Raw genomic sequence first — 113,318 nt, forward strand, 5'->3', positions numbered from 1 at the left:
GTGACCCGGGCGAAAAAGTTCGACCAAGCCAGGGAGCCGGCGTAGGCGTTGGTCAGGTTGATCTTCATCTGCGAGACGAAGACGAACAGCACCATGGCCGCCAGGGCCCATTCCGGCGAGGCGAACACATAACCGAAGGCCACCAGGTACATCTGGGTCGGTTCCGTAGCGCGCTCGATGGGGATCTCGTGTTGCAGAGCGAGAAACGCCAGGAAGGCGCCAGCGAACATTTTCAGCGCGCCGGGCAGGATCCAGCCGGGGCCGGCGCAGAGCAGGGCGGCCCACCAGCGCTTGCGGTTGGCCGCGGTTTTTTCCGGCAGGAAGCGCAGGTAGTCGACCTGTTCGCCGATCTGTGTCACCAGGGATAGGGCTACGGTACAGGCTGCGCAAAACGCCAGCAGATTGAAGTCGCCGCTGGCATCACGGCCCCGGAAACTGGTCCAGTCGCTGAAGGTCTCGGGGTTTTTCAGCAGCACAAACAGATAGGGCAACACCAGCAGCACCAGCCACAGTGGCTGGGTCCAGAGTTGCAGGCGGCTGATCAGGGTCACCCCATAGGCCACCAGGGGGATCACCAGCACGGAGCAGATCACATAGGCAAAGGCCAATGGGATATGGAAGTACAGCTCCAAGGCCAGGGCCATGATCGCTGCTTCCAGGGCGAAGAACAGAAAGGTGAAGCTGGCGTAGATCAGCGAGGTGATGGTCGAGCCGATGTAGCCGAAGCCGGCACCGCGGGTCAACAGGTCCATATCGACGCCGTAGCGGGCGGCGTAGTAGCTGACGGGCAGGCCGGTGAGGAAGATGATCAGGCTCACGGCGAGGATCGCCCAGAAGGTGTTGGTGAAGCCGTAGCTCAGGGCCAGTACCCCGCCAATCGCCTCCAGGGCCAGGAACGACACCGCGCCCAAAGCGGTGTTGGCAATGCGTAGCTCCGACCACTTGCGAAAGGACTTTGGTGTGTAACGCAGGGCGTAGTCTTCCATGGTTTCGTCGGCGACCCAACTGTTGTAGTCGCGACGGATCTTGGCGATGCGCTGGGTGCCAGGTGGAAGCACGGCGAAAGACTCCTGGGGTCAAGGCGCTCCGTGCCTGTCGGGTGTGCCCGTGGCGGATAGCCGAGCAATTTTCATGCCCTGCACCACGCCGTCTTGCCGCGCCAGCTGTTGCCTGCGCGCGCGTCCGCGCAGTGCCGTTCAGGCGGGGCCTGGGGCGATAGCCTGCGCCGCCTTGGTGCATTTTTCCCTACGTCAAATGACGTATGCGCTTACGTCAGGCTGCGTATACCCGTCACCGATCCGCGCCGCCATGCTGATGCCACCACCGTTGCCGGCCGCCTCAAGGCGAGCTGTCAGCGTCACCGCAGAGGAGTAGCAGCATGGAACCACGATTGATCCGCACTAAAGGCCTGTTGCCGCGCCGCCTGGCTCTGGGGGCGGCGGCCCTGTCGTTATTGGCTGCCAGTGTGTTCAGCCAGGGTGTATGGGCGGACGAGGCCAACAGCACCGGCCTGGCGGTGACCGCCACTGAAGTCACGGTCGGCCAGTTGCACTCGGCCACCGGCACCATGGCGATTTCCGAGACCGGCTCGATCCAGGCCGAACGCCTGGCCATCGAGCAGATCAACGCTTCAGGCGGCATCCTCGGTCGGCAGATCAAGGTGATCCAGGAAGACGGCGCCTCCGACTGGCCGACCTTCGCCGAGAAGGCCAAGAAGCTTTTGGTCAACGACAAGGTGGCAACGGTGTTCGGTTGCTGGACCTCGGCCTCGCGCAAGGCTGTGCTGCCGATTTTCGAGAAAGAAAACGGCCTGCTCTACTACCCGACTTTCTACGAGGGGCTGGAGCAGTCGAAGAACGTGATCTACACCGGCCAGGAAGCCACCCAGCAAATCCTCGCCAGCCTCGACTGGATCGCCAAGACCAAAGGCGCCAAAACCTTCTACCTGGTGGGGTCGGACTATATCTGGCCACGCACCTCGATGAAGATTGCGCGCAAACACATTGAGAACGTGCTGCACGGCACCGTGGTCGGCGAAGACTACTACCCGCTGGGCAACACCCAGTTCGGCTCGCTGATCAACAAAGTCAAGCTGAAGAAGCCCGACGTTGTGTTCGCCGCCGTGGTGGGTGGCTCCAACGTGGCCTTCTACAAACAACTCAATGCGGCGGGCGTCAATTCGGCCAAGCAGACCTTGCTCACCCTGTCGGTGACCGAGGATGAATTGCTGGGCATCGGCGGCGAAAACATGGCCGGCTTCTACGCCTCGATGAAGTACTTCCAGAGCCTGGACAACCCCAACAACAAAGCCTTCGTCGACGCTTTCAAGGCCAAGTACGGCAAGGATTCGGTGATCGGCGACGTGACCCAGGCCGCGTATCTGGGCCCATGGCTGTGGAAGGCTGCAGTGGAGAAAGCCGGCAGCTTCGATATCGACAAAGTGGTTGCAGCCTCGCCGGGCATCGAGTTGAAAACCGCGCCTGAAGGCTACGTCAAAGTGCATGAAAACCATCACCTGTGGAGCAAGACCCGCATCGGTGAAGTGCAACCCGATGGCCAGTTCAAAGTGGTGTACGAGTCCGATCTGATCGAACCGAATCCGTTTCCTAAAGGCTATCAGTAAGGTCTGGGTCTATCGCGGCAAGCCGACCCCAACACTCTGTAGGAGCTGGCTTGCCGGCGATGGAGCTCCATCGTTTTCCACATCCTCCCTCCAAGCAGGAGTCCATCATCATGGAATGGCTATCGGAATTTGGTGCCATCGCGGCGATGCAGGGGTTCAACGGCTTGTCCGTGTTCTGCGTGCTGCTGTTGATGGCATTGGGGTTGGCGATCATTTTCGGCCAGATGGGGGTCATCAACATGGCCCACGGCGAGTTCCTCACGATCGGCGCCTACACCACCTATGTCTGCTCGAGCCTGACCAGTCATTTCGCCCCGTGGTTTCAACCCTATTATTTTTTCATCGCCATCGCCCTGTCGTTCCTGATGGCCGGGGCCATCGGCTGGCTGGTGGAGTGGGCGATGATCAGTCGGCTCTACAAGCGTCCACTGGACACATTGCTGGCGACCTGGGGGCTGTCCCTGGTGATGCAGCAGACCTTCCGTTCGGTGTTCGGCGCCCGTGAAGTCAGCGCGACGCCGCCGGAGTGGCTGATGGGTTCGTTCAACTTCACTGAGTCCATCGAGATCCCGCGCAACGGTCTGTTCATGATGGCCCTGACCCTGCTGCTCACCGGGGCCATTTTTCTCTTGCTCTACCGCTCACGCTGGGGCCTGCAAGTGCGGGCCACGGTGCAAAACCGACTGATGAGCCGTGCCGTGGGCATCAATACGCGCAAGGTCGACCGAATGACCTTTGCCCTCGGTTGTGGTGTCGCGGGGGTGGCCGGCGCGGCCTTTACCACCATCGGCTCCACCGGTCCCACCGCGGGCTCGCAGTACATCGTCGACACCTTCCTGGTGGTGGTCTTCGGCGGCGCACAAAGCCTGTTCGGCACCATTGCGTCGGCGTTCGTCATTGCCCAGACCCAATCGATTTCGGAGTTTTTCCTCAGTGGTTCGATGGCCAAGGTGCTGACCCTGTCCGGGGTGATTCTGATCCTGATGTTGCGCCCTCAAGGGTTGTTCTCCATCAAAGTGCGCAAGTAGAGGCGAGCCAATGAAGCTTTTAGACAAGATGCTGGCGGGCAAGCAGAACCTGTTGGGCGTGGCCCTGTTGGCGCTGCTGATCTTCGTGGTCTTCCCGCTGACCCTGGATGCCTTTCGCCTGAACATGGTGGGCAAGTACCTGACCTATGCCTTCGTCGCTGTCGGCCTGGTGTTGTGTTGGGGCTATGGCGGCATTCTCAGCCTCGGGCAAGGGGTGTTCTTCGGCGTCGGCGGCTACTGCATGGCGATGTTTCTCAAGCTCGAAGCCTCCGACCCGCAGAGCACCAAAATCCAGTCGACGCCGGGCATTCCGGATTTCATGGACTGGAACCAGATCACCGAACTGCCGTGGCTCTGGGTGCCGTTCCACAGTTTCAGCTTCACCCTGCTAGCGGTGATCCTGGTGCCGGTGGCGCTGGCCTTCATCATTGGCATGGCGCTGTTCAAGCGGCGGGTGGGGGATGTTTATTTCTCTATCGTCAGCCAGGCCATCGCGCTGATTCTCACGGTGCTGATCGTCGGCCAGCAGGGCCTGACCGGCGGGGTCAACGGCATCACCGATCTCAAGACTCTGCTCGGCTGGGACCTGCGCAGCGACAGCGCCAAGCTGCTGCTGTACTTCATCAACGCGGCCTTGTTGTTCGGCTGCATTTTCATCGGCCGTTTCGTCCTCGCGTCGAAGCTCGGGCGGCTGCTGATGGCGATGCGCGATAGAGAGGAACGGGTGCGCTTCTCCGGTTATGACGTAGCCAGTTTCAAGATTTTCGTGTTCTGCATCGCCGCTGCCTTCTCGGCCATTGGCGGCGCCATGTTCGCCTTGCAGGTGGGCTTCATGTCGCCTTCGTTCGTCGGCATCGTGCCGTCCATCGAGATGGTGATCTTTGCCGCTGTCGGCGGGCGCATGTCGCTGCTCGGCGCGGTGTATGGGGCCTTGCTGGTGAACTACGGCAAGACCTATTTCTCCGAGTCGTTCCCCGAATTATGGCTGTACCTGATGGGGGGGCTGTTCATTGCCGTGGTCATGTACTTCCCTAATGGCTTGGCCGGACTCTGGGACAGCCATGGCCGCCAGACCCTTGGCCGTCTATTGCGGCGTCCCTCGCAGCAAGCTGCCGTTGCCGAACCCCTGCCAGAGGCGCCGCGCACCGCGCCGCCAGGCTCGGCTCCTGAACGTCCTTCGCTGGAGACGCAGCCATGACCGCCGTGGGTTTTCAAATGAACAAGCCGGTGCTGGTTATCGAGGGGCTGACGGTGTCCTTCGACGGTTTCAAGGCCGTGGACAACCTCAACCTGTACATCGACCGCAATGAAGTGCGGGTGGTGATCGGGCCCAACGGCGCAGGCAAGACCACGGTGCTCGACCTGATCTGCGGCAAGACCCGCGCCACCAGCGGGAGCATTCAGTTCGATGGTCAGGAGCTGACCAAGATGCGCGAGTACAACATCGTCCGTGCCGGTGTCGGGCGCAAATTCCAGAACCCGTCGATCTACGAAAACCTCACGGTGTTCGAGAACCTGGAGATGTCCTACCCGGCGGGGCGCAAGGTGTTGGGCGCGTTGTTCTTCAAACGCAGTGCCGCAGTGATTGCCCGGGTTGAAGAGGTGGCGCGGGAGATCTTTCTCGGCGAGCTGTTGCAGCAACAGGCCGATCTGCTGTCCCACGGCCAGAAGCAGTGGCTGGAGATCGGCATGCTGCTGATGCAGAACCCTGACCTGTTGATGCTCGATGAACCCGTCGCCGGGATGAGCGTCAACGAACGCGTCCAGACCGCAGAACTGCTCAAGCGCATCAGCCAGGGACGCTCGGTGCTGGTGATCGAACACGACATGGAATTCGTCAAGAGCATCGCCCATAAGGTCACGGTGCTGCACCAGGGCAAGGTCCTGGCCGAGGGCAGCATGGAGTCGGTGCAGAACAACCCGAAAGTCATCGAAGTCTATTTAGGCCATTGAGGAAGCAGGCATGTTCAACGTAGACAAGCTGTCCTGTGGTTACGGCCAGAGCCAGATCCTCCACGACCTCGACCTGGCCGTGGCCAAACGCGAAATCGTCGCCGTGATGGGACGCAACGGTATGGGCAAGACCACGCTGTTCAAGAGCTTGATGGGCATCCTTCCGCAGTGGCGGGGGCAGGTCAGCGTCGATGGCCAGGAGGTCTCGAACCTGGAAACCCACGAGCGGGTGGAACTCGGCATCGCCTATGTGCCCCAGGGGAGGATGATTTTTCCCAGCATGACGGTGTTGGAAAATATTCAGACCGGCCTGCCGGCATCGGCCCGGGGTCAGGTCCCCGAAGATCTATATGCGTTGTTTCCGGTGCTTCACGACATGCGCTCGCGCAAGGGCGGCAATCTCTCGGGCGGGCAACAGCAGCAACTGGCCATTGCCCGGGCGCTGGCGACCAATCCCAAGGTGTTGTTGCTCGATGAACCTACCGAAGGCATCCAGCCGTCGATCATCAAGGACATCGCCCGCACTTTGAAAGATATCCGCAACCTGCGCGACCTGACCATTGTGGTCTCCGAGCAGGTGCTGTCATTCACCCTGGAAATCGCCGACCGCTTCCTGGTGATCGAGAAGGGCCGCTTCGTGATTGAAGAGACCCGGGACAAGGTCGACGAAGCCACCATCAGTCGCTACCTCTCTGTGTAGGTGCGGCCGGGCGGCGCGATGGTTTATCGGCCCCCTTTGTTGCAGCTGGCAAGCCAGCTCCTACAGGGGTACGTCATCCAACGTATTGGCCGATTCGGGCCGCCATTCGAGACTGGTTCCAACGCGGTACACCCCCAATGTTCAGGAGCTTCGCCATGACCGATACCTTGATCAAAGTCGACCTCAACCAGCCCGCCACCGAGAACGAACAGATCCATAATCGCTGGCATCCGGACATTCCCATGGCTTGCTGGGTCAAGCCAGGGGATGACTTTATTCTTGAGACTTACGACTGGACCGCCGGCGCGATCAAGAACAACGACGACGCCTCGGATGTGCGTGACGTCGACCTGTCCACCGTGCACTACCTGTCCGGTCCGGTGGGCGTGCATGGCGCCGAGCCGGGGGATCTGCTGGTGGTCGACCTGTTGGACATCGGTGCCAAGGCCGAATCCATGTGGGGCTTCAACGGTTTCTTCTCGCGGCAGAACGGCGGCGGATTCCTCACGGATCACTTTCCCAGCGCACAGAAAGCCATCTGGGATTTCAAAGGCATGTTCACCAGCTCGCGGCACATTCCCGGGGTCAACTTTGCCGGCCTGATCCACCCCGGATTGATCGGTTGCCTGCCCGATCCGGTAATGCTCGCCGACTGGAACCGCCGTGAGCAGGAGCTGATCGATACCAACCCGACCCGCGTGCCGCCCTTGGCTAACGCCCCGCTGGCCGCCACCGCGCACATGGGCAAGCTCAAAGGCCAGGCCCGGGATGATGCCGCGGCCACCGGCGCACGCACCGTGCCGCCGCGTGAACATGGTGGTAACTGCGATATCAAGGACCTGTCCCGGGGCTCGAAGATTTTCTTCCCGGTCTACGTCAGTGGCGCAGGGTTGTCGGTGGGAGACCTGCACTTCAGTCAGGGCGACGGCGAGATCACTTTTTGCGGCGCAATCGAGATGGCCGGCTGGGTGCATATGAAAGTCGAGCTGATCAAGGGCGGCATGGCCAAGTACGGAATCAAGAACCCGGTGTTCAAACCCAGCCCGATTATCCCGACCTACCAGAACTACCTGATCTTTGAAGGTATCTCGGTGGATGAAGCCGGCAAGCAGCACTACCTGGACGTCAATATCGCGTACCGCCAGGCCTGCCTGAATGCGATCAACTACTTGACCAAGTTTGGTTATTCGCCCGCCCAGGGCTATGCACTGTTGGGCTCTGCGCCGGTGCAAGGGCATATCAGCGGCGTGGTCGACATCCCCAACGCCTGCGCGACCCTCTGGTTACCCACCGAAATCTTCGAGTTCGACATCAACCCCAACGCCAACGGCCCCACCAAACACCTCGACGGCAGTATCGATCTGCCGATCGCCCCGGACCTGTGAGACACGCCCGAGCCCGATCAATGTCCGGAGAGCGCCATGCCGACCTATGAGTACGAATGCCAAACCTGTGGCGGTTTCACAATGTTGCGGCCTATGGCCCAACGGCACGAGCCGTGCCAGTGCCCGTTTTGCGCGGGCCCAGGAGGGCCGTTGCTGTTGTCTGCGCCGGCGCTGACGACGTTGTCGAGCAGTCAACGCCAGGCCATGGCGACCAACGAGCGAAGTGCCCACTCGCCGCAGACCCTTGGTGAGTACCAGCAGAACCGTCGTCACCCCAGTGGGTGCAGTTGTTGCGCACCGAGCAAACCGCTGGCCCCGACCAAAGCCAATCCACAGGGGCTCAAGAGTAAAACCGGCTCCAGACCTTGGATGATCAGCCATTAACAGAGGTAAATTTCATGCGTCATGGTGATATTTCCAGCAGCCCGGATACCGTGGGTGTCGCGGTCGTCAATTACAAAATGCCGCGGCTGCATACAAAAGCCGAGGTCATTGAAAACGCCCGCAAGATTGCCGACATCATCACTGGTATGAAAAGCGGTCTCCCCGGCATGGACCTGGTGGTGTTTCCTGAATACAGCACCATGGGCATCATGTACGACCACGATGAAATGATGGCGACTGCCGCCAGCATTCCAGGCGAAGAGACTGCGATCTTTTCCGCCGCGTGCCGTGCGGCAGACACGTGGGGGGTGTTTTCCCTGACCGGCGAGCGGCATGAGGAACACCCTCACAAAGCCCCGTACAACACGTTGGTGTTGATCAATAACCAGGGCGAAATCGTCCAGAAGTACCGCAAGTGCATTCCCTGGTGCCCCATAGAAGGCTGGTATCCGGGTGATCGAACCTATGTCTGCGAGGGGCCGAAGGGCTTGCAGATCAGCTTGATCATTTGTGATGACGGTAACTACCCGGAGATCTGGCGCGACTGTGCAATGAAAGGGGCGGAGTTGATCGTCCGGTGCCAGGGCTATATGTACCCGGCCAAAGAGCAGCAGGTGATGATGTCCAAAAGCATGGCCTGGGCCAATAATTGTTATGTGGCAGTGGCCAATGCCGCCGGCTTCGATGGGGTTTACTCCTACTTTGGTCACTCGGCGATCATTGGCTTCGACGGTCGCACTCTGGGCGAATGCGGTGAAGAGGAAATGGGCATTCAGTACGCACAATTATCCGTTTCGCAAATCCGCGATGCGCGAGCGAACGACCAATCACAGAATCATTTGTTCAAGCTGCTGCATCGCGGTTACACCGGGGTCTATAACTCCGGGGACGGCGACAAGGGAGTGGCTGACTGCCCGTTCGACTTTTACCGCACCTGGGTACTGGATGCGCAGAAAGCCCAGGAAAACGTCGAAAAACTTACCCGTCGCACCGTCGGCGTGGCTCATTGCCCGGTGGGAGAGATTCCCCACGACGGTAAAGAAAAACACGCAGGCTAAACCATGCCTTTCGTGAATGATCGCATCGACCCAAACCACCCACAGCCTAGCCTGACCAACGCATCACCGGCGGCAGATTTGTTGACCTCACGCTTCGTCTTCAATCCCGCCCAGGTCATGGCGTTGTTGCGCAGTCGAATTGTCGGCCAAGAACACGCCATGAGCGCGGTCGAGGCGTTGCTAAACGTGGTTAAGGTCGATATTGGTGAACGTGAGAGGCCGTTGACGGTGAACCTGTTCATGGGGCCGACCGGTGTCGGCAAGACCGAAATCGTCCGTCTGCTGGCACAGGCCATACACGGTCGCTCCGATGCTTTTTGTCGCATCGACATGCACACCCTGGCCCAGGAGCATTACTCGGCGGCGCTCACCGGAGCGCCACCTGGTTATGTGGGGAGTAAAGAGGGCGTCAGTCTGTTCAATAGCGAATTGATTCAAGGTACCTACAGTCGCCCAGGCATCGTGCTGTTCGATGAACTGGAAAAGGCCAGCAAGGAAGTGGTGCGCAGCTTGTTGGGCATTCTTGAGAACGGCCAACTGACCTTGGCGGGCGGTAGCCGAACGCTGGATTTTCGCAATAGCCTGATCTTCATGACCAGCAACATTGGAGCCCGGCAAGCGACCACCTACAGGGAACGTTTTTCACGCGGTTGGCGGCGCTGGCTCGGCATCGCCCCCCAAGGTGAGCAGGCCATGTTGGAACAAGCGCTGCACGCGTGGTTCGAACCGGAGTTTCTAAACCGTATTGATCGCATTCTGGTTTTCCAGCGCATCGAAACCCAATGGCTGGAAGCGTTGTTGCAGATCGAACTGAACAAACTCAACCAACGTCTCGGTCAGCATCGTCGTACGCTGGTCCTGGACGTTGCGGCAAGCGACTGGCTGTGCCGAAAGCATGACCCACGCTTTGGTGCTCGGGCTCTGACAAGGCGAGTGCGGGTTGAGCTGGAGCCTGCGATCGCTGAGTGTATGCTGGCTCATCCGCAGGCAATGCAGATGACTGCGACGGTCGAATCAAACCGGCTCACGGTTGTTCCAGCGCAAAGCACTGTGTTCAACGCATCAACGCCAAAGGATTTTCCTGCAACATCACCGAACTGTGGAGGGTAGCCAGTGCTTCCTTGAGTAAGGATTGCTCCTGCGCATCCTTGGATTTCTTGCTCTCCTTGGCGGCGTACTCCAGCAATACCAAGTGACTGCGGCTGGCTGAAGCTTCCTTCGGCACCACGGTCTCTTCAATCAGTTTGCCCGTGACGTACTTCTGTGTCCGTGTGTCCTGGCTGGCGTGTTGCGTGACGGAGGCTTTGGTCAGTCGGCCATCCTTGTAGGCGAGGCTGGCCGAGCTGCTGGCCTTGTCATTCACTTGTACGTAGAGATAGTTCTGCGATTCGTAATCTTTGCCCAGCGCAGGTGCTTTCCCGCCCTTCAGGCTTTTGTGAAAGCTGGCCGATAGACTCGATTGCTGGGTTTGATCGATCTTGCGGTCACGCATGATGGAGCCTGCGACGACAGTCTTTTGCGAGAGGGTATAGGCAAAGCTATCGAGTTCAGACAGGTGCATCGGGTTGGACGCCTTGTTAGTCTGAGTGATGGACGCCTCGAAGTCTGCCAGTCCGGTCAATAGGCCTTTGTCCGCCGCATTACGGGTCAATCGGTCAGGTAGGGTAATGCCCTCTGGGTAGTGGCTGTTCATGGCGCTGAACGCATCCTTGAACATCTCCATCAGGGCCGCCTTGGCGTTGCCACGCTCCTGCACTCGGTCAAACTGGGCAAGGTAGCTGTTCAGTGCGTTGGCCTGTTGCTTGGCATCGCCCAGGATTGCGCTGTTCTTCAGGTCAACGCTCAGGTTCAGTTTGCCCTCCGGACCGCTCATTTGCGTGGTGCGGCGTTGGTTGTCGGCGCTAAAGGCGAGGGTCAGATCTTCACCGTCCACACCCTTCAGCTTGGCGTTCAGGTCAATGGATGCCAATACGCTGGAGTCAAACTGCGTCAGCTTGCCCAGGTCGAGCTTGGGCGGCTCGGCGGTCAACCCGTCGACAGCTGCCTGAAAGGCACTGCTCAGAGCGCCAATCGCCTTGAGTTCCTCCTCGCTCAGCGGGCCACCATTCACGGTAGCCTGGACGCCAAGACCATCGTCCTGGCTTGTCAGGCTGAAGGTGACCGTCTTGCCGCTGGCGGTCTTGATGCTGAGACTGATCAGGTTGTCGGCTTTATTGTGCAGTAGCGTCTGTTCGGATTTTATCCCGGCGACGTCGTAAGCCCTGTCCGTGGTGGTATGGAGCACTGACTGGGAAATGCTCGAACCATTCTTGGCGAACTGCTCCACCAAGACCGCACCCAGGCGGTGAAAGCGGTTGGCTATCGACAGCGATCTGGGGTTGGTTCCCATGATGTTGGTGATAGCGTCCTGACCTTCCTTTTCCCAAACACGAACATTCTCCTGGCCAGGCAGTTGCCCGAGGCGGGTATAGGTCTGTGATTCAACATCGACCACCGGGCTGCCCAGGCTGACGATTGCCGACGGTCGAGCCGGGAAGACATCAGCACTGTCTATCGCTGTTGCAGGCGATGCCGCGACAGCGGAGCGAGTCTGGAGGGGAATGGCGGAAGTGATCGAGGATAGGGTAGTCATGACAGTCCGTGTCAACAGAGCAGAGTTGCACTCAATGTAGTGAATACACCACCCGATTGAAAGCGGGGTGGGTGAAATAAATGGCAAAGAGCTATTATGCATTTGCCCGTTAGCGAATTCCCGGAGCGGTTCAGCCCAATCTGCAAAGATTGGGCTTTTTTCACGCCTTGAGAAACGGCGTTCCCAGGCTTGTGGTCGACACTGTCGCCGTCAGAAGACCAGCTTGAACAGGGCGATGACCACGATCAGGCCGATTATGAAAATGATACCTACGGTGCCGCCAAGAAATTTCAACATAATGATGCTCTCATCGGATGGGCTTAATTTTCTAGACCACCCTCGACAACGCTCGTTTCGTTGAATTTCACCCGCAGTGATCAATGAACCGCCCAAGACCTCGGAACAGGCACCTGATCAAACTTCGAAACGGTCTTGATCCAGTAGCGTCGATAGTCGGTCTGGTCCGGCGCCAGGGGTTTGTGGGTTGACCATGGATGCTCCGCCTTCAGGCTCGCCCGGTAGGCTTCCCATTCTTTCTGCTCGGCCACTTCCCTGGCTTTGGTCCTGTCATCGAACCAACCCAGGACGTACGCTTCGCCCTGATCCGTGCCGTGTGCTATCAGCAGATAAATCTCTGTCATTACCTGATCCGCCGTTCAATCCTGAAACCCAGTCACTGGGGTCTTACCTTGGGTATCGGCAGTTTTTTTGTGTTGTTGAGGTTTATTGATGAGTGGCGTGCGGTTGAAGTCTGCCCCGTAGCAAACGCCCTTAGTCTCGCCGCTCGGCTACTAACAGTAACGACTGCGGCATCGCACTTTGCGGGTGCTGTGGCTCCTGTAGGCCGGCGAGACGAAAGCCGGCCATGTCCAGTGCGTTGAGCCAACTGGATAAGGTTCGCAAGTACCACGGCATGGGTTGCCACTGTCCCTTGAAACCGGTGAAAGTCTCTTCCCGCCAACCATCCTGGTAGTCGTCCGCTGCCATGACCCACGGGTGCAGCGTCTGAATCACCAGCGTACCGCCAGGGGCGAGCAGGGCGTTCATGGCTGCGAGCAAAGGGACGATGTCTTGATGCAGCAGAGCGAAGTTGGCGCAGATCACGTTGTAGTCGCTGCCGATGTCCACCTTGGCCTGCGCCAGCTCTTCGTAGCTGGCCAAATATACCCGCGAAGAACCGGCGGCCCGCGCGGCCTCAACCAGCGTCGCATCGCCATCTACACCCACCACCTCGATACCTCGTTCAGTCAGGGCACGCAACAACCAGCCCTCACCGCAACCTAGGTCGAGCACACGCTCGGGTTGGCGGCCTAGCACCGCCAGTATGATGGCCTGGTTGGTGACCTTGAGACAGCTTTCGAGGGTGCCGGTGCGGATGGCTTCGATCCAGGATTGGGCGTTGTGGTGCCAGCTTTGGAGGAGGGCGGATTCGCTGGTGGGCATTTCGACTCTCCGGGTGGGTGGTTAATGCAAGGATAGGACAAATGCTAATGGAGGCTTTGCCTGCCAGAGATACCGCAGGCAATTCGTGTGACCGAGAAACGATGGCGATAAGGCTGATGGTCGACTTCAAGACATATGTCTGTTCATGTCAACAAAATGTACTCACATGTACATTTTAGGGTCGTAGAGGTACATTGGTTTATGTATTTTGAAGGAGGCATGGGATGTCCCAGTTAGGGAAAGCACGTGGCAAGGCTCAAGACGCAGGCTGGCGGGGTTCGCCGGAGGGGTGGCTGGAAGCGGCCTACGAGGCTCTGAAGGAGTCGGGCATCGATGCTGTTCGGGTCATGCCGCTGGCCAAGCGCCTGGGCTTGTCACGCACCAGCTTCTACTGGTTCTTCGAGGACCGCGAGCAGTTGCTGGCGGCTTTGTTGTCTCGGTGGCGGGAGACCAATACCGGGGGCTTGATCAGGCAAAGCGAAAGTTATGCCGAAAGCATTTCCGAGGCGATCCTGAATGTGTTCGAGTGCTGGCTCAACCCGCAGTTGTTCGACTCGCAGTTCGAGTTTGCCGTGCGCAGTTGGGCGCTACAGTCCGCTGAAGTGGCCCAAGAGGTCGCTGCCGTAGACGAGCAGCGGATGAATGCTCTGGCGAGCATGTTCAAGCGCTTCGGTTATGACAGCCAAGGCGCTGATACCCGGGCCCGAACGATTTATCTGACGCAGATCGGCTATATCACCATGAATACGAGTGAGCTGATCACTGTGCGCTTCCAGCGCATTCCGCATTACGTGAGTATTTTCACCGGCAAAGTCCCCAAGCAGCGCGAGCTGGATCGCTTCTATGGGAAGTTCGGCTATGCCGAAAAGGAGCCTGGGATCTTTGTTCCCTTGACCGACACTTTCGAAGGCAGCACCGATGATCAATGAGACAGTGGGGATCATTGGCGGTACCGGCTGGCTGGGCGGGTCGATTGCCAAGGCGGTGTTGGCGAAGGGACTGTTGCCGGCGGCGAACCTGGTCATTTCCAATCGTTCGGGAAACCACCCGTTGGCTCAGCAAGGTGCTTGCCTGGTCGCGGATAACCAGGACCTGGTGGATCGCAGCGACGTCGTGATCATCGCCGTTCGCCCCGAGCATTTCGCCAGCCTGAACATCAACGCGACGGGTAAAACCGTTATTTCTCTGATGGCTGGGATTGGCGCACAGACAATTGCTGCACAGACCTCGGCTGCGGCAGTGGTGCGGGCGATGCCCAATGTGGCGGTGGAGATCGGGCAGTCCTTTACGCCTTGGTATTGCTTTGCAGAGGTAGCGGCAACGACGAAAAGCCTCGTGCAGCGCTTGTTCGAGTGTGTAGGCACGGCGGCAGAGGTGCAGCAAGAGGACTTCATCGATTACCTCTCGGCGCTCTCGGGTACGGGCCCGGCTTTCCCTGCCTTGTTGATAACGACGCTGGCCAATCAGGCGATGGCTGCCGGCATTCCCTGCGATATCGCCCAACGTGCCGCGAAAAATGTGGTGGTAAGCAGCAGCCAGTTGTTGGCCAGTCACGATGCCCAACACATGATCGACGCCCTGGTGGCCTACCGTGGGGTGACGGCTGCCGCCTTGCAAGCGATGATCGATGGGCACTTCGAGGAGCAGGTGGGCAGGGCGTTGCAGGCAGGTGCAGCGGTTGCTCGTCAGGGGCTTCAAGCCTGAAAAAAGCAGCCCCTGCGCGATCGGGGCTCGTGTGTGTATCGGTTGCTGGGGTAGCAGTTATCGCGAGCAGGCTCGCTCCCACATTCAATCTTCAGTCGATCTAAAATTCATGTCCAACACAGACCCCCTGTGGGAGCGAGCCTGCTCGCGATGACAACAGCACATCCGGCATCCACGTAGCTGAACCACCGCTATCGCCAGCAGGCTCGCACGGGGTGAAAGTCAATGTTAAGTCTCAAAAATGCCCCTGACTCATGGGGTCAGGGGCATGACCTTCAGACGTCTTTCACCAGCCGCAGTGCATCGTAGATAGCGGCGTGGGTATTACGTGCCGACACCGCGTCGCCGATCCGGAACAGTTGGAAACGACCCTCGGGGTTGGTCACGATATTTTGGGTTTTCCCGGCGATCAGATCGTGCTGTTCAACCGCACCGTTGTTGCTCGAATGCGGGCGCAGGTCGAAGTACAGATCGTCCAGGGGCAGGGTGCCGTGGTTGATCACCACCTGATCGACCACGCGCTGCTTGTGCACTTGGCCATAATCGCTGCCGAAGCTGGCCACCAGCTGACCTTCGCGCGTCTCTACGGAGTCGACGCGATAGGTGACCGTGAAGGTGACGTTCAGGTCCTGCAGGCTGCGCATGTAAGGCACCAGGTTCATCGCCATCACCTCCGGCGCAAACGACCGGTCCGGCGTGACGATCTCCAGTTTTGCACCGCTGTTGGCAATGACCTCGGCCGCCTGTAGCGCCGCGTGGTCGCCGGCGTCGTCGAAGATCAGCACGTTCTTGCCTGGCTTGACGTCGCCGGAAATGATGTCCCAGGTCGACACCACCAGTTCATTGCCCTGCTTGAGCACCTCGGTGTGGGGCAAGCCGCCGGTGGCGACGATTACCACGTCCGGTTCCTCGGCGATGACGGTCTCGGCTTCGGCCCAAGTGTTGAAATGGAACTTCACGCCCAAGCGTTCGCATTGCGCCATGCGCCAATCGATGATGCTGATCATCTCGCGACGCCGTTCGCTCTGCGCGGTCAAGCGGATCTGGCCGCCGGGTTGGTCAGCCACCTCGAACACCGTGACGTCGTGGCCGCGCTCGCCGGCGACCCGCGCTGCCTCCAGGCCCGCCGGGCCGGTACCGATCACCACCACCTTGCGCTTGGTGGGTGCCTTGGGGATCTCGTGGGGCATGGTGGTTTCGCGCCCGGTGGCGGCGTTGTGGATGCAATACGCGGCGCCACCCTGGTAGATGCGGTCCAGGCAGTAGTTGGCGCCGACGCAGGGGCGGATGTCTTCTTCGCGTTTTTCGATAATTTTGCGCACGATGTGTGGATCGGTCATGTGCGCCCGCGTCATGCCGATCATGTCCACCTTGCCCGAGGCGATGGCGTGGCGTGCCGTGGCCACGTCCGGGATCTTGGCCGCATGGAACGTCGGGAAACCGGTGGCCGAGCGGATCTCGCCGGCAAAATCCAGGTGCGGCGAGTTGCGCATGCCCTGGATTGGAATCACGTCGGTGAGGCCGGCATCGGTGTCGATGTGCCCGCGCACGACGTTGAGAAAATCGACCAGCCCACTGTCCTTGAGCATGTGAGATATCTGAATGCCGTCGCTGGCACCGAAGCCCCCCGGCAGGTTTTCATCGCCGGTGTAGCGCACTCCCAGCAGAAAGTCCTCGCCGCAGCGCTGGCGGATGCCACGCAGCACATCAAAAGTGAAGCGCAAGCGGTTTTCCAGCGAGCCGCCGTAGGGGCCGTCGAGGTCGTTGGTCAGCGGCGACCAGAATTGATCCATGAGGTGCCCGTACGCCTGTAACTCCAATCCATCAAGGCCTGCGGCCTTCATGCGTTCGGCGGCATCCACGTAGTCCTTGATGATCCGGTCGATGTCCCAGTCTTCCAGTTTCTTCGGAAAGGCCCGGTGGGACGCTTCGCGGCGATGAGAGGGCGATACGACCGGGAGCCAGTCGGCCTTGTCCCAGCGTGTACGCCGTCCCAGGTGGGTCAGTTGAATCATCACCGCGGCGCCATGTTCATGGCACTCGTCGGTCAGGTCCTTCATCCATTTGACCACCTCATCCTTGTACGCCAGCACGTTGTTGAACACCGGCGGGCTGTCACGGGAAACGGCAGCGGAACCTGCGGTCATGGTCAACGCCACGCCGGCCTTTGCCCGTTCAACGTGATACGCCCGGTACAGGTCCTTCGGCATGCCGTCGACGGGGTAAGCGGGCTCATGGGAGGTGGTCATGATCCGGTTTCTGAGCGTCAGGTGTTTGATCTTGTAAGGCTGCAGCAAGGGGTCGCTGGACATGGTGTTGCGCTCCGGAGCAGAACGTCAGGCGTGGTTTTGACATAACGGTAAGTTGGATGTTCATGTGTGTCAATGATTCAGACAGTGGTGTACATTTTTCTTGCACCGTCAAAATGCCAGGATTAAGATCGGCTCGCAGCGAGGTGATTTGGCTTGCTCGGGGTGAGGGAACCCAGGCTTGGGCTCAAGAGGGCTAGAGGCACTGAAAATGTCTGCCGCAGTGAACGGCGCCATTGACCCCAACGTGAACGTAGAGATCAAAACCGCCTGAAGATGAGGGCGCTTTTGCGCTCATGAGTGAAGGTAATTGCTTCTGCTGTCCTGCCAACAACAACTCACACAGAACGCGGAGAGGCACTATGGTTACGTTATCCAGTAAGACTTTTAGCGGCTGGCTTGCAGGCCTGTGTATGGTCTTTTGCAGCTTGCTTGCCCATGCCGAGGAGCCTGCGCCTGTGCGCATTGGATGGGTGAATTGGTCGGATACGGAAATCGCTGTAAAGCTGGCAAGCACCGCCCTGCAAGACCACCTCAAGCAACCGGTCAAACTGGTGCTGGCCGATATCGGCATTCAGTTCCAGGCGCTGGCTAACGGTAATATCGACCTGATCCCGATGGTCTGGCTGCCGAGCACTCACAAAGCCTTCTATGACAAGTACAGCGACAAGCTCGAAGACCTTGGCGTGTTGTATGAAGGTCGGATCGGTATGGCGGTGCCAACTTCCATTGCCGCCAGTGAGATCGCCAGCATCGAGGATCTAAACAAACCAGATGTGCGGGAAAAGCTCGGCGGCAAAATCCTCACTTCAGAAGTGGGCAACGGCCAATACAAGCTGACAGAAAAAGCCATTGAGCTATACAAACTCGATGGCTACAAAATGGTTGCTTCGTCCGAATCCGGGATGTTGAGTGAGTTGGATCGTAACCTCAAGCGTGACAAATGGTCTTTGGTCAACGCCTGGAGCCCGCATTGGATGTTCTCCAAATGGTCGCTGCGCTATCTGGATGATCCCAAGAAGATTTTTGGTGGCGCAGAGCAGATTCACGCGGTGGCCCGCAAAGGTTTTAGCGCGGAATATCCCGACGTCGCCCGCTTCTTCACTCACTTCAATATTCCTCAAGCTGACCTTGAGAGATTGATGGCGGCGGCGCGGGACAGTTCGGCAGACAAGGTGGTCGCCGAGTACTACGCAGCCAACAAACCGCGCTTCGAGGCCATGTTTGGCGGGCAAACCGCATCGGTGACAACAGGGCCGCAATGACTCGGTGACACAGCAAGTGTGGGAGCGAGCCTGCTCGCGATAGCGTCAGCACATTCAATATCAATGCAAGCTGACCCACCGCCATCGCGAGCAGGCTCGCTCCCACATTTGGGGTGGCTGTCTCAGGCTCTACAACTAGAACTTGAACCGCCCCACCAACCCTTTGAGCTGTCCGGAAATATCCGTCAAGCGCCCCGAGCCCGTCTGCGCCGAGTGGGCATATTCTTCCACCAGTTGTGCATCGGTATGGATTTGCGAGATGTGCCGGTTGATGTCCTCGGCCACCTGGTGCTGTTCCTCGGCCGCCGTGGCGATCTGGGTGTTCTGGTCGCGAATCGAGTCCACCGAGATACGGATCTTGTCGAAGCTGTCGCGGGCCTGCTGGATGCGTTCAACGCTGGTTTTGGAGCCCTGCAGACTGCCCTGCATCTGCAGGGTGACTTCCTGGGTCCGGCGCGCGAGGTTGCCCAGCAGGCTGTCGATCTCGCCGGTGGAGTCGGCGGTACGCCGGGCCAGGGCGCGGACTTCATCGGCCACCACGGCGAACCCACGACCTTGATCGCCGGCCCGCGCGGCCTCGATGGCGGCGTTGAGGGCCAGCAGGTTGGTCTGTTCGGCAATCGAGCGAATGGTGTCGAGGATGGTGTTGATGTTCTTGCTGTCCTGCTCCAGCGCCTGCATGGTCTGGGTCGACTTTTGCAGATCCTCGCTCAATTTCAGCACACTGCCCGTGGCTTCGCCGATGTGATGCTGGCCGTCGTGCACGTCGCGATAACCTTCGTCCGCGCTGGAGGCCGCCTGGCTGCAAGAGCGGGCGACCTCATTGGCGGTGGCGACCATTTCGTTGAACGCGGTGCTTACCAGTTCAACGGCCTGGCGTTGACGTCCGGCGGCTTCGTTCATGTTTTGCGCCACTTCGCTGGTATCGGCGGCGGCGCTTTGCAGGTCGGAGGAGGCGCTGCCGATGCGCTGCACCAGTTGGGCGATCATGCCCAGGAACTGGTTGAACCAACTGGCCAGGGTGGCGGTTTCGTCCTTGCCTTGCACCGAGAGCTTGCGGGTGAGGTCGCCTTCACCTTCGGCGATTTCCTGCAGGCCATTGGCGACACCGCGAATCGGTCGCACGATCACGCTGGCGAAACTGGCGCCGACGATGGCGAACACCACTGCCAGCGCGGCGGCGATGATGGCGATCAACCAGGTCAGGCTCGCGGCTTCGGCCATGACTTCGTCGCGTTTGATCAGGCCGATGAAGCGCCAGCCCAGGCCTTTGGAACTGACGACGTTGGCCATGTAGGGCACGCCATCGATCTCGATCTGAGTCACGCCATCACCGCTTTTGGCCAGTTCGGCATAGTTGGGGCCAATTTCTGCCATGGGCTTGAAGTTGTGCTTGGCATCGCTGGGATCGACCAGGACGTTGCCATTGGCTTCGACCAGCATCAGGTAACCGCTATCGCCCAGCTTGATGTTCTTGACCAGTTCGGTCAGTTGCTTGAGCGACACGTCCAGGCCCACCACACCCACCAGCTTGCCGGCGGCGTCGGAGACCGTATGGACGATGCCGATCAGCGACACGTCGTCCGGTGCCCAGTAATAGGCGTCTGTGCGCACGGTGGTGCCCGGTGAAGCGATGGCGGCCTTGTACCAGGGGCGTACGCGGGGGTCGTAATTGGAAATTTTGGGGTCGTCAGGCCAGCTGGCGTAACCGCCGTCGGCCAGCCCCAGAGAAAGATAGGCGGTGGTCGGATGGCTTTTGGCGAATCTGTCGAATATGTCCAGCAGCTGTTTGTTGTTCTCAGGCAGCGGAATTTGTGCAGCGTCGGCACCGGAATAATTTTTCAGATCCTTGGCCGCGATAATCCGCGGGTCCTTGGCGAAGAACTCGACGTTCTGGCTGATGCCATCGAAGAACTGCTTCATGCCGTTGTCGATCTGGCGGATTTCACGGCCGCTGCTGTCCAGGAAGTTGGTTTGTGCGGCGTCGCGCAGGTTCAACACGACCAGCACCGCCACCAGGATAACTGGCAGGCAGGCGATGGCCGCGAACGCCCATGTCAGCTTCTGTTTGATATTCATGACTTCTCCCGCGGATATTTATAGGTGTTGAAACGGCGGAAACAGGAAACAGTAGCGGTGCGCGTTGCGAGTTTCTGGAACGGGGGAAGCGCCCATGCGTACCTACACGATATCGACCAGAATCGAAGGTACTTGAGGTCGAGGAGGGGCGATGACCCTGCGGTGTCGCGAGTCGATTGCAGCCGTCGTGGTTAATCTGGAAGATGTGCCAATTGCTCTGCTGCTTAAAGCGCGAGCGTGATGCAAGTCCTGATGCCTTCATGTATTGACGAGGCCCTATGCCAAGCGCATTCGAGAGCGTACTTAAAAACAAAAACATGGCTTACCGGCCGCTCGGATCCTCAGGTGCTGACCAGGCTCCGGTTCGTGTCGCGTTCGTATTGATGGACAACTTCTCGATGATGTCCTTTACCGGTGCGGTGGATGCGCTGGTGACGGCCAACCTGATGAGCGACAGGCCTCTGTATGAGGTGCTGACGGTTGGGGCCTCGGGGAGTCAGGTGACCAGTGATCTGGGGATCGTCATCTCTGCCGATATCGAGTTGGCGCAGTTGCCGGAAAACCAGGACGTCCTGATCGTCGCTGGTGGCTTTCGCGTGAAGTTGCAGGGCATGCCGCTGCTGCGACGCAAGCTGCGCGCCAACGCCGCGTCCGGGGCAATACTGGGCGGGTTGTGGAACGGCGTTTTTTTCGTCGCCGATGCCAGTTTGCTCGATGGTTTCGAGTGCGCGGTTCACCCGGAAAGTCGCGCCATGATGGCGGAGGTTTTTCCCCATGTGAAAGTTTCCAGCCGCGCTTATGTGGTGGACCGGCAGCGGGTCAGTTGCGCAGGTGCCAACAGCTCGCTGCGCATGATGCTTCAGTTGATCCGCCAGACGGGAGGCGAAGCGCTGGTGGGGGCGATCGAGGAGATCCTGCGGTGTGACGAGTCGGGCGACGCGTCGGATCTGCCGCCGGTCTTCGTCGAAACCGATCCGACGCTGCCAGAAAGTCTCAAGCTGGCGTTGGAGTTGATGTGGCAAAACATCGAGGAGCCGTTGACCATCGATGAGCTGGCGGCATGCGTGAAGATTTCCAAGCGGCAGTTGGAACGGCGCTTCTGCAGTTTCCTCGGCGCGACCCCGACGCGTTATTACCTGGAACTGCGCCTGACCCGTGCGCGCCAACTTATCCAGCAGACCAATCGATCCGTCACAGAAATCGCCGTGGCGACGGGCTTTGTCAGCTCGCCGCACTTTCAGCGTCGTTTTCGGGATTTCTTCGGCGTTCCGCCTGGCAGTTATCGTTCGACGTTTGAGCGAAAACAAGCGTTGCGCTGAGGTCGCGCAGTTCACGCGGGCCTGCGCTAACGTGTGGCGTTGGCGCAGGTGCGAAGGTGCACCGCAGACTGGCGGCGTGGAATCAGGTTTTATCGTCGGGCAGTTCGTCGGCAGGCAGCTTGTCTGTCTGCGAGGCGGTCTGGGAGGCGGTCATGGTTGTACCCTTGCAGAGCACTTTGCCAACCTCGTCGGCTATCGAGCCTTCAATAATGCGACCTTGCATCTGGTCGAACTGGGCTTTTTCCAGGCCATCGAGGCTGTTGTACATCCCCATGTGGCGAACATTGCGCGAGGCGCAATCGATTTCCAGCTTTGTATAGTTGGTAAAGTAGCGGCCCGATCTTTGCAGCGTGGCCTGGATGGATGAATCGCTTTCAATAAACGAGACGATGGAGTATTCAGCGTCTGAATCGTCGTATTGGTAGGTGATTGTCTGGACGTCCGCAGTGGCGCAGCACGCAACGGAGAGTGCAACGAAAGAAATAACCGTTTTCATACTTTCTTCCATGAAATAAGCAGAAGCCAGGGGATTTTAATGGCCAAGTGAGATCATTTTGCTTGGCTTGTAACATTCAGTCAATATCACAGAGTGATGGCATCGCCCACCATTGGTCTGAAAGTTCAGTTGACCGGGAACTTATCCAGGCGTTTTCCCCATCAACCAAAGAGCGCATGGAAGGAGGGCGGCGAGCCCTTGGATCCCATGCGCTACCTCTGATAGCAAAGCTCGATTGCGCCGGATTGCCCGACTTTTTTTAGACGCTTTTAGCGCCCATTGCTCAAGTGTTATAGCCGCGGTAATGGCGACCGCTCATGGCATCTGCGGCAATTCCTGTGGCCGCAGATCAAACACCAGGACCTCGGCATCCTGACCGTTGCTCAACGTCAGCAGCTGTTCCTCGCGCACCCGTACACCGTCACCTTCCTGTAACGGCACCCCATTGAGCTCGACACTGCCGCGGGCTACATGCACGTAGGCATAACGATCAGGCGCCAATGTCAGGGTGGCGTTTTCCTTGCCGTCGAACAGCCCGGCATAGACCCGTGCGTCCTGGCGCACCTGGAGCGAGCCGTTGGCGCCGTCCGGGGAAATGATCAATTGCAGACGACCCCGTTTCTGTTCGGCGCTGAAGTGCTCCTGCTGATAGCGCGGTGTGGCGCCACTGACGTTGGGCACGATCCAGATTTGCAGGAAGTGCACCAGCTCCTCGGCACTGTGGTTGAACTCGCTATGGGCCACGCCGCTGCCGGCGCTCATCAGTTGCACATCACCGGGGCGAATGACGGAGCCGGTACCCAAGGTGTCCTTATGCTCCAGCGCGCCTTCAAGTACATAGGAAAAAATCTCCATGTCCCGATGAGGATGCTGGCCGAAGCCCTTGGCCGCGGCGACCCGGTCGTCGTTGATGACCAGCAGGTCGGAGAAGCCTTGTTCATTGACGTTGCGGTAGCTGGCAAAGGAAAAGGTATGGAACGAGGTCAGCCAGCCGTGGCGGGCAATGCCGCGGTCTGAAGCTTTGCGAAGGGTCAGCATGGTAGCTCTCCTGATGTGTAGGGGCGGCGGCGTTGGGCGTTCGCCAGGTTCAGAAGAAGGTTAATGGTTATTGAATTGTTCAATAAGCAGGTGGAAAACGAAATACTGTCCGTTTTGAGTGGACAATAAGCGGTGCCTACCCGCAGGCGCGTGGCTTCGACATAATGTTGGTTTTGCAGGCTACACAAACCCTGTGGGAGCGAGCCTGCGTGCGTAAAGCCGCTTCAGCTTGGCCCTTTGTTGGTTGCCAGTGCGCTATCGTGAGCTGGCTCGCTCCCACAAGTGGCATCTGCAGGTCCTGAATATTTTGGCGTATTTTTGATGAAAACCGTTGCAATGGTGCTGTTCCCGGATTTTTTATTGCTCGACATGGCCGGGCCTCTTGAAGTGTTTTCCATCGCCAATCGTTACCTTGAACCCGATCTTCGTTATCAATTGCTGACCCTGGGAACCGAGCGCGGCGCGTTGCGAGCGTCCAATGGCGTGGCGGTACAGGCCGATATCCACATCGACCAGGCTTGGGCGGCCTATGACGTGTTGCTGGTGCCGGGTGGGCCGGGCGCCTATAACGACCAGCATCCGGGATTGCACACCTGGTTGCGCGCGGCAGCACCGCGGGCCACGCGCTACGGTTCCATTTGCACCGGCGTATTTGTGCTAGGCGAGGCAGGGCTGCTTGACGGCTATCGCGTCACCACCCATTGGCACTACACCGAACGCCTGATCCAGCGTTTCCCCAAGGCACGGGTGGAGACCGATAAAATCTTCCTGCAGGATCGACGCTTGTTTACCTCCGGTGGTGTGACCGCCGGCATCGACCTGGCGCTGTCCATCGTCGCTCAGGACCACGGTCGTAAAGTCGCGCTGGATGTGGCCAAGGTGTTGCTGGTGGTGATGAAGCGCCAGGGCGGCCAGGCGCAGTTCAGCCCGCTGGTGGCGGCGGTGGCGGCTCAAGAGTCTGCTATTACCCGGGTGCAGCATCATGTGATGGAGCACCTGGAGGAACCGTTCACCATCGAACGCATGGCCGCGATCGCCGCCATGAGTTCGCGCCATTTCGCCCGGATGTTCGTTCGCGAAGTGAAGATGACGCCCATGGAGTTCCTGCAAGGTGCGCGCATCGACCGCGCCCGCCAGTTGCTGGAATCCACGGATTTGCCCCTCAAGACCGTGGCGTTTCGCAGTGGCTTCGGCAGTGTGCGGCACATGCGCTCGCTGTTCAGCGAAAAGCTTGGCCTGACCCCCGTGCAATACCGCCAGCAGTTCAGTTGAGCCGTTGGTGTCCGTCCAGGGCACCGCAATGTCCGTGCTGCGCCCTGTGCCAGCATTGTCCTCTGGGCGATGGCTGCCAAGATAACCGCGAACCCTCTGGAAAGGATGCGCAGGAGCCAGGGCAGACGCGTTCGGATCGCCGTAGTGTCATGCCCGCGATGGTTGTCCGGCGCTGGATCGCCCATGAACAGTTTCGCCAGACCCGACACCGAGCCGGCGGTGTGCTTCGGCCCGTTTAGCTTTTATCGCCAGCAGCGACTTGTCACGCGTGACGGCGAGCCTCTGGTATTGGGCGGTCGCGCCCTGGACATTCTTCAAGTATTGCTGGAGAACGCCGGTCACTTCGTCAGCAAGCAAGCGCTTATCGCGCGCGTCTGGCCTGACAGCGTGGTGGAAGACATCAACCTGCGGGTGCACATCGCGGCGCTGCGGCGGGCTTTCGGTGACGCGGCGCAGGGGGCGCGCTACATCCTCAATCATCCCCGGCAGGGCTATTGCTTTGCCGCGCCCGTGGTCGTGGATGCTGACGTCGAGCAGCCGATCGAGCGCCACAACCTGCCCGCGCGCCTGAGCCCGGTGATCGGTCGCGACAAAGTGCTGGGCCGGTTGCTCAGCGAGGTGCCCCGTCAGCGCCTGACCACCGTGACCGGACCGGGTGGGGTCGGCAAGACCACCGTGGTGCTGCGGGTGGCCGAACTGTTGCTGGAACACTTTGACCACGGTGCCTGGTTTGTGGACCTGTCCGCCATCAGCGACCCGTCGCAGGTGACGAGGCAGGTTTCCCGCACCCTGGGCCTGGGACATGGCGCCTTGGGCCAGCAACTGAAATCCTGGCGGGTTTTGCTGGTGCTCGATGGCGGCGACCATCTGCTCGACGCCTGCCGGGACCTGGCCCGGGCGTTGGGCGTATCGGCCCCGCAGGTCTCGCTGTTGTTCAGCAGCCGCGAGCCCTTGAATCTGACGGATGAGCGCGTCGTACAACTGCCGGGGCTGACAGTGGCCTCGCCCCGTGACCCGGCGCACCAGATGTTGGCGTGTCCGGCGGTGCAGTTGTTGATCGATCAGGTCGCTGCCCGACAGCAGGGTTTCGAGCCCAATGACCGCGAGCTGGCGGTGATTGTCCAGATATGCCAACGCCTGGACGGGTTACCGCTGGCGCTGGAACTGGCGGCGGCCCAGGTGGGTGTGTTGGGCGTGGCGGGGGTCTTGGAACAGTTGGATTGTGGGCTGTCACTCTTGAACCATGGACGCCGCACGGCTGTGGCGCGCCATCGCAGCCTGGAGGCCATGCTGGATTGGAGTTTCGAGCGTTTGAGTGACGATGAGCAAGCCGTGTTCCAGCGCCTGGCCGTGTTCGATGGGCCGTTTACGCTCAAGGCTGCGCTGGCCGTCATCAGTTGTGCCGAGCTGGAAGCAGGGCAACTGCCTGGTCTGCTGTCACGGCTGGCGAACCAATCGCTGGTCATGGTTGAGCAGTGCGTGGACGGGGTTCGGTTCCACTTGCTCCACACCACGCGCGCCTATGCCCTGGAAAAATTGCGGCGCAGTGGTCAGTGGGTTGTTTTCAGCCGGCGCCACGCGCTGCAAGAAGCCTGGGAGGTTCGTCGTTCAAGGCCCCAGCCGTCGGGCCAGTTTTTGCAGGAGCGCGCCAGCTTGCTGTAGGTCGGGGGTGTTGAACCCTTCGCTGAAACGACGATAGACCGGCCCGAGCAGATCCTGGGCGGCATGGTACATGCCCCGGCGTTGCCACAGCCGGGCCAGGGACATGGCGCTGCGCAATTCCCAAGCCAAGGCATTTTGCCGCCGGGCCACCGTCAGGGCGCTCAGCAGTTGCTCTTCGGCGCAGCGCTCAAGGGCGGGGTCGTTTTGCGCCAGCAGGGCTTCGGCATCGGCCCGCAAGATCTCCGCCGAACACCAGCCTGCCGCACCGTTGCGGGCGCGCTTGACCTGTGCCTGGTTGACGCACTCGATGCGCAGGGTGACGACGATATCCTGGATCAGTCCGGCGTGGGTCGAACTCGCTTCCAGGGTTTCGTCATCGAAAGCGCGGGCATAGTGGCTGGCCCAGTCATGGAACAGCATGACCGAATGTTTTTTCGCCTGGTGCTTCAACAGTTCGAGCCTTTCCCGGGCGCGTGAATGATCGCCGTTGTAGTGCGCAATCACACAACCGCTCAGCGCCAGGGTGTAGCAGATCGAGATGCCGTGGTTGATCTGCAAGGCAATCTGCAGCGCAAGGTCGGCGGTGCGCCGGGCTTTCTCGGCAAAGCCTTGCAGCCAGAGAATGCGCGCCAGTACGGTCAGTGCCGCCACGCTCTGATCGTATTGCACGCCGAAGCCGTGGGAGAAACGGCTGAGGTGGCCGCTCTGGGCCAGGCGCTGGATCACTTGTTCGGCATCACGCCGGGCGGCCGTCTGGTCGCCGGTGAAATGCTGCGCCAGCACCCGCAGGCGTTGGGTGCTCAAGGACAGGGTCGGGTCGCCGTGCATGCCCAGTCGGTCGAAATCCAGGCTTTGCTCCAAGGCCTCTTGGTAGTTGCCGCAGCTGAGGTTGACGGTCATGAGCCCCGACACGGCTCGCAGCTCGCCAGCCAGGTCCTGGCATTGTTGCGCCAGGCCCCGGGCCGTGGTGAAGGCTTCGACAGTGGCAGGCGTGCCGCCTTGGGTATGGTAATTGAAACTGGCATGGGCCAGTTCCAGGGCCAGGGTCAGTCGTGGGCACGGCACGGGGCTTTGGCGCAATAACGCCCGCGCCTTGCTCACGTAAAGCCCGTGCTCCCTGAGCAGCGACAACTCCTGCCAGAGGGGCAGGGTGCGGGCAGTCAGGCGGATCGCTACCGCATGCGACCCCTGCCGGCCCAGCCCTCGGTCGAGCGCGGCACGGATGTCGTCGCGATAGAGGGCGTAGCGGGCGATCCACTGCCGCGTGGGGGTCGTTTCCCAGTCTTTTTCGGCATGCTCCATCAGTGTCAGGCAGCGCTCGGCGTGACGCTGGTGGCTGGCAGCCAGTTCCCCGGCTTCAGTCAGTTTTTCCAGGGCATAGCTGCGGGTCGTGTCCAGCAGGCGATAACGCACCTCTTCATCGCCGACCTCGACGTTGAGCAGCGATTTGGCGACCAGTTGGCTGACCGACATCAGCACCTGGTCCGGCGCGATATGTTGACCCACGATCACCGCTGCGGCCGACGCCAGATTGAAGCTGCCCATGAACACCGCCAGCCGTCGCAGGCAGGTTTGCTCGCAGTCGGTAAGCAGCGCAAAACTCCAGTCCAGCGTGGCCCGCAGGGTTTGCTGGCGTGGTGCGGCGACGTTGGTGTCGTTGTGGAGCAGGGCGACGCTGTCTTGCAGTTGCCGGTGAAGTGCCTCCAGTCCGAATACCCCGATCTGACCGGCGGCCAGTTCGATGGCCAGGGGGATACCGTCCAGCCGACGGCAGATGTCGACCACCAGCGGTATGTCCTGATCCGTCAGCTCGAAGCTGTCATGACTGGCCATTGCCCGTTCGGCGAACAACTGCAGCGCCGGGAACTCCAGGGCCGGATACCCCTCGATGGGCATCTCCCGGGGTGGGAACGCCAGGGAATCCAGATGCTGCACGTGCTCGCCTTCGGCCCGCAGGCCTTCGCGGCTGGTGGCCAGGATATGCAAGTGAGGCGCACCGCGCAGCAGGGTTTCACTGAGCTGGGCGATGGCATCGATCAGGTGCTCGCAGTTATCGATGACCAGCAGCAGGTGTCGCTCTTTGAGTCGCCGGGTGATGGCATCCAGCGGGTCGCCTTCATGCAGCGGCAGGTCCAGCAGCGCACACAGGTTTGGGACAATCATGCACGGATCGTTGAGCGACGCCAGGTCCAGCAGGTAGGCGCCGTCGCGGTAGTGACCGATCAACCGCTCAGCGACACGCAAGGCGACGGTGGTCTTGCCGATCCCGCCGGTACCCACCAGGGTGATGAACCGTTTTCTCGGCAGCTGGGCCACCAGGTTTTCCACCAGGCCCTGGCGTCCGATCAGCCGGGTGCGGCGCGGCGGCAGGTTGTGGGCCAGGGAAGGGTGCGGGATGCGCGCCAGTTGCTCGACCGGCTCCAGGGACACCGGTGCGACGAAACTGTAACCGCGCTGCGCCACAGTGATGATGTAACGCTGCCCGGACTGGCCGTCTCCCAGGGCCTTGCGCAGCGCCGCCACGTGCACCCGCAGGTTGGTGTCTTCCACCACGCTCTTGGGCCAGACACGGGCCATCAGTTCGTGCTTGCTCACCACGTTTCCAGCGTGTTCGAGCAATACCAGCAGGATCTCCACTGCCCGGCGTCCCAGGCGCAACGGCTGCCCGGCCTCCAGCACCAGCCGCTGGCGAGGATGGACGCGGTAAGGGCCGAAATGCACCGTCTGTTCGACAGGCAGGTTGAGGTATTGGCTCATGTTGCTCTCAATGTTCTGGTCCCGGTGCAGGGGGCTTTTCCCGAGCATATTCCTCAGGTTTTGTTTCAAGCGCAACGGTGAACGTTTTCCAGACGCCGCATTCTCTGTGGCGAGGGAGCTTGCTCCCGCTGGGCTGCGAAGCGGCCCCCAAGGCCCCGTTCCCAATCAATCTGGCACGCCGAGGTGACAGTCTTGGGGCTGCTGCGCAGCCCAGCGGGAGCGAGCTCCCTCGCCACAAAAGCAGTTTTCACACCGACGCTCCAAAAAAATTAACAACGTTTAACTCACGCAAATGCCCCCTCTGACCGGACCATTGAGCAATCCACCCACCTCAAGGAGTCACGTCATGAGCACCTTCATCACCCGCGACGGCACCGAGATCTACTACAAGGATTGGGGCAGTGGTCAACCGGTGGTCTTCAGCCACGGCTGGCCGTTGAACTCGGACAGTTGGGAGGCGCAGATGATGTTCCTGGCGTCCAACGGTTACCGCGTGATCGCCCATGACCGCCGCGGGCACGGGCGCTCCAGCCAGCCTTGGGACGGCAACGACATGGACACCTATGCCGATGACCTGGCCGAGCTGATCGAGCGGTTGGACCTCAAGGAGGCGGTGTTGCTGGGCTTCTCCACCGGCGGTGGCGAAGTCGCCCGCTACATGGGTCGTCATGGTGCCGCCCGCGTCGCCAAGCTCGGGCTGATCTCGGCGGTGACCCCGTTGATGCTCAAGACCCCGGCCAACCCGGGTGGCTTGCCCGTGCAGGTGTTCGACGGTTTCCGCCAGGCCTCCCTGGCTGACCGATCTCAGCTATACAAGGATGTGGCCAGTTCGTTCTTCGGTGCCAATCGGCCGGGCGCCAAGGTCTCCCAGGGCATGATCGACTGGTTCTGGATGCAGGGCATGCTCGCCGGTCACAAGAACACCTACGACTGCATCAAGGCGTTCTCGGAGACGGATCTGTCCGAAGACCTGCGCAATATCGATGTGCCGACCCTGGTGGTGCATGGAGATGATGATCAGGTGGTCCCCATCGAAACCGCCGGTATCGCCGCCGCCAAGTTGCTCAAGAACTCGCAGCTGCTGATCTACCCCGGCGCGCCGCATGGCCTGACCGATACCCACAAGGACCGCCTGAACGCGGACCTGCTGGCGTTTATCCAGGGTTGACCAAGCCGCAAGCCTGTGGGAGCGAGCCTGCTCGCGAAAGCCGTGGGTCAGCTGGCACTTATGTCGACTGTGTTACCACATTCGCGAGCAGGCTCGCTCCCACAGGACCGGTATTCAACAGGAACAACACCCATGAACCGCAATGATTTACGCCGCCTCGACATGAACCTGCTGGTGATCTTCGAGGCGCTGATGTTCGAGAAGAACCTGACCCGTGTCGCCGAAAAGCTGTTCATGGGCCAGCCGGCGGTGAGCGCGGCGCTGGGACGGCTGCGGGATCTGTTTGACGATCCGCTGCTGATCCGCAACGGTCGCGGCATGGAGCCGACGCCGCGGGCCCTGGCGATCCTGCAGGAACTGCAGCCGGCCATGGATACGATTTCGGGCGCGGTCAGCCGGGCCAAGGCTTTCGATCCATCCACCAGTTGCGACGTGTTCCGCATCGGTTTGTCCGACGATGCCGAATTCGGCCTGTTTCCACCCTTGCTCAGTCAACTGCGCGAAGAAGCACCCGGCATCATTGTGGTGGTGCGCCGGGCCAATTTTCTGCTGATGTCGTCGCTGTTGGCCAGTGGTGAAATCAGCGTCGGCGTGAGTTACACCACCGACCTGCCGGCCAATGCCAAGCGCAAGAAATTGCGCGACATTCCCTGCAAGGTCTTGCGCGGAGACCAGCGCCCTGGGCCGCTGACCCTGGACGAATACTGCGCGCGGCCCCATGCCATGGTTTCGTTTTCGGGCGACCTGAGCGGCAACATCGACCTGGACCTGGCTCGCATCGGTCGAACGCGCAAAGTGGTGTTGGCGGTGCCGCAGTTCAGCGGTCTGCGAGCCTTGCTGGCAGGCACCGAACTGATCGCCACCGTGCCTGACTACGCCGCCTGCGCGCTGGTGGAAGGCTGCGCGTTGCGTGCTGAGGATCCGCCGTTTCAGATCAATGCCGCCGAGTTGTCGATGGTTTGGAGCGGTGTGCATGACAACGATCCGGCCGAGCGCTGGCTGCGCTCGCGCATTGCCACCCACATGTCTCAATCGTTACCGGCCGCCGCCTATGCGGATCTGGATGGAGTACAGCGATGAGCAATGTGCACGAACGTTCCCTGCAGGATCTGGGTTTGCTGTTTCTGCGCCTGAGCGGTGGGCTGTTTTTACTGTGGGTCCACGGGCTGCCCAAGCTGTTGCATTACAGCGTTGAGCTGACGCGCATCGAGGATCCGTTTCACCTGGGCGCCGCGCCCACCCTGATGCTGGCGATTTTCGCCGAAGTGCTTTGCCCCCTGTTGATCATGGCCGGGGTCCTCGTGCGTCTGGCGTGCGTGCCCATCCTGTTTCTGCTGGCCGTCGCACTTGTGGTGGTACACCCGCAGTGGACCCTGGAAGAAGGGCAGTTCGGCTGGCTGCTGCTGATTGTATTTACCAGCGTGTTGATTGCCGGGCCTGGGCGTCTGGCGATGAACACGCGTTTTGTTGGAGTGCTACGTCATGTCTGAACCTCAAACCGTTGAATCCACCAGCGGCCCTGCAAAACCCGGCTTCGACGAAATCGTCACCCTGGTGATCAAGCACCGGATCAAGTCCGGCCAGGACGCGGCTTATGAGGCCTGGTTGCGCCGCACTGTGCGGGTGGCTGGTCAGTGGCCTGGGCACTTGGGTGTGGATGTGGTGCGGGGCAAGCTGGGCGGGCTGTCGCTGTTTACCTGCGTGCTGCGTTTCTGCTCCACCGAGGCGATGCAACGCTGGCTGGATTCGCCCCAGCGCCGCGAGCTGGTGGAAGAGGCCGCGCCGCTGCTGGCTGATGGCGACCAGACCGAAGTCGCCCCCCACAAGGAGTTCTGGTTCGCTCCGCTGGCCGATGCCGCCATTCCTCCGCCACGCTGGAAACAGGCGGTGGTGACGCTGTTGGTCATCCTGCCCCACACCTTGCTGGTACCGCTGATCTGGGGGCCTGTGCTGCAACTTCACGCATTTCTTTCCAACTACGTAGTCGCCACATTCCTGATCACCCTGACCATCGTGCTGTCGGTGGTGTACGTGTGCATGCCGCTGGCCACCCGCCTGTTCGCGCCGTGGCTAGAAGCCTCTCAAACCCACGAACACCTGGAGCCCTAAGCAGCGCCGAGCTGTTGTGACAAACACTGTTGTGGCAAGGGGGTTTTGTGGCGAGGGGATTTATCCCCGCTGGCTGCGGAGCAGCCCCCTGCTAAATGCCACCACCGATTGATTCACCTGCACATTTATCGCCAAAGGAAGTCCGATGAACGCCGATCTGATTCTATTCAATGGCCAGTTCCATACCGTCGACCGTGAGAAACCCCGCGCCAGTGCGGTCGCAATCAGCCAGGGGCGCTTCGTCGCGGTAGGGACCGACGCCGAGGCCATGGCCCTGCGCGGCAGCGGCACCCAGGTTATCGACCTCAAGGGCCGTACCGTCATCCCCGGGCTCAATGACTCGCACTTGCACCTGATCCGTGGTGGCCTGAACTACAACCTGGAACTGCGCTGGGAAGGCGTGCCTTCCCTGGCCGATGCCTTGCGCATGCTCAAGGACCAGGCAGATCGCACACCGACGCCGCAATGGGTGCGGGTGGTGGGCGGCTGGAACGAATTCCAGTTTGCCGAAAAACGCATGCCGACCCTGGAAGAACTCAACCAGGCAGCCCCGGACACCCCGGTATTCGTCTTGCACCTGTATGACCGTGCCTTGCTCAACCGCGCCGCCTTGCGAGTGGCCGGCTACACCCGCGATACGCCAAACCCGCCGGGCGGCGAGATCGTGCGCGACAGCAAGGGCGAACCCACCGGCATGCTGGTGGCGCGGCCCAACGCAATGATCCTTTACTCGACCTTGGCCAAGGGGCCGAAGCTGCCTTTGGAGTACCAGGTCAACTCCACGCGCCAGTTCATGCGTGAACTCAATCGCCTGGGCCTGACCAGCGCCATTGATGCCGGCGGCGGTTTCCAGAATTACCCGGATGATTACGCGGTGATCGAGCAGTTGGCCCGGGAGCAGCAGTTGACGGTGCGCATCGCCTACAACCTGTTCACCCAGAAGCCCAAGGAAGAACTCACCGACTTCAAGAACTGGACCGGCAGCGTCAAGTTGCACCAGGGCGATGACTTCCTGCGGCACAACGGCGCCGGTGAGATGTTGGTGTTTTCGGCAGCGGATTTTGAAGACTTCCTCGAACCGCGTCCGGACCTGCCACCGGGCATGGAGCAAGATCTGGAGCCGGTGGTTCGGCACCTGGTGGAGCAGCGCTGGCCGTTCCGCCTGCATGCCACCTATGACGAATCCATCAGCCGCATGCTCGATGTGTTCGAGAAGGTCAACCGCGACATTCCGTTCAACGGTCTGCCGTGGTTCTTCGACCACGCCGAGACCATCACACCGAAGAACATCGAACGCGTGCGAGCGCTGGGCGGCGGTATCGCAATCCAGGACCGCATGGCCTTCCAGGGTGAATATTTCGTCGATCGCTACGGTGCCAAGGCCGCCGAAGCCACGCCACCGATCAAGCGCATGCTGGCCGAAGGCGTACCGGTGGGGGCTGGTACCGACGCTACTCGGGTGTCGAGCTACAACCCCTGGACCTCGCTGTACTGGATGGTCAGCGGCCGCACCGTCGGTGGCCTCTCGTTGCACGAAGAAGGCCTGCCGCGCCTGACGGCGCTGGAACTGTTCACCCATGGCAGCGCCTGGTTCTCCTCGGAGCAGGGCAAGAAAGGCCAGATCAAGGTCGGCCAACTGGCGGACCTGGCGGCACTGAGCGCGGATTTCTTCAGCGTCGAGGAAGAGGCCATCAAGTGGATCGAGTCGGTGCTGACAGTGGTCGACGGCAAGGTGGTGTACGCCGCCGGCGACTTCGAAAAACTCGGCCCCGCCAGCGTGCCGGTACTCCCGGACTGGTCGCCGGTGGTCAAGGTGCCCGGCCACTGGCGTCCGACTTCACCGTTGCAGGCGCAAGTCCATCAGTGCAGCGGCCCGTGCACGGTGCACGCCCATAGCCATGAACGGGCGCGGCTGTCGAACGTTCCAGTCAGCGATTTTCAGGGCTTCTGGGGCGCGTTTGGCTGTTCCTGTTTTGCTTTCTGACTAACGCACCGATTTTCTCCTGTGGGAGCGAGCTTGCTCGCGATGGCGGCGGAACATTCAACATCGCCTCCGCCTGACATTCCGCTATCGCGAGCAAGCTCGCTCCCACAGGGTTTTGTCACAAACCATCCCAAAGGAGTCATCCCATGAGCAACGTTCCTGCTTACGCTTACAATCGCCTGAACAAGGACGACGCAGTCGTTCTGTTGGTCGATCACCAGACGGGTCTGATTTCCCTGGTCCAGGACTTCTCGCCCAACGAGTTCAAGAACAACGTGTTGGCCCTGGCTGACCTGGCGAAATTCTTCGGGCTGCCAACCATCCTGACCACCAGCTTCGAACAAGGCCCCAACGGCCCGATCGTGCCGGAGCTCAAGGAAATGTTCCCGGACGCGCCGTACATTCCGCGCCCAGGCCAGATCAACGCCTGGGACAATGAAGACTTCGTCAAAGCGATCAAGGCCACCGGCCGCAAGCAACTGATCATCGCTGGCGTGGTAACCGACGTCTGCGTGGCATTCCCGACGCTGTCGGCGCTGGCCGAAGGTTTCGAAGTGTTCGTCGTCACCGACGCTTCGGGTACGTTCAACGAAACCGTGCAACAGGCGGCCTGGGTGCGCATGACGGCTGCCGGCGCGCAGATGATGAACTGGTTCTCGGTGGCCTGTGAGCTGCACCGCGACTGGCGCAACGACATCGAAGGCCTGGGCAATCTGCTGTCCCAGCGTATTCCCAACTACCGCAACCTGATGAACAGCTATTCGGCGCTGACCGCCAAGTAAGCTGAGTGGTTGCTGCTGGATGACGCCCGCCTTGTGCGGGCGTTTTTGTGCCTGGCATCCACTTTTCGGCAAGCTGATCGGCCGTCATCGCGAGCAGGCTCGCTCCCACATTTATTCAGGGTGACCACAAGATCCTTGTGGGAGCAAAGCTTGCTCGCGATGACGGTGGCACTTTCACTCTCTATGCAACCTGTCGTACCCCATTCACAATACCCACCAGAACATCCTGACTGTCCACCCTGGAATGACAATGAACCCCTTCGAAGAAATGCGCATTTTTGCCCAGGTCATGGAGTCGGGCAGTTTCACCGCGGCGGCGGAAAAGCTCGGGCTGTCCAAGCAGTTCGTCAGCCGCAAGCTCATGGAGCTGGAGCAACGACTGGGCGTGCGTTTGCTCAATCGCTCGACACGACGGCTGGATGTGACACCGCTGGGCCAGCGCTATTACGAAGCCGCGCTGCGCCTGCTCAGTGAAGTCGAACAGGTGGAGCAGGGCATCAGCGGCCAGACCAGCGAGCCTCGCGGCACCATTCGTCTTAGCGCACCACTTTCGTTCGCGGTCGCGCACCTGGGCAGCCTGTTACCGCTGTTCTTGCAGCGCCACCAAGAGGTGAGTGTCGAAGTGGATTTGAGTGATCGCTCGGTTGACCTGCTGGGGGAAGGCTACGACATCGCGCTGCGCATTGGCGTGCTGGAGGATTCGACGTTGATCGCCCGGCGCATCGCGACCATTGAGCGAGTGTACTGCGCCAGCCCCGCCTACCTGGCGCAACGCGGTACGCCCGAACGGCCCGAAGACCTGCGCAATCACGATTGCCTGCCCTATGGGCATAGCCGTCAGGTGCAATGGCGGTTCGGTGGACGCAGCAAACCGCTGACCCTGGAGGTCGCCGGACGCATGCGTGCCAATAACGGCGATTTGCTCAGGGACGCGGCTGTCGCGGGCATGGGCATCACGTATCTGCCGACGTTCATTGTCGGAGAGGCATTGAAAGACGGACGATTGATCAAGGTGCTCGAAGGCTTCGAGACAGAGGCCTTGGCGCTGTCGGCGGTCTATCCGCAACATCGGCAAAGTTCACGCCCGGTTCAGGCGTTGGTGGAGTTCTTGCGAGAACAGATGCAGTGAGCTGCCCGGCTGCGTTCAGCCGTGGCAAACGGCTGAACGCATCGGCAGCGCCTTATCAGGCGGCCAGGCTGGAGCTGCTCATTTCTTTTTTGTACTGCGCCTTCATGGCTTCCATCTGCTCGCCCAACGACTCCAGCGTCGCTTTGCCCAGCAGTTTTTTGGCTTGAGGGAACATCTCGGTTTCCTCTTCTTCGATATGGTGCTCAAGCAACTCTTTGACCACTTTCACCCGGCCGGCAAATTCTGGGGTGGACGGGTCGGTGTTCTTCAGGTCCGGCAGCACCAGCGAGTCGACGGTGCGGTGCTCTTCCTTGGCCTCGTAGTACATCTCGGCCTGCTCCTTGCCGCCGGCCTGCTTGTAGGCCGGATAGAGAATCTCTTCTTCCAGTCGGGTATGAATGGAGATTTCCATTTCCAGCTTCGCCAACAGGTCGGTGCGTTTCTTGATGCCCCGGCTGGTTGATTCGCTCAGCTGGGCAAGGATGGCCTTGACGCGTTCATGGTCGGCTTTCAACAGGTCGATGGCGTTCATATGTAGCTCCTGGCAATTCACGGATGCGGGCCGGCTTCAAGCGCCAACGCCGCGTTACAGGGAAATTGCATCAGTCGTGCCAGCCAATGATTTATATAAACTCGTTTTAAAACAGCAGGTTATATCAGTCTGTTTTTTGCGGGTCGTGCAGCCTGCATGAGGGCATGGAAAAATGCATTGCACTTTGCGCTGCCCCACCGCTAGACGATCAGTTGCCGCACCCGCCCGGCAAGCGCCAGGCAGGAGGTCAGCCCTGGCGATTCGATCCCGAATAGATTGATCAGCCCCGGGACCTGATGCTCGGCGGGGCTGCTGATGAGGAAGTCCCGGGCCGGCTCGTCGGGGCCGGAAATTTTCGGACGGATGCCGCTGTAGCCCGGTTGCAGGCTTTGGTCCGGCAAGCCAGGCCAATAATTGCGAATCGCCGGGTAGAAGGCCTCGGCCCGGGCCGGGTCCACGCGGTAGTCCTCGCGCTCGAGCCACTCGGTGTCCGGGCCGAATCGGGCCTGGCCCGCCATATCCAAGGTCATGTGAATGCCCAGGCCGGCAGCTTCCGGAGCGGGGTAGATCAGATGCCGGAAAGGCGCGCGTCCAGTCAGGCTGAAGTAGCTGCCCTTGCACAGATAATCGCGGGGCACCGAGTGCGGCGTCAGGCCTTCGATACGGCGGGCGAGGGCGGGCGCCTGGAGGCCGGCGGCGTTGATCAGTCGGCGGCAGGACACGCTCATCTGCGCCGTACCACCCAGTTCCAGCATGAAACCTCCGGTGATGGTCCGTGCCCTCAGCAAGGGCGTGTGGAATACGATGTCGGCACCGGCCGCTTCGGCATCCCCCTGCAAGGCCAGCATCAGTGCGTGCGCGTCGACGATACCGGTGGAAGGCGAATACAGCGCGGCCACGCACGCCAGAGCGGGCTCCAGCTCCAGCGCCTGCTGCTGATCGAGCAGACGCAGGTCGTCGACACCGTTCTTCAATCCTCGCTCAAGCAAGGTCTTGAGCCCGTCCACCTGAAGCTGATCCTTGGCAACGATCAATTTGCCAAGCCTGCGGGTCGCAACCCCGTGACTCTCGCAATACGCGTACAACCGCTGGCGACCCTCGACGCATAGTTGCGCCTTGAGGCTCCCCGGAGGGTAATAAATGCCGGCATGGATGACTTCGGAATTGCGCGAGCTGGTGCCCATGCCGATGGCTTCGCCGGCTTCGATCAACAGCACTTCGTGACCGGCCTGGGTCAGTTCCCGAGCCACGGCGAGCCCGACCACGCCCGCGCCCACCACCACGCAATCGATGTCCATGCCCAAAGCCTTTCCCTCTTGGAGTCGTATGTTCAAGCGCCTCAGGATAGCCCGAGGCAGGTGACTTCTACAGCCCAAAAAAAAATGCCCGTATCAAGCGATACGGGCATTTTTTGATGCTACTGCGTTCGGGTGATCAACCCGTCAGGCCGGCCTGCTGAACCAGGGTCAGCAACGGCTGCGGGTACACACCGAGGAAGAACGCCAGTACGGCGATAGCCAGCAGCATCACGCCGCCTGCCTTCTGTTCCCAGTGCAACTCGGCATCGTGGCGACGCAGGTTCGGTTCCATCAGGTACAGGGTGACCATGACGCGCAGGTAGTAGAACACGCCGATGGCACTGCCCAGCACCAGGGAGCCGACCAGCCACCATTGGTGAGCCTCGACGCCGGTGGCGATGATGTAGAACTTGCCGATGAAGCCTGCGGTCAGCGGGATGCCGGCCAGGGACAGCATCATCACGGTCAGCACGGCGGTCAGGTACGGACGGCGCCAGAACAGGCCGCGGTATTCGTACAGGGCGTCGGCGTCACGGCCGTTGTACGGCGAGGACATCAGGGTGATCACGCCGAACGCGCCGAGGCTGGTGATCACGTAGGTGACCAGGTACACGCCGATAGCTTCTACCGCCAGGCCCTTGCTGGCGATCAGCGCGATCAGCAGGTAACCGAAGTGGGCGATGGACGAGTAACCCAGCAGACGCTTGAGGTTGCTCTGGGTCAGCGCCAGCAGGTTACCGAACAGAATCGACGCGATGGCAATGATGGTCAGCACGTCACTCAGCACACCGCTGCTGGCCACTGGCGAGATCTGGAACAACCGCACCATCACCGCGAACACTGCGACTTTCGACGCGGTGGCCAGGAACGCCGCCACCGGTGCCGGGGCGCCTTCGTAGACGTCCGGGGTCCAGAGGTGGAAAGGCACCAGCGACAGCTTGAACGCCAGGCCGATCAGCATCATGCCCAGGCCCAGTTGCGCGATCGGGCTAGGCAGGCCGGTGGCCGCCAGGGCCTGACCGATGCCGACGAAGCTCAGGGTGCCGGCTTCGGCGTAGAGCAGGGCCATGCCGAACAACAGGAACGCGGAACCGGCGGCCGACAGCACCATGTACTTGATGCCCGCTTCCAGGGAGCGCTTGTTGAAGAAGGCATAGGCCACCAGACCGTAGACCGGCACCGACAGCAGCTCCAGACCGATGAACAGGCTGGCCAGGTGCTGCGCGCTGACCAGGACCAGGCCACCGGCGGCGGCCATCAGGATCAGCAGGTACAGTTCTTCACGGTTGCCCGGGTAACCCGTACCGCCATCGCCGAGGTAGGCGTGGGCGAGGGTGACGCAGGCGAGGGTGGCGACCAGGATCAGCGCCATGTACAGGCAGGCGAAACTGTCGATCTGCAACAGCGGGGTGACCGCCAGCGGCGCGACTTTCAGGGCCGGCAAAATCGACAGCAGGGCCAGGTTCAGCCCCGCCACCGACAGCAGGAAGGTCTGTGAGTGATTGCGCCGCCAGGCGATCGCCAGCATCACCACGATGATCGTGGCGCTGGTGATCAACAGCGGCGCAAGCGCGATAAAGTGTTGAATCGTGAATTCCATAGCGCTCTTACCGGGCCGAAGCGAGTTGAGAGAAGGCGGTGCCGAGCCACTGCTGCACGCCATGCATCGTGGCGGCAGAGGTGTCGAGGAACGGTTGCGGGTAGACGCCGAGGTAAACCAGCAGCACCGCAAGGCCGAGCACCATGATCAGTTCGCGACCGTCCATGCCGCGCAGCACTTCATCCGACTTGGTCGGGCCGAAGTAGGCGCGGTGGATCATGATCAGCGAGTAGACCGAACCGAACACCAGGCCAGAGGTGGCGATGGCGGTGATCCACGGAGCGCTGACGAACGAGCCGATCAGGATCAGGAACTCGCCGACGAAGTTACCGGTGCCCGGCAGGCCCAGGGACGCCGCGGCGAAGAACAGACTGATGGCTGGCAGGTAAGCGATGCGCGACCAGATACCGCCCATCTCACGCATGTCCCGAGTGTGCAGACGCTCGTACAACTGGCCGCTGAGGATAAACAGTGCCGCAGCCGACAGGCCGTGGGCCAGCATCTGGATCACCGCGCCTTGCAGGGCCAACTGGCTGCCGGAGTAGATCCCGATCAGCACAAAGCCCATGTGCGAAACACTGGAGAAGGCAATCAGGCGCTTGATGTCGGTCTGGGCGAACGCCAGGAACGCACCGTAGAAAATCCCGATCAGACCCAGGGTCATGGCAATCGGCGCGAACTCGGCCGAGGCATTGGGGAACAGCGGCAGGGCGAAGCGCAGCAGGCCGTAGGCGGCGGTCTTGAGCAGGATACCGGCCAGGTCCACGGAACCTGCGGTCGGCGCCTGGGCGTGGGCGTCCGGCAGCCAGGAGTGGAACGGCACCACCGGCAGCTTCACCGCGAAAGCGATGAAGAAGCCCAGCATCAGCACATACTCGGTGGTGCGCGACATCTGCACTTTCAACAGGTCGGCGTAGTTGAAGGTAATCACGCCGGTGTTGTTGAAGTTGACCAGCACCAGGCCAAGGATCGCCACCAGCATGATCAGGCCGGAAGCCTGGGTGAAGATGAAGAACTTGGTCGCCGCGTAGATCCGGGTTTTCTTGCCGTCCGAAGAACTGTGACCCCAGAGCGCGATGAGGAAGTACATCGGCACCAGCATCATTTCCCAGAAGAAGAAGAACATGAACAGGTCCAGCGCCAGGAACACGCCAACGACACCGCCCAGGATCCACATCAGGTTCAGGTGGAAGAAACCGACGTGACGCTGGATCTCTTTCCAGGAGCACAGGACCGAGAGGATACCCAGCAGGCCGGTCAGCAGGATCATCAGCAGCGACAGGCCGTCGAGAGCCAGATGCACGCTGATACCGAAGCGTTCGATCCAGATGTGCTTGAACTCAAGCGCCCAGGTTGGATCGGCGCCAGGGGCCGGAGCAAATGAATAGTCGCCGGTCGCCCAGAGCCAGAGGCCGAGTGCGAGTTCCAGGGACATGGTCAGCAGCGCAATCCAGCGCGGGAGGGTGGAGCTTGAACGCTCCGCCATCCAGCACAGCAGGCCGCCGATGAAGGGGATCAGGATTAGCCAGGGCAGAATCATGACGGGCTCGTTTCCTTTCGCAAGTTCGCAAGGTTCATATCAGACCGCTACCAGCACGATGGCGCCGATAACCAGCACGGCGCCAGCCGCCATGGAAGCCGCATACCAACGCAGTTGACCGGTCTCGGTACGGCTCAGGGCAGTGTGGCCGCCCTTGGCCATGCGCGGGATCAGGCCAATGGTCTGGTCGAGCGGGTCTTTGCGCAGAATGTGGCTGATCGCAAGGTATGGCTTGACGAACAGTTTGTCGTAGATCCAGTCGAAGCCCCAGGCAGCGAACCACCAGGTCGAAAGGAATCGCCCGATGCCGCTGTTGGCGATCGCCGTGACGAAGCGACGCTTGCCCAGGAACAGCAGGGCGGCCAGCAGGATACCGGCCAGGGCGATGGCGCCCGAAGCGATTTCCAGGCTGTGCTTGGCGTCGCCGCCGGCATGGCCGACGCTTTGCGGCAGGACATCGGCCAGCGGTGGCGTGATCATTGCGCCGACGAAAGTCGACAGCACGATCAGCACCGACAGTGGCAGCCAGTGGGCAATGCCGTAGCCAGCGTGGGCTTCGGTCTTGGCTTCACCGTGGAACGCGATGAAGATCAGGCGGAAGGTGTAAAGCGAGGTCATGAACGCACCCACCAGGCCGGCATAGAGCAGACCCTGGTTACCGCTGGCGAACGCTTCCCAGAGGATCTCGTCCTTGGAGTAGAAACCGGCGGTGACCAGTGGCAGGGCCGCCAGGGCCGCGCCGCCGACGATGAAGCTGGCGTAGGCCAGTGGCAGTTTCTTCCACAGGCCGCCCATCTTGAAGATGTTCTGCTCGTGGTGGCAGGCAACGATCACCGCACCGGAAGCAAGGAACAGCAGCGCCTTGAAGAAGGCGTGGGTCATCAGGTGGAAGATCGCGCCTTCCCAGGCGCCGACGCCCAGGGCCAGGAACATGTAGCCGATCTGGCTCATGGTGGAGTAGGCGAGGATACGCTTGATGTCGGTCTGGACCAGGGCTGCGAAACCGGCCAGCACCAATGTCACGCCACCGACGATGCCGACCAGGTGCAGGATGTCTGGCGCCAGGGCGAACAGGCCGTGGGTACGGGCGATCAGGTAGACACCGGCGGTCACCATGGTTGCGGCGTGGATCAGTGCCGAAACCGGGGTAGGACCTGCCATCGCATCCGCCAGCCAGGTCTGCAGCGGCAGTTGCGCGGATTTACCGACAGCGCCGCCCAGCAGCATCAGGGTCGCCAGGACGATCCAGAAGTCGCCGGCCTGGAAGTGCTGCGGAGCACGTACCAGCAGTTCCTGGATGTTCAGGGTGCCCAGTTGCTGGAACAGGATGAACAGGCCGATGGCCATGAACACGTCGCCGATCCGGGTCACGATGAACGCCTTGAGCGCCGCGTTACCGTTGTTGCGGTTGCGGTAGTAGAAACCGATCAACAGGTATGAGCACAGGCCCACGCCTTCCCAGCCGAAGTACAGGAACAGCAGGTTATCGCCGAGCACCAGGAACAGCATGCTGGCGATGAACAGGTTGGTGTAGGCGAAGAAGCGCGAGTAACCGGCTTCGCCGCGCATGTACCAGGAGGCGAACAGGTGGATCAGGAAACCCACGCCGACCACCACGCCCAGCATGGTCACCGACAGGCCATCCAGGTACAGGGCGAAGTTCGGCGTGAAGCCTTCCACCGCCATCCACTGCCACAGCACCTGCACGTACGCGCCACCTTCAGGCGGGGCGACGTTGAACTGCCAGATCACGTAGGCCGTGACGATGGCAGACAGGCCGATGGACCCCACGCCAACCAGCGCCGAAAGGTTTTCCGACCAGCGTCCACGAGAGAACGACAGCAGCAGGAAACCGATGAGGGGAAATACGAAAGTCAGAAAGAGTAGGTTCATCCGCGCATCTCGCTGGCAGCGTCGATATCGAGAGTGTGGAAGCGGCGATACAGCTGCAACAGAATCGCCAGGCCGATACTGGCCTCAGCGGCTGCCAGGCTGATCACCAGGATGAACATGACTTGTCCATCCGGCTGCGCCCAGCGAGCGCCCGCGACGATGAAGGCCAGGGCGGAGGCATTCATCATGACCTCCAGGCTCATCAGCACGAACAGAATGTTGCGGCGGACCATCAGGCCGACCAGACCGAGGCAGAACAGGATGCCGGCAACCGCCAGACCATGCTCGAGAGGGATAGCAGGCATGTGATTACTCCTTCGCCTCGTTACGGCCCAAATGGAACGCCGTGACGGCTGCGGCAAGCAGCAGCATCGAGGCGAGTTCGACCACCAGCAGGTACGGACCGAACAGGCTGATGCCCACGGCCTTGGCGTCTACGGTGGTGTGGCCGATGGCCTGGCCGCTCTGGTGAGCGAACAGTACATACAGCAGTTCACCCAGCAGCAGCGCGGCGAGAATCACCGGCCCCGCCCAGATGCCCGGCTTGAGCCAGGAGCGTTCTTGCTGCACCGAGGCCGGGCCCAGGTTCAGCATCATCACCACGAACACGAACAGCACCATGATGGCGCCGGCGTAGGCGATCACTTCCAGCGCACCGGCAAACGGCGCACCGAGGCTGAAGAAGGTCATGGCCACGGCGATCAGCGAGATGATCAGGTAGAGCAGGGCGTGCACAGGGTTGGTGTTGGTGACCACTCGAAGCGTGGAGACCACCGCGATACCCGATGCGAAATAGAAAGCGAATTCCATCTTTCTTCCTTAAGGCAGCAAGCTCTTCACGTTGATCGGTTCGGCTTCATTTTGCGCGGCGCCTTTTGGCTTACCGGCAATGGCCATACCTGCAACACGATAGAAGTTGTAATCAGGGTTTTTACCGGGACCGGAAATCAGCAGATCTTCTTTCTCGTACACCAGGTCCTGACGTTTGAACTCGGCCATTTCGAAATCCGGCGTGAGCTGGATCGCGGTGGTCGGGCACGCTTCCTCGCAGAGGCCGCAGAAAATGCAGCGCGAGAAGTTGATACGGAAGAAGTCCGGGTACCAGCGACCGTCTTCGGTTTCGGCTTTCTGCAACGAGATGCAGCCCACCGGGCACGCTACGGCGCACAGGTTGCAGGCCACGCAGCGTTCTTCGCCGTCGGGGTCGCGGGTCAGGACGATGCGGCCGCGATAACGCGGCGGCAGGTAGACCGCTTCTTCAGGGTATTGCAGGGTGTCGCGCTTGCGAAAGCCATGGCCGAAGATCATGACCAGGCTTCGCAGTTGGGTACCGGTACCCTTAACGATGTCGCCAATATATTTGAACATGGGTCAAATCCTCACTGAACCGCGGCCGCAGGCGTGTTCATCAACACGATCGCAGCGGTCACCAGCAAATTGATCAGGGTCAGCGGCAGGCAGAATTTCCAGCTGAAGTCCATCACCTGGTCGTAGCGCGGGCGCGGGATCGAGGCGCGCAGCAGGACGAACAGCATGATGAAGAACGCGGTCTTCAGGGCGAACCAGACGAAGGACAGTTGCGGCAGGATGCCGAACGGACCGTGCCAGCCACCGAAGAACAACGTCACCAGCAGTGCCGAGATCAGGATGATGCCGATGTATTCACCGACGAAAAACATGCCCCATTTCATGCCGGCATATTCGATGTGATAACCGTCGGCCAATTCCTGTTCCGCTTCCGGTTGGTCGAAGGGGTGACGGTGAGTCACGGCCACGCCGGCCACGAAGAAGGTACAGAAACCGAAGAACTGCGGAATGATGAACCACAGGTTCTGGGCCTGGTACTCGACGATGTCGCGCATGTTGAACGAGCCGGCCTGGACCACCACGCCCATGAGCGCCAGGCCCATGAACACTTCGTAGGACACGGTCTGGGCCGAGGCCCGCAGGCTGCCCAGCAGGGCGAACTTGTTGTTGCTCGACCAGCCGGCGAACAGCACCGCATACACCGACAGACCCGCCATGGCGAAGAAGAACAGCAGGCCGATGTTCAGGTCCGCCACGCCCCAGGTCGGGGTGATCGGGATGATCGCGAAGGCGATCAGCAAGGCGCTCATGGCCACGACCGGTGCCAGGGTGAAGATCACCTTGTCGGCAAACGGCGGCGTCCAGTCTTCCTTGAAGAACATCTTGATCATGTCGGCGGCGATCTGGAACATGCCGAACGGGCCGACGCGGTTCGGACCGTAACGGTCCTGCCACCAGCCCAGCAGGCGACGTTCGACGAAACTCAGCAGCGCACCGCAGACCACCACGGCCAGCAGAATCACGATGGCCTTGAGAACCGTCAGGATCACGTCGATCACTTCAGGGGTAAACCAGCTCATTGCGCTGCCTCCTGCAGACCGTCGACGGTTTTGCCGAATATCGCCGGTGGAATACCCGCCAGGCCGGCCGGAAGGGCCACCAGGCCGGCGCCCAGTTCTTCATTGATGCGCAGCGGCAGACGCAAGGTCTGGCCCGCGACGTTCAGGCTCAGCAGGGCACCGTCGTTGACGCCCAGGCGATCGGCTTCGGACTTGGCCAGCGACACGTAGGCGGCCGGGATGCGTTCCTGGACCGGAGCGGCTTTGGAAGAGTTCTCTTCACTGCCGAACAGGTGATGGAACGGTACGACCTGCCAGGTGCCCGGTGCCGGGTTGAAGGCGCGCGGCACGCTGGCGAACCAGCTCAGGCCATCGCCCTGGCTTTCGATCAGGCGAGTGCCCGGATCACCGGCACGCAGGTGACCGCCGACTTCGTCCTGGAACTTGTTCCAGGCTTGCGGCGAGTTCCAGCCCGGCGACCAGGCGAACGGCACTTGCGAGCGCGGTTCGGCGGAGCCCGAGTAACCTTCCATGGAGAACGAGAACGCAGTGTCGTTGTCCTGGGAGGTCCGTGGTTCGTGGACGCTGATGTCGGCGCGCATCGCGGTGCGACCGGAGTAGCGCAGCGGTTCGCGGGCCAGCTTCAGGCCCTTGATGCGGAACGCGGCCGATGGCGCGGCATCGACGATGCGAGCCAGTTGCGGGCTGCTCGAAGCGACGGCGGCGGTGACATGGTCCAGTTGCGTCCAGTCGATCGGCTGGTTCAGCAGGGTGGCGCGCAGGGCATGCAGCCAGCGCCAGCCTTCATGGACCAGGATGCTGGCGTCCAGGTAAGTCGGGTCGAACACCTGGAAGAAGCGCTGGGCGCGACCTTCCTGGCTGACCAGCGTACCGTCGCCTTCGGCGAAGCTCGCCGCCGGCAGCACCAGGTGGGCGCGGTCGGTGGTGGCGGTTTTCTGGTGGTCGGCAACGATCAGCACTTTCGCGGCATTCAGGGCAGCGTCCACCCGGGCCTTGTCAGTGCGGGTGTACAGGTCGTTTTCCAGCACCACGATGGCGTCGGCGCTGCCGTCGATCACCGCTTGCAGGGCCGCGTCCAGCGACTCGCCACCGAGCATGGCCAGGCCGAGGCTGTTGGCTTCCGGCACGATCAGGCTGATGGAACCGTTCTTCTCGCGCAGCTTCAGCGCCTTGGCGATGTTGGCGGCGGCTTCGACCAGTGCCTTGGAACCCAACGAGGTGCCGGCAATGATCAATGGGCGTTTGGCCGCGAGCAGGGCGTCGGCGATACGCTGGGCCAGCGCGGCCGCTTCACTGTCCAGACCTTCGACGGCCGGGGCGCTGGCGTCCAGGGCGTGGGCTACGGCGAAACCGATGCGCGCCAGGTCGTCAGGGGCGGCGTGGACGCATTCTTCGGCGACGTCGTCGAGCTTGGTTTCAGCCAGGCTGGCAATGAACAGGGGGTTCAGCGCGTGCTGGCCGATGTTCTTCACGGCGGCATCGAGCCATGGCTGCACGCGCATGGCGTCGGCCATGTCTTCAGCCTTGCCCTTGACCGACTGGCGCAGGGCCAGGGCCATGCGCGCGGCGGTCTGGGTCAGGTCTTCACCCAGGACGAACACCGCGTCGTGGTCTTCGATGTCACGCATCGTCGGCACGGGCAGCGGGCTGTCCTTGAGCACTTGCAGCACCAGGCGGATGCGCTCCAGCTCACCGGCTTCGATGCCACTGTAGAAGTGCTCGGCGCCGACCAGTTCACGCAGCGCGTAGTTGCTTTCCAGGCTGGCCCGTGGCGAACCGATACCGACGATGTTGCGCCCGCGCAGCAGTTCGGCGGCCTTGTCCAGCGCTTCGTCCAGGCTCAGCTTGGCGCCGTTGGCGAGCAATGGCTGGCGCGGACGATCCTTGCGGTTGACGTAGCCATAGCCGAAACGGCCACGGTCGCACAGGAAGTACTGGTTCACCGAACCGTTGAAGCGGTTCTCGATGCGACGCAGTTCGCCGTAGCGTTCGCCCGGGGAGATGTTGCAACCGCTGGAGCAGCCATGGCAGATGCTCGGCGAGAACTGCATGTCCCACTTGCGGTTGTAGCGCTCGGAGTGAGTCTTGTCGGTGAACACACCGGTCGGGCAGACCTCGGTGAGGTTGCCGGAGAACTCGCTTTCCAGGGTGCCGTCTTCAACGCGACCGAAGTACACGTTGTCGTGGGCGCCGAACACGCCCAGGTCGGTGCCGCCGGCGTAGTCCTTGTAGAAACGCACGCAGCGGTAGCAGGCGATGCAGCGGTTCATCTCGTGGGAGATGAACGGGCCCAGTTGCTGGTTCTGGTGGGTGCGCTTGGTGAAGCGATAACGGCGCTCGTTGTGGCCGGTCATCACCGTCATGTCTTGCAGGTGGCAGTGGCCGCCTTCCTCACAGACCGGGCAGTCGTGAGGGTGGTTGGTCATCAGCCATTCGACGACGCTGGCGCGAAACACTTTCGCTTCTTCGTCGTCGATGGAGATCCAACTGCCGTCGGTGGCGGGGGTCATGCAGGACATGACGATCCGACCACGCTTGTCGTTTTCGTCGGTGTACTGCTTGACCGCGCATTGGCGACAGGCGCCTACGCTGCCAAGGGCGGGGTGCCAGCAGAAATAAGGGATGTCGAGGCCCAGGGACAGACATGCCTGTAACAGGTTGTCTGCGCCATCGACTTCGAGCTCTTTGCCGTCTACGTGGATAGTGGCCATGGTTCAAAGTTCTTCGTTGGCCCGGTGTCAGCGGGCGTGGCTAATGGAATCTTGTTATTCGTCCGAATCCAAACAGCCTTCAAAGGCGTCATCGGACGAAAGGCGAAGGGCACGGACCCTTCGCCTTTTAAAGCGTCGTTACGCGCCGACCATGGTCGGCGTGACCACCTGATTGAGATCGCCTGCGCGCGTTGGCGCGATGCCGGCCTCGAATTCAGAGCGGAAGTATTTGATCGCGCTGCCCAACGGCTCCACGGCACCCGGTGCATGAGCACAGAAGGTCTTGCCCGGGCCGAGGAAACCCACCAGACCCAGCAGGGTCTCGATGTCGCCGGCCTGGCCTTCGCCGTTTTCAATGGCGCGCAGCAGCTTGACGCTCCACGGCAGACCATCGCGGCACGGTGTGCAGAAACCGCACGATTCACGGGAGAAGAATTCTTCCATGTTGCGCAGCAGGGAAACCATGTTGACGCTGTCGTCCACCGCCATGGCCAGACCGGTACCCATACGGGTGCCGACTTTGGCGATGCCGCCGGCGTACATTTGTGCGTCCAGGTGTTCCGGCAACAGGAAGCCGGTGCCGGCGCCGCCGGGCTGCCAGCACTTGAGCTTGTAACCGTCGCGCATGCCGCCGGCGTAGTCTTCGAACAGCTCGCGGCCGGTGACGCCGAATGGCAGTTCCCACAGGCCCGGGTTCTTGACCTTGCCGGAGAAGCCCATGAGCTTGGTGCCCATGTCTTCGCTGCCGTCGCGGGCCAGGGATTTGTACCAGTCCACGCCGTCGGCAATGATCGCCGGCACGTTGCACAGGGTCTCGACGTTGTTCACGCAGGTCGGCTTGCCCCACACGCCGACGGCGGCAGGGAAGGGCGGCTTGGAACGCGGGTTGGCGCGGCGGCCTTCCAGGGAGTTGATCAGTGCGGTTTCTTCACCGCAGATGTAGCGCCCGGCACCGGTGTGGACGAACAGCTCGAAATCAAAGCCCGAACCCAGGATGTTCTTGCCCAAGAGGCCAGCGGCCTTGGCTTCTTCCACGGCACGGTTCAGGTGCTTGGCGGCGGTGGTGTATTCGCCGCGCAGGAAGATGTAGCCACGGTAGGTTTTCAACGCACGGGCACTGATCAGCATGCCTTCGATCAGCAGATGGGGCAGTTGCTCCATCAGCATGCGGTCTTTCCAGGTGTTGGGCTCCATTTCATCCGCGTTGCACAGCAGATAGCGGATGTTGATGGACTCGTCCTTGGGCATCAGGCCCCACTTCACGCCAGTGGGGAAGCCCGCACCGCCGCGACCCTTGAGGCCGGAGTCTTTGACGGTCTGGACGATGTCGTCCTGGGCCATCTCGCTGAACGCCTTGCGCGCGGCGGCGTAGCCATTCTTGGCCTGGTATTCGTCCAGCCATACCGCTTCGCCGTCGTCACGCAGACGCCAGGTCAGGGGATGGGTTTCGGCCGAACGCTGGATGCGGTTGGCGGGCCCGAAGGAAGTCAGGGTCATACGTAGCCCTCCAGCAGTTTGGCGACGCCGTCAGGCTGGACGTCACCGAAGGTGTCGTCGTCGATCATCAGCGCCGGGGCCTTGTCGCAGTTGCCCAGGCAGCACACCGGCAGCAGGGTGAAGCGCCCGTCTGCGGTGGTCTGGCCCAGGCCGATGCCCAGCTTGTTCTGGATCTCACCGACCACGGACTCGTGGCCGCCGATGTAGCAGACCATGCTGTCGCAGACGCGAATGATGTGGCGACCCACTGGCTGGCGGAAGATCTGGCTGTAGAAGGTGGCAACACCTTCGACGTCGCTGGCCGGGATGCCGAGGATCTCGCCGATGGCGTAGAGCGCGCCGTCAGGCACCCAGCCACGTTCCTTCTGAACGATCTTCAGGGCTTCGATCGACGCCGCGCGCGGGTCTTCGTAGTGATGCAGCTCGTGCTCGATGGCCGAGCGCTCGGTTTCGCTGAGGGCGAAACGGTCTGTCTGGATAAGCGTGCTATTCATGCTTAGCGGTCCACGTCGGCCATAACGAAATCGATACTACCCAGGTACGCAATCATATCCGCGACCATGCTGCCTTTGATCACCGAAGGGATCTGCTGCAGGTGTGGGAAGCTTGGGGTGCGAATCCGGGTGCGGTAGCTCATGGTGCCGCCGTCGCTCGTCAGGTAATAACTGTTGATGCCCTTGGTCGCTTCGATCATCTGGAAGGACTCGTTGGCCGGCATGACCGGGCCCCACGAAACCTGCAGGAAGTGCGTGATCAGGGTCTCGATGTGTTGCAGCGTGCGCTCTTTGGGCGGCGGCGTGGTCAGCGGGTGATCCGCCTTGTACGGGCCTTCCGGCATGTTGCGCATGCACTGGTCGATGATCTTGATGCTCTGGCGCATCTCCTCGACGCGCACCATGCAGCGGTCATAGGCATCACCATTGACTGCCAGCGGTACTTCGAATTCGAAGTTTTCGTAGCCGGAGTAAGGGCGCGCCTTGCGCAGGTCGAAGTCGCAACCGGTGGAACGCAGGCCCGCACCGGTGACACCCCATTCCAGGGCCTCTTTGGTGTTGTAGGCGGCGACCCCGATGGTACGGCCCTTGAGGATGCTGTTCTGCAAGGCGGCCTTGGTGTATTCGTCCAGGCGCTTGGGCATCCATTCGACGAAATCCTTGACCAGCTTTTCCCAGCCCCGCGGCAGGTCGTGGGCAACCCCACCGATGCGGTACCAGGCCGGGTGCAGGCGGAAACCGGTGATGGCTTCGATCACCGTGTAGGCCTTCTGGCGGTCGGTGAAGGTGAAGAACACCGGGGTCATGGCGCCAACGTCCTGGATGTAGGTACCCAGGAACAGCAGGTGGCTGGTGATCCGGAAGAACTCGGCCATCATGATGCGGATGACGTCGACCTTTTCCGGCACCTTGATCCCGGCCAGTTTCTCGACCGAAAGCACGTACGGCAGGTTGTTCATCACGCCGCCGAGGTAATCGATGCGGTCGGTGTAGGGAATGTAGCTGTGCCAGGACTGGCGCTCGCCCATTTTCTCGGCGCCACGGTGGTGGTAGCCGATGTCCGGGACGCAGTCGACGATCTCTTCGCCGTCCAGCTGCAGGATGATGCGGAATGCACCGTGGGCCGAAGGGTGGTTCGGGCCCAGGTTGAGGAACATGTAGTCCTCGTTCGCCCCGGAGCGTTTCATGCCCCAGTCTTCCGGCTTGAAGCGCGCGGCTTCTTCCTCGAGCTGTTGCTTGGCCAGGGACAGGCTGAACGGATCGAACTCGGTGGCGCGGGCCGGGAAGTCCTTGCGCAGCGGGTGACCTTCCCAGGTCGGCGGCATCATGATGCGCGTCAGGTGCGGGTGGCCGGGGAAATCGATCCCGAACATGTCCCACACTTCACGTTCGTACCAGTTGGCGTTCGGCCAGATACCGGTCACGGTCGGCACGCTGAGGTCGCTCTCGGACAAGGCGACCTTGATCATCACGTCACTATTACGTTCGATCGACATCAGGTGATAGAACACGGTGAAATCGACGCCGTCGGGCAGCCCTTGACGCTTGGTGCGCAGACGCTCGTCCACGCCATGCAAGTCATAGAGCATGACGTACGGCTTGGGCAGGTTGCGCAGGAAAGTCAGGACTTCGACGAGTTTGGCGCGGGCAACCCAAAGCACCGGCATGCCGGTGCGGGTCGGCTGGGCGGTGAACGCCTCGGGGCCAAAACGGTTGTTCAGTTCGACGACCACATCCTGGTCGTCTGCCTTGTAAGGCGGGATGTACAGAGCACTGCCTGTAGTCATGGTTATTTATCGCTTTCGGTCAACGTAAAGAATGAAGCCAGGTTCTCGTTTCTTATGCAGAGCAGAGCTGGATCAGACTTCGTCGGGGCTGCGCAGGTTGGTGACTGCGATACGCTGTTCGCGACGCTGTTCCTTTTGCGATGGCATCTCGGCGCGATAGACGCCTTGATCACCAACGACCCAGGACAGTGGGCGACGCTCCTGGCCAATCGACTCCTGCAACAGCATCAAGCCTTGCAGGAAAGCTTCAGGGCGAGGCGGGCAGCCAGGCACGTAGACGTCCACGGGCAGGAACTTGTCCACCCCTTGAACGACGGAATAGATGTCGTACATGCCACCGGAGTTGGCGCACGAACCCATGGAGATAACCCACTTCGGTTCGAGCATTTGCTCGTAGAGACGCTGGATGATCGGCGCCATCTTGATGAAGCAGGTCCCGGCAATAACCATGAAATCCGCCTGGCGCGGCGATGCCCGGATCACCTCGGCGCCAAAGCGCGCGATGTCGTGGGGCGCCGTGAAGGCGGTGGTCATTTCCACGTAGCAGCACGAAAGGCCGAAGTTGTACGGCCACAGGGAGTTCTTGCGACCCCAGTTGACCGTGTTGTTCAGCACGTCTTCGAGCTTGCCCATGAAGATGTTTTTGTGGACTTGATCTTCTAACGGATCGGAAACGGTTTCCCGCTCGCCAATCGGATACTGCTCGTTAGGAGCATCGGGGTCGATCCTGGTGAGATTGTATTGCATTGCCAAAGCCTCATTGTTTCAGCTTCGCTTGCCGCTTACGACGACCTTCCGGAGCCCAATCAAGAGCCCCCACCCGCCAAAGGTAGACAAGACCTGCCAACAGAATTGCTATGAAAACGAGAGCTTCGACGAATCCGGTCCAGCCGCTTTCGCGGACGGACACAGACCATGCAAAGAGAAAGAGGGCTTCGATATCGAAGATCACGAAGAGCATCGCGACCAGATAGAATTTGGCTGAGAGCCGCAAGCGGGCGCCACCGGTAGGCAGCATGCCGGACTCGAACGGTTCATTTTTGCTGCGGCCCCAGGCTTTTGACCCGAGCAGGCTCGACACGCCGAGCATGAAGGCACACAGGCCGACAACGCCCAGAAGGAAAATGGCAAAGCCCCAGTTGTGGGCCATGAGTCCTGTCGCTTCGGGCATGCTGGAAATCCTTAACAGAGAGCAAAGGTCTCTGAGCTTGAAAAGAAATAACGCAGTGACGATATGTCGCAGCAATCAATCGCGGTGATTTTATGGCTAAACACCGGGCAAGTAAAATTCCTATAGCGAAATTATTTATTGGAATAAGCACATAGCGTACCTCCAGGACCCTGCGGCCCCGGCCCCGTGGGCGTTGGCCGGCTGTTGATCAATAATATTTCGTGCGGAATGCAACAATGATAATGGCTTTCAAATGATAATTATTATTATCTGTGGCGGCCTTTCAGCTACGCACTTAGTGTTGTGTCCGAGGGGCAGCCTTACATTGCCGCTACTGCAATTGTCAGCGTCGGACGTTTTACTCCTTTTCGGACTGCCCAATACTGCGTTCGATCAATTTTTCTAACCGTGCGCCGCAGTTTTTTTGGGGGGGGGCGGGCTCGGTGAAGGTTGGATCTGCATGGGGACTGCTCCTGTGGGAGCCAAGCTTGCTCGCGATGCCGGCAACGCTGTCCCGAGGCAGACTGCGCAATCGTTCATTACGGGCAAGCTTGGCACCCACAGATGCAGGCTAGCTCCTACAGAGTAGATTGCTTGAAAAAAACGGCTCAAAAAAGCCGTGGGCGTCCGATCAATGTCGCTCAGCTAACCCCGCGCAAATCCTATGGCCAGGGAATTTCGTGTTTAAGCGACCACCGTCGTGCGAGCAAAAAAACGGCACGAGGTTGGGTTTAAGGTCTTGAAGAGGTGATATCAAATGGCTATCTTTATGCTTCATTCATCTAATCATCTATATCAATACTGGTTAGATTTTCGGCCCCTTCTTAGATAGCCGCGTCAGTTTCATCGTTCGTGGCTGATACCAAAGGAAAGTCATGAACTCTTGGATCGCGAATATGAGCGTTATGCTCAAGCTGGCTTTGGGCTTTGCTGTTGTGCTGCTTCTGACCGCTATTCTCGCCGCGACCGGCTGGTTCAGCCTGGGAAAAATGATCGAGCGCACGGATCGAATGACCAGCATTACCGAACTGGGCAACCGCCTTGATCACCTGCGCAGAGCTCGCTTGCAGTACCAGTTGGACCGGGGTGATGAACAAAAAGGTGCATTGATCCAAGCGTCGCTGGAGCAGTTTGTCGCCCAGCAGAAAAGCCTCGCCAAAGAACTGAGAAAACCGGAAAACCTGAAGAAACTTGCCCTGATCGAGCAGGCCAGCACGCAGTATCAAGTGGCACTCAATACGATGCGCGAGGCTTATCGCAATGACGCAGCCATGCGCAAGGAAATGGGCGTCAATGCGGTCAAGGGCGCCGCGCTGATTGCCAGGGTCATCGCTGACGTGGAAGCGCTGCCCGCCTCGGATGAGCGCCGCTTTGACCTTTACAAGCTTATTCTCAAGGCCAAAGAGGACGTGGCGCTGGTGCGTTATGAAGTGCGTGGCTATACCGGCAACCCCAATAGCACCACCGAACAAGCCGCCACCCGCCAGCTCGAAAATGCGTTCAAGAGCATCGAAGCGCTCAACAGCGCTTTCGGCCCAACCTATGCCGACACCATCAAGCAGCTGGAAACCGCGCTGATTGCTTACCGTCGTTCGGTACAGGACTTCACGGCCAGTAATCAGGCCATGGGCAAGGCTGTGCAGGACACCACCGATTTGGGTGAAACCATCACCCGTCTGTCCGGCGAAATGTATGCCAGCCAACTGGTTTCCCGTGACGAAGACAGCGCCCAGGCTCGCATCCTGCAACTGAGCTGTACGGCCTTGGCGATGTTGTTGGGGATTTGTGCCGCCTTGATCATCACCCGCCAGATTACGCGGCCGTTGCAAGACACATTGGCTGTGGTCGATCGCATTGCGGCAGGCGACCTCACGCAACACATGATCGTGACTCGTCGTGATGAGCTGGGTGTCTTGCAGCAGGGTATTCAGCGTATGGGCAGCACCTTGCGCGACCTGATCGGTGGCATCCGCGATGGTGTCACCCAGATCGCCAGTGCCGCCGAAGAGCTATCGGCTGTTACTGAGCAGACCAGTGCCGGGGTCAATAGTCAGAAGATCGAGACCGATCAGGTGGCGACTGCCATGCACGAAATGTCGGTTACCGTGCATGAAGTCGCGCGTAATGCCGAACAGGCTCGCGCAGCCGCTTCAGAGGCCGATGCACAAGCCCGTATTGGCGACCAGGTGGTCGCGCAAGCCATCGTTCAGATCGAGCGCTTGGCCAGCGAGGTCGGGCGCTCAGTCGACGCCATGAACGAGCTGGAGCAAGAAAGCGGTCGCATCGGCAAGATCATGGACGTGATCAGGGCGGTGGCTGAGCAGACCAACTTGCTGGCCCTTAACGCCGCCATTGAGGCCGCTCGCGCGGGTGACGCCGGGCGCGGTTTTGCCGTGGTCGCCGACGAAGTACGTGGGCTGGCCCAGCGTACCCAGCATTCCACCGAAGAGATCGAGAGCCTGGTGGCGGGCTTGCAGAGCGGCACGCGTCAGGTATCGAGCATTATGCAGAGCAGCCGCGAACTGACCGACAGCAGCGTGGAATTGGCATGCAAGGCCGGCACATCCCTGGGCAACATCACCCAGGCGGTTTCTGGCATTCAGGCCATGAACCAACAGATTGCCGCCGCCGCGGTGCAACAAAGCTCGGTGGCCGAGGAAATCAGCCGCAGTGTCCTGAGTGTGCGCGATGTATCCGAACAGACCGCCTCAGCCAGCGAAGAAACCGCAGCCTCCAGCATCGAATTGGCGCGCCTGGGTAACCAGTTGCAGCAGTTGGTCAGTCACTTCAAGGTGTGAAAGGGGGGCTCTGGCGGCCATGCTCCAACTGGTAATTCCAGCAATGGTCGTTCCGATCCCCACTCATACCAAAAACCCTGCATGGCCTTGACGATCAACGGTTGGTGAAAGCTGGAAAACCGGCGAAAAAAAGCCCCGAACCAGTCGGGGCTGTAGAACGTCGGCTTTGCGGTTAGCTTTTATTCGGTCCGCAAGGGCCGTTGACTCAAGGCATGCCGAGGATCAGTGGAACTGCTCTTCTTCGGTGGAGCCGGTCAGCGCGGTTACCGAGGAGGTGCCGCCCTGGATCACGGTGGTCATGTCGTCGAAGTAGCCGGTGCCCACTTCCTGCTGGTGAGCCACGAAGGTGTAGCCCTTGGCGGCGTCAGCGAACTCCTGCTCTTGCAGCTTCACGTAGGCGGTCATGTCGTTGCGGGCGTAGTCGTGCGCCAGGTTGAACATGCTGTGCCACATGTTGTGAATGCCGGCCAGGGTGATGAACTGGTGCTTGTAGCCCATGGCGGACAGTTCGCGCTGGAACTTGGCGATGGTCGCGTCGTCCAGGTTTTTCTTCCAGTTGAAGGAAGGCGAGCAGTTGTACGACAGCAGTTGGTCCGGGTATTCCTTCTTGATCGCTTCGGCGAAGCGACGCGCCTCGTCCAGGTCCGGCTTGGCGGTTTCGCACCAGATCAGGTCGGCGTACGGCGCGTAGGCCAGGCCACGGGCGATCGCCTGGTCGAGACCGGCGCGAACCTTGTAGAAGCCTTCCTGGGTGCGGGTGCCGGTCACGAACGGCTGGTCGTACGGGTCGCAGTCGGAAGTCAGCAGGTCAGCGGCGTTGGCGTCGGTACGGGCCAGGATGATGGTCGGTACGCCGGCAACGTCGGCGGCCAGGCGGGCAGCGGTGAGCTTCTGCACGGCTTCCTGGGTCGGCACCAATACTTTGCCGCCCATGTGGCCGCATTTCTTCACCGAAGCCAGTTGGTCTTCGAAGTGAACGCCGGCGGCGCCTGCTTCGATCATGCTCTTCATCAGCTCGTAGGCGTTCAGTACACCGCCGAAACCGGCTTCAGCGTCGGCCACGATTGGCGCGAAGTAGTCGATGTAGCCTTCGTCGCCTGGGTTCTTGCCGGCTTTCCACTGGATCTGGTCGGCACGACGGAACGAGTTGTTGATGCGCTTGACCACGGTTGGAACCGAATCCACCGGGTACAGCGACTGGTCCGGGTACATCGACTCGGCGGAGTTGTTGTCCGCAGCCACTTGCCAGCCCGACAGGTAGATCGCCTGGATACCGGCCTTGACTTGCTGTACAGCCTGGCCGCCGGTCAGGGCGCCCATGCAGTTGACGAAATCTTTCTCGGGACGGAAGGCTGGCTTGGCGCCCTGGGTGACCAGGTTCCACAGTTTCTCGGCGCCCATTTTCGCAAAAGTGTGCTCAGGTTGAACCGAGCCACGCAGACGGACGACGTCAGCAGCGGAGTAATTGCGCTTCACGCCTTTCCAGCGCGGGTTTTCAGCCCAATCTTTTTCAAGGGCTGCAATTTGCTGTTCGCGTGTCAGTGCCATGGAGATAAACCTCGTCGCATAGGTCTGGGGTGGAAAATTCCTGCTCCTGCCGACCAGGGGTTGGACGGTCAAGTCGGTTCAGGCGGGGAGGCGACGGGATGAACGATGGGCTCGAGGGGAAAGTGAGCAGGTAGAGGCGAACTGCGGGCGCATTCGGGCGTCGTGGGCCTTTATACGAACTCAGAGTGATGCCGGGTTACCTAGTTACGCTTCCGTCCCTCGGGACAACTTCGTTCCAGTCGCAACCTCGTCAAACACACCTTGTGGGCGGTACAGACACGAATCGGCTCGCAGGGTAGTTGCAAGCGTCGACCCGAAGGCCCTTGCCAGGGCCCCTGATTAGCGGGAGCGAGGCCATCATGCCTTCGGTTTTTTGGCTCGTCAAACGTTTTGTAGTGCTTTTTTTATAGCACTACATCTTTGGTCTAATACGACTCGTCAGTCAGTTTTTGGTGCTTCAGTTCAGGGTATCCACCTTGACCCGCAGAATCATGTCGTCCCGGCCTTGGGTCGAGTAGCTGCGGCTCAGCCCCTGTTTATCGGCCTGAGTCTGGCGATTGACCCCGGCCAGGGTGATCCATTCACCCAAGCGGCCGCTGACCGTTGTGTCGGTACTTTGAACGTTCACTACATCGGGACGTTCCTGGCTCATACGGTCACGGTTGGTACTGATGTTCAGATGAACGGTCTCGCCGGTGACGCTGGCCGTGACATAAAAGCCTTGGGTGACGTTGCGGTATTCGGTCTGGCTTTGCAGGCGGCCGTAGGTGTCGGTCTGGGTGCTGGTGAACGGCACGCTCTGGCCGACCTGAATCAGCGCCGGCTGGCCTTCGCTGGCTTGTACCTGCTGCACGCCGCCTTCGCGGCTGGCGGTGCTGCGGTTGATGATGCGGGTCTGGCTGGGAGCGGCGCCGTTGATCGAATAGCCCTGGTCGCCCTGCAAGTTGTTTTCGTTGGTGTCGACCGTGATCAGCAGGCGCTTGGGGGCGGTGTCCAGTTGGGCGAGAAATGCCTTGAGCTCTTCGATTTTTCCGGGCTCGGCATTGACGATCAGTTGGTTGCCATAGGCGCTGACCTGGCCGTCCTTGCCGATGAAATTCTGCGCCACCGGCAACAGGTCGGCGCTGGTTCGGTAGTTCAGCGGGACGATTTCAGTAGCGGCCATCACCGACAGGCTGCAGCCGAGCAGCAGGGTGGCGAGCAGGGTGCGTAAGGACATGTCCATTTCTCCGCGAGACAAAGGCTTGATATTGCCAGTTTGTCGGCCTGGGGTGGGGCAAGTTGAATGTTAGACGGCAAAACGCCCCGGCATCGGTGGATGGCGGGGCGTTTTGTGGTGTTCTTCAGGGCCTCATCGCGAGCAAGCTCGCTCCCACATTGGAATAGTGGTGTACACGAAATCTCTGTTCACCGCAGGTCCCTGTGGGAGCGAGCTTGCTCGCGATGGCTGCGCCACAGGGTTTCAGGTCGAATGGCGAACCATGTCCACATGCGGAATCCCGGCTTCCAGGAACTCCTCGCTGACCACGGCAAAACCCAGCCGCTCGTAGAACGGCGTGGCATGCACCTGGGCGCTGAGCATCTGCTGCTTGAGCCCGCGCTTCTCGGCTTCGGCGATCACGGCGTGCATCAGCGCGTCACCCACCTTCAGGCCGCGCCAGTCCTTGAGGACCGAGACGCGACCGATATGGCCGTCAGTCAACAGGCGCGCGGTGCCGATGGGGAAGTCGCCTTCAAACGCCAGAAAATGCACCGCGCTCTGGTCATCGGCATCCCATTCCAGTTCAGGCGGGACGGACTGCTCGGCAATGAACACAGTCTCACGAATGCGCCGGATCTCGGCGTTATCCTTTTGCCAGTCTGCGACACGAACGTGGATTTTATTCATCAGCGAACCCCAGGCTGCCTTGCTTGACCAGCTCGCAGATCAGGCCGCGACCGTCTTCGTCGGCCAGCCACGGGCCGAGGTTTTCGCTGTGCAGGGCATCGGCGGCGCAGATCATTTTCAGCAGGTCGCGCAGCTTGCCCGGCAGATAACGGCTCTGGCCGCTGGCAAACAGCAGCAGGTCATCATCGACTTCCGACCAGGCCAGGCGGGCGCTTGGGTTGCGGATGATCACTGCGCCCTGTTCCAGGCCGGCCAGCAGGTCGTCTTCTTCCAGTTCCGGGCCTACCACCAGCTCCGGGTAGCGCGGCTCGGTCATGAACTGGCCGAACCAGGTCAGCAGCAGGCGCTCGTCGCTCATGTGCTCGGCCAGCAGGCCCTTGAGGCGATCGAGGGCATCGTGCTGGATCTGGTGCGGGTCGGCCACCGGGCGCGCATCGGCGTCGGTGTAGCGTTCTTCGTCCGGCAGGAACTGGCTGAGGAAGTCGGTGAAGTGGGTCAGCACTTCGGCGGCGCTCGGCGCGCGGAAGCCTACCGAGTAGGTCATGCAGTCATCCACGGCCACGCCGCAGTGCGCCAGGCGTGGCGGCAGGTAAAGCATGTCGCCCGGTTCCAGGGTCCACTCGTCGGTGGCCTCGAAGTCGGCGAGGATGCGCAGGTCGGCGTGTTGCAGCAGCGGGCTCTCGGAGTCGCACATCTGGCCGATTTTCCAGTTGCGCTGGCCATGGCCCTGCAGCAGGAACACATCGTAGTTGTCGAAATGCGGGCCGACGCTGCCACCCGGGGCGGCGAAGCTGATCATCACATCGTCGATGCGCCAGCTCGGCAGGAAACGGAAGTTTTCCAGCAGTTCGCTGACTTCGGGTACGAATTGATCGACAGCCTGCACCAGCAGGGTCCACTCGCGCTCCGGCAATTTGCTGAATTCGTCTTCGGCAAACGGGCCACGACGCAATTCCCAGGGACGTTCGCCGTGCTCGATGACCAAGCGCGATTCGACTTCTTCTTCCAGGGCCAGGCCGGCCAATTCGTCGGCATCGATCGGGCTTTGGAAATCAGGAATCGCCTGACGGATCAGCAGTGGTTTTTTCTGCCAGTAGTCGCGCAGGAACTCCCGTGCCGTGATGCCGCCCAGGAGTTGCAGAGGAATATCAGGATTCATGTGTAACCTATTGAAAAAATATACTTTTCAGACGCGAATAAAAACGCCCGGCGCGGCCGGGCGTCTCAGGGCAAAACGGTGGATCAGATGCGCTTGGCTTGTGCCGCTGCGTTGCCGATGTAGTTGGCCGGCGTGAGCTTTTTCAGCTCGGCGCGGGCCTCGGCAGGCATGTCCAGGCCATCAATGAAAGTCTGCAACGCTTCAGGGCTGATGCCCTTGCCACGGGTCAGTTCTTTGAGCTTTTCATACGGGTTTTCGATGTTGTAGCGACGCATTACGGTCTGGATCGGCTCGGCCAGGACTTCCCAGCAGGCGTCCAGGTCGGCGGCGATTTTCTGCTCGTTTAGTTCCAGCTTGCTGATGCCCTTGAGGCTGGCTTCATAGGCAATGACGCTGTGGGCAAAACCCACGCCCAGGTTGCGCAGCACTGTGGAGTCGGTCAGGTCGCGCTGCCAGCGGGAGATCGGCAGCTTGCTCGCCAGGTGCTGGAACAGCGCGTTGGCGATGCCCAGGTTGCCTTCGGAGTTTTCGAAGTCGATCGGGTTGACCTTGTGCGGCATGGTCGAGGAACCGATTTCGCCAGCGATGGTGCGCTGCTTGAAATAACCCAGGGAGATGTAGCCCCAGATGTCACGGTCGAAGTCGATCAGGATGGTGTTGAAACGGGCGATCGCATCGAACAGCTCGGCAATGTAGTCGTGCGGTTCGATCTGGGTGGTGTACGGGTTGAAGCTCAGGCCCAGCTCGTCTTCGATGAAGGCGCGGGCGTTGGCTTCCCAGTCGATGTCCGGGTAGGCAGACAGGTGCGCGTTGTAGTTGCCCACGGCGCCGTTGATCTTGCCCAGCAGTGGCACGGCGGCGACCTGGGCGATCTGGCGCTCCAGACGGTACACCACGTTCGCCAGTTCCTTGCCCAGGGTGGTCGGCGAAGCCGGTTGACCATGGGTGCGCGATAGCATCGGTACGTCGGCGAAGCGGATTGCCAACTCGCGGATGGCCTGGGCGGTCTGGCGCATCAGCGGCAGCATCACGTCATCACGGCCTTCGCGCAGCATCAGGGCGTGGGACAGGTTGTTGATGTCCTCGCTGGTGCAGGCAAAGTGGATGAATTCGCTGACGTTGGCCAGTTCCGGCAGCTTGGCCGCCTGCTCCTTGAGCAGGTATTCGATGGCTTTGACGTCGTGGTTGGTGGTGCGCTCGATCTCTTTGACGCGCTCGGCGTGCTCCAGCACAAAGTTTTCAGCCAGGGCGTTCAGCACCGCGTTGGCTTGCGCGGAAAACGCCGGGACTTCGGCAATGCCAGGGTGAGCGGCAAGGCGCTGGAGCCAGCGCACTTCAACCAGGACGCGAGCGCGGATCAGGCCGTACTCGCTGAAAATCGGGCGCAGGGCCTGGGTTTTGCCGGCGTAGCGGCCGTCAACAGGGGAAACCGCAGTGAGCGAAGAAAGCTGCATGGGGTGTTCTCGGACAGTCGGGCAACGAAATGGGGCGCGTATCATACATGAAAACAATCGCCGGTCCGTCGCCAACTGACCGGCGTATTACGCGTAACGGAACACTATTTACCACCTGTGGCGAGGGAGCTTGCTCCCGCTGGGGCGCGAAGCGGCCCTGAGTCCAGGCAGTCCGCTGGATCAGCCGGACTCAAAGGACTGCGTTGCAGTCCAGCGGGAGCAAGCTCCCTCGCCACAAAAAAAACGGGTTGAGGCGACTTATTCGTTGCGCATCAACGGGTAAAGCTCTTTCAGCAATTTGCGTCGGCTGATCACCAGTTGCCAGCGATGACCACCCAACTGCCGCCACAGCCGCGCCGAGCGAATTCCGGCCAGTAACAGGGCGCGGATCTTCGAGGCATTGCTCGGTTGTTGCAGATTGCGCATGTCGCCGTGTACCTGAATGCGCTGGCGCAAGGTGCTCAGGGTGTCCTGGTACAGCGCACCGCAAGCGGCGATGACGTTTTCGTGGGCGGGACCGAAGTGTTCAACCTGGGACTGAATCTGCGGCAGGCGATTGCCGATGGTATCCAGCAGGTCGTCGCGCTTGGCCAATTGCCGTTCCAGACCCAGCATCGACAGCGCGTAGCGCAGCGGCTCGCGTTGCAGAGTGCTGGGGTCGCGCTCCAGGGCACCGATCAGTGCGCGATAACCCTCGCGCAGGTTCAGGTCATCGCCGCCATAGACTTCAAGTGTGTCCTTGGGATCACGAATCAGCAGGCTGCCGAGCATGCAGCTCAGGCCCGCTTCGGTGGCCTGGCCGGTCTTGGCGATCCGATCCACCAGCACGGCGGCGAGAAACACCCCGCCCAATGCCGTCAGTTGCTCCTGGGTCGGACTCATGCCTTGCTGCTCCAGGGCTCTGCGACTTCGATCACGCCGCCGCCCAGGCAGATTTCCCCGTCGTAGAACACCACGGACTGGCCGGGTGTGACTGCTCGTTGTGGGTCATCGAACGTCGCGCGATAGCCCGTGGCGGTTTTTTCCAGCATGCAGGGCTGATCACTCTGGCGGTAGCGAACCTTGGCCGTCAGACGGCGCGGTTGGCTGAGGTCGATCGGGTTGACCCAATAGATGTCGGAGGCGAGCAGGGCGCGGGAGAACAACCACGGATGGTCGTTGCCCTGGCCGACGATCAGCTCGTTGTGCTCCAGGTCCTTGACCAGCACGTACCACGGCTCTTCACCGGCGTCTTTCAGGCCGCCGATGCCCAGGCCCTGGCGCTGGCCGATGGTGTGGTACATCAGGCCATGGTGGCGGCCGATGACGTCGCCTTCGGTGGTCTTGATTTCGCCTGGCTGGGCCGGCAGGTACTGCTTGAGAAAGTCGCTGAAACGCCTTTCACCAATAAAGCAGATGCCGGTGGAATCTTTCTTCTTGGCGGTGGCCAGGGCGTGTTTTTCGGCGATCGCGCGCACTTGCGGCTTTTCCAGCTCGCCCACCGGGAACAGGGTCTTGGCGATCTGCTCGCCGCCGACGGCGTGCAGGAAGTAGCTCTGGTCCTTGTTCGGGTCCAGGCCCTTGAGCAGTTCGGTACGGCCGTCGATGTCGCGGCGGCGCACATAGTGACCGGTAGCGATCAGGTCAGCGCCGAGCATCATGGCGTAGTCGAGGAACGCCTTGAACTTGATTTCCCGGTTGCAGAGGATGTCCGGGTTCGGCGTACGACCGGCCTTGTATTCGGCCAGGAAGTGCTCGAACACGTTGTCCCAGTACTCGGCGGCGAAGTTGGCGGTGTGCAGCTTGATGCCGATCCTGTCGCAGACGGCCTGGGCGTCCGCCAGGTCGTCCATGGCGGTGCAGTATTCGGTTCCGTCGTCTTCTTCCCAGTTCTTCATGAACAGGCCTTCCACCTCATAACCCTGCTCGATCAGCAGAAGGGCGGAAACGGAAGAGTCCACGCCGCCGGACATGCCGACAATGACGCGCTTGTTGGTGGTGTCAGAAGGGGCTGGATCACGCATAGCAGTTCAATGAGTGTCTTGAAAAAGGACGCGATTCTATCAGGCCCGGACGCGCAAGGCTAAAGAGAAGGACGGATCAGCGTCAGACTGTGGCGATGACCGGCCAGATAATCGTCGATGCAGCGGATGATCAGCTCGCTGCGCCAGTGGTCACGCTGTTCGAGCAACTCGTTGCGGGTCAGCCACTTGGCGCCCAGGATGCCATCATCCAGTGGATAGTCCGGGCGGTGGTTCAAGGCCTTGGCGGCGAAACAGACCCGTTGGTAGGTCACGCCATTGCTGGGGGCGGTGTACAGGTAAATGCCCACCACGCTGGTAGGTTCGACGTCCCAGCCGGTTTCTTCCAGGGTTTCGCGCACGGCGGCTTCGATCAGGGTTTCGTTCGGGTCCAGGTGGCCTGCAGGCTGGTTGAGCACCGCTCGTCCGCCCTTGGATTCTTCCACCATCAGGAAACGGCCGTTGTCTTCGACGATGGTGGCGACGGTGATGTGGGGGTTCCAGTCCATGGGGTTTCCTCTATTTCTCAGATTGGAATACGGGCCACTGTGGGAGCGAGCTTGCTCGCGATAGCGGTGGGTCAGTCAATATCAATGTTGAATGTTATATCGCTATCGCGAGCAAGCTCGCTCCCACAGGGGAATACTGTGTTGTCAGGGGAATATGGTGTGTCTGGAAACACAAACCCCGGCACCAGGGCCGGGGTTTGTGGTGTTCCTTTACAACCTTACACCAGCGCAGCAATCGCCGCGTTGAAGGTGTTGCTTGGGCGCATGGCCTTGCTGGTCAGCTCCGGGTTGGCGAAGTAGTAACCGCCGATGTCCACCGGTTTGCCTTGGACGGCATTGAGCTCGGCAACGATTTTTTCTTCGTTGTCGGTCAGTGTCTTGGCCAGGGCAGTGAACTGGGCCTTGAGGGCTGCGTCGTCGTTTTGCGCGGCCAATGCCTGGGCCCAGAACAGGGTCAGGTAGAAGTGGCTGCCGCGGTTGTCGATGCCGCCGACCTTGCGCGAAGGCGACTTGTTGCGGTCCAGGAACTCACCGGTGGCCTGGTCCAGGGTCTTGGCCAGCACCAGGGCTTTAGGGTTGTTGTAGGTCACGCCCAGGTGTTCAAGGGACGCGGCCAAGGCCAGGAACTCGCCCAGGGAATCCCAGCGCAGGAAGTTTTCTTCCAGCAACTGCTGAACGTGCTTGGGTGCCGAACCGCCGGCGCCGGTTTCGAACAGGCCACCGCCGTTCATCAGCGGCACGATCGACAGCATCTTGGCGCTGGTGCCCAGTTCCATGATCGGGAACAGGTCGGTCAGGTAGTCGCGCAGCACGTTGCCGGTCACCGAAATGGTGTCCTTGCCTTCGCGGGTACGGGCCAGGGTGAATTTCATCGCGTCGACCGGCGACATGATGCGGATGTCCAGGCCGGCAGTGTCGTGGTTCTTCAGGTAGGCCTGGACTTTCTCGATCACCACGCCGTCATGGGCGCGCATCGGGTCCAGCCAGAAAATCGCCGGGGTGCTGCTGGCGCGGGCACGGTTGACGGCCAGCTTGACCCAATCCTGGATCGGCGCGTCCTTGGTCTGGCACATGCGGAAGATATCGCCCGCCTCGACGTTCTGCTCCAGCAGGGTGCGACCGGTGTTGTCCGAAACACGGACCACGCCGTCGGCCTTGATCTGGAAGGTCTTGTCGTGGGAACCGTATTCTTCGGCTTTCTTGGCCATCAGGCCGACGTTCGGCACGCTGCCCATGGTGGTCGGATCGAAAGCGCCGTGTTGCTTGCAGTCTTCGATCACCGCCTGGTAGATGGTGGCGTAGCAGCGATCCGGGATCACGGCCTTGGTGTCGTGCAACTGGCCGTCGGTGCCCCACATCTTGCCGGAGTCACGGATCATGGCCGGCATCGAGGCGTCGACGATGACGTCGCTCGGTACGTGCAGGTTGGTGATGCCTTTATCGGAGTTGACCATCGCCAGGGATGGGCGCGCCGCGTAGACCGCCTGGATGTCGGCTTCGATCTGCGCCTGCTGCTCGGCCGGCAAGGCCTTGATGCGGGCGTACAGGTCGCCGATGCCGTTGTTCAGGTTGAAGCCGATCTGCTCCAGCACTTGTGCGTGCTTGGCCAGGGCGTCTTTGTAGAACTCGGCGACGATCTGACCGAACATGATCGGGTCGGAGACCTTCATCATGGTGGCCTTGAGGTGGACCGACAGCAGGACGCCTTTTTGCTTGGCGTCTTCGATTTCAGCGGCGATGAAGTCGCGCAGGGCGTTCTTGCTCATCACGGCGCAGTCGAGGATCTCACCGGCTTGTACGGTGGTTTTTTCTTTCAGGACAGTGGCAGTGCCGTCCTGAGCGATCAGCTCGATTTTCACGCTGCCGGCGGCGTCGATCAGGGCGGCTTTTTCGCTGCCGTAGAAATCACCGGTGCTCATGTGGGCCACATGAGACTTGGAGTCGGCTGCCCAGGCGCCCATTTTGTGCGGGTGCTTGCGCGCGTAGTTCTTGACCGACAGCGGTGCGCGGCGGTCGGAGTTGCCTTCACGCAGGACCGGGTTCACGGCGCTGCCCTTGACCTTGTCGTAGCGGGCGCGTGCGTCTTTCTCGGCGTCGCTGGTCACAGTTTCCGGGTAGTCCGGCAGTGCATAGCCCTGGGCCTGCAATTCCTTGATCGCGGCCTGCAGTTGCGGCACCGAGGCGCTGATGTTCGGCAGCTTGATGATGTTAGCTTCAGGCGTCACGGCCAGGTCGCCCAGTTCGGCGAGGTGGTCGGCGACGGCTTTGTCACCCAGTTGCTCGGGGAAGCTGGCCAGGATGCGCCCTGCAAGGGAGATATCGCGGGTTTCCACGGCGATGTCGGCCGAGGCGGTAAAGGCTTCGACGATCGGCAGCAGCGAATAGGTGGCGAGGGCGGGAGCTTCGTCGGTGAAGGTGTAGATGATCTTCGAGCGGGTGGGCATATTCGGATTAACTCTCTTCTTTGCTAAAGCATGCGCAGAAACTCGAGGGGCGCCGGGTAAGCGCGTTCGTTCAAAGTCATCCGTGAGTCGAATGTCGAGGTTTCTTCGCGGTGATGTTGGGTGCATCAGTCGAGCGTCAAGCGGTCGGGCCGCGGTAACGGTCCGGCTTTCAACGGGCCGAAAGTCTTGTGATAGAGCCATCAGCCGTCGTGACCCTGTGGTCAGCGGCGGCATTATACATAGGTAGCTGGCGATCTGCCGATGGTTCATATACTTGCGTACTCGTCCATTGGTCTAAACGTCGCAGTGCTAGAGGAGCAGGCTATGCTCACGTTTGGCGCTTTTCCCTTGTTTTTCAGGGTTGTACACCGCGAACTGCAACGCTTTTCCCCGGATGAGCCTAACGTAGGGTTTGCGCGCCGATACAACTGGGGTACGCTCGAACGCAGCCAGATGTTCAATCCAAGCAATGGAGTTCAGCATGGGGTATCAAAAGATTCAGGTTCCAGCCGTCGGTGACAAAATCACCGTCAATGCAGACCATTCTCTTAATGTTCCCGACAACCCGATCATCCCCTTCATTGAAGGCGACGGCATTGGCGTCGATATCAGCCCGGTCATGATCAAGGTGGTGGACGCTGCGGTTCAGAAGGCCTATGGCGGCAAGCGCAAGATTTCCTGGATGGAAGTCTACGCCGGTGAGAAAGCAACTCAGGTTTACGACCAGGACACCTGGCTGCCCCAGGAAACCCTGGACGCGGTCAAAGACTACGTGGTTTCCATCAAGGGCCCGCTGACCACGCCGGTCGGTGGTGGTATTCGCTCGCTGAACGTCGCCCTGCGCCAGCAGCTCGATTTGTATGTATGCCTGCGTCCGGTGCGCTGGTTCGAAGGCGTGCCAAGCCCGGTCAAGAAGCCTGGCGACGTGGACATGACGATCTTCCGTGAGAACTCCGAAGACATCTACGCCGGTATCGAGTGGAAAGCCGGTTCGCCCGAAGCCACCAAGGTCATCAAGTTCCTGAAAGAAGAAATGGGCGTTACCAAGATCCGTTTCGACGAGAATTGCGGCATCGGCGTCAAGCCGGTTTCCAAGCAGGGCACTCAGCGTCTGGCCCGCAAGGCCTTGCAATATGTAGTGGATAACGATCGCGATTCGCTGACCATCGTGCATAAAGGCAACATCATGAAGTTCACCGAAGGTGCCTTCAAGGAGTGGGCCTACGAAGTGGCGGCCGAGGAATTCGGCGCGACCCTGCTCGACGGTGGGCCTTGGATGCAGTTCAAGAACCCGAGAACCGGCAAGAACGTCATCGTCAAGGACGCTATCGCCGATGCCATGCTCCAGCAAATCCTGCTGCGCCCGGCCGAATACGATGTGATCGCGACCCTGAACCTCAACGGCGACTACCTCTCCGACGCCCTGGCGGCGGAAGTGGGGGGCATTGGTATTGCGCCGGGCGCCAACCTGTCCGACACCGTGGCGATGTTCGAAGCCACCCACGGCACGGCACCCAAGTATGCCGGCAAGGACCAGGTCAACCCGGGTTCGCTGATCCTGTCGGCGGAAATGATGCTGCGGCACATGGGCTGGACCGAAGCGGCCGACCTGATCATCAAGGGCACCAACGGCGCGATTTCGGCCAAGACCGTGACCTATGACTTCGAGCGCCTGATGGACGGCGCCACGCTGTTGTCTTCCTCGGCCTTCGGTGATGCACTGATCTCGCACATGTAAGCGGATCGGCAGTCAGCAAAAAAATGCCCGGCTGGAGTGATCGAGTCGGGCATTGTTGTTGTCAGGGGAGGCTTGTGCCGATCAATGGGCTTCAGTGGTCATGGCATTGACGGGGGTAGCGCAAGAGGTATCTTCGACGGTGTCGGGTGCAATATTGACCGCGTGCAGGCCCTTGGGCCCCTGGATGACTTCGAACGTGACGCGTTGTCCGGCTCTCAGGGTTTTATAGCCATCCATCTGAATCGCCGAGTAATGGGCGAAAAGGTCTTCATCCCTGCCGTTTGCGATAATGAAACCGTAGCCCTTGGCATTGTTGAACCATTTGACTTTGCCACTCATCTTGACGACCGACATAGGCCATATCCCTCTGCAACACACTCCGTCAGTGGAGTATCATCCAATCCATCCGCAGGCTAATCTTGGAAAACAGGATCGATTCCACGGACCTTTTTAACCCACGATGGGCTCTATTGGTTGTAACACCGTTTTCCCGATAGTCAAGGTGACCCGGCGAACGTGGTTGAAATCGCCTACAAGCGCCCCCATCACTGTATTTGCCAACTAAACGAACCTTTCTTTCCATGCATGCAATCAGCCAGATTCGACTAACATTCAATCAGGATCGCCCGGATCTACATGACGACGATTCCGCAGGCATTGCTGTTCAGGAAGCAAAGCCTGCATTACAGGCGCCACCGATGTACAAGGTGGTTTTGTTCAACGATGACTACACACCGATGGATTTCGTCGTCGAAGTGCTCGAGGTGTTTTTTAACCTGAATCGCGAGCTGGCGACCAAGGTCATGCTGGCCGTACATACAGAGGGACGGGCAGTATGTGGAGTGTTTACCCGCGACATCGCCGAGACGAAGGCCATGCAGGTCAACCAGTACGCCCGGGAAAGCCAGCATCCGCTACTCTGTGAAATCGAGAAGGACGGTTAACGCCGACCACTTGGGTATGAGGTGAAGCTATGTTAAACCGCGAGCTCGAAGTCACCCTCAATCTTGCCTTCAAGGAGGCTCGTTCGAAGCGTCATGAATTCATGACCGTCGAGCACCTGCTGCTGGCCCTATTGGATAACGAGGCTGCCGCCACCGTTTTGCGTGCCTGCGGCGCAAACCTCGATAAACTCAAGCATGATTTGCAGGAGTTCATCGACTCCACCACGCCATTGATCCCCGTTCATGACGAGGATCGCGAAACCCAGCCAACCCTGGGCTTCCAGCGTGTCCTGCAGCGTGCTGTCTTTCATGTACAGAGCTCGGGTAAGCGTGAAGTGACCGGCGCCAACGTGCTGGTCGCCATCTTCAGCGAACAGGAAAGCCAGGCGGTTTTCCTGCTCAAGCAGCAGAGTGTTGCGCGCATCGATGTCGTCAATTACATCGCCCATGGCATTTCCAAGGTACCTGGGCACGGCGATCACTCCGAAGGTGAACAGGATATGCAGGATGACGAGGGCGGTGAGTCTTCTTCTTCGGGCAATCCGCTGGACGCCTATGCCAGCAATCTGAATGAACTGGCGCGCCAGGGGCGTATCGATCCACTGGTCGGACGCGAGGCGGAAGTCGAGCGGGTCGCGCAGATCCTGGCTCGACGCCGCAAGAACAATCCGCTGCTGGTGGGCGAGGCGGGCGTGGGCAAGACTGCGATCGCCGAAGGCCTGGCCAAGCGCATCGTTGATAACCAGGTGCCGGACCTGCTCGCCAACAGTGTGGTGTATTCCCTCGATCTGGGGGCCTTGCTGGCGGGCACCAAGTACCGCGGTGATTTCGAGAAGCGCTTCAAGGCATTGCTGGGCGAGCTGAAAAAGCGTCCGCAGGCGATCCTGTTTATCGACGAAATCCACACCATCATTGGTGCCGGTGCCGCGTCCGGTGGGGTCATGGATGCCTCGAACCTGCTCAAGCCGCTGCTGTCTTCGGGTGATATCCGTTGCATCGGTTCGACCACGTTCCAGGAATTTCGCGGGATCTTCGAAAAAGACCGTGCCCTGGCCCGGCGTTTCCAGAAAGTCGATGTGTCGGAGCCTTCGGTGGAAGACACCATCGGTATCCTGCGTGGGCTGAAGGGGCGTTTCGAACTGCACCACAATATCGAATACAGCGATGAAGCCCTGCGCGCCGCTGCTGAGCTGGCCTCGCGCTATATCAATGACCGGCATATGCCGGACAAGGCCATTGATGTTATCGACGAGGCGGGTGCCTATCAGCGGCTTCAGCCAGTGGAGAAGCGCGTCAAGCGCATCGAAGTGCCACAGGTCGAAGACATCGTGGCGAAAATCGCGCGGATTCCGCCCAAGCACGTCACCAGTTCCGACAAGGAGCTGCTGCGTAATCTGGAGCGTGACCTGAAGCTGACCGTGTTCGGTCAGGATGCAGCCATCGATTCGCTGTCCACCGCCATCAAGTTGTCTCGCGCCGGACTCAAGTCGCCGGACAAACCAGTGGGTTCTTTCCTGTTCGCAGGTCCCACCGGTGTCGGCAAGACCGAGGCCGCACGGCAATTGGCCAAGGCGATGGGGATCGAGCTGGTTCGCTTCGACATGTCCGAGTACATGGAGCGTCACACCGTATCGCGTCTGATTGGTGCGCCTCCGGGATATGTCGGTTTCGACCAGGGCGGCCTGCTGACCGAGGCCATCACCAAGCAGCCGCATTGCGTGCTCTTGCTCGATGAAATCGAGAAGGCGCATCCGGAAGTCTTCAACCTGCTCCTGCAGGTCATGGATCACGGTACGCTGACCGACAACAACGGGCGCAAGGCGGATTTCCGCAATGTGATCATCATCATGACCACCAACGCTGGCGCCGAAACCGCGGCTCGCGCTTCGATCGGTTTCACCCATCAGGACCATTCGTCCGATGCGATGGAAGTGATCAAGAAGAGCTTCACGCCTGAATTCCGCAACCGCCTGGACACCATTATCCAGTTTGGTCGCCTCAGCCATGAGGTCATCAAGAGTGTGGTGGACAAGTTCCTTACCGAACTTCAGGCGCAGCTCGAAGACAAGCGTGTGCTGCTGGAAGTCACCGATGCGGCCCGCAGTTGGCTGGCGGCCGGTGGTTACGATGTGACGATGGGGGCACGGCCGATGGCTCGCCTGATCCAAGACAAGATCAAGCGTCCACTGGCGGAGGAGATCCTCTTTGGCGAACTGGCCGAACATGGCGGTGTGGTCCACATCGACATCAAGGACGGCGAGCTGACCTTCGACTTCGAAACCACAGCTGAAATGGCCTGATCGTTACACGCAGGAAAACAAAAGGCGCCGAAAGGCGCCTTTTTGCTTTTCCGAACTCACATCAATCCCTTGTGGGAGCGAGCTTGCTCGCGATGGCGGCGGTACATTCGGCATTGGGGCAAGCTGGCCCACAGCTATCGCGAGCAAGCTCGCTCCCACAGGGTTTTGTGTGTTCATGGAGAGAGGGGCAAATCCCAGACAAACAAAAACGCCCGGCATCAGCCGGGCGTTTTGTATTGACTTGTTAGCGAGCGCGGTAAGTGATGCGCCCTTTGCTCAAGTCATAGGGCGTCAGCTCGACGCGCACTTTGTCACCGGTAAGAATACGAATGTAGTTCTTGCGCATCTTGCCGGAGATGTGCGCGGTTACGACGTGCCCATTTTCCAACTCCACACGAAACATGGTGTTGGGCAGGGTGTCGACGACAGTGCCTTCCATTTCGAAGCTGTCTTCTTTCGACATGCAGTAAAGCCCTCGGTATCCAGTGAATGGCCCGGTGCAACTGCGCCAGGCAAAAGCGGCGTGCATTGTGCCCGAAAAAGGGGGTTTAAGCCAAGGGGTTCTAACTGAGGACGACCCATCTCTGGTTAATCAGCAATTCGATGGGGCGATATTGGGTCTTGTAATTCATTTTTTTGCAGTTTTTGATCCAGTAGCCCAAGTACACCGCTTCCAGCCCGAGGCGCCGGGCTTCGTTGATCTGCCAGAGGATGGCAAAACGCCCCAGACTGCGCCGTTCTTCGTCGGGCTCGTAGAAGGTGTACACCGCCGAAAGCCCGTTGGGCAGCAGGTCTGTGACGGCGATGGCCACCAGTCGCCCTTCGAGGCGGAACTCATAGAAGCGGGAAAAGGGCAGGTCGCGGACCAGAAAGGTCGAAAACTGATCACGACTGGGCGGGTACATGTCGCCGTCGGCGTGGCGCTGCTCGATGTAGCGCTGGTACAGATCGAAGTACTCCTCGCTGAACTGCGGCTTGGCTGGCCGGACCTGCAGGTCGGCGTTGCGCTTGAAAATCCGCTTCTGCTGGCGATTGGGTACAAACTGAGCCACGGGAATGCGCGCCGGCACGCACGCATTGCAATGTTGGCAATGGGGCCGGTAGAGATGATCGCCGCTGCGACGGAAGCCCATCTCCGACAGATCTGCGTAGACATGCACATCCATGGGCTGGCTAGGGTCGAGGAACAGCGTCGTGGCCTGCTCCTCGGGCAGGTAACTGCAAGAGTGGGGTTGAGTGGCATAAAACTTCAAGCGCGCCAACTCGGTCATGATCAACCCTCGGGAGTAAGCTTTGGATTAAGTGTAAGCCAGGAGCGCCATTGTCGCTCAGCAAACCCAGGTTGCGTGGTTGGGCTGGTCCAGATGCGCCTTGAGGTAGCCGGCAAACTCAGCCCTTGGGATCGACCGGGCGCCGAGGCTGTGCAGGTGTTCGGTGGGCATTTGGCAGTCGATCAGCACGAAACCGGCCGCTTTGAGATGTTGGACCAGGGTGGCGAAGCCGAATTTCGAGGCGTTATCGGCCCGACTGAACATGGACTCGCCAAAAAACAGCTGCCCCATGGCCAGGCCATACAGGCCGCCCACCAATATACCCTGGTCCCATACCTCCACTGAATGGGCGAAACCGCGTCGATGCAGCTCCAGATAGGCGGTTTGCATGGCCTCGGTGATCCAGGTGCCGTCAGCATAGTCCCGGGGCGCGGCGCAGGCCTCGATGACAGCGGCAAAGTCCTTGTCGAACGTCACGGCATAGCGTTGCTTGCGCAGGAGCTTGCCGAGGCTGCGCGATACATGCAGTTCGTCGGGAAACAATACGGTGCGTGGATCCGGTGACCACCACAAGATCGGCTGGCCTTCGGAGAACCACGGGAAACAGCCGTGGCGATAGGCCCGGATCAGCCGATCGGCGGACAGGTCGCCACCGGCGGCCAGCAAGCCATTGGGGTCGCTCAGGGCTTTGGCCAGTGGCGGGAAATCGAACGTGTTGCGTTGTAGCCAAGTCAGCATGGTCATCCGGGCGTGCAGAAGGGGAGGGCGGGTCTTGTGCGCAGACAAGAGGCCGCCTAAAGGTTAACCGTCAAGCCACCGGAATGTCATCGAGATACTTCTCGGCGTCGAGTGCGGCCATGCAACCGGCGCCTGCCGATGTAATGGCCTGTCGATACACGTGATCGGCCACGTCGCCGGCGGCGAACACGCCTTCGATATCGGTTGCAGTGGCATTGCCCTCGCTGCCGCCGCGGACGATCAGGTAGCCGTCGCGCATTGTCAGTTGGCCCTGGAACAACTCGGTGTTGGGTTGATGGCCGATAGCGATAAACACGCCGGCCAGCGACAAGGTGCTGGTCTGGCCGGTCTCACTTTGGCGCAGACGCGCGCCGGTGACGCCGCTGGCGTCACCCAGCACTTCATCCAGATTCTGCTTCCAGTGCAGTTTCACATTGCCGTGGCGGGCTTTTTCGAACAGCTTGTCCTGCAGTATTTTCTCTGCGCGCAGTTTGTCCCGGCGGTGAATCAGGTGTACCTCACGGGCGATGTTGGACAGGTACAAAGCCTCCTCAACCGCCGTATTGCCACCACCGACCACCGCCACTACCTGATTGCGGTAAAAGAATCCGTCGCAGGTTGCGCAGGCGGAAACGCCCCTGCCGGCGAAGGTCTGCTCCGAGGCCAGGCCCAGGTATTGGGCTGAAGCGCCAGTGGCGATAATCAGCGCGTCGCAGGTGTAGGTGCCGCTGTCGCCGATGAGTTCGAAAGGGCGCTGTTGCAACTTGGCGGTGTGGATATGGTCGTAGACGATCTGCGTGTCGAAGCGCTCGGCGTGGCGTTGCATGCGTTCCATCAGCACCGGACCGGTCAAACCCTCGACATCGCCGGGCCAATTGTCGACTTCGACAGTGGTGGTGAGCTGGCCACCGGCCTGCAGGCCAGTAATGACAACGGGTTTGAGGTTGGCACGGGCGGCATAGACAGCGGCGCTGTATCCCGCAGGGCCGGAACCGAGAATGATCAGGCGTGAATGCTTCACTTCGCTCATAAAAACACCTCATAAGCCTTTGTCACGAAAGAGAATGCATGCTCCAATTGACGCCAACACAGCTGGTTTTTGGCTATGCTGTAGCCCATCGTGCGGACAATGCCTTGGGGCTGACAAACCCGTACAATGCTTGAGTTTTGAACGCAGGAGAGGCAAAAGATCAAAATCTTCGGCAACACCTGCGGTTTTCTGGATGCACGTCACAGTGGTAAAAGTAGTACCGGTTGTGCACATTCACTTTTTTGCCTGCTCGTGATGAGCAGTTTTTTATAGTCATTCAACAGATGGACGCGCCTTTGGCGCAGGAAAAGAAGCGTTTTGAAGAAATCCACCGCAGCACCTAAAACAGTCGTTCCGCTCTGGCGCCAGCAATTGCACTACCGGCTCAAGGAAGGTGCGTTGATCGCCATCGGCGCCTTGTGCCTGTTCCTGATGATGGCCTTGCTGACCTATGGCAAGGACGATCCGGGCTGGAGCCACAACAGCAAGATCGACGATGTGCAGAATTTCGGCGGTCCGGCCGGTTCCTACAGCGCTGACATCCTGTTCATGGTGCTGGGCTATTTCGCCTACATCTTTCCGCTTTTGCTGGCGATCAAGGCCTATCAGATTTTCCGTCAACGCCACGAGCCCTGGCAGTGGAGTGGCTGGCTGTTTTCCTGGCGCCTGATCGGCCTGGTGTTCCTGGTGCTGTCGGGCGCCGCGCTGGCCCATATCCATTTTCACGCTCCCACCGGCCTGCCGGCCGGAGCGGGCGGTGCGCTGGGGGAAAGTCTTGGCGAGCTGGCCAAGAACGCCCTGAACATCCAGGGCAGTACGCTGCTGTTCATCGCCCTGTTCCTGTTCGGCCTGACGGTGTTCACCGATTTGTCATGGTTCAAGGTGATGGATGTCACCGGCAAGATCACCCTGGACCTGATCGAGCTGATCCAGGGAGCGATGAATCGCTGGTGGGCGGCGCGCACCGAGCGCAAGCAACTGGTGGCGCAACTGCGCGAGGTGGATGACCGCGTCCACGACGTGGTGGCCCCGACCGTCACGGACAAGCGCGAGCAGGCCAAGGTCAAGGAACGCCTGATCGAACGTGAACAGGCCCTGAGCAAGCACATGTCCGAGCGCGAGAAACAGGTGCCGCCGGTCATCACCATGGCTCCGGCCAAGGCGCCGGAGCAGAGCAAGCGCGTGCAGAAAGAGAAACAGGCGCCGCTGTTCGTCGACAGTGCAGTGGAAGGCACCTTGCCGCCGATCTCGATCCTGGACCCGGCCGAAAAGAAACAGCTCAACTATTCCCCCGAATCCCTGGCGGCCGTCGGTCACCTGCTGGAAATCAAGCTCAAGGAGTTCGGCGTCGAGGTTTCGGTGGATTCGATCCACCCGGGCCCGGTGATTACCCGTTACGAAATCCAGCCGGCCGCGGGCGTGAAGGTCAGCCGTATCGCCAACCTGGCCAAGGACTTGGCACGTTCTCTGGCCGTGACCAGCGTGCGGGTAGTGGAAGTGATTCCCGGCAAGACCACCGTGGGCATCGAGATTCCCAACGAAGACCGGCAGATCGTGCGCTTCTCCGAAGTGCTCTCCACCCCTGAATACGACAACCACAAGTCGCCGGTCACCCTGGCCCTGGGCCATGACATCGGCGGCAAGCCGGTCATCACTGACCTGGCGAAAATGCCGCACCTGCTGGTGGCCGGTACCACCGGTTCCGGTAAGTCGGTGGGTGTGAACGCGATGATCCTGTCGATCCTGTTCAAGTCCGGCCCGGAAGACGCCAAGCTGATCATGATCGACCCGAAAATGCTCGAGCTGTCGATCTATGAAGGCATTCCGCACCTGCTGTGCCCGGTGGTGACCGACATGAAGGACGCCGCCAACGCCCTGCGCTGGAGCGTTGCCGAGATGGAGCGCCGCTACAAGCTGATGGCAAAGATGGGCGTGCGTAACCTGTCGGGCTTCAATGCCAAGGTCAAGGAGGCCGAAGAGGCCGGTACGCCGTTGAGCGACCCGCTGTACCACCGCGAGAACATCCACGACGAAGCGCCGCTGCTGCACAAGCTGCCGACCATCGTGGTGGTGGTGGACGAATTCGCCGACATGATGATGATCGTCGGCAAAAAGGTCGAAGAACTGATCGCCCGGATCGCCCAGAAGGCCCGTGCCGCTGGTATCCACCTGATTCTCGCGACGCAGCGGCCGTCGGTGGACGTGATCACCGGCCTGATCAAGGCCAACATTCCGACCCGCATGGCGTTCCAGGTGTCGAGCAAGATCGACTCGCGGACCATCATCGACCAGGGTGGCGCCGAGCAGTTGCTGGGCCACGGTGACATGCTCTACATGCCGCCGGGCACCAGCCTGCCGATTCGTGTGCACGGTGCGTTCGTGTCCGACGATGAAGTGCACCGGGTCGTTGAAGCCTGGAAACTGCGTGGCGCCCCTGAATACAACGACGACATCCTCAACGGTGTCGAGGAGGCCGGCAGCGGCTTTGAGGGCAGCAGTGGTGGTGGCGATGACGATGCCGAAACCGATGCGCTCTATGACGAAGCGGTGCAGTTTGTCCTGGAAAGCCGCCGGGCCTCGATTTCCGCCGTTCAGCGCAAGCTCAAGATCGGCTACAACCGTGCCGCACGCATGATCGAGGCCATGGAAATGGCCGGGGTCGTGACGGCGATGAACACCAACGGTTCGCGCGAAGTACTGGCGCCGGGCCCGATGCGCGATTAATGACCTGAGCGGCCTGGCGACACGCCGCTCGACCTCCCACGACTTCAAGAGGACTCCCATGCGCCTGATTCGCATGTTGCTGTTGCCCGTACTGGCCCTGACCACCTTGTCGGCCCATGCCGATGAAAAGGACGTGGCCCGCCTGACCCAGTTGCTGGAACGTTCCCAGACCCTGACCGCTCGCTTCTCCCAACTGACCCTCGACGGCAGTGGTACCCAGTTGCAGGAAACCGCCGGTGAGATGGCCTTGCAGCGTCCGGGCCTGTTCTATTGGCACACCGATGCACCGGCTGAACAACTGATGGTTTCCGATGGCAAGAAAGTCTCGCTGTGGGACCCGGACCTGGAACAGGTCACCATCAAGACCCTGGATCAGCGCCTGACCCAGACGCCGGCGTTGCTGCTCTCCGGCGATGTTTCCAAGATCAGCCAGAGTTTCGACATCAGCTCCAAAGAGGCCGGTGGCGTGATTGACTTCACCCTCAAGCCCAAGACCCGGGACAGCCTGTTCGACAGCCTGCGCCTGTCCTTTCGCAACGGTCTGGTCAACGACATGCAACTGATCGACAGTGTCGGTCAGCGCACCAATATCCTGTTCACCGGGGTCAAGGCCAACGAGCCGATCGCTGCGTCCAAGTTCAAGTTCGACATCCCCAAAGGTGCGGACGTGATCCAGGAGTAAACCCAAGCCCCCTGTGGGAGCGAGCTTGCTCGCGATAGCTGCATCACATTCAACATCTCCGTTGATTGACACACCGCTATCGCGAGCAAGCTCGCTCCCACAGGGGAACTGTGTTGTTCGTTGTTTAACTGATCGGCACCAGGACCCAGCGGAGGTTGCATAAGTAGTGATGGACCTGTTTCGAAGCGCCCCGATTGCCCAGCCATTGGCCGCCCGCCTGCGCGCGACCAACCTGGATGAGTACGTCGGCCAGGAGCATGTGCTCGCTCGCGGCAAGCCTCTGCGCGAAGCGCTGGAGCAGGGCGCGCTGCATTCGATGATTTTCTGGGGCCCGCCGGGCGTGGGCAAGACCACCCTGGCGCGGCTGCTGGCCGAAGTCTCGGATGCCCATTTCGAGACGGTTTCGGCGGTGCTGGCCGGGGTCAAGGAGATCCGCCAGGCGGTGGAGGTCGCCAAGCAGCAGGCCGGGCAATACGGCAAGCGCACCATCCTGTTTGTCGATGAAGTGCACCGTTTCAACAAGTCGCAGCAGGACGCGTTCCTGCCCTACGTCGAAGACGGGACGCTGATCTTCATTGGCGCGACCACCGAAAACCCTTCGTTTGAACTCAATAACGCCTTGCTGTCCCGGGCGCGGGTCTATGTGCTCAAGAGCCTCGACGAGGCGGCGATGCGCAAGCTGGTGCACCGGGCGCTGACCGAGGAACGCGGCATGGGCAAGCGCCAGTTGAGCCTGAGTGACGAAGGCTTCCAGATCCTGTTTTCGGCCGCCGATGGCGATGGCCGGCGCTTGCTCAACCTGCTGGAAAACGCCTCGGACCTGGTCGAAGACAACAGCGAGATCGGCGTCGAACTGCTGCAAAGCTTGTTGGGTGACACCCGTAGACGCTTCGACAAAGGCGGTGAGGCGTTCTACGACCAGATTTCGGCGCTGCACAAATCCATACGCGGCTCCAACCCCGACGCGGCGCTGTACTGGTTCGCCAGAATGATCGACGGCGGTTGCGATCCGTTGTACCTGGCGCGCCGAGTGGTGCGCATGGCCAGCGAAGACATCGGCAATGCCGATCCCCGCGCCCTGAGCCTGTGCCTGGCGGCCTGGGATGTGCAAGAACGCCTCGGCAGCCCGGAAGGCGAACTCGCCGTAGCCCAGGCCATCACCTACCTGGCTTGCGCGCCAAAGAGCAATGCGGTGTACATGGGCTTCAAGGCCGCGATGCGCAGCGCCACCGAGCATGGCTCCCTGGAAGTGCCGCTGCACCTGCGCAACGCGCCGACCAAACTGATGAAGCAATTGGGCTATGGCGATGAATACCGTTACGCTCACGACGAACCGGACGCCTATGCCGCCGGTGAAGACTATTTTCCCGAAGAACTCGAACCCCAGCCGTTCTATCAGCCGGTGCCCCGTGGCCTTGAACTGAAGATTGGCGAGAAACTCAATCATTTGGCACAACTGGACCGTCTGAGTCCAAGGCAGCGGAGAAAACCTTGATCCCCTTGATACTCGCAGTCTCCGCTGGTGGCGTTGCCGGCACGTTGTTGCGCTTTGCGACTGGCAATTGGGTCAACGCAAATTGGCCGCGGCACTTCTATACCGCCACGCTGGCCGTTAATATCGTGGGCTGTCTGCTGATCGGCGTTCTATACGGTCTGTTTTTGATTCGCCCCGAGGTGCCCATCGAGGTGCGCGCGGGGCTGTTGGTCGGCTTTCTTGGCGGCCTGACGACTTTTTCATCCTTTTCACTGGATACGGTGCGCCTGCTGGAAAGTGGGCAGGTGCCGCTGGCCCTGGGCTACGCGGCCATCAGCGTATTCGGCGGGCTGCTCGCCACCTGGGCTGGCCTGTCCCTGACCAAACTTTGATAACGAGAGACCGACATGCTCGATTCCAAACTGTTACGTAGCAACCTTCAGGACGTAGCGGACCGCCTGGCATCCCGTGGCTTCGCCCTGGACGTCGCGCGCATCGAAGCGCTGGAAGAACAGCGCAAGACCGTCCAGACCCGCACCGAAGCCCTGCAGGCTGAACGTAACGCGCGCTCCAAATCCATCGGTCAGGCCAAGCAGCGCGGCGAAGACATCGCACCGCTGATGGCCGATGTCGAGCGCATGGCGGGTGAGTTGAGTGCCGGCAAGGTCGAGCTGGACGCGATCCAGACCGAACTGGATTCGATCCTGCTGGGTATCCCCAACCTGCCGCATGAATCGGTCCCGGTCGGTGAAGATGAAGACGGCAACGTCGAAGTGCGCCGTTGGGGCACGCCCAAAGTCTTCGATTTCCCGGTGCAGGATCACGTTGCCCTGGGCGAGAAGTTCGGCTGGCTCGATTTCGAAACCGCCGCCAAGCTGTCGGGCGCCCGTTTTGCCTTGTTGCGCGGGCCGATTGCCCGTCTGCATCGCGCCCTGGCGCAGTTCATGATCAACCTGCACGTCACCGAGCACGGCTACGAAGAAGCCTACACGCCTTATCTGGTTCAGGCGCCAGCCTTGCAGGGTACTGGCCAGTTGCCGAAGTTCGAGGAGGACCTGTTCAAGATCAGCCGCGAAGGCGAGGCCGATCTGTACCTGATCCCTACCGCCGAAGTGTCGCTGACCAACATCGTCGCGGGCGAGATCGTCGACGCCAAGCAACTGCCCATCAAGTTCGTTGCCCACACACCGTGTTTCCGCAGTGAAGCCGGGGCATCGGGCCGTGACACCCGGGGCATGATCCGTCAGCATCAGTTCGACAAGGTCGAGATGGTGCAGATCGTCGAGCCCTCGGTGTCCATGCAAGCGCTGGAAAGCCTGACCGCCAACGCCGAGAAAGTCTTGCAACTGCTGGAGCTGCCGTATCGCACCCTGGCGCTGTGCACCGGCGACATGGGCTTCAGTGCGGTGAAGACTTACGACCTGGAAGTCTGGATCCCGAGCCAGGACAAGTACCGCGAGATTTCTTCGTGCTCCAACTGTGGCGACTTCCAGGCCCGCCGCATGCAGGCGCGTTTCCGCAACCCGGAAACCGGCAAGCCGGAACTGGTCCACACCCTCAATGGCTCCGGCCTGGCCGTGGGCCGCACCCTGGTGGCGGTACTGGAAAACTACCAGCAGGCCGACGGTTCGATCCGTGTGCCCGAGGTGTTGAAGCCCTACATGGGCGGCATCGAGGTCATCGGCTAAATGGACTATTTGCCACTGTTCCACAACCTGCGCGGCAGTCGCGTGCTGGTGGTCGGCGGCGGCGAGATTGCCTTGCGCAAGTCTCGCCTGCTGGCCGATGCCGGCGCGTTGTTGCGGGTGGTCGCACCGCATATCGAACCGCAGTTGCGGGAACTGGTCAGTGGCAGCGGTGGCGAGTGCGTCCTGCGCGGTTACCTTGAATCGGATCTGGACGGTTGCGGCCTGATCATTGCCGCCACCGACGACGAGCCACTTAACGCTCAGGTGTCGGCCGATGCCCACAAGCGCTGCGTGCCGGTCAACGTGGTGGATGCGCCGGCCCTGTGCAGCGTGATCTTCCCGGCGATTGTCGACCGCTCGCCGCTGGTGATCGCGGTGTCCAGCGGCGGCGATGCGCCGGTGCTGGCGCGGTTGATCCGGGCCAAGCTGGAAACCTGGATTCCTTCGACCTACGGACAACTGGCCGGGCTGGCGGCGCGTTTTCGCAGCCAGGTCAAAGGGCTGTTCCCGGATGTGCAGCAACGCCGGGCGTTCTGGGAAGAGGTGTTCCAGGGGCCGATCGCTGATCGACAGTTGGCCGGGCAGGGCGCCGAGGCCGAGCGCCTGCTGCGCGAAAAGATTGCAGGCCAGGCGCCGAATGCACCGGGTGAAGTCTATCTGGTGGGCGCAGGCCCTGGTGATCCGGACCTGCTGACCTTCCGCGCCTTGCGCCTGATGCAGCAGGCAGACGTGGTGCTTTACGACCGTTTGGTGGCTCCGGCGATCCTTGAGCTGTGCCGGCGTGACGCCGAGCGGATCTACGTCGGCAAGCGTCGCTCAGAGCACGCGGTGCCCCAGGAGCAGATCAACCAGCAATTGGTCGATCTGGCCCGGCAAGGCAAGCGGGTGGTGCGATTGAAGGGCGGTGATCCGTTCATCTTTGGCCGTGGCGGTGAAGAAATCGAAGAATTGGCGGCCCATGGCATCCCGTTCCAGGTGGTTCCGGGCATCACCGCCGCCAGCGGCTGCGCGGCCTACGCCGGGATCCCGCTGACCCATCGCGATTATGCCCAGTCGGTGCGATTCATCACCGGTCATCTGAAGGACGGCACCAGTGACTTGCCGTGGGCGGACTTGGTGTCGCCGGCGCAGACGTTGGTGTTCTACATGGGGTTGGTGGGGCTGCCGATCATCTGCGACGAGTTGATCAAGCACGGTCGCGCGGCGGACACACCGGCGGCGCTGATTCAGCAAGGCACCACCTCCAACCAGCGGGTGTTTACCGGCACCCTGGCAGATTTGCCGAAACTGGTGGCCGAGCATGAGGTTCATGCACCAACCCTGGTGATCGTTGGGGAAGTGGTGCAACTGCGCGAGAAACTGGCGTGGTTTGAAGGGGCTCAGGGGCAGGTCTAGACAGACCGTGTCGCTCCAATCGCGAGCAGGCTCGCTCCCACATTTGATCGCGTTCAGCCGAAGAGTTAAGGCCACGCCGATCCAATGTGGGAGCGGGCTTGCTCGCGAAGAGGCCCTCAACTGCAACAAAGATCTCGAATCAATCGTAAGCGTCCGGTTAAGTCGCCTCGACGTAAGGGGTAGGAGATAAAGGCGCTGACGCAAGCGTGAGCAGTGGCCATGTCTTCATCCAGTTTTTGGCCTTGAAGCGGTCTTGATAGATCTTTGTTTTCTCCGTGGCAAACCTCCCCGCGGGCCTGATAACCAACCCAAATAGATCATCAAGTCCCAGCGGTGCTGCGATCTCGCATGAACCTGCCTCTCGTAGTCTTACGGCTACCGCCGTTGCGGTTTCCGGCCAGTAGCGCATTGCGTCGGTAGTAGAAAGGTACGGTTCATCGCCATTCTGCACATGCATTCTGGCTTGGTTTTTTACAGACCACATTACGGTCGGATCTAGCCCCCTGAGGAGGGTCTCCAGAGCTTCATCTTCCTCTGGGGCGCAACGCCTAGCATCAAACCAAATGACGTCGACGTCTGTTGAGACAGGAGACGAACTGCGCCCGTGCAAATAGTCCCAAACCGCGTTTCGTACGAAACCTGCTCCTATCCAGCAGTCTGGCAAATTGAGGGAGTGAACCATTTCAAGTAGTCGCCACCGAACGGGGTCATCTGAAATAATCGCTTGGATTATCGAAATATCGTCCACTAAGAACTCCCTCCTTATCTTAAAGACGTGCTGACACGGCTGCCAACGCAGCGGTCAAGTGAAATCGCTCATCGGTGGGCGCCGGCCTGGCTGACTCAAGAAGAGCTGGATACACACTTAGACTTCAGCAAGGGTAGTCCTGAGAAAGCTTAAAGCATCCTTGAAAACCTGATGCCATTTTTCAGAAGGCTCACTCATTAGTGGATGCCAAAAAAATCTGAACTCATGACCTCCATCATCTTCTGCAAAATGCACCCAAGTATCGGGAAGGTCTTGGGCAACATGACATTCATGAAATGCCCACGTGTGCCCCGTTTCAATGGCACTCCACTCGCCCAAATTTCGCCCTGCCGAGGATTGAATCCCTGCTTCTTCCATCAGCTCTCGCACGGCAGCCAATTCGGTTGACTCACCTGATTCCACACTGCCCTTGACCAGTTGTAGGCCTGCCTGTGGATGCTCAAATGCCAAGATTTCCAGCCTTTCACGGGCTCGCAGAACCACAGGACAAGATTTATCTGCTCTCATGCCGTCACACCTTTTCCTGTTTCAACTAATCCTTATGCAAGTCGAGAAGCATAGGGAAAACAAGCTGTCATCGAAACCGAATGACGCGAAAGCCTCGTCAAGGTGTGTTGAGCGTCCGCTTACAATCAATCCCGGGCCCCAAGCCAAATCCCTTTCCCACTCAACCGCTCCCGATCATGGGCAACCCTGAAGTCCTGCTCCGGCCCCTTGGGCACGATTCCGTTGGGGTTGATGGTCTTGTGGCTGCCGTAGTAATGGCGCTGGATATGGGTGAAGTCCACAGTCTCGGCAATCCCCGGCCACTGGTACAACTCCCGCAACCAGTTCGACAGGTTCGGATAATCCGCAATGCGCCGCAGGTTGCATTTGAAATGGCCGAAATACACTGCGTCAAAGCGGATGATGGTGGTGAACAGGCGGATATCGGCTTCGGTCAGGTATTCACCGGCCAGGTAGCGTCGGGTTTGCAGCAATGCTTCCAAGCGGTCCAGCTCAGCGAACAAACCATCGAACGCTTCTTCGTAGGCCGCCTGAGTGGTGGCGAACCCGGCGCGGTACACGCCATTGTTCACAGCCGGGTAAATGCGTTCGTTCAATGCATCGATATCGTTGCGCAGGTGCTCAGGGTAGAGGTCCAGGTCGTTTCCGGTCAAGCCGTCGAAGGCGCTGTTGAACATGCGGATGATTTCCGCTGATTCGTTGTTGACGATGCGTTGTTGCCGTTTGTCCCACAGCGCTGGCACGGTGACGCGACCGGTGTAGTGCGGCGTATCGGCGGTGTAGCGCTGGTGCAGGAAATCCAGGTGATCGAGTTTGTCGCCAGTGGAGCCCTGACGCTTGTCGAAGGTCCAGCCGTTTTCCAGCATCAGGTAGCTGACCACCGAGACATCGATCAGGTCTTGCAGGCCTTTGAGGTTGCGATAGATCAGCGTCCGGTGGGCCCAGGGGCAGGCCAGGGATACATACAAATGGTAGCGCCCGGACTCGGCGGCAAATCCGCTGTCGCCCGTGGGGCCGGCGCTGCCGTCGGCGGTGATCCAATGGCGGCGTTGCGCCTGTTCACGCTGGAAGGTGCCGTCCTTGCTTTCATACCACTGGTCCTGCCAGCGACCTTCGACTAACAAACCCATCTCGATCTCCTCTACCAATAAACGTTGGAGAGGAGTCTATTCCCATAGGTTCGAACAAAAAGCGCAAAGGTTGGGCGTTGATGATCGGTTAAATCGATCGATCCCGCGCGGCCCAGTATTGGCGGGCTTGCTCTAACGCGTCTTCCCGAGCCAGACCCAGGCCGCGCAAGGCCAGGGCCATGGTGGCGATCAGCGCCAGTTGCGGGTAGCTGTCTTCAACATCGCCTCGCCAGATGGCTTTGAGGTGCTCAGGGTCGAGGCTTTGCGGTTTGACGTGGCGCTGTTCGGCCAGTCGCGGCCATTCCTCATCCCAGCTCACACCGTCGCGGGTGCCATACAGGTGGCTGTCGGCGTCCGGGTTGATCTCGATCTCGCCACCGTCGCCCTTGATCACGATGGTGGTGTCTCCCAGCAAACCGCTGGCATCGCGGTGGACCGCCTGGTAGCCCGGATGGAAAATGCTTTGCAGCCCGCAACGGGCGCCCAGGGGGTTGAGGATCCGCGCCAGGGAATGGATCGGTGAACGCAAGCCCAGGGTGTTGCGCAGGTCAATCATCCGTTGCATCTGCGGTGCCCAGTCCACCAATGGCATGAAGGCCAGGCCACCGTCGTCCAGCGCTGCGCCAACCTGCTGCCAGTCGCGGCACAGGGGGATGTTCAGGAAGCCAAGCAGTTGTTCGGTGTAGAGCCGGCCCGCCGTATGCGCGCCGCCGCCATGCATGAAAATCCGCACACCGTTCTGCCCGAGGCATTTGGCCGCCAGCAGGTACCACGGTAAATGACGCTTCTTGCCGGCGTAGGTCGGCCAGTCCAGATCCACCGCCAACGCTGGGGTCTGCAGGCGCTCACGCAAGGCTTGGGTGAAACCGGTCATTTCTTCGGCGCTTTCTTCCTTGTGCCGCAATAGCATCAGGAAGGCGCCGAGCTGGGTGTCCTCGACTTGCTCGTCCAGCACCATGCCCATGGCTTGCCGCGCTTCTTCGCGGGTCAGGTCACGGGCGCCGCGCTTGCCTTTGCCGAGGATGCGCACGAATTGGGCGAACGGATGTTCGGCCGGGGTCTCAAGGGTCAGCGATGGGAAGTCGGTCATAAGCAGTTCGTCGGTTTGGGCAGGCCCGCCAGCTTGGCGGCGAGTTTGGCGGGGGTGCCTTTGAACAATCGGTTCAGGTGCAGGCTGTTGCCCTTGTCGGCGCCCAGTTTCAGCGCCGTGTACTTGATCAGCGGCCGGGTCGCGGGGGAGAGCTGGAATTCGTTGTAGAAGCCGCGCAGCAGTTCGAGGACCTCCCAGTGTTCGGGGCCCAATTCGATGTCTTCGGCGGCCGCCAGGGCTGTGGCGACTTCGGCCGACCAGTCATTGAGATCGGCCAGGTAGCCGTCCTTGTCCAGCGCAATGGCGCGTTGGCCCACGTTCAGCACGTTCATAACCAGGTGTTGACCTTGTCATGGTGGACCGATAGCGCGACGAACGCCGGGTAGTCGATGGCCTCGGCCCATTGCGGAATGTCCAGGGCCCGGGCTTGTGCGTCTTCGCCAAGCACGAAAAGCTTCAGGCCTCTGCGCTGCAGTTCTGCAAACGGCACCGCGGCGGCTCCCAAGGCGTATGTCGCGTCGCCGCACAGCAGCAGTGCGTCCTGCTCGCCCAGTACCCGCAGGCAACTGGCGAAGCGGCTATCGCCGAAGGGGGAATGAGACAACACATGCAAAGTCGACATCAGAGGGTGATCACCTGGTCATAACGATCAATGAGCGCGGCGATCTGCGGCGCGCTGAGTATTTTCAGCTCGTCCAGCGCCAGGGCAGCGGTTGCGACGCCACGTTCGGCGGCACTGTCGGCGCAGACGTAGAGGTCCTCGACGCCAAACATGGGCAACGCCTGCAAGTTCGCGCTCAGGTCCTTTTGCTGGAGCGCCTTGGCGTTCTGGCCGTTGGCGAGCTGAAAGACGCCGTCGTCGAGGAACAGCAGGCCGATGGGCAGGTCGAACGCGCCGCCGGCCAGCACGATGTCCAGCGCTTCCCGGGCCCCGGGGCCCGACCAGGGAGCCTGGCGGCTGATGAGTAACAAGGATTTGGCCATTACGCGCCTCCAAAACAGATCAAGCGGTCGGCGTCCTGGATCGCATCATGCAACTGGCCCAGGCCGGACAAGGCCCAGGGCGCACTGACGCTGACCGCCGAACGCTGGTAGCGCTGGGCCTCTTCATCGTTCAGCACGCCACGGCGCAACGCCGCTGCGATGCAAACCACGCCGTCGAGCTGGTTGTCGCTGACAAAGGCGCGCCACTGTCGGGGCAGATCTTGTTCATCCTGGGGCGTTACGAGGCTGTCGGCAGCGTTATAGACGCCATCCTGATAGAAGAACAGCCGCACGATTTCATGCCCACCGGCCAGCGCGGCCTGGGCAAACAACAGGGCGCGGCGCGAGGAGGGCGCATGGGCGGCGGAAAACAACGCGATGGCAAACTTCATGACAGACCCGATCAGCAAAACTGCGGCCATGATAAAGCTTTATGGACGGGGGGGCGATTGCCAGGAAAGGGGCGAGCGCCACAGGAAGTACTCAGCCTTGGTTTTTGAGACCATTCAACTCGCAATATTCCGCCCACTCCATCCCCGCCATCTGCGCCACCTCCTTGTGGACTTCCATGCGCTGGTTTTCATAGTCCTGGGGCGAGGTGGCGGTCAGTTGCAGGGTCAGTTCCCAAGCGAACAGGCCCTGATGCTCAGCCTCGGCTTCGAATGCTTCATGCAAGCGCTGGGCGCGATATTGCGCGGCGGTCTCGCCCTTGGCCTGGGCCAACAGCGGGTTGAGGTTGTCCAGCTCGACGCGCAGGTCGGGGCGTGCATCGAGAAATTTTTCCAGCGCTCGTTCATGTTGCTGTTCGGTTGCCGCCATGGTCACTCCTTGGGTGCCGGGGGTTGTTTCTTGCTGGCCTTGGCCGCAGCGGCCAGGCATTCGAGGGCGAACTGTTCGGTGTAGGTCATCTGTATCGGCGTGGTTTCGCCCTTGACGGTGCGTTCGCCGTCGAGGATGTAGCGAATCCGCTTGTCGGTGACGCCGATTCGCTTGGCGATCCAGGCCGGGGTCTGGCCGATCTGGCTGATCAGTTTGTCAGCGTATTCGGTGCTGGGTTTGTAGAACTCGGCATTGGGTGTCATGGGCTGTTCCGCGCGGGCAAGTGGCAATGGCGCGACAGGTTGCGCGAATCATCGCCCGGTGTCGCGTATAAATTTCAGTAAAGCAGCATGAAGGCCCAGGTCGCAGTGCTACAGTCGGTTTTTTTCTCTATGAGTGAACGCAATGCGAATGCTGATGGTGGCCGTGGCCGCAACGTTGCTGGTTGGCTGCGCGGGTTCGGCGATGAACCAGGCCCGTACTCAAGCACCCTATAAGACATTGACTTCGGACAAACCGCAGCAGGTGGTGGCCGAGTGTGTGCAGTTTTCCTGGCAGGACGAAGCTGTGTTTGGCGTCGATGCCGGTGCCTATCTGCAACCCGGCAAGACGGGTGGCATGACCGTGTACACCCGCTCGGCTGAGTCGTTTGTGGATCTGCAAACCAGCGCTTCCGGCACGGCGCTGAACTACTACGCCCGGCATGACGACTTTGTTGCCAAGCGTCGGTTGGCGGCGTTGGCGACTTGTCTGTAGACCACTTGCACTGCTATCGCGAGCAGGCTCGCTCCCACAGGTTTTTGTGTCGTTTGCAGATCCTGTGAACACTCGCAACCCATATGGGAGCGAGCCTGCTCGCGATGAGGCTGGCACAGCCCACATCACCGCAGTTGACCCACCGCTATCGCGAGTAAGTCCACAATAGCCTGTATTTCACTCGGTCTGGCTCAGGCGCTTCTGGAAGAAGAAGCGCTGGTGGCCCGGCGGGTAATCGTCGATCTGGCCGATTTCCGTGAAGCCGAGTTGCCTGTAGAACGCGGGCGCCTGGAAGTCGAAGGTGTCCAGCCACATGCCCACGCAGTTTTTCTCTCGGGCAAAGTCTTCGGCCATCTGCATCAACGTCGAACCGGTGCCCTGGCCACGGGCCTGTTCCGGCACCACCAGCAACTCGATATAAAACCATTGAAAGAACACTCGACCGTAGAGCCCGCCCACGGTTTCGCCGCTGTGTTCGTCGCGCACCAGCCAGGCGACCAACTCAGGCACCGTCCCGCCGGTCTTGGCCGTGTTGTAGGCGCGCAGCGGGACGAGGATCGCCTCGCGGTCTTCTGCGGTGGGGGTGTCCGTACGTTCGATTCGTAGCGTCATCGGCAATGTCCTTGTGCGGTGGGGGATGAGCCGCACGAGCCTATCCCAAACCTGGCTTTTGCGTCACCCAAGCGACGGCGAACAGGCGTACTACGCAAACCGGGCCATACTGCCTAGTGTTTTGACGCGATCCGCGACAGGGAATGATCGCCAGGTTGTTAATCTGTTGTCGGGATCCAACACGTTTTGAAGAGGAACGTCATGAACACCGCATTGCTGATCATCGATGTCCAGAGCGCGCTGTGCAGCGGCCAAGAGGAGTGTTTCGACAGCCCACGCATGATCCGGACAATCAACGAGCTCAGCGCCAGGGCCAGGGCCGTCGGCTTGCCGGTGATCCTGATCCAGCACGAAGAGCTGGAGGGGGCGCTGACTTATGGTTCCAGCGCCTGGCAACTGGCCGACGGCCTGTTGACCGCACCGGATGACCTGCGAGTACGCAAGACCACGCCGGACGCCTTCTACCAGACCGATCTGCTGTCGCTGCTGCAAGCGCGGATGATTGATCGCGTGGTGATCTGCGGGTTGCAAACCGACTATTGCGTCAACGCCACCGTACGTCAGGCCCATGCCCTGGGTTACGACGTGGTGCTGGCCGCGGACGCCCATTCCACCGTGGACAACGGCAGCATGGCGGCCGAGCAGATCATTGCCAACCACAACAACCGGCTGGGACGCCTGAGCAGCGCGGTGTCGCGGATCGATGTGCTGCCGGCGGGGGAAATCCGTCTCTGACCGCGACACCCAAACCTGTGGCGAGGGAAACCGGACGATGGCATCGGATGCGTTGATCAGCGCCGCAGCACGAGCACTGGCGGCGGGGGATCCGGTGGCCGCGCTCAATCGCGTTTCCCTGCGTGACGATGCGCCGGCCTTGGCGCTTCGCGGCATTGCCATGGCGCAGTTGGGCGAGCTGGAGCGGGCCAGGGTGCTGATGCGGCGGGCGGCTCGGGCCTTCGGGCCCCGGGAGGCCGTGGCACAGGCGCGGTGCGTGGTGGCCGAAGGGGAGATCGCCCTGGCGTCCCGTGATCTGGCTTGGCCGGTGAAGCGCCTGGAGGCTGCGCGGGCGGTGCTTGAACGCCAGGGCGACCGGACGAACGTCGCCCACGCACGCTCAATCGAAATCCGCCGCTTACTGCTGCTAGGCCATCTCGACGAGGCCGAGGCGAGGCTGGTTGACCTTGACCCGGGCTGTCTTCCACCGCCGTCCAGAGCCGCTTGCGAACTGGTGGTGGCGGGCATCGCCATGCGGCGGTTACGAACGAAAACCGCACGGGCGGCACTTGAACGTGCCACCCAGGCTGCGCGACAAGCCGGCATTGGCGCGCTGACTGCCGAAGTCGAAAGCGCCTGGGGCGTCCTGCAGGCTCCGGCGGCGCGTCTGATTGCAGGGGGCGAGGAGCGCTTGCTGACCCTTGAGGAGGTTGAAGCACTCCTGTCCAGCGACGCGTTGGTGGTGGACGCATGTCGCAATGGCGTGAACAGGGCGAGCCTGCGGATCTCTCTTGCCAGGCGCCCGGTGTTGTTCACCCTCGCCAGGCAATTGGCTCAAGCCTGGCCTGCCGATGTGTCCAGGGAATCCCTCGTTGCCCAGGCCTTTGGCTTGAAACTGACGGATGATTCCCATCGCGCCCGACTGCGTGTTGAAGTCGGGCGCTTGCGGGTGGCGCTGCGCCCGCTGGCCGAGGTGACGGCGACCCGGCGTGGGTTTGCTCTGGTGCCGCGCAGGGAGGGCGAAGTGGTGGTGCTGGCGCGTCCTGTAGAAGAGCCCCACGCCGCAGTGCTGGCGTTGCTGGCCGATGGCCAATCCTGGTCCAGTTCCGCCCTGGCGCTGGCCCTGGAGGTCAGCCAGCGCACCGTGCAACGGGCCCTCGACACGCTGGCCGCGTCCGGCAAGGTGCAGTCGGTCGGGCGTGGGCGGGCCTGTCGCTGGCTGGCGCCACCGTTGCCCGGATTCACGACGGTATTGTTACTCACCGCGCTGCTGCCCGATGGTTAGGATGCAGTCACACCCCAACGAGGAGGCTTGCAAGATGAAACGTTCAGATGCGCAGATCCTGCGTGAATACGGCCCTTTTCCCGGCGTCGATTGCGTGCATGGTGTCAGTCATGACGGCGAGCTCGTCTGGTTCGCTTCCGGCGACAAGCTGCATGCCCTCGATCCGGCCAGCGGGCAGACGTTGCGTTCGCTGGACGTTCCGGCAAACGCCGGAACGGCTTTTGACGGTGAACACCTGTTCCAGATCGCCGGAGACACCATTCGCAAGATCGACCCGCGCAACGGCCAGGTACTGGCGACCATTGCGGCGCCCAATAGTGGTGATGATTCAGGACTGGCCTGGGCCGAAGGATCACTCTGGGTCGGCCAGTACAAGGCGCGCAAAATCCTCCAGATCGATCCCTCCACTGGCAAGATCCTGCGCACCCTCGAATCCAACCGCTTCGTCACGGGCGTGACCTGGGTCGACGGCGAACTCTGGCACGGCACCTGGGAAAACGATGAAAGCGATCTGCGGCGCATCGACCCGCAAACCGCAGAAGTGCTGGAAAGCGTGACCATGCCGCCGGGGATTGGCGTGTCGGGGCTTGAGTCAGACGGCGGCGAGCGGTTCTTTTGCGGCGGTGGCAATAGCGCGAAGGTGAGGGCGGTGCGTCGGCCGGCCTGAAGCGTGTGTGGGAGCAGCTTTTGCTCTCACACAGCGGCGATGGATGCTGATGTGTTTCAGCTGCGTCCAGCGGCTTCGGCAACCGGTGCCTTGATGCGCTCGACCTTGCGATACGTCAGCAATACGATGCCGGTGACCACAATCGCGCCGCCAATCACCTGGCCCGGGTTGAGCATCTGGTCCAGCACCAGCCAGCCGATCAGCAGGGTCGCCAGCGGTTCGATGTTCATCACCGGGGCGTTGCGCGGCATGTCCAGGCGGGGCACGGAAATGAATAGCACGATAAACCCGGTGCCATAGAGCACCACCAGGGTCGCCAGGGCAAACCAGCCGGTGCTGGTGGCCGGCAGGTCGAAGCCACCGGGAAGGGCGCCGGTCAGGCCGGCGAGGTTGACGCTGCTGAACACGATGAAAATGGTCAGCAGGCTGCGGACCGACCCGCGCACCTGGGACAGTTTGTGATCGGTGATCCATAGCGCGCAGGCGAACACGCAGGCGGCACAAAAGGCCAAGCCCACGCCCAGCAACCACTGCGGGCCGACGCTTTCTTGCGATGACAGCCGGGCCGGTACTTCCAGCACGAACACCAGGCCAACCAGAATCATGCCCATCAACGCGGCAGTGCGCGCGGTCGGGCGTGGCCCGCCGAGCGCCCAGGTCAGCAACGCCAAGAGGATCGGAAAGACATTGCCCACCAACAGCGCCAGGGCGACCGGGACCCGAGCCACGGCGGAATACAGGCACAGACTCTGGGCGGCAATCAACAGCCCCAGAGCCAATTGCCAGCGCCAGACCCCCTGCGGCAGGCGCAGGTTCTGGCGTTGCCAGAGCACCATTGCGGCCAGCACCAGCAAGGTGCCGCCCGAGCGCAGCAGGATCGCCAGCAAGACCCCGGCACCGTCATCAAATGCTGCCCTGGCGGCGACATGGTTGCCGGCGAAGGCACATCCCATGCACAGCAGAACCAGCACGGCGAGGTGCCGAGGGAGCGGAGTGGGGGTGTCAGGTGCAGCCGTGGAGCGGGTCATGGCAGGGGGTCTCAAAGGGAGGCCGCCGAAGCAAGACGCTTCGGAACGGCTAATATAGTTATAGGTTGTCGTACAACATCAAAAGGGATTTGTACCGTATAGCGTTGCAAGAGACAAGTGCCCTATTTTGGCGCAAGGCTGTTCATTCAAGCGCCTACGCGGTGTGGCGCCAGCTGCGCGCGCGCCACGATGAATCACAAAGCCCCCTCGGTTTGCTGTACAACAATGGAACCGAGGCCGGCAGCCCATGCGTTGTTGCGTCACTGACCCTCGATAATCCCTTTGTGCGGAGCAACCCATGCGCCTGGCTGATTTCATCCTCGACAATATCGAGCCGATTCTTCAGGCGTGGGAAGACTTCGCCAAAACCATCACACCCGCCTCCCATGGCATGGATTCGGTGGCTCTGCGCGATCACGCCGAGCAGATGCTGCGCACCATTGCCGCTGACCTGCGCACTTCGCAAACCGTCAAGGAGCAGATCGCCAAGTCCCAGGGCGATGCGCCGGCGGCAGAGGCGGAAACTGCAGCCGAAACCCATGCGGTCATTCGCCAGTCCTCGGGGTTTACGGTGGAGCAGATGGTTTCGGAATACCGGGCGCTGCGCACCAGCGTGCTGATGCTCTGGATGCCGCAGACCCAACTGGACCACGAGCAAGTGGTGTCCGACGTGATCCGCTTCAACGAGGCCGTAGACCAGGCCCTGGCGGAGTCCGTGGTCAGCTATTCGGGCGCCGTCGATGCGGGCCGCAATATCTTCCTCGGGATTCTGGGGCATGACTTGCGCAGCCCCCTGGGCGCGATCCTGCTGAGTTCCGAAGTGCTGCTGCGGGCAGGCGACCTGCCCGCCAAAGCCACCAAAATCTCCTCGCGCATCTACACCAGCGTCAAACGAGCCAACAAGATTGTCGGCGACCTGCTGGACTTTACTCGTACCCAACTGGGGGCGGGCATTCCGGTGCAGCGCTTCAACGGTGACCTGGTAGCGGCCTGCGAGGGCATGGTGGAAGAGGCGCGGGCCTATCATCCGGAAAGCAGAATCATCTTTGAAACGACGGGCGCCCTGGAAGGCCTGTTTGATCAGGCGCGTATGGAGCAAGTGTTCGCCAACCTGATTGGCAATGCCGTCCAGCATGGCAGCGAGGGTGCGCCGATTACTGTTTCATTGAGTACCGAAGAGGATACGGCGGTGATTGCCATCAACAACCAGGGCAAGCTTATCGAGAAGGACGCCATTGCCAGCATCTTCAACCCGATGGTCCGGCAATTGCGCAGCGGTGACATGCAGTATGGCTCTGCGGCTGGGCTCGGGCTGGGCCTGCACATCGCGTCCGCCATCGTATCCGCCCATAAGGGCACTATCGAGGTTCATTCCAAGGCCAGATCGGGCACCACCTTCACCGTACGGATCCCGCTCCACGCCAACTGAATTTTTTCTTGCACAGGGCAGAGCGCATACTTGTACGATGTCCTATCACGGAGTAAAACTGTCGTCGCCGTCCAATAATAATTAACGGAGACGCACGATGGATGCTTCGCAACCTGCAACGACTGCCCATCAGGGCCGCCGGGTATTCCTGAAAAAATCCTTGGTGGTTTCGGCCGCCGCCGCAACCCTGGGCAACCTGCCCGGGCTGACTCAGGCAGAACCCTTGAGCCAGCGCTACCCTGACCCGCTGATCAAGATCCTCGACCCCAGCTTCATGGACCTGCGGCTGTTCAACGCCAGTGTTGAAAAGCTCGCCAGCGGCCTGCGCTGGGCGGAAGGGCCGGTGTGGGTCGGCGACGGTCGTTATTTGCTGGTCAGTGACATTCCCAACAACCGCATCATGCGCTGGGATGAAGTCACCGACAGCCTGTCGGTTTACCGCGAGAACTCCAACTTTTCCAACGGCCTGTGCCGCGATCGCCAAGGGCGCTTGCTGGTTTGCGAAGGCTCCACCACGTCGACTGAAGGCCGGCGCGTCACCCGCACCGAGCACAACGGCACCATCACCGTGCTGGCGGACAGTTTCGAGGGCAAGCCTTTCAACTCGCCCAATGACATCGTGTGCAAGCGCGACGGTTCTGTCTGGTTCACCGATCCACCGTTCCAGACCGGCAACAACTACGAAGGGCATAAAGTCGCCCCTGCCCAGCCCCACGCGGTGTATCGCATCGACGGTGAAACCGGCAAGGTCACGCGAGTGATCGACGACATGGCAGGGCCCAACGGCCTGTGCTTTTCGCCAGACGAGAAGATCCTCTACGTGGTCGAAGGCCGGGCCAAGCCGAACCGCCTGGTGTGGGCGATCACGGTCAAGGACGATGGCACCCTGGGCGAACGGCGCAAGCACATCGAAGGCTTGGATTACGCGGCCATCGATGGGCTCAAATGCGACGAGAGTGGCAACCTCTGGTGCGGGTGGGGCGGGAATGGCGATCCCAAGGCCGACCTGGAAAAGCTCGACGGTGTGCGAGTGTTCAACCCCGAGGGCAAGGCTATCGGCCACATCTCCCTGCCGGAGCGTTGCCCTAACGTCTGCTTCGGCGGACGGGAGGGTAATCGCCTGTTCATGGCCGGCAGCCACTCGTTGTATGCACTGTTTGTGAATACCCGTGGGGCGACGTTTGCGTGAGTGACTGACCTTCAGACCCTGGGTTTGATTGTGGTGAGGGGGCAGTTGTGGGAGCAAGGCTTGCTCCCACAAAAAAACCTCGCCACAGAGTTCTGTTTGGACCAGGGGACCAGGGGACCTGGTTATCCGCAACTCCACAATTCCACCGTTGGCTGACTTGCCTTGGGCGGCCCGAGCCAGTGGCTCATCGGCTGGCAAGCCCCGTCGACGCACAACTGGTAATCACCCGCTTCGGGTGTTCGCCCCAGTTTCAGCGGTTGCAGGGGCGGCAACTGGCGCTGATAGTGCCAGCTGCCGTTTTTCAACCGGGCACCGTCCGGAACTTCCATGCCGGCGCCGTTGCCCTTGACCCTGGCTTCGCCCAGAACCAGGCCTTGTTCAGTCACGCGGTAATCTTCCTCCCAGCGGATTTTCTCGATGGTGTGATTCCACGCCAGGGTGAAATCCGTGACAGGAAGCTGGGCCCAGACCGCACCGGCCAGGCCCAGGCACAAACCGATCACGCCAAGGCCCGTCCGGTGCGCCGCGAGCGCCATACGTGTTGAAAGATCAGCAGAGCCCCCAGCACGAAGCCGATCTCATCGGTCAGCGGCAGCGCCACGACCAGCAAAGCCCCGGCGGCAAAACACATCAGGCGTTCCCAGATCGGCATTTTCTGTTGCAGGTAGCCGGTGGACGCCATGCCCCACAGCCCGACCGCCAGCATCGTCTTGATCAGCATGTAAGCGGTCATCCATAGGCTGTCGCCCTGGAGCATCAGTGCCGGGTTATAGACCGCCATGAATGGAATGACAAAACCGGCAAGGGCGATGCGCACCGCCCAGAAGCTGATTTTCAGCCCCGTTTCCCTGGCAATGGGCGCAGCGGCGAAGCAGGCCAGCGCGACCGGCGGCGTCAGGTCGGCGAGGATGCCGAAATAGAATACGAACATGTGCGACACGATCAGTGGCACGCCCAGTTCCAGCAGGGCGGGCGCGGCGATCGAACTGGTGATGATGTAATTGGGAATGGTCGGGATGCCCATGCCCAGCACCAGGCAGGTGAGCATGGTCAGGATCAGCGACAGCAGCAGGTTGTCCTTGCCGATGGCCAGGATGTAGCCGGCGAAGGTCGACGCCACACCGGTCAACGACACCACGCCGATGATGATCCCCACCAGGGCGCAGGCAATCCCCACCGGCACCGCATGTCGTGCGCCGTCCACCAGTGCGTGCAGGCAAACCGTCAGGGTTTCCCGTGCGCCTTTGATGAACCAGCAGATCGCCACCAACACTGCGATCACCGCAAATATGACGCCAATGCCTAACTGGAAAAAGCCCACGCACAAGATGCCCAGGGCGATCCAGAAAGCGCAGCGCATTGCAAAGCTCGACACCCGCAAAATGATCGCCGAGCCGAGAATCACGATGGCAGTGAGTGCCAGTCCGACCATGCCGGAAAAGAGCGGCGTGCGACCGGAGAACAGCAGGTAGATCAGCACGGCGAGTGGGATCAGCAGGTACCAGTTCTCTTTGACGGCGCCCAGCGCGCTGGGGCATTGGTCTTTGGGCAAGCCCTTGAGGTTGGAGCGCTTGGCTTCCAGGTGAACCATCCAGAACACCGAGCCGAAGTACAGGCACGCGGGAATCAACGCCGCTTTGGCGATTTCAACAAATGGCACGTTGATGGTCTCGGCCATGATGAACGCCACGGCGCCCATGATCGGCGGCATCAATTGACTGCCCATGCTCGAGGTGGCTTCCACGCCGCCGGCAAACGCGGCCTTGTAGCCGAAGCGTTTCATCAGCGGGATGGTGAATTGCCCGGTGGTCACCACGTTGGCGATGCCCGAACCGGTAATGGTGCCCATCAAGGCAGAGGAGGCAACCGCCACTTTGGCCGGGCCGCCGAGCTTGTGGCCGAACAGGCCCATGGCAAAGTCGGTGAACAGCTTGATCATTCCGGCCTTTTCAAGAAAGGAACCGAACAGAATGAACAGGAAAATGTAGGTGGCCGATACGTAGGTGGGCGTGCCGTACAGGCCTTCGGTGCCGAAGGATAACTGATTGACGATCTGATCGAAGCCGTAGCCGCGATGGGCCAGGTCGCCTGGCAGGTATTCTCCGAACAGCCCATAGGCCAGGAACAGCCCGCAAATCAGCGGCAGGGCAATCCCCATCACCCGTCGGGCCGCTTCGAACACCAGCACGATCAAAATGATACCGATGATGAGGTCCGTGGACGTCAGATCCCCGGAGCGCTGGATCAGGTCGGCTTCGAACACCCACTGATACACCGCCGTGGCCACGCCGGCCAGGGACAACAGCCATGCCAGAGGTTGCCAGGGGCGGCTTGCGCCATAGGCGGGGTAACTGAGGAACACCACCCACAACAGGAAACCCACGTGCACGGCACGCAGCACCTGGCTGGAAATGGGGGAGAAGGCGGCGGTGATGATCTGGAATACAGAAAACAGCAGGGCCACGTAGAACAGCGTCTTGGGCCAGTCTCGTGGGTCGGAGGGAAGACCGTGCTGAATTTCACTCATTAACTGAAAGCCTCTTGTCTACATCGAAGGTGCGAACCAGGAGGGTGCAACGGCGATCATCGCCGCTGCACCGGGTCGGTCTACAGCGCGCCGACTTCCTTGTAGTAGCGCTCGGCACCGGGATGCAGAGGGATAGGCAGGTTCTTCGCGGCATTTTCCAGCTTGATGTCCTTGGCCGCCGAATGGGCGTTGCCCAGGCGGGTGAGGTTATCGAACATCAGCTTGGTCATCTGGTAGGCCACCTCGTCCGAGACGTCCGCGCGGGTGACCAGGATGTTGGTGATGGCCACGGTCGGCACGGCTTCGGCCTGGCCGTCGTAGGTATTGGCCGGGATATTTGCGCTCTGGTAGGCCGGGTTGCCGATCTTCGCCACCACGTCTGCCGGGATCGACACGTAGTTGAGCGCCATGGTCGAGGCCAGGTCACGAATGGCCGCCATCCCAAGCCCGGAGGACTGGAGCGTGGCATCCAGTTGACGGTTCTTGATCAGGTCTACCGATTCGGCGAACGGCAGGTACTGGACCTTCATGTCGCTGTAGCTCAACCCTGCGGCCTTGAGGATGGCCCGCGCGTTGAGCTCGGTACCGGATTTGGCCGCCCCCACGGAGATGGATTTACCCTTGAGGTCGGCCAGGGTCTTGATACCCGACTCCTGGCTGGCAACGATCTGGATGTAGTTGGGGTAGGCGCCGGCGATGGCCCGCAGTTTGGTCAGAGGGGCTTTGAAACCGGCATCTTCCACGCCGTTCTTGGCGTCCGCCACCGAGTCGCCCAGCGCCAGCGCCAGCTCACCGCGACCGGCCTGCAGCAGGTTGAGGTTTTCCACCGAGGCCTTGGTGGCCTGTACCGACGTCTTGGAGCCTTCGATCCCGTTGCTGTAAATCTGCGACAGGCCGACCCCGATCGGGTAGTAAACCCCGCTGGTGCCCCCCGTCAGGATGTTGATGTACACCGGTGCTGCCTGGGCTGTGGTCGTGACCACCAATGCTGCCGCGGCGGCCAGAAGGGTGAAGCGCTTGTTGACTCGCATGGGAAACTCTCCGTCTTGTTATGGCTTTATGCAGAGTAGTGCCACTGTAGTCGAAACGGACCGGCAGGTGGCGAGTCAATAGCGCATCAAAAGGTGATGGGCGTCGTTTTTTTCAAGCATCCTTGTTAAACGCCGGGCCTGGCGCGGCGCTGCTGCCGCGCACGGTCAACTCGAACGGCAGCACGACATGCCGTTCGGCAAGCGGTGTTTTCTCGATCAGGGCGATCAGCATTTGCACCGCCCGCTGGCCGAAGGTTTCGGCAGGTTGTGAGAGAGTGGTCAGCGGCGGATCACAGTAGGCGGCGAAAGGAATGTCATCAAAACCCACCAGTGAAATGTCCTCGGGCACCCGCAACCCCATTTGCTTGATGCGCTTGAGCGCGCCAATGGCCATCTCGTCGTTTTCACAAAACAGCGCGCTGGGGCGCTCGGCCAGCTCCAGCATCGCGCCGGCCCCGTCGTAACCGGCCTTCAACGTGAAGTCGCCGTGACAGATCAGGCCAGGGTCTGCGGCGATACCGGCTTGGTGCAGTGCATCCTGATAACCGGCTACGCGGTCCAGGGTCAGGGGACTGCTTCGGGGCCCTTTGATGATGCCGATGCGCCGGTGGCCGAGCCCGATCAGGTGTTCGGTCATGGCCTGGGCGGCGGCCCGGTTGTCGAGGCTGATGGTCGGGTAGGGGGCGCCTTTGACCACTTCGCAGGCGTTGACCAGCGGCAAGGATTCGGCGCCCGCGGGAAGCGATTCGAAAGGGTTGCTCGCGCGCAACTGGATCACCCCGTCGGCTTGGTGCGCGTAGACGAGGGCGGCAAATTCGCGCTCGATCTCTTCCTGACCCTGGGTGTCGCACAACAGCAGTCGATAACCGGCCGCCTGCGCAGCCTGCTGGGCCCCGCTGATGACCCGGGCGAAAAAGGTGTTGGCGATGGTCGGGACCAGAATCACCAGGTTGCCGGTTCTCCGGGAGCGAAACTGCACGGCCATCAGGTTGGGCCGATAACCGGCCTGTTCCACCGCCGCGTTAACCTTGTCGCGAGTCTGGGGCAGCACCCGTTCGGGAGATTTCAGCGTTCTGGAAACCGTGGCCACCGAAACTCCGGCCAGCCGGGCTACTTCACGGATATTGGACAAAATCACCTCGATTCGGCGCCAGGAATGCCGGCACGGTTGGGGAGCTTACCGCAGGTTGCGCGTCGCACAAATGCTCATGCATGTGCCAACGGGTTTGACATGCCGCAAAACTGAGCCTAGATTTCCGCCATGATGTAACCGGTTACATTGTCATCAGTCCCAGCATAAGAGAGTCGCGATGAATCCTGTAGCAGCCAAAATAAGAATGGGCTTTGTCGGCGGTGGAGAGGGCGCTTTCATCGGCCAGGCCCACCGTCAGGCCGCGGGTCTGGACGGTGGTTTTGAACTGGTGTGCGGTGCGTTCAGCCGTGATGCGCACAACAATCAGCAGACCGGCGCGGCCCTGGGGCTGGCCGCGTCCCGTTGCTACAGCGATTGGCAAGGCATGCTCGACAGCGAAGCGGCGCTGCCGGCCCACTTGCGCATGGAACTGCTGGTCATCGTCACTCCCAATCATCTGCACGCCCCCATCGCCAACCAGGCGCTGAAGGCGGGTTTTCATGTGTTCAGTGAAAAGCCCGCCGCTATGAACCTGCGTGAGTTGCTGGCCCTCAAGCAAGTGCTTCAAAGCAGCGGCCGGCTCTACGGCCTGGCTCACACCTACCTGGGTTATCCGATGGTCTGGCAGGCCCGAGAGATGGTGCGTACCGGCGTGATCGGTGCGGTGCGCAAAGTGCTGGTCGAATACCCCCAGGGCTGGCTCAGTCAGGACGTCGCCGGGCAAGGCAACAAACAGGCCGGTTGGCGCGACGATCCTCAACAGTCAGGGTTGGGTGGTTGCATTGGCGACATCGGCACCCATGCGTTTTCCCTGGTGGAGTTCGTCGCCGACCAACCCATCGAGCAGATATGCGCGGCGTTGGGCACCCACATCCCGGGTCGGCAACTGGACGACGACGCGGCGATGCTGTTGCGCATGGCCGGTGGTGCCAGCGGCGTGCTGATTGCCAGTCAGGTCTGCGCAGGTGAAGAGAACCCGCTGAAAATCCGTCTGTATGGCGATAAGGGTGGATTGGAATGGCGCCAGGAAGAACCGGCCAGCCTGATCCATCGTCCCATCGACCAACCCTTGCGAGTCTTGCGGTCCGGTGTGGGCCAGTCCTGGCTGTGTGAGGCCGCCCGCCAACGGATGCGGCTGCCGGCCGGGCATCCTGAAGGTTATCTGGAAGCCATGGCCAACCTCTATGGCGATTTTGCCCGTGCCATACGGGCCGCCGCGCCAGGGCCAGACGCCCCCGGCGTACCCGGCATCGAAACCGGTCTGCGGGGCATGGCCTTTATCGAAGCGGCCATTGCCAACCATCGCGGCGATACCAAGTGGACCGCACTGGCCTGCACACAATGAATCAGGAGAGCCCCGCCGTGAATCCCATTGCCCAAACACCGACAGGCCTGCGTGGCCCAGGTATTTTCCTGGCGCAGTTCATGTCCGCCGACGCGCCGTTCGACACCCTGGCGAACATCGCCCAATGGGCGGCCGCACAAGGTTACAAGGCCATTCAACTGCCGACGTCGGGCACGCAATACATCGACCTGGCCCGCGCCGCCGAGAGCCAGGACTACTGCGACGAACTCAAGGCCATTTGTGCCCAGGCCGGTGTCCAGATCAGTGAGTTGTCGACGCACCTGCAAGGCCAGTTGGTGGCGGTGCATCCGGCGTTCGACGCACTGTTCGACGACTTCGCCCCGGCCCATCTGCGCGGTCAGCCCCAGGCGCGGACCGAATGGGCGATAGAGCAATTGAAGCTCGCCGCCCGCGCCAGCCAGCGACTGGGCCTCACCGCCCATGCGACGTTTTCCGGTGCGCTGTTGTGGCCGTACCTGTACCCGTGGCCGCAACGCCCCTCTGGCCTGGTGGAGCAGGGATTCGCCGAACTGGCCCGACGCTGGTTGCCTATTCTGGACTGCTTCGACGCAGCCGGTGTTGACCTGTGCTACGAGATCCATCCGGGTGAGGACCTGCACGATGGCGCCTCGTTCGAGCGCTTTTTGCAGGCCGTCGATCATCACCCTCGGGCAGCGATTCTCTACGACCCCAGCCATCTGCTCCTGCAGCAGATGGACTACCTGGGCTTCATCGATCGCTATCACGAGCGTATCCGCATGTTCCACGTCAAGGACGCCGAGTTCCGGCCCGACGCCCGTTCCGGTGTGTACGGCGGCTATCAGGGCTGGGTTGATCGTCCCGGGCGGTTCCGTTCGCTGGGCGATGGCCAGATCGATTTCAAATCGATCTTCAGCAAACTGACCCAATACGATTTCAGCGGCTGGGCGGTGTTGGAGTGGGAGTGTTGCCTGAAGGACTCGCAACAGGGCGCCGCAGAAGGCGCGGCGTTCATTGAGCGACACATGATCAGCAAGACCCGAAAGGCGTTTGACGATTTTGCCGGGGTAACGGCCGATGAAGATTCCAACCGGCGGTTGTTGGGCCTGTTGAGGTAACCGGCCCAACCCAAAACCCTATGGCGAGCAAACTCATTGTGGGAGCAAGGCCGGCCCGCGATGAACGAAAACGCGGTTCAACGGTTAGACCGCGGCGCGGCCATCGCGGGCCAGCCTTGCTCCCACAGCGGCTCGCCACAATAGCGTTCCTGAGCATTTTTCTTCACAAGAACAACAATAAAACGGTGACTGTCATGACCACGATGAACGCACGCTTGAGCGTGATGATGTTTCTGCAGTTCTTTATCTGGGGTGGCTGGTTCGTCACCCTGGGGACCTTTCTGTCCAGCACCCTGGGCTCCAGCGGTGGGCAGATCGGCATGGCGTTCTCCACCCAGTCCTGGGGAGCGATCATTGCCCCCTTCGTGATCGGCCTGATCGCCGACCGCTACTTCAATGCTGAACGCATCCTGGCGGTGCTGCATCTGTTGGGCGCGGTGTTGTTGTATCAGCTGTATGCGGCGGCGGATTTCAGCGTGTTCTACCCGTACGTGCTGGCGTACATGGTGATCTACATGCCGACCCTGGCCCTGGTCAATTCCGTGGCGTTCCGCCAGATGCGCGACCCGGCGCTGGAGTTCTCCCGTATCCGGGTGTGGGGCACGATCGGCTGGATCGTCGCCGGCGTGGTGATCAGCTTTGTGTTTGCCTGGGATTCGCGCGAAGCGATCTCGGCGGGCGGCTTGCGCAATACTTTCCTGATGGCCGGCATCGCCTCGCTGGTCTTGGGACTCTACAGCTTCACGTTGCCGGCCACCGCACCGCTCAAGGCGCAAGCGAGCGCAGGTGGCGTCAAACAGCTGCTGGGCCTGGATGCCTTGGGCCTGTTGAAGGATCGCAGCTACCTGGTGTTCTTCATCGCCTCGATCCTGATCTGCATCCCCCTGGCCTTCTATTACCAGAACGCCAACCCGTTCCTGGCCGAAACCGGCATGACCAATCCCACGGCAAAAATGGCCATCGGGCAAGTCTCCGAAGTGCTGTTCATGTTGCTGTTGCCGCTGTTCATCCAGCGCTTCGGCATCAAGTTGGCGCTGCTGGTAGGCATGCTGGCCTGGGCGCTGCGTTACGTGCTGTTCGCCTACGGCAATAACGGCGACCTGGCGTTCATGCTCTTCACCGGTATCGCCCTGCACGGCATCTGCTATGACTTCTTTTTTGTCTCGGGGCAGATCTACACCGATGCCAAGGCGCCGGAGCGTTTTCGCAGCTCGGCCCAGGGGCTGATTACGTTGGCGACCTATGGCGTGGGCATGCTGATCGGCTTCTGGGTGGCGGGGCAGGTGACCGATCACTATGCCGTGGACGGCGGCCACGAGTGGAAGAGCATCTGGTTGTTCCCAGCCGGTTTTGCGCTGCTGGTGTTCGTCTGCTTCCTGTTTACCTTCAACGGCCGGCAGGCGGTCGTGGCCGCTTCAAAGGCCTGAGGGGCTGGACGTCAGTCATTTATGGCTGACGTCCAGTTTGGTGTAGGTCACTTTCCCGCCTTCGCTGGAAGAACCGACGTTGTCCAGGGTGTAGACGCCGGCCTTGAAGTAAAAGTTGTAGCCATGCCAGGCGCGGTCCAGCTTCACCTGCTTGCCAACGTTGTTGATCAGCACCGTGAGCTTGCCTTGCTTGTCCATTTGCAGGGAGTAGCTGAAGGTTTTGTTCAGTGCCACTTTTGGCACGGTATAGATCACCGGGCTCTTCTTGTCCTTGGGTTTTACCCGATATTCCACATCGATGTTGCCGGTGCCCTTGGCGTAGCGATACACCAGTTTCAACAGCGGCGTAGGGGCATCCTTGGCGTGGATCTGCGCCACGACTACACGGCCCTCGGAAGGGACCTGGTTCACCGCCAAAGTACCTTTGAGGGTATTGACGCCGCTGTTGTAACGCCAGTTGCGCAACTTGCCGTCTTTGGTGGTTTCGCGCAATTCGGAGCGCGGGTAGTCACTTTTACCGGTGTGGGAGCCGGTCACCGGCGCCCAGAAGACAATCCGCTCGCCGGAGCGGTTGAAATACTTGTTCTGCAGCGTCGGCATGGCCTTGGTCGCCACGACTTGCGCCGGGGTCTGCACGGGCAGGGTGATGTTCCAGACAGTCAAATCGATCATGGTCAATGCTCCGACGGAACCGGCCATTACTCATCAGCCGGAATGGGCAAGATTACCTTCCGTGGCACAGTGTCCATGGTATCGACGGGGGCCTGTTTAGCTGCAGAGGCAACTGACGAATGGCTCTGCGCTGAGCCTTGCGGCCGGTTGAGCGCAGTGATGTCAATTTGACGCTGATCGGTTAGAGTACGCGCCGCCCGAGAGATGGATCCCGGGCGTTTTCTCATGGAGTATTCAATGAACCACCTCAGCAAAATTGTCGCCTGCGCACTGGTTGGCCTGGCCTTGGCGGGTTGCACCGGCACCCCGATGAAAACCAAGCAGTACGACAGCAGCCAATACACCGTGGTCGGCCACAGTGAAGCGAAAGCCACCGGCCTGCTGCTGTTCGGCATGATCCCGATCCGCCAGAACAACCGTTTCGTGCGCGCTCAGAATGCCGCGATCCTGGCCAAGGGCGGCGACGCCATGATCAACACCCAAGTGCAGGAAGACTGGTTCTGGGCCTGGGTCCTGACCGGTTACACCACCAAGGTGTCCGGTGATGTGGTCAAGTTGAAAACCGTTCAGTAAGACTCACGCTGTTGTGGGGGAGGGATGTGCAGTGCCGGCTGGCGCGGATCGATCTGATCCAGTCACTGCTAGTCAACAGTACGAGCACTTTCCTCCTCCCGAAGCCCAAGGCTCATGTCATCGCAGCTTTGCGACCAGGCGCTGAGCCATTCGGGCATGGCCGGTGAGTGTTCGGCCAACCCCAGTGCGCGAATAAACTCTCCCGGTGCAATCGTGCCTTGGGCCGAACGGAACAGGCCGCGCATCATCACCACGCCCACCACGCGCCCCTGGCTCAGGAAGCGGTGTTCCATGAAGGTCCACTTCTCGTCCCAGCCCAGCAGGCGGGTGTGCACCTCGAACGCTTCGAACAGCTTCAGCTCCCGGCGGAACTTACCCCACACATCCCCCACGATCGGCACTGCCCTGTTGCGCAAGGCCACTTTGTAGGCGCCGCTGCGCAGCACGTAATCCATACGCCCTACGTCGGCCAGGGTGAAATAGCGGCCGTTGGTGACATGGCGGTTGAGGTCCAGGTCCAACGGCCACACCCGCATGCGCACCACGGTGGTATCCAGGGGGCCGGTCGGCTTGCGCCAGGGACGACGAAACAGCATGAGCAACAGTCGGAACCAGAGATTCATAAATACGCCCGCGAGGGTGGAAAACGCCGCACTTTAGACAGGCGCCGAGGCTTGGGCTAGGTGCGCAAATGACTGTTTTCGTGGAAATCGCACATTTGGGACAGGTCCGGCGGGTTTGAGCTCATCAAGAACCTGAGTTTGCGACGGCTGCGCCGCCGAGCGGGAGCAAGCTCCCTCGCCATAAAGGGCACTTTGGATTATCGATCGTTCCCACGCTCCTGCGTAGGAACGTCGCCAGGGACGCTCCGCGTTCCGCTTCTGGAAGGTGACGCAGAGCGTCACGGGATGCATTCCCACGCAGAGCGTGGGAACGATCAAAAACAGCCGTAACCTCAGCCTTTGGCCGCCATCGCAGTCACTTCCACTCGCATTCCTTCAACCGCCAGCGCCGCCACGCCCACTGCGGCGCGTACCGGCCAGGGTTTGGCGAAGAAACGCTGATACACCTCGTTGAAGGCCGCACGGTCGGCCATGTCGGTGAGGTAGATGGTCAGGTGCAAGACCCGGTCCATGGAACTGCCGGCGCCTTCCAGGGCAGTCTTGAGTGCCTGCAATGTGCATTCGCTTTGCAAGGTGATGTCACCCAGTTCCAGGCTGCCGTCAGGGCGAGTGGGGATCTGGGTGGAAACCAGCAGGCCGCCGAAGCCGGCGACGTCGGAAGAGATGGAGTCCGCGTCCGGGTCGGGGATGAACGTGATGTCTTGGTTTGCCATGAAAGCCTCTTGTTCAGGAAAGGGTAATGGGGCGGTCGCGACGCAAGCGGCCCTTGCGCGGCCAGTTTACCGTCCATCGTCGAGCCTTTCGTGATTTCCTTTCTGCTCATGGACGCCAGGGTCGATGCGTGCCGCTGCAGTCGGAAGCTCTTTCGAGCGTAGCGGCGCGCCTGGAGGCGTCGCCGTTGTACGTGGCGTTGGCGTGGCTGCTGCAACGCGCGCCAAACATCCTGTTGATTCCCGGTACGTCGTCAGTGGCGCACCTGCGGGAAAACCTCACGGCAAGCGAGCGGAGGATTCCAGTGCAGATGCTGACCGAGTTGGACGGGTTGGTTCAGGCAGGCTGGAACACCACCGTCTCGCCATCTTCCGGTACCCGTATCCGACCTTCGAGGCCGGCCATCGCGGCGGCGTCGCGCAGTGCCTTGCGCGTCGTCGGGCAGTGGCTGAGCGCTTCGAGGTGATTGGCGACCACGGTTCCGCGAGACAAGCGGGCGAACTCAAGGGTTTCCTCGATGCCCATGATGATGTCGCCGCCTAAATCGAACCTGGCCCCGCCTGCCGGCACCACGCTGACCTGCGGTTGATGGTGCAAGACGAACTCGCGCACGGCGGGGCTAAGCAGGGTGTCGCCGGTGAGGTAGACGCTGGGTTCGCCAGGCAGCTCGATCAGGTAACCGACGCCGTGTTCCATCAGCTTGCCCACCAGGCCCTGCCCATGGGTGCATCTGACTGTACGGATCGTGCCGCCCAAAAATGCGCCGGGCTGTTGGTGTTCCTTGGCAAGCGGCTGGACATTCAAGCCCCGCTTGGCGAGGTAGGGGGCATCATGAGGCGTGCAGATCACCGGGATCTGTTTTTCCCTCAACCACCGCTTGGCCGCTCGGTCCAGATGATCGAAATGGCCTTTCTGGCAGTGCGTGATCAGGCAGTGAGTCACGGTCTCCAGGTCGCCAGTCGTAGCGGCTGGCAGTTCCACCAGCGGATTGCGCTGGGTGGCGCCGAACAACCGAAGCGGCGGCAGCATGCCTTTGCCGGCCAGCATCGGATCGACGAGCACGCGATACGGGCCGGATTCAAGGATGATCGTGGCGTTACGAACTTGCTGAATTTTCATGGAGCGTTCCTTTTTTGGGCGAGCGCTTCATGGTGTCGATCTGCGGTGATGGGCATAATGGCCGAATCTGACATCATTGATTCATTTCAAGCCATGCCCAAAAAACTCCGTGTCGGTCTACTCTTGTTTCCCGGTTGCATGCCTGCCGGCCTGTTTGCGTTCGCCGATCTGCTGCATGCGGCCAACCGCCGAAGCGGCCGGGTGTTGTTCGAGGCGACTTATGTCGCACTGCAAGCAGGCCCGGTAACCTGTGCACATGGCATAAGCCTGCAAGCGCAGGCGGCCCTGGGCAGCTGCGAACTCGACGCCGTCCTGGTTCCCGGTTTCTGGGCCGAATCGGCCGAGCAGGTAAACGCGGTACTTACCGGGCAGACCCAACTGTTGAAAGCACTGTCGAAACGTCCCCGACACCTTCAGCTCTGGGCTTACTGCACAGGCGTCTGCCTGCTGGCCGCCTGCAGGCAACTGGACGGGCAGGGCGCGACGGTGACGTGGTGGCTGGCTCAGGCGATGCAAGCGCAGTATCGAAAAGTCCGTTGGCAAAGCGATCAGAACTGCGTGTTCAATGAGCGAACCGCCACCGCTTCGGGGGTGAATGGTTATTTGCCCATCGCGGAAAAATTGATCGAACAGAGCGTCAGCCGTGATGTGCTGCGCGACATTACCCGGCTCATGGTGCTTGCGCGCCCAGCGGTGTCTCACGCGGCGTTCCAAGGGATCGCCCTGGTCCAGCAGCCCGATGGGTTGCTGCGTCGGTTGCATGGGCTGATCGAGCAAATGCCAGCGGAGCACATCACGGTCAAGGCGCTGGCGGAGCGGCTCGCCATGTCCGAACGCACGCTCGCGCGCAAGGTCGGCAGCGAAACGGGCCAGACCGTCGCAGCGTACGCCCGGAGCATCAAGCTGAACCAGGTCAGCGAACGCCTGACGCTGACATCATTATCCCTCGCCAGCATCGGCGCCGAGCTGGGTTTCAGCAGCAGTTCCAACCTGCAACGGATGTTCAAGGCACTGACTGGGCTGACGCCGGTGGAGTACCGGCGCCAGTTCGGGCGGGTGTGACGCCGGGGGACGGATCAGCTGCGCGCCTCATCCGTTTCGTTTCGATGATGGTCAGGCCAACTGTCGACGGGGCGCGCACGGTCTTCGTTGAACATTTCGGTGAGCAACGCGTTGGCGCGCTGGTAGGCGTCGTGCCTGAACTTGAGGTCGTCTTCCGGCTGGGCGACGATTTCCTCCAGCATCTGCAGGTTCAAACGACGGAACTGATCCGCGCGCTCGCGCGCTTCGTAAGCCCCGACGCCCATCTGCACCAGCGCATTTCGGCCCAATGCCAACGCGCTCTCGAAGGTTTCCCGCTCGGCGGTCTCTACGCCCATCTGCCGCAGGGAGATCAGGTGCCCCATGTCCCGCGCACGGACGATCAGTTTCAACGCGGGGAAGTGCTCCTGGGCCACTCGGGTCAGCGTCAGGTTGTCCTGCTGGTCGTCAATCGCATTGATCAGCACCACCGCCTGGCCGGCGCCGGCCGCGTGGAGCAGATCGAGGCGAGTGGCGTCGCCGTAGAACACTTTTACGCCGAATTTGCGCAGCGTCTCGATGTTGTCGGGGTCATGGTCCAACACCACCACCTCGACGCCGCAGGACATCAAGAGACGCCCGGCGATCTGTCCGAAGCGACCGAACCCGGCGATGATCACCCGTGGGTTCTGCTGATCGACGAGGTCGGATTCCTGGCGGTCTTTCTTGGTGGCGGACTCTATTCGATCCAGCAGCAGGATCAGCAAAGGCGTCAGGCACATGGACAGGGCCACCGCCAGCGTCAGGCTCTTGCCCCACTGGTCGGTCAGAATGCCGGCCAGCGTGGCGGCGCCGAACACCACGAAGGCGAACTCGCTGCCCTGGCCGAGCAACACCGCTTGCCATGAGCGTTGGCCGGCAGGGACGTTCAGCAAACGGCTGACGGCCTTGATCACCAGCAATTTGATCAGAATGAAACCCAGGGTCAGGGTCATGACCTTCAGCGGAGCATTGATCAGCGTGCCGAAATCGATCGACATGCCGACACCGATAAAAAACAGCCCCAGCAGCAAGCCTTTGAACGGTTCGATGTCGCTTTCCAGGGCATGGCGGTATTCAGAGCTGGCCAGCAGCACCCCGGCGAGGAACGCGCCCATGGCCATCGACAAGCCGGCCTCTTCCAGCAGAAACCCGAAGCCGAACACCAGAAACAGCGCCACGGCGCTGAAGATCTCACGTAGACCCGAGCGCGCGGCGAAGCGCAGCAGCGGGCGTGTCACGTAGCGTCCCAACAGCACGACGACGCTGATGGCCACGACGATCTTGATAATCGAAAGCACCAGGGCGGTGCCGGACGGCGTGTCGCCGTGGGCCGCCAACAACGGAATCATGGCAACCAGGGGAATGGCCGCGATGTCCTGGAACAGCAGGACGGCGAAGCTGCTGCGCCCGACGGCGGTCGACGTCAGGTTGCGCTCGTTCATGGCTTGCATGGCGATGGCCGTGGAGGACAGGCTCAGGGTCAGGCCGACCAGCAACGCGGCCGTCCAATTCAGCCCCAGGGCCGCGCAGAACACCGCGATTGCCCCGCCACAGGCGAGCATCTGCAAGGCGCCGCCACCGAACACCATCCTGCGCAATGCCCAGAGCCGCTTGGGATCGAGCTCGAGCCCGATGACGAACAGCATCAGGACGACGCCGATTTCGGCGAATTCCAGAATCGCCTTTACGTCAGTAACGAGCTTGAGTCCCCACGGGCCGATCACGCACCCGGCCAGCAGATAACCCAACACCGGGCCCAGGCCCAACCTGACGGCAATCGGCACGATCAACACTGCCGAACCCAGGTAGATAAGCAGTTCAATCAGGCTGTGAGTCTCCATATCAATCTTCCTTCCAGGAGGCCAGGCGTGCGCTGTAGTGTTCGATTTGTGCATCCAGGGTTTCGGACGCGCCCGCATACGCGCCGTGTACCACGACCGGCTCCAACCAGCGCATGTGGCAGTAGACGGCCGTTGCGTGGAGGGGCTGGGCCAGCACCTGGAAGCCCGGGTAGGCGCCGATCTGGAAATGATCGTGGTTGCCACCCGTGGAGACGGCCCACAGCAGAGGCTTGTCTTTGAGGGCTGTGGCGTCTCTGCCATAGGCCCAGCCATGGGTGAACACTTTATCGATCCACAATTTCAGCAGCGGCGGCATGCTGTACCAATACATCGGGTGTTGGAGGACGAGCAGTTGGCACTGTTCGATGGCGCGTTGTTCGGCCTCGACGTCGATGTCGAAGTCCGGATAAAGATCGTAGAGGGACCGTATGACCACGTCCGGATGGCTGGATGCGCGCTGGAGCATTTGCTGGTTGACCCGTGATTGGTCAGGGTAGGGGTGGGCGTAAATGATCAGAATCATCAGGGCAATTCCGGGAGGCCGGTCCTGGTCAAAAGGCCGGACATCCTACCGAGGAAGGCGCGTGTTGTTTAGAACATTGTTTGCCGGCGTATGGTGCCGGGGTCAATTGAGCGGCAGCGAGACCTTGACCTCCAGGCCGCCGCCCCGCCGGTTCCTGAGGGTCAGCGTCCCGCCATGCTCCAGCACCGTCGCCCGCGCTGCCGACAGCCCCAGCCCGACACCGCCGGTGTTCTTGTTGCGCGAGCCTTCGATGCGAAAGAAGGGCGCGAAGACTTGCTCGTGGAACTGCGGGGCGATACCAGGCCCGCGGTCGTGGACGCGAATTTCGACACGGTCCATGAACGCCTTGAGCTGAACGCCCGGCTCGCTGCCATATTTGCTCGCATTGTCGATCAGGTTGACCAGCGCTCGCTTGATCCCGATGGGCCGGCCCATGTAAACGAAACGAGGAGCGCCCTCGAATGAAACCTCGGTGCCGGCATCCTTGAAGTCGTCGACGACCGTGTGCAGCAGTTCGGCCAGGTCGAACGCGGTGGCGTGTTCGAGCCGAGCTTCGTCGCGGAAGAATTCCAGCGCACTATTGACCATCGCCTGCATTTCATCCACGTCCCTGAACAGCCTCGATTGCTGTTCGGCGTCGTCGATGAACTCTCCACGCAGGCGCATGCGGGTCAGGGGGGCGCGCAGGTCGTGGGAGATGGCTGCGAGCATCTGCGTGCGGTCCTGGACGAAGTGTTGCAGCTGGGCCTGCATGGCATTGAACGCGAGGATCGCCTGACGGATTTCGTGAGGCCCGACCACCGGGATGGGCGGCGCCCGGAAGTCCACGCCAAAGCGCCTGGCGCCTTCGGCAAAGCGTTCCAGCGGTGTTGCCAGATGCCGTGTAGCAATCAGGGCGACGATAAACGTCGATAGAAGAATCAGCCCGATAATGATCAGGTTGCGCATCCACTCTTTCAGGCCCCAACTGCGAGAGGCTACGGAAAATTCCACCCAGGAATCGTCGGCCAATTGGATGAGGACCGCGTAGCGCCTGTCTGGATGATCGGCGGGCCAATCGCCGGGCTCGAAGGCCTCTATCCTGGCCTCGGGCCTGCCCAGTTGCTTGCGCAGGAACGTCGCCCCCTCACTGAACTGTGGGTCGTCGATCACCGGCACTCGTGCGTCTTCACGACGGGGCAACCATTGTGCGGCGAACGCCTGGTCGCTGGCCGCCCTGGCGATATCGGGCCGTTGTCCGGGCGCCACCGAGTCGATGATACGAGTGATGGCGGCGGCTTTCTCCATCAGGCCGGTTTCCATCAGGGGAGGGCGTGCCCAGGTCCCAGCCAACAGGCCGAACAGCTCGTTCAGGGCCAGTAAAGTCAGCATGGCGAGCATGGTGGTCAGGGCAATCCAGCGGGCTACCGTATCGCGTGGCCGATGGAAAGCTGAGTGCCGGGGCTTCATCGCTTCACCACATGGGGGCTGAAAAGGTAGCCGCTGTTGCGAATGGTGCGGATCATCGATGGGCCAGTGATATCGCTCTCCAGCTTGCGGCGCAGCCGGCTGACCTGGACGTCGATGCTGCGATCGAACGCGTCATACGTTTCGCCGCGGGCCAGGTCCAGCAGTTGCTGGCGAGTGAGGACCCGGCGCGGGTGTTCGGCAAAGACCAGCAGCAACTCAAACTCGCCGGTGGAC

At 60.8% G+C, this 113,318-nt stretch carries 105 protein-coding genes and 3 pseudogenes (2 of these 108 only partly in view); 45 read left to right on the forward strand and 63 right to left on the reverse strand.

Annotated features, from left to right (window positions below; all coding sequences use genetic code 11):
- Positions 1-1,058, reverse strand: partial view of an ATP-binding protein gene (locus tag QOM08_RS09940; RefSeq protein ID WP_316912916.1) — the beginning only. Its footprint begins 2,335 nt before the window's first position; only the first 1,058 of its 3,393 coding nucleotides appear in the window; the start codon lies at positions 1,056-1,058; the stop codon falls past the left edge of the window.
- A gap of 320 nt (positions 1,059-1,378) precedes the next feature.
- Between QOM08_RS09940 and urtA the strand changes: the two genes are divergently transcribed.
- The 9 genes from urtA to QOM08_RS09985 all read left to right on the forward strand — a co-directional run bounded on the left by urtA (position 1,379) and on the right by QOM08_RS09985 (position 10,241).
- The gene (gene urtA / locus QOM08_RS09945) at positions 1,379-2,623 is read left to right on the forward strand and encodes an urea ABC transporter substrate-binding protein (RefSeq protein ID WP_047229346.1); all 1,245 of its coding nucleotides are present in this window, start codon (positions 1,379-1,381) and stop codon (positions 2,621-2,623) included.
- 110 nt (positions 2,624-2,733) lie between these two features.
- Positions 2,734-3,651: an urea ABC transporter permease subunit UrtB gene (urtB, locus tag QOM08_RS09950; protein WP_047229347.1), complete on the forward strand. Its 918-nt coding sequence runs from the start codon at positions 2,734-2,736 to the stop codon at positions 3,649-3,651.
- Between the two features lie 10 nt (positions 3,652-3,661).
- Positions 3,662-4,849: an urea ABC transporter permease subunit UrtC gene (urtC, locus tag QOM08_RS09955; protein WP_316912917.1), complete on the forward strand. Its 1,188-nt coding sequence runs from the start codon at positions 3,662-3,664 to the stop codon at positions 4,847-4,849.
- Positions 4,846-5,604 carry an urea ABC transporter ATP-binding protein UrtD gene (gene urtD, locus QOM08_RS09960; protein WP_139050669.1) on the forward strand — a complete coding sequence of 253 codons (759 nt, stop codon included), beginning with the start codon at positions 4,846-4,848 and terminating at the stop codon, positions 5,602-5,604. Before urtC ends, urtD begins: the two co-directional genes overlap by 4 nt.
- A gap of 10 nt (positions 5,605-5,614) precedes the next feature.
- Positions 5,615-6,304, forward strand: coding sequence for an urea ABC transporter ATP-binding subunit UrtE (urtE, locus tag QOM08_RS09965; protein WP_316912918.1), 690 nt, complete (start codon positions 5,615-5,617; stop codon positions 6,302-6,304).
- Between the two features lie 155 nt (positions 6,305-6,459).
- Complete coding sequence (gene fmdA / locus QOM08_RS09970) at positions 6,460-7,689, forward strand: formamidase (protein ID WP_188251521.1); 1,230 nt, start codon at positions 6,460-6,462, stop codon at positions 7,687-7,689.
- 36 nt (positions 7,690-7,725) lie between these two features.
- Positions 7,726-8,073, forward strand: coding sequence for an FmdB family zinc ribbon protein (locus tag QOM08_RS09975; RefSeq protein WP_139050667.1), 348 nt, complete (start codon positions 7,726-7,728; stop codon positions 8,071-8,073).
- 14 nt (positions 8,074-8,087) lie between these two features.
- Positions 8,088-9,131, forward strand: a complete 1,044-nt coding sequence (locus QOM08_RS09980; RefSeq protein ID WP_047229353.1) for an aliphatic amidase — start codon at positions 8,088-8,090, stop codon at positions 9,129-9,131.
- 3 nt (positions 9,132-9,134) lie between these two features.
- Complete coding sequence (locus QOM08_RS09985; RefSeq protein WP_316912919.1) at positions 9,135-10,241, forward strand: AAA family ATPase; 1,107 nt, start codon at positions 9,135-9,137, stop codon at positions 10,239-10,241.
- On the opposite strand, the gene QOM08_RS09990 is transcribed toward QOM08_RS09985, so the two are convergent.
- The 3 genes from QOM08_RS09990 to QOM08_RS10000 all read right to left on the reverse strand — a co-directional run bounded on the left by QOM08_RS09990 (position 10,186) and on the right by QOM08_RS10000 (position 13,206).
- Positions 10,186-11,763, reverse strand: coding sequence for a lactate dehydrogenase (locus tag QOM08_RS09990; RefSeq protein WP_316912920.1), 1,578 nt, complete (start codon positions 11,761-11,763; stop codon positions 10,186-10,188). The two genes, QOM08_RS09985 and QOM08_RS09990, sit on opposite strands and share 56 nt — an antisense overlap.
- Positions 11,764-12,140: 377 nt before the next feature.
- Complete coding sequence (locus tag QOM08_RS09995; RefSeq protein WP_047229356.1) at positions 12,141-12,404, reverse strand: hypothetical protein; 264 nt, start codon at positions 12,402-12,404, stop codon at positions 12,141-12,143.
- A gap of 130 nt (positions 12,405-12,534) precedes the next feature.
- A complete protein-coding gene (locus QOM08_RS10000) occupies positions 12,535-13,206 on the reverse strand; it encodes a class I SAM-dependent methyltransferase (protein ID WP_316912921.1) in 672 nt (223 codons plus the stop codon).
- A gap of 224 nt (positions 13,207-13,430) precedes the next feature.
- Between QOM08_RS10000 and QOM08_RS10005 the strand changes: the two genes are divergently transcribed.
- Both QOM08_RS10005 and QOM08_RS10010 read left to right on the forward strand, forming a co-directional pair.
- Positions 13,431-14,135, forward strand: coding sequence for a TetR/AcrR family transcriptional regulator (locus QOM08_RS10005; protein ID WP_107322866.1), 705 nt, complete (start codon positions 13,431-13,433; stop codon positions 14,133-14,135).
- Positions 14,125-14,910: a pyrroline-5-carboxylate reductase family protein gene (locus tag QOM08_RS10010; protein WP_316912922.1), complete on the forward strand. Its 786-nt coding sequence runs from the start codon at positions 14,125-14,127 to the stop codon at positions 14,908-14,910. Before QOM08_RS10005 ends, QOM08_RS10010 begins: the two co-directional genes overlap by 11 nt.
- Before the next feature lie 275 nt (positions 14,911-15,185).
- Here QOM08_RS10010 and QOM08_RS10015 read toward each other — a convergent pair whose 3' ends face one another.
- Positions 15,186-17,222, reverse strand: a complete 2,037-nt coding sequence (locus tag QOM08_RS10015) for an NADH:flavin oxidoreductase (protein ID WP_316912923.1) — start codon at positions 17,220-17,222, stop codon at positions 15,186-15,188.
- Positions 17,223-17,581: 359 nt separating this feature from the next.
- Here QOM08_RS10015 and QOM08_RS10020 point away from each other — a divergent pair, with 359 nt between their 5' ends.
- Positions 17,582-18,484 carry a glycine betaine ABC transporter substrate-binding protein gene (locus QOM08_RS10020; RefSeq protein ID WP_076385501.1) on the forward strand — a complete coding sequence of 301 codons (903 nt, stop codon included), beginning with the start codon at positions 17,582-17,584 and terminating at the stop codon, positions 18,482-18,484.
- Between the two features lie 135 nt (positions 18,485-18,619).
- Here the strand turns inward: QOM08_RS10020 and QOM08_RS29065 are convergent, their stop codons facing one another.
- Together QOM08_RS29065 and QOM08_RS29070 are read right to left on the reverse strand one after the other, a co-directional pair.
- Positions 18,620-19,474, reverse strand: coding sequence for a methyl-accepting chemotaxis protein (locus QOM08_RS29065; protein WP_370695189.1), 855 nt, complete (start codon positions 19,472-19,474; stop codon positions 18,620-18,622).
- 6 nt (positions 19,475-19,480) lie between these two features.
- Positions 19,481-20,563 (reverse strand): annotated as a pseudogene (locus QOM08_RS29070) (cache domain-containing protein); the annotation flags it as partial.
- 278 nt (positions 20,564-20,841) lie between these two features.
- On the opposite strand from QOM08_RS29070, the gene QOM08_RS10030 reads away from it, so the two are divergent.
- On the forward strand, positions 20,842-21,882 hold the full coding sequence (locus tag QOM08_RS10030) for a GlxA family transcriptional regulator (protein ID WP_188251527.1): 1,041 nt from the start codon (positions 20,842-20,844) through the stop codon (positions 21,880-21,882).
- Between the two features lie 82 nt (positions 21,883-21,964).
- Here the strand turns inward: QOM08_RS10030 and QOM08_RS10035 are convergent, their stop codons facing one another.
- Together QOM08_RS10035 and QOM08_RS10040 are read right to left on the reverse strand one after the other, a co-directional pair.
- On the reverse strand, positions 21,965-22,378 hold the full coding sequence (locus QOM08_RS10035) for a hypothetical protein (RefSeq protein ID WP_188251528.1): 414 nt from the start codon (positions 22,376-22,378) through the stop codon (positions 21,965-21,967).
- Positions 22,379-22,693: 315 nt separating this feature from the next.
- A complete protein-coding gene (locus QOM08_RS10040; RefSeq protein WP_188251529.1) occupies positions 22,694-23,416 on the reverse strand; it encodes a pirin family protein in 723 nt (240 codons plus the stop codon).
- Between the two features lie 321 nt (positions 23,417-23,737).
- Between QOM08_RS10040 and QOM08_RS10045 the strand changes: the two genes are divergently transcribed.
- Both QOM08_RS10045 and QOM08_RS10050 read left to right on the forward strand, forming a co-directional pair.
- The gene (locus QOM08_RS10045) at positions 23,738-24,688 is read left to right on the forward strand and encodes a GlxA family transcriptional regulator (protein WP_047229361.1); all 951 of its coding nucleotides are present in this window, start codon (positions 23,738-23,740) and stop codon (positions 24,686-24,688) included.
- Positions 24,689-24,871: 183 nt separating this feature from the next.
- Positions 24,872-26,350 (forward strand): ATP-binding protein, encoded by a 1,479-nt coding sequence (locus tag QOM08_RS10050; protein ID WP_316912924.1) that lies wholly within the window; start codon positions 24,872-24,874, stop codon positions 26,348-26,350.
- On the opposite strand, the gene QOM08_RS10055 is transcribed toward QOM08_RS10050, so the two are convergent.
- On the reverse strand, positions 26,297-29,107 hold the full coding sequence (locus QOM08_RS10055) for an ATP-binding protein (protein WP_316912925.1): 2,811 nt from the start codon (positions 29,105-29,107) through the stop codon (positions 26,297-26,299). The two genes, QOM08_RS10050 and QOM08_RS10055, sit on opposite strands and share 54 nt — an antisense overlap.
- Before the next feature lie 346 nt (positions 29,108-29,453).
- Here QOM08_RS10055 and QOM08_RS10060 point away from each other — a divergent pair, with 346 nt between their 5' ends.
- The 7 genes from QOM08_RS10060 (at position 29,454) to QOM08_RS10090 (ending at position 36,279) form a co-directional block, all read left to right on the forward strand.
- On the forward strand, positions 29,454-30,275 hold the full coding sequence (locus QOM08_RS10060) for an alpha/beta fold hydrolase (RefSeq protein ID WP_047229364.1): 822 nt from the start codon (positions 29,454-29,456) through the stop codon (positions 30,273-30,275).
- 132 nt (positions 30,276-30,407) lie between these two features.
- The gene (locus QOM08_RS10065) at positions 30,408-31,355 is read left to right on the forward strand and encodes a LysR family transcriptional regulator (protein WP_047229365.1); all 948 of its coding nucleotides are present in this window, start codon (positions 30,408-30,410) and stop codon (positions 31,353-31,355) included.
- Complete coding sequence (locus QOM08_RS10070) at positions 31,352-31,765, forward strand: DoxX family protein (protein WP_139050656.1); 414 nt, start codon at positions 31,352-31,354, stop codon at positions 31,763-31,765. The genes QOM08_RS10065 and QOM08_RS10070 overlap by 4 nt, the downstream gene beginning before the upstream one ends.
- The gene (locus tag QOM08_RS10075; protein WP_047229367.1) at positions 31,758-32,384 is read left to right on the forward strand and encodes an antibiotic biosynthesis monooxygenase; all 627 of its coding nucleotides are present in this window, start codon (positions 31,758-31,760) and stop codon (positions 32,382-32,384) included. The genes QOM08_RS10070 and QOM08_RS10075 overlap by 8 nt, the downstream gene beginning before the upstream one ends.
- Before the next feature lie 145 nt (positions 32,385-32,529).
- Positions 32,530-34,368 carry an amidohydrolase gene (locus tag QOM08_RS10080; protein WP_076385492.1) on the forward strand — a complete coding sequence of 613 codons (1,839 nt, stop codon included), beginning with the start codon at positions 32,530-32,532 and terminating at the stop codon, positions 34,366-34,368.
- 146 nt (positions 34,369-34,514) lie between these two features.
- Positions 34,515-35,150, forward strand: coding sequence for an isochorismate family cysteine hydrolase YcaC (gene ycaC / locus QOM08_RS10085; RefSeq protein WP_281459371.1), 636 nt, complete (start codon positions 34,515-34,517; stop codon positions 35,148-35,150).
- 250 nt (positions 35,151-35,400) lie between these two features.
- The gene (locus QOM08_RS10090) at positions 35,401-36,279 is read left to right on the forward strand and encodes a LysR family transcriptional regulator (protein ID WP_076385489.1); all 879 of its coding nucleotides are present in this window, start codon (positions 35,401-35,403) and stop codon (positions 36,277-36,279) included.
- Between the two features lie 55 nt (positions 36,280-36,334).
- On the opposite strand, the gene QOM08_RS10095 is transcribed toward QOM08_RS10090, so the two are convergent.
- From QOM08_RS10095 to QOM08_RS10165, 15 genes are all read right to left on the reverse strand, one after another.
- Positions 36,335-36,811 (reverse strand): hemerythrin domain-containing protein, encoded by a 477-nt coding sequence (locus tag QOM08_RS10095; RefSeq protein WP_047227744.1) that lies wholly within the window; start codon positions 36,809-36,811, stop codon positions 36,335-36,337.
- A 200-nt stretch (positions 36,812-37,011) separates the two neighbouring features.
- Complete coding sequence (locus QOM08_RS10100) at positions 37,012-38,115, reverse strand: NAD(P)/FAD-dependent oxidoreductase (RefSeq protein WP_316912926.1); 1,104 nt, start codon at positions 38,113-38,115, stop codon at positions 37,012-37,014.
- A gap of 130 nt (positions 38,116-38,245) precedes the next feature.
- Positions 38,246-39,709: an NADH-quinone oxidoreductase subunit NuoN gene (gene nuoN / locus QOM08_RS10105; RefSeq protein ID WP_047227742.1), complete on the reverse strand. Its 1,464-nt coding sequence runs from the start codon at positions 39,707-39,709 to the stop codon at positions 38,246-38,248.
- Positions 39,710-39,716: 7 nt separating this feature from the next.
- Positions 39,717-41,249: an NADH-quinone oxidoreductase subunit M gene (gene nuoM / locus QOM08_RS10110; protein ID WP_047227741.1), complete on the reverse strand. Its 1,533-nt coding sequence runs from the start codon at positions 41,247-41,249 to the stop codon at positions 39,717-39,719.
- 39 nt (positions 41,250-41,288) lie between these two features.
- Positions 41,289-43,142 (reverse strand): NADH-quinone oxidoreductase subunit L, encoded by a 1,854-nt coding sequence (gene nuoL / locus QOM08_RS10115; RefSeq protein ID WP_316912927.1) that lies wholly within the window; start codon positions 43,140-43,142, stop codon positions 41,289-41,291.
- Positions 43,139-43,447, reverse strand: coding sequence for an NADH-quinone oxidoreductase subunit NuoK (gene nuoK / locus QOM08_RS10120; RefSeq protein WP_044463936.1), 309 nt, complete (start codon positions 43,445-43,447; stop codon positions 43,139-43,141). Before nuoK ends, nuoL begins: the two co-directional genes overlap by 4 nt.
- A 4-nt stretch (positions 43,448-43,451) precedes the next feature.
- Positions 43,452-43,952, reverse strand: coding sequence for an NADH-quinone oxidoreductase subunit J (gene nuoJ, locus QOM08_RS10125; RefSeq protein WP_047227739.1), 501 nt, complete (start codon positions 43,950-43,952; stop codon positions 43,452-43,454).
- A gap of 9 nt (positions 43,953-43,961) precedes the next feature.
- Complete coding sequence (gene nuoI / locus QOM08_RS10130) at positions 43,962-44,510, reverse strand: NADH-quinone oxidoreductase subunit NuoI (protein WP_047227738.1); 549 nt, start codon at positions 44,508-44,510, stop codon at positions 43,962-43,964.
- A gap of 11 nt (positions 44,511-44,521) precedes the next feature.
- Complete coding sequence (gene nuoH, locus QOM08_RS10135) at positions 44,522-45,529, reverse strand: NADH-quinone oxidoreductase subunit NuoH (RefSeq protein WP_047227737.1); 1,008 nt, start codon at positions 45,527-45,529, stop codon at positions 44,522-44,524.
- Entirely contained in the window at positions 45,526-48,240 is a 2,715-nt protein-coding gene (nuoG, locus tag QOM08_RS10140) for an NADH-quinone oxidoreductase subunit NuoG (protein ID WP_139050650.1), read from the reverse strand. The genes nuoH and nuoG overlap by 4 nt, the downstream gene beginning before the upstream one ends.
- A 138-nt stretch (positions 48,241-48,378) precedes the next feature.
- Positions 48,379-49,737 carry an NADH-quinone oxidoreductase subunit NuoF gene (gene nuoF / locus QOM08_RS10145; RefSeq protein ID WP_047227735.1) on the reverse strand — a complete coding sequence of 453 codons (1,359 nt, stop codon included), beginning with the start codon at positions 49,735-49,737 and terminating at the stop codon, positions 48,379-48,381.
- Complete coding sequence (gene nuoE / locus QOM08_RS10150) at positions 49,734-50,231, reverse strand: NADH-quinone oxidoreductase subunit NuoE (RefSeq protein ID WP_003203372.1); 498 nt, start codon at positions 50,229-50,231, stop codon at positions 49,734-49,736. The genes nuoF and nuoE overlap by 4 nt, the downstream gene beginning before the upstream one ends.
- A 2-nt stretch (positions 50,232-50,233) precedes the next feature.
- Positions 50,234-52,018 carry an NADH-quinone oxidoreductase subunit C/D gene (nuoC, locus tag QOM08_RS10155; RefSeq protein ID WP_047227734.1) on the reverse strand — a complete coding sequence of 595 codons (1,785 nt, stop codon included), beginning with the start codon at positions 52,016-52,018 and terminating at the stop codon, positions 50,234-50,236.
- A gap of 72 nt (positions 52,019-52,090) precedes the next feature.
- Complete coding sequence (locus QOM08_RS10160) at positions 52,091-52,765, reverse strand: NuoB/complex I 20 kDa subunit family protein (protein ID WP_047227733.1); 675 nt, start codon at positions 52,763-52,765, stop codon at positions 52,091-52,093.
- Between the two features lie 10 nt (positions 52,766-52,775).
- Positions 52,776-53,189, reverse strand: coding sequence for an NADH-quinone oxidoreductase subunit A (locus QOM08_RS10165; RefSeq protein ID WP_011062185.1), 414 nt, complete (start codon positions 53,187-53,189; stop codon positions 52,776-52,778).
- 1,010 nt (positions 53,190-54,199) lie between these two features.
- Between QOM08_RS10165 and QOM08_RS29075 the strand changes: the two are divergent.
- Positions 54,200-55,084, forward strand: a pseudogene (locus tag QOM08_RS29075) (methyl-accepting chemotaxis protein); the annotation flags it as partial.
- Positions 55,085-55,282: 198 nt separating this feature from the next.
- On the forward strand, positions 55,283-55,987 hold the full coding sequence (locus QOM08_RS29080) for a methyl-accepting chemotaxis protein (protein WP_409078013.1): 705 nt from the start codon (positions 55,283-55,285) through the stop codon (positions 55,985-55,987).
- A 222-nt stretch (positions 55,988-56,209) separates the two neighbouring features.
- Here QOM08_RS29080 and aceA read toward each other — a convergent pair whose 3' ends face one another.
- The 9 genes from aceA to QOM08_RS10215 form a co-directional block, all read right to left on the reverse strand.
- Complete coding sequence (gene aceA, locus QOM08_RS10175) at positions 56,210-57,535, reverse strand: isocitrate lyase (protein ID WP_014337679.1); 1,326 nt, start codon at positions 57,533-57,535, stop codon at positions 56,210-56,212.
- A 457-nt stretch (positions 57,536-57,992) separates the two neighbouring features.
- Positions 57,993-58,754 carry a secretin N-terminal domain-containing protein gene (locus tag QOM08_RS10180; RefSeq protein ID WP_188251537.1) on the reverse strand — a complete coding sequence of 254 codons (762 nt, stop codon included), beginning with the start codon at positions 58,752-58,754 and terminating at the stop codon, positions 57,993-57,995.
- Between the two features lie 243 nt (positions 58,755-58,997).
- A complete protein-coding gene (locus QOM08_RS10185; protein WP_188251538.1) occupies positions 58,998-59,423 on the reverse strand; it encodes a GNAT family N-acetyltransferase in 426 nt (141 codons plus the stop codon).
- Entirely contained in the window at positions 59,416-60,582 is a 1,167-nt protein-coding gene (locus QOM08_RS10190; RefSeq protein WP_047227729.1) for a cupin domain-containing protein, read from the reverse strand. Before QOM08_RS10190 ends, QOM08_RS10185 begins: the two co-directional genes overlap by 8 nt.
- An 83-nt stretch (positions 60,583-60,665) precedes the next feature.
- Positions 60,666-62,036, reverse strand: a complete 1,371-nt coding sequence (gene purB, locus QOM08_RS10195) for an adenylosuccinate lyase (RefSeq protein WP_047227728.1) — start codon at positions 62,034-62,036, stop codon at positions 60,666-60,668.
- A gap of 258 nt (positions 62,037-62,294) precedes the next feature.
- On the reverse strand, positions 62,295-62,918 hold the full coding sequence (gene hflD / locus QOM08_RS10200) for a high frequency lysogenization protein HflD (RefSeq protein WP_047227727.1): 624 nt from the start codon (positions 62,916-62,918) through the stop codon (positions 62,295-62,297).
- Entirely contained in the window at positions 62,915-64,039 is a 1,125-nt protein-coding gene (gene mnmA, locus QOM08_RS10205; RefSeq protein WP_188251539.1) for a tRNA 2-thiouridine(34) synthase MnmA, read from the reverse strand. The genes hflD and mnmA overlap by 4 nt, the downstream gene beginning before the upstream one ends.
- Positions 64,040-64,098: 59 nt before the next feature.
- Positions 64,099-64,545, reverse strand: a complete 447-nt coding sequence (locus tag QOM08_RS10210; RefSeq protein WP_139050646.1) for an NUDIX hydrolase — start codon at positions 64,543-64,545, stop codon at positions 64,099-64,101.
- A 218-nt stretch (positions 64,546-64,763) separates the two neighbouring features.
- Positions 64,764-66,989: an NADP-dependent isocitrate dehydrogenase gene (locus tag QOM08_RS10215; protein WP_047227724.1), complete on the reverse strand. Its 2,226-nt coding sequence runs from the start codon at positions 66,987-66,989 to the stop codon at positions 64,764-64,766.
- 481 nt (positions 66,990-67,470) lie between these two features.
- Here QOM08_RS10215 and icd point away from each other — a divergent pair, with 481 nt between their 5' ends.
- Complete coding sequence (icd, locus tag QOM08_RS10220; RefSeq protein WP_047227723.1) at positions 67,471-68,727, forward strand: NADP-dependent isocitrate dehydrogenase; 1,257 nt, start codon at positions 67,471-67,473, stop codon at positions 68,725-68,727.
- 81 nt (positions 68,728-68,808) lie between these two features.
- Here the strand turns inward: icd and cspD are convergent, their stop codons facing one another.
- Entirely contained in the window at positions 68,809-69,081 is a 273-nt protein-coding gene (gene cspD, locus QOM08_RS10225; RefSeq protein WP_047227722.1) for a cold shock domain-containing protein CspD, read from the reverse strand.
- A 227-nt stretch (positions 69,082-69,308) separates the two neighbouring features.
- On the opposite strand from cspD, the gene clpS reads away from it, so the two are divergent.
- The gene (gene clpS / locus QOM08_RS10230; protein WP_015094394.1) at positions 69,309-69,671 is read left to right on the forward strand and encodes an ATP-dependent Clp protease adapter ClpS; all 363 of its coding nucleotides are present in this window, start codon (positions 69,309-69,311) and stop codon (positions 69,669-69,671) included.
- A gap of 29 nt (positions 69,672-69,700) precedes the next feature.
- Complete coding sequence (gene clpA, locus QOM08_RS10235; RefSeq protein WP_047227721.1) at positions 69,701-71,971, forward strand: ATP-dependent Clp protease ATP-binding subunit ClpA; 2,271 nt, start codon at positions 69,701-69,703, stop codon at positions 71,969-71,971.
- Positions 71,972-72,215: 244 nt separating this feature from the next.
- On the opposite strand, the gene infA is transcribed toward clpA, so the two are convergent.
- The 4 genes from infA to trxB all read right to left on the reverse strand — a co-directional run bounded on the left by infA (position 72,216) and on the right by trxB (position 75,010).
- Positions 72,216-72,434: a translation initiation factor IF-1 gene (gene infA, locus QOM08_RS10240; protein WP_002553999.1), complete on the reverse strand. Its 219-nt coding sequence runs from the start codon at positions 72,432-72,434 to the stop codon at positions 72,216-72,218.
- A gap of 100 nt (positions 72,435-72,534) precedes the next feature.
- Positions 72,535-73,242, reverse strand: coding sequence for an arginyltransferase (locus tag QOM08_RS10245; RefSeq protein ID WP_047227720.1), 708 nt, complete (start codon positions 73,240-73,242; stop codon positions 72,535-72,537).
- 57 nt (positions 73,243-73,299) lie between these two features.
- Positions 73,300-73,980: a leucyl/phenylalanyl-tRNA--protein transferase gene (gene aat / locus QOM08_RS10250; RefSeq protein ID WP_047227754.1), complete on the reverse strand. Its 681-nt coding sequence runs from the start codon at positions 73,978-73,980 to the stop codon at positions 73,300-73,302.
- Positions 73,981-74,050: 70 nt separating this feature from the next.
- Positions 74,051-75,010, reverse strand: coding sequence for a thioredoxin-disulfide reductase (gene trxB, locus QOM08_RS10255; protein WP_316912928.1), 960 nt, complete (start codon positions 75,008-75,010; stop codon positions 74,051-74,053).
- 318 nt (positions 75,011-75,328) lie between these two features.
- Between trxB and QOM08_RS10260 the strand changes: the two genes are divergently transcribed.
- From QOM08_RS10260 to cysG, 6 genes are all read left to right on the forward strand, one after another.
- Positions 75,329-77,734 (forward strand): DNA translocase FtsK, encoded by a 2,406-nt coding sequence (locus QOM08_RS10260; protein ID WP_076385477.1) that lies wholly within the window; start codon positions 75,329-75,331, stop codon positions 77,732-77,734.
- Between the two features lie 58 nt (positions 77,735-77,792).
- Positions 77,793-78,416 (forward strand): outer membrane lipoprotein chaperone LolA, encoded by a 624-nt coding sequence (gene lolA, locus QOM08_RS10265; protein ID WP_047227717.1) that lies wholly within the window; start codon positions 77,793-77,795, stop codon positions 78,414-78,416.
- A gap of 169 nt (positions 78,417-78,585) precedes the next feature.
- Positions 78,586-79,911, forward strand: coding sequence for a replication-associated recombination protein A (locus QOM08_RS10270; RefSeq protein WP_316912929.1), 1,326 nt, complete (start codon positions 78,586-78,588; stop codon positions 79,909-79,911).
- On the forward strand, positions 79,908-80,282 hold the full coding sequence (gene crcB / locus QOM08_RS10275) for a fluoride efflux transporter CrcB (protein ID WP_047227715.1): 375 nt from the start codon (positions 79,908-79,910) through the stop codon (positions 80,280-80,282). Before QOM08_RS10270 ends, crcB begins: the two co-directional genes overlap by 4 nt.
- A gap of 15 nt (positions 80,283-80,297) precedes the next feature.
- Entirely contained in the window at positions 80,298-81,578 is a 1,281-nt protein-coding gene (gene serS / locus QOM08_RS10280; RefSeq protein ID WP_047227714.1) for a serine--tRNA ligase, read from the forward strand.
- Positions 81,579-82,973, forward strand: coding sequence for a siroheme synthase CysG (gene cysG / locus QOM08_RS10285; protein ID WP_316912930.1), 1,395 nt, complete (start codon positions 81,579-81,581; stop codon positions 82,971-82,973).
- Positions 82,974-83,130: 157 nt separating this feature from the next.
- Here cysG and QOM08_RS10290 read toward each other — a convergent pair whose 3' ends face one another.
- The 10 genes from QOM08_RS10290 to QOM08_RS10335 all read right to left on the reverse strand — a co-directional run bounded on the left by QOM08_RS10290 (position 83,131) and on the right by QOM08_RS10335 (position 88,535).
- A complete protein-coding gene (locus QOM08_RS10290) occupies positions 83,131-83,655 on the reverse strand; it encodes a nucleotidyltransferase family protein (RefSeq protein WP_410479139.1) in 525 nt (174 codons plus the stop codon).
- A 183-nt stretch (positions 83,656-83,838) separates the two neighbouring features.
- Complete coding sequence (locus QOM08_RS10295) at positions 83,839-84,249, reverse strand: NUDIX hydrolase (protein WP_274091063.1); 411 nt, start codon at positions 84,247-84,249, stop codon at positions 83,839-83,841.
- A gap of 125 nt (positions 84,250-84,374) precedes the next feature.
- Complete coding sequence (locus tag QOM08_RS10300; protein ID WP_274091062.1) at positions 84,375-85,379, reverse strand: glutathione S-transferase family protein; 1,005 nt, start codon at positions 85,377-85,379, stop codon at positions 84,375-84,377.
- Positions 85,380-85,467: 88 nt separating this feature from the next.
- Complete coding sequence (locus tag QOM08_RS10305) at positions 85,468-86,469, reverse strand: glycosyl transferase family protein (RefSeq protein WP_274091061.1); 1,002 nt, start codon at positions 86,467-86,469, stop codon at positions 85,468-85,470.
- Positions 86,466-86,801: a TusE/DsrC/DsvC family sulfur relay protein gene (locus QOM08_RS10310; RefSeq protein ID WP_316912931.1), complete on the reverse strand. Its 336-nt coding sequence runs from the start codon at positions 86,799-86,801 to the stop codon at positions 86,466-86,468. Before QOM08_RS10310 ends, QOM08_RS10305 begins: the two co-directional genes overlap by 4 nt.
- Entirely contained in the window at positions 86,798-87,091 is a 294-nt protein-coding gene (gene tusB, locus QOM08_RS10315; RefSeq protein WP_316912932.1) for a sulfurtransferase complex subunit TusB, read from the reverse strand. The genes QOM08_RS10310 and tusB overlap by 4 nt, the downstream gene beginning before the upstream one ends.
- Positions 87,091-87,453, reverse strand: coding sequence for a sulfurtransferase complex subunit TusC (gene tusC, locus QOM08_RS10320; protein ID WP_281459367.1), 363 nt, complete (start codon positions 87,451-87,453; stop codon positions 87,091-87,093). The genes tusB and tusC overlap by 1 nt, the downstream gene beginning before the upstream one ends.
- On the reverse strand, positions 87,453-87,845 hold the full coding sequence (tusD, locus tag QOM08_RS10325) for a sulfurtransferase complex subunit TusD (protein WP_047227753.1): 393 nt from the start codon (positions 87,843-87,845) through the stop codon (positions 87,453-87,455). The genes tusC and tusD overlap by 1 nt, the downstream gene beginning before the upstream one ends.
- A gap of 91 nt (positions 87,846-87,936) precedes the next feature.
- Complete coding sequence (locus QOM08_RS10330) at positions 87,937-88,272, reverse strand: DUF6388 family protein (protein ID WP_316912933.1); 336 nt, start codon at positions 88,270-88,272, stop codon at positions 87,937-87,939.
- Between the two features lie 2 nt (positions 88,273-88,274).
- Positions 88,275-88,535 carry a hypothetical protein gene (locus tag QOM08_RS10335; RefSeq protein ID WP_047227706.1) on the reverse strand — a complete coding sequence of 87 codons (261 nt, stop codon included), beginning with the start codon at positions 88,533-88,535 and terminating at the stop codon, positions 88,275-88,277.
- Positions 88,536-88,677: 142 nt separating this feature from the next.
- Here QOM08_RS10335 and QOM08_RS10340 point away from each other — a divergent pair, with 142 nt between their 5' ends.
- Complete coding sequence (locus tag QOM08_RS10340; protein WP_047227705.1) at positions 88,678-89,028, forward strand: hypothetical protein; 351 nt, start codon at positions 88,678-88,680, stop codon at positions 89,026-89,028.
- A gap of 177 nt (positions 89,029-89,205) precedes the next feature.
- On the opposite strand, the gene QOM08_RS10345 is transcribed toward QOM08_RS10340, so the two are convergent.
- Positions 89,206-89,640 carry a GNAT family N-acetyltransferase gene (locus tag QOM08_RS10345; protein WP_076385461.1) on the reverse strand — a complete coding sequence of 145 codons (435 nt, stop codon included), beginning with the start codon at positions 89,638-89,640 and terminating at the stop codon, positions 89,206-89,208.
- Positions 89,641-89,841: 201 nt separating this feature from the next.
- On the opposite strand from QOM08_RS10345, the gene QOM08_RS10350 reads away from it, so the two are divergent.
- The 3 genes from QOM08_RS10350 to QOM08_RS10360 are packed head-to-tail and all read left to right on the forward strand — an operon-like array spanning position 89,842 to position 92,306.
- Positions 89,842-90,375 carry a cysteine hydrolase family protein gene (locus tag QOM08_RS10350; RefSeq protein WP_047227703.1) on the forward strand — a complete coding sequence of 178 codons (534 nt, stop codon included), beginning with the start codon at positions 89,842-89,844 and terminating at the stop codon, positions 90,373-90,375.
- A gap of 37 nt (positions 90,376-90,412) precedes the next feature.
- Positions 90,413-91,639 (forward strand): HTH domain-containing protein, encoded by a 1,227-nt coding sequence (locus QOM08_RS10355; RefSeq protein WP_139050640.1) that lies wholly within the window; start codon positions 90,413-90,415, stop codon positions 91,637-91,639.
- A 34-nt stretch (positions 91,640-91,673) separates the two neighbouring features.
- Positions 91,674-92,306 (forward strand): DUF5074 domain-containing protein, encoded by a 633-nt coding sequence (locus QOM08_RS10360; RefSeq protein WP_107322306.1) that lies wholly within the window; start codon positions 91,674-91,676, stop codon positions 92,304-92,306.
- Between the two features lie 56 nt (positions 92,307-92,362).
- On the opposite strand, the gene QOM08_RS10365 is transcribed toward QOM08_RS10360, so the two are convergent.
- Positions 92,363-93,334: an EamA family transporter gene (locus QOM08_RS10365; protein WP_076385453.1), complete on the reverse strand. Its 972-nt coding sequence runs from the start codon at positions 93,332-93,334 to the stop codon at positions 92,363-92,365.
- A 298-nt stretch (positions 93,335-93,632) separates the two neighbouring features.
- On the opposite strand from QOM08_RS10365, the gene QOM08_RS10370 reads away from it, so the two are divergent.
- Complete coding sequence (locus tag QOM08_RS10370) at positions 93,633-94,763, forward strand: sensor histidine kinase (RefSeq protein WP_160892925.1); 1,131 nt, start codon at positions 93,633-93,635, stop codon at positions 94,761-94,763.
- Between the two features lie 97 nt (positions 94,764-94,860).
- Positions 94,861-95,952, forward strand: coding sequence for an SMP-30/gluconolactonase/LRE family protein (locus QOM08_RS10375; RefSeq protein WP_047227698.1), 1,092 nt, complete (start codon positions 94,861-94,863; stop codon positions 95,950-95,952).
- A gap of 122 nt (positions 95,953-96,074) precedes the next feature.
- Here the strand turns inward: QOM08_RS10375 and QOM08_RS10380 are convergent, their stop codons facing one another.
- The 4 genes from QOM08_RS10380 to QOM08_RS10395 form a co-directional block, all read right to left on the reverse strand.
- A complete protein-coding gene (locus QOM08_RS10380) occupies positions 96,075-96,455 on the reverse strand; it encodes a DUF1850 domain-containing protein (RefSeq protein WP_107322309.1) in 381 nt (126 codons plus the stop codon).
- Complete coding sequence (locus tag QOM08_RS10385) at positions 96,452-98,479, reverse strand: TRAP transporter permease (RefSeq protein WP_107322310.1); 2,028 nt, start codon at positions 98,477-98,479, stop codon at positions 96,452-96,454. Before QOM08_RS10385 ends, QOM08_RS10380 begins: the two co-directional genes overlap by 4 nt.
- Before the next feature lie 80 nt (positions 98,480-98,559).
- Positions 98,560-99,510 carry a TAXI family TRAP transporter solute-binding subunit gene (locus QOM08_RS10390; RefSeq protein WP_047227696.1) on the reverse strand — a complete coding sequence of 317 codons (951 nt, stop codon included), beginning with the start codon at positions 99,508-99,510 and terminating at the stop codon, positions 98,560-98,562.
- A 112-nt stretch (positions 99,511-99,622) separates the two neighbouring features.
- Positions 99,623-100,642 (reverse strand): LacI family DNA-binding transcriptional regulator, encoded by a 1,020-nt coding sequence (locus QOM08_RS10395; protein WP_139050637.1) that lies wholly within the window; start codon positions 100,640-100,642, stop codon positions 99,623-99,625.
- A gap of 178 nt (positions 100,643-100,820) precedes the next feature.
- Here QOM08_RS10395 and QOM08_RS10400 point away from each other — a divergent pair, with 178 nt between their 5' ends.
- The 3 genes from QOM08_RS10400 (at position 100,821) to QOM08_RS10410 (ending at position 104,511) form a co-directional block, all read left to right on the forward strand.
- Positions 100,821-101,987 carry a Gfo/Idh/MocA family protein gene (locus tag QOM08_RS10400; protein WP_139050636.1) on the forward strand — a complete coding sequence of 389 codons (1,167 nt, stop codon included), beginning with the start codon at positions 100,821-100,823 and terminating at the stop codon, positions 101,985-101,987.
- Entirely contained in the window at positions 101,984-103,084 is a 1,101-nt protein-coding gene (locus QOM08_RS10405) for a sugar phosphate isomerase/epimerase family protein (protein WP_139050635.1), read from the forward strand. The genes QOM08_RS10400 and QOM08_RS10405 overlap by 4 nt, the downstream gene beginning before the upstream one ends.
- 194 nt (positions 103,085-103,278) lie before the next feature.
- Entirely contained in the window at positions 103,279-104,511 is a 1,233-nt protein-coding gene (locus QOM08_RS10410) for a nucleoside permease (RefSeq protein WP_316912934.1), read from the forward strand.
- A 15-nt stretch (positions 104,512-104,526) separates the two neighbouring features.
- Here QOM08_RS10410 and QOM08_RS10415 read toward each other — a convergent pair whose 3' ends face one another.
- On the reverse strand, positions 104,527-105,183 hold the full coding sequence (locus QOM08_RS10415; protein ID WP_047227751.1) for a polysaccharide lyase family 7 protein: 657 nt from the start codon (positions 105,181-105,183) through the stop codon (positions 104,527-104,529).
- Between the two features lie 237 nt (positions 105,184-105,420).
- Here QOM08_RS10415 and QOM08_RS10420 point away from each other — a divergent pair, with 237 nt between their 5' ends.
- On the forward strand, positions 105,421-105,756 hold the full coding sequence (locus QOM08_RS10420; RefSeq protein WP_047227691.1) for a lipoprotein: 336 nt from the start codon (positions 105,421-105,423) through the stop codon (positions 105,754-105,756).
- A 68-nt stretch (positions 105,757-105,824) separates the two neighbouring features.
- On the opposite strand, the gene QOM08_RS10425 is transcribed toward QOM08_RS10420, so the two are convergent.
- Positions 105,825-106,379: a thioesterase family protein gene (locus QOM08_RS10425; protein ID WP_047227690.1), complete on the reverse strand. Its 555-nt coding sequence runs from the start codon at positions 106,377-106,379 to the stop codon at positions 105,825-105,827.
- 332 nt (positions 106,380-106,711) lie between these two features.
- Positions 106,712-107,092: a RidA family protein gene (locus tag QOM08_RS10430; protein ID WP_047227689.1), complete on the reverse strand. Its 381-nt coding sequence runs from the start codon at positions 107,090-107,092 to the stop codon at positions 106,712-106,714.
- A gap of 131 nt (positions 107,093-107,223) precedes the next feature.
- On the opposite strand from QOM08_RS10430, the pseudogene QOM08_RS10435 reads away from it, so the two are divergent.
- Positions 107,224-107,427, forward strand: a pseudogene (locus tag QOM08_RS10435) (aldo/keto reductase); the annotation flags it as partial.
- Here QOM08_RS10435 and QOM08_RS10440 read toward each other — a convergent pair.
- Positions 107,427-108,209, reverse strand: coding sequence for an MBL fold metallo-hydrolase (locus tag QOM08_RS10440; RefSeq protein WP_160892915.1), 783 nt, complete (start codon positions 108,207-108,209; stop codon positions 107,427-107,429). The pseudogene QOM08_RS10435 and the gene QOM08_RS10440 overlap by 1 nt on opposite strands.
- On the opposite strand from QOM08_RS10440, the gene QOM08_RS10445 reads away from it, so the two are divergent.
- Positions 108,195-109,271, forward strand: a complete 1,077-nt coding sequence (locus QOM08_RS10445; protein ID WP_257220821.1) for a GlxA family transcriptional regulator — start codon at positions 108,195-108,197, stop codon at positions 109,269-109,271. The two genes, QOM08_RS10440 and QOM08_RS10445, sit on opposite strands and share 15 nt — an antisense overlap.
- A 14-nt stretch (positions 109,272-109,285) precedes the next feature.
- On the opposite strand, the gene kefC is transcribed toward QOM08_RS10445, so the two are convergent.
- From kefC to QOM08_RS10465, 4 genes are all read right to left on the reverse strand, one after another.
- A complete protein-coding gene (gene kefC, locus QOM08_RS10450) occupies positions 109,286-111,112 on the reverse strand; it encodes a glutathione-regulated potassium-efflux system protein KefC (protein ID WP_316912935.1) in 1,827 nt (608 codons plus the stop codon).
- 1 nt (position 111,113) lies between these two features.
- Positions 111,114-111,635, reverse strand: a complete 522-nt coding sequence (gene kefF, locus QOM08_RS10455; RefSeq protein ID WP_047227687.1) for a glutathione-regulated potassium-efflux system oxidoreductase KefF — start codon at positions 111,633-111,635, stop codon at positions 111,114-111,116.
- Between the two features lie 102 nt (positions 111,636-111,737).
- Complete coding sequence (locus QOM08_RS10460; RefSeq protein WP_139050630.1) at positions 111,738-113,084, reverse strand: sensor histidine kinase; 1,347 nt, start codon at positions 113,082-113,084, stop codon at positions 111,738-111,740.
- Positions 113,081-113,318 carry the 3' end of a response regulator gene (locus QOM08_RS10465; RefSeq protein WP_047227685.1) on the reverse strand. Its footprint extends 473 nt past the window's final position, so only the last 238 of its 711 coding nucleotides appear in the window; the start codon falls outside the window, past its right edge — the gene reads right to left on this strand; it ends in the stop codon at positions 113,081-113,083. Before QOM08_RS10465 ends, QOM08_RS10460 begins: the two co-directional genes overlap by 4 nt.

The sequence above is a fragment of the Pseudomonas sp. P105 genome, from assembly GCF_032614175.1.
In the GTDB taxonomy this organism is placed as follows: domain Bacteria; phylum Pseudomonadota; class Gammaproteobacteria; order Pseudomonadales; family Pseudomonadaceae; genus Aquipseudomonas; species Aquipseudomonas rhizophila.

Coding starts and splice junctions, on each gene's coding strand:
- QOM08_RS10020 (WP_076385501.1), top strand. CDS start 17,582: ATGGTTACGTTATCCAGTAAGACTTTTAGCGGCTGGCTTGCAGGCCTG.
- infA (WP_002553999.1), bottom strand. CDS start 72,434: ATGTCGAAAGAAGACAGCTTCGAAATGGAAGGCACTGTCGTCGACACC.
- QOM08_RS10210 (WP_139050646.1), bottom strand. CDS start 64,545: ATGGACTGGAACCCCCACATCACCGTCGCCACCATCGTCGAAGACAAC.
- clpS (WP_015094394.1), top strand. CDS start 69,309: ATGCATGCAATCAGCCAGATTCGACTAACATTCAATCAGGATCGCCCG.
- ycaC (WP_281459371.1), top strand. CDS start 34,515: ATGAGCAACGTTCCTGCTTACGCTTACAATCGCCTGAACAAGGACGAC.
- tusB (WP_316912932.1), bottom strand. CDS start 87,091: ATGTCGACTTTGCATGTGTTGTCTCATTCCCCCTTCGGCGATAGCCGC.
- QOM08_RS10270 (WP_316912929.1), top strand. CDS start 78,586: ATGGACCTGTTTCGAAGCGCCCCGATTGCCCAGCCATTGGCCGCCCGC.
- urtE (WP_316912918.1), top strand. CDS start 5,615: ATGTTCAACGTAGACAAGCTGTCCTGTGGTTACGGCCAGAGCCAGATC.
- QOM08_RS10000 (WP_316912921.1), bottom strand. CDS start 13,206: ATGCCCACCAGCGAATCCGCCCTCCTCCAAAGCTGGCACCACAACGCC.
- QOM08_RS10440 (WP_160892915.1), bottom strand. CDS start 108,209: ATGAAAATTCAGCAAGTTCGTAACGCCACGATCATCCTTGAATCCGGC.
- QOM08_RS09985 (WP_316912919.1), top strand. CDS start 9,135: ATGCCTTTCGTGAATGATCGCATCGACCCAAACCACCCACAGCCTAGC.
- kefC (WP_316912935.1), bottom strand. CDS start 111,112: ATGGAGACTCACAGCCTGATTGAACTGCTTATCTACCTGGGTTCGGCA.
- QOM08_RS10165 (WP_011062185.1), bottom strand. CDS start 53,189: ATGCCCGAAGCGACAGGACTCATGGCCCACAACTGGGGCTTTGCCATT.
- QOM08_RS09990 (WP_316912920.1), bottom strand. CDS start 11,763: ATGACTACCCTATCCTCGATCACTTCCGCCATTCCCCTCCAGACTCGC.
- QOM08_RS10095 (WP_047227744.1), bottom strand. CDS start 36,811: ATGAACGCCATCGACCTGTTGAAAGCCGACCATGAACGCGTCAAGGCC.
- QOM08_RS10065 (WP_047229365.1), top strand. CDS start 30,408: ATGAACCGCAATGATTTACGCCGCCTCGACATGAACCTGCTGGTGATC.
- QOM08_RS10005 (WP_107322866.1), top strand. CDS start 13,431: ATGTCCCAGTTAGGGAAAGCACGTGGCAAGGCTCAAGACGCAGGCTGG.
- QOM08_RS10345 (WP_076385461.1), bottom strand. CDS start 89,640: ATGACGCTACGAATCGAACGTACGGACACCCCCACCGCAGAAGACCGC.
- QOM08_RS29065 (WP_370695189.1), bottom strand. CDS start 19,474: ATGATCGCCCAACTGGTGCAGCGCATCGGCAGCGCCTCCTCCGACCTG.
- QOM08_RS10375 (WP_047227698.1), top strand. CDS start 94,861: ATGGATGCTTCGCAACCTGCAACGACTGCCCATCAGGGCCGCCGGGTA.
- QOM08_RS10045 (WP_047229361.1), top strand. CDS start 23,738: ATGAAAACCGTTGCAATGGTGCTGTTCCCGGATTTTTTATTGCTCGAC.
- QOM08_RS10015 (WP_316912923.1), bottom strand. CDS start 17,222: ATGTCCAGCGACCCCTTGCTGCAGCCTTACAAGATCAAACACCTGACG.
- nuoJ (WP_047227739.1), bottom strand. CDS start 43,952: ATGGAATTCGCTTTCTATTTCGCATCGGGTATCGCGGTGGTCTCCACG.
- QOM08_RS10415 (WP_047227751.1), bottom strand. CDS start 105,183: ATGATCGATTTGACTGTCTGGAACATCACCCTGCCCGTGCAGACCCCG.
- serS (WP_047227714.1), top strand. CDS start 80,298: ATGCTCGATTCCAAACTGTTACGTAGCAACCTTCAGGACGTAGCGGAC.
- urtB (WP_047229347.1), top strand. CDS start 2,734: ATGGAATGGCTATCGGAATTTGGTGCCATCGCGGCGATGCAGGGGTTC.
- urtC (WP_316912917.1), top strand. CDS start 3,662: ATGAAGCTTTTAGACAAGATGCTGGCGGGCAAGCAGAACCTGTTGGGC.
- QOM08_RS10390 (WP_047227696.1), bottom strand. CDS start 99,510: ATGCGAGTCAACAAGCGCTTCACCCTTCTGGCCGCCGCGGCAGCATTG.
- QOM08_RS10080 (WP_076385492.1), top strand. CDS start 32,530: ATGAACGCCGATCTGATTCTATTCAATGGCCAGTTCCATACCGTCGAC.
- QOM08_RS09975 (WP_139050667.1), top strand. CDS start 7,726: ATGCCGACCTATGAGTACGAATGCCAAACCTGTGGCGGTTTCACAATG.
- QOM08_RS10190 (WP_047227729.1), bottom strand. CDS start 60,582: ATGAATCCTGATATTCCTCTGCAACTCCTGGGCGGCATCACGGCACGG.
- QOM08_RS10185 (WP_188251538.1), bottom strand. CDS start 59,423: ATGAATAAAATCCACGTTCGTGTCGCAGACTGGCAAAAGGATAACGCC.
- QOM08_RS10365 (WP_076385453.1), bottom strand. CDS start 93,334: ATGACCCGCTCCACGGCTGCACCTGACACCCCCACTCCGCTCCCTCGG.
- QOM08_RS10290 (WP_410479139.1), bottom strand. CDS start 83,655: ATGGTTCACTCCCTCAATTTGCCAGACTGCTGGATAGGAGCAGGTTTC.
- QOM08_RS09995 (WP_047229356.1), bottom strand. CDS start 12,404: ATGACAGAGATTTATCTGCTGATAGCACACGGCACGGATCAGGGCGAA.
- cspD (WP_047227722.1), bottom strand. CDS start 69,081: ATGTCGGTCGTCAAGATGAGTGGCAAAGTCAAATGGTTCAACAATGCC.
- nuoM (WP_047227741.1), bottom strand. CDS start 41,249: ATGATTCTGCCCTGGCTAATCCTGATCCCCTTCATCGGCGGCCTGCTG.
- lolA (WP_047227717.1), top strand. CDS start 77,793: ATGCGCCTGATTCGCATGTTGCTGTTGCCCGTACTGGCCCTGACCACC.
- QOM08_RS10350 (WP_047227703.1), top strand. CDS start 89,842: ATGAACACCGCATTGCTGATCATCGATGTCCAGAGCGCGCTGTGCAGC.
- QOM08_RS10245 (WP_047227720.1), bottom strand. CDS start 73,242: ATGACCGAGTTGGCGCGCTTGAAGTTTTATGCCACTCAACCCCACTCT.
- QOM08_RS10360 (WP_107322306.1), top strand. CDS start 91,674: ATGAAACGTTCAGATGCGCAGATCCTGCGTGAATACGGCCCTTTTCCC.
- aceA (WP_014337679.1), bottom strand. CDS start 57,535: ATGGCACTGACACGCGAACAGCAAATTGCAGCCCTTGAAAAAGATTGG.
- kefF (WP_047227687.1), bottom strand. CDS start 111,635: ATGATTCTGATCATTTACGCCCACCCCTACCCTGACCAATCACGGGTC.
- QOM08_RS10070 (WP_139050656.1), top strand. CDS start 31,352: ATGAGCAATGTGCACGAACGTTCCCTGCAGGATCTGGGTTTGCTGTTT.
- QOM08_RS09980 (WP_047229353.1), top strand. CDS start 8,088: ATGCGTCATGGTGATATTTCCAGCAGCCCGGATACCGTGGGTGTCGCG.
- QOM08_RS10035 (WP_188251528.1), bottom strand. CDS start 22,378: ATGAAAACGGTTATTTCTTTCGTTGCACTCTCCGTTGCGTGCTGCGCC.
- urtA (WP_047229346.1), top strand. CDS start 1,379: ATGGAACCACGATTGATCCGCACTAAAGGCCTGTTGCCGCGCCGCCTG.
- QOM08_RS10040 (WP_188251529.1), bottom strand. CDS start 23,416: ATGCTGACCCTTCGCAAAGCTTCAGACCGCGGCATTGCCCGCCACGGC.
- QOM08_RS10050 (WP_316912924.1), top strand. CDS start 24,872: ATGAACAGTTTCGCCAGACCCGACACCGAGCCGGCGGTGTGCTTCGGC.
- QOM08_RS10010 (WP_316912922.1), top strand. CDS start 14,125: ATGATCAATGAGACAGTGGGGATCATTGGCGGTACCGGCTGGCTGGGC.
- QOM08_RS10030 (WP_188251527.1), top strand. CDS start 20,842: ATGCCAAGCGCATTCGAGAGCGTACTTAAAAACAAAAACATGGCTTAC.
- QOM08_RS10340 (WP_047227705.1), top strand. CDS start 88,678: ATGCGAATGCTGATGGTGGCCGTGGCCGCAACGTTGCTGGTTGGCTGC.
- QOM08_RS10370 (WP_160892925.1), top strand. CDS start 93,633: ATGCGCCTGGCTGATTTCATCCTCGACAATATCGAGCCGATTCTTCAG.
- mnmA (WP_188251539.1), bottom strand. CDS start 64,039: ATGCGTGATCCAGCCCCTTCTGACACCACCAACAAGCGCGTCATTGTC.
- QOM08_RS10215 (WP_047227724.1), bottom strand. CDS start 66,989: ATGCCCACCCGCTCGAAGATCATCTACACCTTCACCGACGAAGCTCCC.
- QOM08_RS10060 (WP_047229364.1), top strand. CDS start 29,454: ATGAGCACCTTCATCACCCGCGACGGCACCGAGATCTACTACAAGGAT.
- aat (WP_047227754.1), bottom strand. CDS start 73,980: ATGCTGACTTGGCTACAACGCAACACGTTCGATTTCCCGCCACTGGCC.
- tusC (WP_281459367.1), bottom strand. CDS start 87,453: ATGGCCAAATCCTTGTTACTCATCAGCCGCCAGGCTCCCTGGTCGGGC.
- nuoI (WP_047227738.1), bottom strand. CDS start 44,510: ATGTTCAAATATATTGGCGACATCGTTAAGGGTACCGGTACCCAACTG.
- nuoE (WP_003203372.1), bottom strand. CDS start 50,231: ATGAATAGCACGCTTATCCAGACAGACCGTTTCGCCCTCAGCGAAACC.
- nuoF (WP_047227735.1), bottom strand. CDS start 49,737: ATGACCCTGACTTCCTTCGGGCCCGCCAACCGCATCCAGCGTTCGGCC.
- QOM08_RS10400 (WP_139050636.1), top strand. CDS start 100,821: ATGAATCCTGTAGCAGCCAAAATAAGAATGGGCTTTGTCGGCGGTGGA.
- QOM08_RS10300 (WP_274091062.1), bottom strand. CDS start 85,379: ATGGGTTTGTTAGTCGAAGGTCGCTGGCAGGACCAGTGGTATGAAAGC.
- fmdA (WP_188251521.1), top strand. CDS start 6,460: ATGACCGATACCTTGATCAAAGTCGACCTCAACCAGCCCGCCACCGAG.
- QOM08_RS10410 (WP_316912934.1), top strand. CDS start 103,279: ATGACCACGATGAACGCACGCTTGAGCGTGATGATGTTTCTGCAGTTC.
- QOM08_RS10355 (WP_139050640.1), top strand. CDS start 90,413: ATGGCATCGGATGCGTTGATCAGCGCCGCAGCACGAGCACTGGCGGCG.
- trxB (WP_316912928.1), bottom strand. CDS start 75,010: ATGAGCGAAGTGAAGCATTCACGCCTGATCATTCTCGGTTCCGGCCCT.
- QOM08_RS10160 (WP_047227733.1), bottom strand. CDS start 52,765: ATGCAATACAATCTCACCAGGATCGACCCCGATGCTCCTAACGAGCAG.
- nuoH (WP_047227737.1), bottom strand. CDS start 45,529: ATGAGCTGGTTTACCCCTGAAGTGATCGACGTGATCCTGACGGTTCTC.
- QOM08_RS10075 (WP_047229367.1), top strand. CDS start 31,758: ATGTCTGAACCTCAAACCGTTGAATCCACCAGCGGCCCTGCAAAACCC.
- hflD (WP_047227727.1), bottom strand. CDS start 62,918: ATGAGTCCGACCCAGGAGCAACTGACGGCATTGGGCGGGGTGTTTCTC.
- nuoN (WP_047227742.1), bottom strand. CDS start 39,709: ATGGAATTCACGATTCAACACTTTATCGCGCTTGCGCCGCTGTTGATC.
- QOM08_RS10310 (WP_316912931.1), bottom strand. CDS start 86,801: ATGAACGTGCTGAACGTGGGCCAACGCGCCATTGCGCTGGACAAGGAC.
- nuoL (WP_316912927.1), bottom strand. CDS start 43,142: ATGAACCTACTCTTTCTGACTTTCGTATTTCCCCTCATCGGTTTCCTG.
- QOM08_RS10305 (WP_274091061.1), bottom strand. CDS start 86,469: ATGACCGACTTCCCATCGCTGACCCTTGAGACCCCGGCCGAACATCCG.
- QOM08_RS10420 (WP_047227691.1), top strand. CDS start 105,421: ATGAACCACCTCAGCAAAATTGTCGCCTGCGCACTGGTTGGCCTGGCC.
- tusD (WP_047227753.1), bottom strand. CDS start 87,845: ATGAAGTTTGCCATCGCGTTGTTTTCCGCCGCCCATGCGCCCTCCTCG.
- QOM08_RS10295 (WP_274091063.1), bottom strand. CDS start 84,249: ATGAGAGCAGATAAATCTTGTCCTGTGGTTCTGCGAGCCCGTGAAAGG.
- QOM08_RS10405 (WP_139050635.1), top strand. CDS start 101,984: ATGAATCAGGAGAGCCCCGCCGTGAATCCCATTGCCCAAACACCGACA.
- icd (WP_047227723.1), top strand. CDS start 67,471: ATGGGGTATCAAAAGATTCAGGTTCCAGCCGTCGGTGACAAAATCACC.
- QOM08_RS10425 (WP_047227690.1), bottom strand. CDS start 106,379: ATGAATCTCTGGTTCCGACTGTTGCTCATGCTGTTTCGTCGTCCCTGG.
- QOM08_RS10180 (WP_188251537.1), bottom strand. CDS start 58,754: ATGTCCTTACGCACCCTGCTCGCCACCCTGCTGCTCGGCTGCAGCCTG.
- clpA (WP_047227721.1), top strand. CDS start 69,701: ATGTTAAACCGCGAGCTCGAAGTCACCCTCAATCTTGCCTTCAAGGAG.
- urtD (WP_139050669.1), top strand. CDS start 4,846: ATGACCGCCGTGGGTTTTCAAATGAACAAGCCGGTGCTGGTTATCGAG.
- QOM08_RS10090 (WP_076385489.1), top strand. CDS start 35,401: ATGAACCCCTTCGAAGAAATGCGCATTTTTGCCCAGGTCATGGAGTCG.
- purB (WP_047227728.1), bottom strand. CDS start 62,036: ATGCAGCTTTCTTCGCTCACTGCGGTTTCCCCTGTTGACGGCCGCTAC.
- QOM08_RS10055 (WP_316912925.1), bottom strand. CDS start 29,107: ATGAGCCAATACCTCAACCTGCCTGTCGAACAGACGGTGCATTTCGGC.
- nuoG (WP_139050650.1), bottom strand. CDS start 48,240: ATGGCCACTATCCACGTAGACGGCAAAGAGCTCGAAGTCGATGGCGCA.
- QOM08_RS10385 (WP_107322310.1), bottom strand. CDS start 98,479: ATGAGTGAAATTCAGCACGGTCTTCCCTCCGACCCACGAGACTGGCCC.
- QOM08_RS10430 (WP_047227689.1), bottom strand. CDS start 107,092: ATGGCAAACCAAGACATCACGTTCATCCCCGACCCGGACGCGGACTCC.
- QOM08_RS10330 (WP_316912933.1), bottom strand. CDS start 88,272: ATGGCGGCAACCGAACAGCAACATGAACGAGCGCTGGAAAAATTTCTC.
- QOM08_RS10335 (WP_047227706.1), bottom strand. CDS start 88,535: ATGACACCCAATGCCGAGTTCTACAAACCCAGCACCGAATACGCTGAC.
- QOM08_RS29080 (WP_409078013.1), top strand. CDS start 55,283: ATGTCGGTTACCGTGCATGAAGTCGCGCGTAATGCCGAACAGGCTCGC.
- QOM08_RS10460 (WP_139050630.1), bottom strand. CDS start 113,084: ATGAAGCCCCGGCACTCAGCTTTCCATCGGCCACGCGATACGGTAGCC.
- nuoC (WP_047227734.1), bottom strand. CDS start 52,018: ATGACTACAGGCAGTGCTCTGTACATCCCGCCTTACAAGGCAGACGAC.
- nuoK (WP_044463936.1), bottom strand. CDS start 43,447: ATGCCTGCTATCCCTCTCGAGCATGGTCTGGCGGTTGCCGGCATCCTG.
- cysG (WP_316912930.1), top strand. CDS start 81,579: ATGGACTATTTGCCACTGTTCCACAACCTGCGCGGCAGTCGCGTGCTG.